Genomic DNA, 111,093 nt, shown 5'->3' with positions numbered 1-111,093 from the left:
TCGCCGACGCCCCCTCGCGCCATCTCCTGGAGGCCGGCGGCAAGCGGATGCGGCCCGCGCTCGCGCTCCTGACGGCGCAGCTGGGCACGGGGACGTCCGAGGAGGTGCTCGAGGCGGCGGTCGGCGTCGAGCTCACGCACCTCGCCTCGCTGTACCACGACGACGTGATGGACTCCGCGACCACGCGGCGCGGTGCCCCGAGCGCCCACCAGGTGTGGGGCAACTCGGTCGCGATCCTCGCGGGCGACCTGCTGTTCGCGCGCGCGTCGCAGACGGTCGCCGGCCTCGGGGCCGAGGCGGTCAAGATCCAGGCCGAGACGTTCGAGCGGCTGTGCGTCGGCCAGCTCCACGAGACCATCGGGCCGCCCGACGGCGAGGACCCGGTCGAGCACCACCTCGAGGTCCTGGCGGGCAAGACGGGATCGCTCATCGCCGCCGCGGCGCACTTCGGCGGCCTCTTCGCCGGGCTGGAGGGTGCGGCGCTCGAGTCCGTGGTGACCTACGGCGAGCGCGTGGGCGTGGCGTTCCAGCTCGCCGACGACGTGCTGGACCTGACCTCCTCGGCCGAGGTGCTGGGCAAGACACCCGGGACCGACCTGCGCGAGGGCGTGCCGACGATGCCGGTGCTGCTCCTGCGCCGCGCGGCGGCGGCCGGGTCGGTCGACGCCGAGGGGCGCCGCGTGCTCGACGCCCTCGAGGGCGACCTCTCCTCGGACGAGGCGCTGGGCGCCGTCGTGCAGGCCCTGGCCTCGCACCCCGTGATGGAGCAGGCGCGCGAGATGGCGCGGGGCTACGCGCGCGACGCCGTCGCCGCCCTGGACGTGCTGCCCGCCTCGCCCGCGAAGGACGCGCTGAGCGAGTTCGCCGACCTCGCGGTGGAGCGCCTCGCCTGAGGGGTTGAGCCTCTGCACCGGTTCGGGTGGCGGGGGCGATTCTCGCCCGCGACGCTCGTGTCGTGATGACGCGGAGCCGGCGGCGGGCCTCGATCGTGGTGCTGGTGCTCGGGGGCTCGCGCTCACCGCCTGCTCGCCGTCGAGCGGGGAGGTCACGTGTACGGCCGTCGGGTGGTCGGACTCCCTCAGCGTCCGGTTCGACGGCGCCGACGACGCCGTCGACGACGTGAAGCTGTGCCGGGGGAGGACTGCTATCCCGACGGCGACGATCCTGACGCCGTCGGGTTCGCCGCCACACAGCTCTCGCCGCGCACCGACGATGACGACGCGTGGATCTTCGCGATGTTCGACCGCCCGGCGGACCTGACCGTGCGGGCCTACGACGTCGCCGGGACCGTGATCGCCGAGGCGGCGGTGGAACCGCGGTGGAAGCGCATCGGTGGGAGCGAGGAGTGCGGCGGACCGCACCACGCCGACGTCGAGGTCACGCTGTGAGGGGCCGCACCGACTGCTGCACAGGACGCGGATAGGCGCGGCTATCCGCGTCCGGCGCAGCGGTCGATGCGCTGTCCGCGTCGAACGCAGCAGTCGACGACAGCGCAGGCGTGGACGCCCCCGGAGTCGCCGCTCCGGGCGGCGGCCGGATCGAGTGTTGCGGCGGGCACGGATAGGCGGGCCTATCCGTGCCCGGCGTCACGGTCGACGGGGAATCCGTGCTCAGCGCAACAGTCGATCCGGGTGGTCGGTCAGCGGGGGAGGGGGCGGAGGGGCAGCAGGGGCTTCCGCGTCGTCGGGGGCGATCAGGGGTGCTGCGGCGGCACCCACGCGAGCTGGGCCACCTGCGCCCCGGCCTCCCGCGTCACGATCGTCGCGCGGCCCGGGACCGTGACCCGCGCCTTGAGACGACCGATCAGCGCACCCTCGTCCGGGCTGCCCGAGAGCAGCACCACCGGCGCCGCGAGGTCGCGCATCGGCTGCAGCACCGGGTCGTACAGCGCCCGGCTCGCGCCACCCACGCGCCGCGTGACGATCACGTGCAGCCCGACGTCGGACGCCTGCGCGAACAGCGGTGCGAGCGCCTGCAGGGGGTTGCCGGCCGACGTCGCCACCAGGTCGTAGTCGTCCACCAGCACGAACACCTCGGCCCCGGTCCACCACGAGCGCGCCCGCAGCTCGGCCGGCGTGACGTCCGGACCGGGCATCCGGGTGCGCAGGTACTCGGCGAGCCCCTTGAGCTGCGCCACCGCGTCGTCGTGCGACGTCACGTAGGTGTTGAGGTACTCCTGCGGGATCTCGCCCAGGAGCGCGCGGCGGTAGTCGAGCGCCACGAACTGCGCCTGCTTCGGTGTGCGGGTGCGCATCACCTCGGACACGACGCCGCGCAGGAAGGAGGACTTCCCCGACCCGCTGTCACCGAGCAGCACGACGTGCGGGTTCGCGTCGACGTCGAGCGCCAGCGGGGCCAGCGCCGCCTCGTCGACGCCGAGCAGCACCCGCGTCTCCTCCGGCCCGGCCTGCGCGCGGACCTCGTCCAGCGTGACCAGCTCGGGCAGCAGGCGCAGCTTCGGTCCGGGCGGGCCGTCCCACGCGGAGGCGACCGTCTGCACCAGGTCGCTCACGCCGTCGCCCAGCGTGCGGGGGCTCGCGTCGCCGTCGACGCGGGGGAGGGCCGACAGGAAGTGGTGCTTGCCGGGGGTCAGGCCGCGGCCCGGCCGGTCGGTCGGCACCTGCTGCGCGACCTTGCGGTCCACCTCGGAGTCCAGCGCGTCGCCCAGCCGCAGCTCGAGCCGCGTGCCGATCGCGTCCTTCATCTGCGAGCGCACGTCCATCCAGCGGCCCGTCGCGAGCATCACGTGCAGACCGAAGGTCAGCCCGCGCCCGGCGAGCGCCTGGATCTGCGGCTCGACGTCGTCGAACTCGTTGCGCAGCGTCGTCCAGCCGTCCACCACGAGGAAGATGTCGCCGTAGCCGTCGTCGACGCCGGAGGGGTCGCCCGGCTTGCGCCGCGCGCGGTACGTCTCGACCGTGTCGATCCCCTTGTCGCGGAAGTACTGCTCCCGCGCGTTGACCAGGGCCGTCACCTCGGCCACCGTGCGCCGCACGACGTCGGGCTCGCTGCGGCCCGTCACGCTCGCCACGTGCGGCAGGTCGCGGAACGGGGTGAACGTCCCGCCGCCGAAGTCGAGCACGTAGAAGTGCGCCTCGAGCGGGGTGTGCGTCAGCGCGATGCCGGTGACGATCGAGCGCAGCATCGTGCTCTTGCCCGTGCGCGGGGCGCCGATGACGCCGACGTGGCCGGCGGCACCGCCGAGCGTGATCGTCAGCGTCTCGCGACGCTGCTCGAGCGGACGGTCCACGAGACCGAGCGGCACCACCATGTCGCCCGCCGCGCGCCACCCGGGGAGTGCAGGCCGCGGCCGGGCTCCACCACGAGGTCGGGCGCCAGCTCGTCGAACGTCAGCGGCACCTCGAGCGGGGGCAGCCAGACCTGGTGGGCCGGCGGACCGCCGTCCTTCATCCGCCGCACCGCGATGTCGAACGTCGCGCGGCCGTCGTCGGGATCGCCCTGCGGCTCCGGTTCGGCCTCGACGACCTGCGCGGGCGCCTGCACCGGGGCGGCCGTGAACGGCGTCAGCCGCACGTCGCCGGAGGAGCGTCGGCGGCGGCGCCGGCGGCGCGGCGGCGGACCCGAGACGTAGGCCGCCCGGAACTGGATGAGCGAGGTGGTGTCGGGCTTGAGGTAGCCGACGCCGGGGATCGACGGCAGCGTGTACGCGTCCGGCACACCCAGCACGGTGCGCGACTCGGCCGAGGAGAACGTGCGCAGACCGATCCGGTAGGACAGGTGCGACTCGAGCCCGCGCAGCCGGCCCTCCTCCAGTCGCTGGCTGGAGAGCAGGAGGTGCATCTGGAGCGAGCGCCCGAGGCGCCCGATCGCCACGAACAGGTCCGTGAACTCGGGCTTGGCGGAGAGGAGCTCGGAGAACTCGTCGCACACGATCAGCAGCGCCGGCAGCGGCGGCAGGTCCGTGCGACCGCCGAGGCGGGCCTTGGTGTACTCGCCGACGTTCGTGAAGTTCCCCGCCGAGCGCAGCAGCTCCTGCCGCCGCGTCATCTCGCCCTGCAGCGCGTCCTGCATGCGGTCGACCAGCGAGAGCTCCTCGCCGAGGTTCGTGATGATCGCCGAGACGTGCGGCATGTCCGCCATCCCCGCGAACGTCGCGCCACCCTTGAAGTCGACGAGCACGAAGTTCAGGTCCTCCGAGGAGTGCGTCATCGCGAGCGCCAGCACCAGCGTGCGCAGCACCTCCGACTTGCCCGACCCGGTGGCGCCGATGATCAGGCCGTGCGGACCCATGCCCTCCTCGGCCGACTCCTTGATGTCCAGGTGCAGCGGGGCGCCGTGGCTCGTCATCCCGATCGGCACGCGCAGCCGGTCGCGCCGCGAGCGCGGCCGCCACCCCTCGCGAGGCGTGAAGTCGCGCACGTCGCCCAGCCCGAGCAGGTCCACGAGCTCCGCCGACGTCACGGTGCGCGCCCCGCCGTCGTCCTCGGTCGGCAGCCCGCCGCGGATGAGACGCCGCGCGACGGCCTCGGCGCCCACGAGCGAGAGCGCGTCGGCCTCGCCCTCGCGCGCCTCGACGCCGTAGCGCACCACGCTCAGGTGCTGCGCGGCGTCCTGCTCGCGACCGGACCTCGGGCGCAGCAGCAGCCGGGTGTGGTGGACGTCGGCGATGTCGCCCCACTCCTGCGGCAGGTCGACCACCGTGACGCCCTGCAGCCCGTCCTCGCGGGCGAGGGCGTGCGTGCGCGGCAGGCGCGCGCCGTCGGTCACGACGATCACGTGCGGCAGCGCCTGCTCCGCCGCGATGGAGAACGGGCCGCGCTCGCCCAGCGGCAGCATGCGGAGCAGCTCCTCGGCGTCGCTCCCGATCACGCGCACGTGCCCGGCGCCGTCGGTCCGGCTCGGCGACCACGCGTGCGGCAGCCACTTCGCCCACTCCCAGTGCACCAGGTTCTCGGGCGAGGCCACGACGGCGATCCGCAGCTCCGCGGGGGAGGCGAACGTCGCGAGGTGGCACAGCATCGCGCGGGCGAGCGCGCGGGCCGCCTCGTCCTCACCCGCGACCTCGACGCGCGAGGTGGAGGTGAGGTCGATGCGCGAGGGCAGGTCGGTCTGCACCGAGTGGGTGGTGACGAAGCGGTGGGCGGCGCTCGCGGCGACGGGGTCGGGCTGGGCGTTCGGCTCCGGTTCGGCCTCCTCGATGCTCACCGACAGCGGGGCCTGGGCGGTGCCGACCCGCACGTGCAGCAGATCGGGATCGCCCGCCCGCCGCTCCCACACCCGGGTGCCCTCTTCGGCCAGCAGCGCCAGCGCCTCCGGCCGCGGCATGTGCCACTCGGAGCCCACGCGCTGCCGCCCGGCGGCCGCCCGGACGTCCTCCCGCAGCCCGGCGAGGTAGGACAGGTACTCCCGGCGCGCCCCCGTCACGGCCGCCTTGTGCATCGAGCGCTGACGGATCAGGTTGACCACGACGAAGCCGATCGAGGCCACGAGGATGGCGGCGCCCATCATGATGCGCGTGGTGGAGACACCCCCGCCACCGGTCGCGCCGAGCGTGATCACCGCGATGGAACCGACGCTGCCCATCACGGGCATGATCGTCATCGCGGCGTTGTTGCCGCCCTCCGGCTTGACCAGGTCCGGCGGCGCCTGGACCTCGATCGTCCCGGTCGGCACCGGCGGGGCCTCGACCCGGCCCGTCTCCACGCTCATCCTGGTCCTCCCGGCGCCGGTTCGATGGCCTCCCCAGCGTAGTTGCCGACCTAGACTTCACCGTGATCCTGCCCGTGCGGGCGACGTCCGGCGGAGGTGAGGGCATGGCGACCACGTCCACGAGCCCGTCCCCCGCCGACGCCGTCACCACCTACTCCGTGCTCACGCCCACGGGTCGGCGCGACGTGGTGCTCGCGGGCGCCGTCACGGTGGCCGATCTCCTGCGCGCCGTCGACCTCCCTCCGGGGGCCGCCCTGCTGACCTCCGGCGGTCTCGTGCTGCACGCCGACGACGACCTGGAGCGCCTCGCGGGCGGCGAGGTCCTCGTCGTCGGGACGAGCCCGGCGGGCGGGCGCTCGGACCGGCCGGGACGCGAGCGCCGCGAGGACCGTGACGACCCCGATCGCGACGACGACGAGCGCGACCGCGCGCAGGCGGGCGGCCGCGGCGGTGACGCCCCCGGGCGCGCGGCGGCGCTGTGGACCGTGGCCGGCGCGGCCGCCGGGCTCGCGCTCGTCCGCGCGGCCGACCTGGTCGGGCCCGGGAGCTCGCGAGCGGACGTCGCCTCGCCCTCGACCCTGACCCTGGTCTGCGCGCTCCTCGCCGGGGCGCTGGCGCTCGTGCTCGCGCTGGCCGGCCCGACCCGAGGGCGGTCGGCGACGGCGACGACGACGGCCGCGTGGGCCTGCGGGGCGGCGGCGGGCCTGATCGCCGTCCCCGCCGACCTCGTGGGTGACCCCGCGGTCTCTCCTCTGCTGGTCCCGCTCGTGGTGGCTCTCCTCGCGGCCGCGGCGGCCACCGCGGTGCGCTACGCGAGGCTGCGGGGCGGCCGCGCCGCCGTCGTCGCCGGCGTGCTGCTCGCCTTCACGACCGCGCTCGCGGTGAGCGGCGCCGTCGCCGTCGTGACCGAGAGCGGCCTCGTGGCGGCGTGCGCGGTGCTGCTCGGGCTCGCGCCGATCGTCGCGCGGGCCCTGCCCGCGCGCAGCCTCGACGTGCCCGACCACGTCGTGCTCGACCTGGCCCCCGCCCAGCGGACGGCGACGTCGGTGCGCGAGCGCGCCGTCGTCTCCCCACCGTTCGTGCGCGGCCGGACCGTCGAGCGGTCGGTCGCGACGGCGCAGGCGCGCCGGGGCGCCGCCGCCGTGCTGCTCGGGGTGGTCGTGACGCTGCTGGCCCCCGTGGTGCTGCTCGCGCCGCTCCCGACGGGGGAGGGCTGGCCGGCCGCGGTGCAGCTGTGGGCCACCGGCGCGCTCGGTGTGGCCGTCGCGGGTGCCCTCGTCGCCATCCCCCGCGGCGAGCGGCTCGCGGCAGCCCGGCTCGGGCCGCGGCTCGCCGCCGGTGTGACGGCGGTCCTCACGGTGGCCTGGTTCGCGCGCGTGCTCGACGCCGGGGCGCTCCCCGCGGCCCTCGTCCTGGTCGCGGCGGCGCTGACCGTGGCGACAGCGTTCGCCCTCGGGCGGGGCTGGCGGTCCGTCCGTGCCTCGCGCGTCACGGACGCCCTCGAGTCGCTGGCCGTGGCGTTCGCACCGTCGCTCGGGCTGCTGGCCGCCGGGGTGCTGGCCTGGCTGCGTCTGTTAGCGTCCGGGTGATGGCCGTCCCGCCCCGCCCCGGCACCACCGTGAGCCCCGCGCGCCCCGTGGGACCGGGGGCGCTCACCGCCGGGCCCGTGACGACGCTCTCTGCACCGGCGCTCAGCCGCGCCGGCGTCGGCCCACGGCTGGCCGCCTACGGCATCGACCTCGCGGTCGTCGCCGTGCTGGGCGTGGCCGGCTGGCTCCTGCACGGCGTCGTCCTCGGCGTCGTCCTGGCGCTCGAGGCCGCCCTGGTGATCGCCGTGGTCGAGGCCCGCACCGGCCTCACCCCGGGCAAGGCGGCGACGGCGACGCGCGCCACCACCGCCGGCGACGACCACGCCCCCGGTCTGCGCCGCGAGGCCGTGCGTGCGTCCCTGTTCGGCCTCGCCCACCTGGGCGCCGGCCTCGGTCAGATCGCGCTGCTGGCGGCCTCGGGTCGCACCCGCGCGTGGCACGACCGCGTCGCGGGGACCGACGTCGTCACGCTCCGCCCCGCGTCGTCGCGGTCCGGTCGGGGCGTGTCGTCGGCGCCCGCGACGTCGCCCGCCGTGCCGGCGGTCCCGCCGGTGCCGGCTCAGCCCGTCGCGGCGGCGGCCCCCGCCTGGCCCTCGGCCGCACCGGCGGCGCGCGCCCCGTGGCGCCCGCCGGAGCTGCTCGACGTCGCCGTCGGGTCCGACTCGATCTCGATGCGGGAGTTCCGGGCGATGCGCGACGCCGCCGCCGGGCGCCCGCGTCCCGCGGTGCCGCCGCGCCCCGACGCGGCGCCGCAGCCGGCGTCGACCGCTCAGGCGCCGGCGCCCGCCGCACCGGCACCGAGGCCCACGGCTCCCGCGGCGACACCGCCTCCGACGGCCCCCGCGGCGACACCGCGCACGACGGCGCCCGTGGTGCCGGCTCGGCCGACCGCGTCGACCGGTGCGTCGACGCCGAGCGCCCCGAAGCCGAGCGCCCCGTCGTCGGCCGCCCCGTCGTCGAGCGCCTCGGCGCCCATCTCCCGTGTGCCGGGGGCGGCGGCACCCGTCTCGCGCGTGGTCCTGACCACCGCCGACGGCGTGCGGCACACGGTGGCGGGCTCCGCCGTCGTCGGCCGACGCCCGCGGTCGGAGGACCCGGCTGTCCAGATCGTCGAGATCGCCGACGTCGCGCGCTCGCTCTCGCGCACGCACGTCCGCGTGCGCGTGGCCGACGGCGCCGCCTGGGTCGAGGACGCCGGGTCGGCGAACGGCACGCGTCTGGTCGCCCCGACCGGCGCGGTGACCCCGCTGGGCCAGGGCGCCCCGGTGCGGCTCGTCGACGGCGCGGTGCTGGAGCTGGGTCAGGTCCGGCTCAGGGTCTCGCTGTCCTGAACGACGAGCGGCGCACGGCTGCCGCCGCGCGGGTTCACCAGTCCTCGGACTCCGCGGGCGCCGCCTCGATGCGCCCGCGCCCGCCGGTCGTGGCGGTCGAGGAGGCGACGACGGCGGCCGCGGCCTCGTCGTCCTGCTGGGAGGTGCGGACGATCGCCGTCCCGGACTCCTCCTCCTGACCGCCCGAGCCCGTGGCGGGTGTCATCGGCGCCGCAGCCGCCCCTGCGGCCGCTGCACCTGTGGAACCGGCCGCAGCCGCGGGAGCCGCGGCTGTGCCGCTCGAACCGGTCGCGGCCGGGGCCATGGTCCCGTCGGGTCCGGTGTCGTGCTCGTGCCGCGTCGAGACCCAGCGCTCCTGCGGCGTCGCGGGTCCGCGCGCGGCTGCCGTGCGGGCGGCTCCGCCGCCGCTGAACCGACGGGCGACGGCGGCGCGGGCGGCCCCGGCACCACCGGCCAGCGCGGCGCCGCCGGCGGCGGCTCCACCCGTGGCCGGGGACGCGGGGACGGGTGCCTCCTGGGCGGGTGCGACGTCCGGGACGGGCTCGGTCGACGGCGTCGGCGCAGGTGTCTCGGGACCCGAGCGGATCTCGGGGATGTCGACGGGGCGCATGAGCGCGGCCGCGCGGGCCATCTCGGAGGAGAACCGTCGCATGGCCGCCTGCGCGGAGGACTGCTGGCGGTCCCCGATCTCCCCGAGCCAGTGCTTCTCGGCCGCGGCGGGCGCGAGGGTGCCGACGCCGGGGATCGCGATCGGGTCGCCCAGCGCGAGGAGCGAGCGGTGCCCCGGGGCCAGCTCGATGCCGTCGATGCGGCGGAACTCCTCGGAGGCCTCCTGCATCGCCTGCTCGGCGACCTCGAGCCCCTCCAGGGAGCTGCTGATCGCCTCCGACGTGTCGCGCAGGTGGAGCGCGAGGGTCAGGTAGGCGATCCGTGCCGGGTCGCCCTGGATGCCCTCGAGCATCGGCTCCTCCGACTGCCGGCGCAGGCGCTGCGCGACCTCGTGGACCGCGTCGGCGCTGCGCTGCAGCGACTGGCGCTGCTCCGCGCGCACCTCGGCACGGTCGACGTAGGCGTTCGCGACGAGCTCGAGGTCCATCAGTCCGCGCGGGGCGCGGCGGACCCGACGGCGGGGCCGCTTGCGGCCGCGCAGCTCGTGGACCTCGCCGAGGCGGTCGCGGACAGCGCCGACGACGAATGCGCGCCGGGGGCGGGAGTCCTCGTCGGTGCGTGGCTCGATCACGTCGCGGGTCGCACCACGGTCGGCGGCGCGGTCGATGCCGGCGCGGGCGCCGGTCACCTCACCCACGCGGAACCGGGCGGGCATGGCACTGATCTCGCCGATGCGGTCCGACGTGCTCATGCGCGCTGCTCCTGCTGAGGTGCGATCGGGGTGGGGCGGTCGACCACGGGCAGCGGCTCGACGGGCGCCGGAAGGGTGCGGATCGGGTGCCCGGGCCGGATCGGGAGCTCGCCGCCCGGCGGCAGGGGCCGGGGGAGCGGGGGGCCGGCGGCAGCGTGGCGGGGTCGGGCTCGCCGCCACCGGGGCTGACGCCCTCGGCGATGGCGCGCATCCGGTCGGCGATCTCGGTGTCGATCTCGCTCGCCTGCCCCGCGTGCTGCGTCAGCATGCGCGCCAGGACGAGCAGCTCGTCGCCGAGGACGGCGAGGGAGCCCTCGTAGCTCTCGAGGGCGTCGCTGAACGCCGTCTCGAGCCCCACGCCGGGGTCGGTGGTGGAGTACGGCTCGCGCTCGTTCAGGTCCGCCGCGAGGCCGAGGCTCTGCTCGTCGCGTCGCAGCTCGTCGGAGCAGCTCTCCATGACGGTCACGTGGTTGTCGACGATCGCGTCGTCGACGGTGAGGTCGCTCATGCCTGTCTCGTCTCTGCGGTGGGGGGTCGCGGCGCCGGTGGTCCCGGACGGTCCGGACGAGGCGGCACGCGCCGGACCACGGTGGGAGCCGTGGTCCGGCGCGACCGCCCCGCGAGGAGCGTCACTGCCAGGCGCGCCGTGCGGACTGGTTGGTGTCGTCGTAGCTGTCGCGGCTCGCGGCGACCGTGAGGCCGACCTGGTCGAGCAGCGTCTTCATCTCGTCGTAGGCCTTCGACCAGCCGGCCTTCGCCTCGGCGTAGGCGAGCTGCGCGTCGCCGTCCCAGTCGGACTGGAGGATCTGCAGCTGGGTGTCCAGGTCCGACAGCGCCGTGCTGATGTTGGTGGCGCCCGTGCGGAGGTCCGTCGAGGCGTTGTCGAGGGCGGCGAGCGAGATCTTGATGCGTCCGGTCATGGTGGCGTCCTTCCTCAGCCGAGGCTCTGGGTGTACTGGTTCAGCGCGGCACCGGCGTCGGTGTCGCTCTGGCCGTAGGCGGCGTCGGTCCCGGTGAGGTTCGACTTGAAGACGTCGAGCACGTTGGTGAGGCGGGTCGCCTTCTGCTCCCACGAGTCGATGAGGGTGCGGAACGCTCCGGCACCCTCACCGACCCAGGCGCCCTCGAGCTGCGTCAGGCGGCTGCGCAGCTGGCCGATCTCGGTGGTCAGGGTCTCGCGGGCGGTGTCGACGTGACCGGCTCCGGCGAGCAGCGCACCTTCTTCTGCGGAAAAGCCGTCGTTGGGCATCGCGTCACACTCCTTCTCTCGGGGGCTCGGGGGCCCGGCGGTGCAGGGGGCGCCACCGATCGGTGGCATGTCCAGGACACTACGGCGGCCCGGGTCGGAATGGCGATGGGGAGTTGTCCCCATGCTTCCCCCGGCGGTCGCCGCGAAGCGTCCGGCGAGCGTCGCGAAGGCCTCGCGCAGCTCGGGCGGGCCGATGACCTCCGTAGCCACCTCGAAACGGCCGATCGCGGCGGCGAGCGATACCCACGACCACGACCCGGACTCGAGGATCGTCCGATCCGGTCCGGCCTCGCGCGCGGTCCCGTCGCCGACGAAGGGCAGGACCGCGTCGATCGGCAGGTCGAGGATCACTGAACCCCGGCAGGCCCACGCGTTCACGTCGGAGCCCTTGAACCGTGCCTCGACGAACTCCTCGACGTCGCCGCCGGGCACCTCGCGCGGGGCGAACCGCGGACCCGTGGGGGTGCGCGGCGTGATCCGCTCGACGCTGAAGAGCCGCCAGTCCGCACGCTCGAGGTCCCAGGCCACGAGGTACCAGCGTCCCTGGGCGTTGGCGAGGTGGTGGGGCTCGACCCGGCGAGGCGGCGGGGGGTCGTCGTCGGGCACCGGCCGACGGGGCGCGTAGTCGAACCGCAGCACCGCGCGGTCGCGGATCGCCCCCGCGAGCTCGACCAGCAGCTCGACCGGCACCGTCGTCGGCGCGGCACCACCCGGCCGCCTGGCGACGGCGACGATCTCGAGCGCGTCGAGCCGGTGGCGCAGCCGCGACGGCATCACCTGCCGGATGGTGGCCAGCGCCCGGGCGGCCGGTTCGTCGAGGTCGGCCCCGACGACGGTCGCGGTCCGCAGGGCGATGGCGACGGCGACGACCTGGGCGTCGTCGAGGAGGAGCGGGGGCAGCTCGGTGCCCGACGCGAGCCGGTACCCGCCGTCGGGACCCAGGGTCGCGTCGATGCGGTAGCCCATCTCGCGCAGGCGCTCGACGTCCCGGCGGACCGTGCGGTCGGTGACCTCCAGCCGCGCGGCCAGGAGCGACCCCGGCCAGTCGCGACGGGTCTGCAGCAGTGACAGCAGGTTGAGGAGGCGGGCCGTCGTCGTCACGTCGTCGAACCTAGTCGGGATCTAGGACAGAAACAGACCTATTCGAGGTGGATCGTTGGCGTCACGGGCCGAGGGGCCCACCACTCACCTACAGGAGCAGCGATGACCATCCAGACGACCACCCACCTGAACTTCCGCGGCGACGCTCGGGAGGCGCTCGAGTTCTACCACTCGGTCTTCGGCGGCCACCTCGTGCTCACCACCTACGCGGAGGTCGGCATGCCCGCCGAGGTCCCGGGCTCGGACAAGATCGTGTTCGGTCTCGTGGCGGGCGCCGACGGGTTCCGCGTGATGGGTTACGACGTCCCCGGGGCCACCGACGGGGGTCTCGTCGGGGGAGGCGCCACGCGCCGCGAGAACCACACCACGGTCACGGAGCAGGCGCTGTTCGTCTCGATCGGGTCGGACAGCCTGGAGGAGCTGCAGGGGTACTGGGACGGGCTCGCCGTGGACGCGAACGTCGTCGAACCGCTCGCCGCGTCCAGCTGGAGCGCCGGCTTCGGGATGCTCACCGACCGCTTCGGCGTCACCTGGAGCGTCTCGGTCTCCTGAGCGCGACGGCCGTGGCGCGGCTCCCGCGCCACGGCCCCGCGTCGGACGGAACAGCCGCGTCCGACGGCGTCCGGGGCACCTATGCTGGGCGAAGCCTGACCCCGCCCCAGCAGAACCCGGTGCACCAGAAGGAGCACGCCGCCCCATGACGCTCCCCGCACCCGCGTCGCGACCCTCCGACGCGGCGGTCGCCCCCGCCCCCGGGGAGGTCGCGGCACCGACGCCGCCGACGGAGCGACCGTCGGGGCCGGCGGCCTCGTGCGCGTGACCGTCTGCGCCGGCCCCCGACGCACCGACCTGACGCTCCCGGCCGAGGTCGCGCTGGTCGAGGTGCTGCCCGGGCTCGCCCGCACCCTGGGTGCGCTGGAGGTCACCTCCGCGCACACCGGCCTGGAGCTGGTCACCGCCCAGGGGCGCCGCCTCGGCGGCGAGACCACCCTCGCCGGGGCCGGTGTGCTCGAGGGTGCCGTGCTCACCCTGGCGCCCGCGCAGGCGCGCGCCGGGGCCTCGCGCTACGACGACGTCGTGGAGGCCGTCGCCGACGTGATCGAGTCCGGCAGCGAGCCGTGGAGCCCGCAGGACGCCTCACGCGCCGCCGTCGGCGTCGCGTCCGTCTTCCTGCTGGCCGGCGGCGCCGTGCTGGCCACCAGCGGCCTCGGGCCCGCGCTCGCGGCGAGCCTCGGGGGAGCCGGTGCGCTGCTGGCGCTCGTGACCGCCGTCGTGCTCGACCGCACCGCGGCCCCGCGCACCGCGGGCATGACGATCGGCATCGTCGCCTCGATCCTCGCCGCGCTCGCGGCGTTCCTCGGACTGGACGGGCCGGCCGCTCTCGCGACGGGCGGTGCAGCGCTCGCGCTCGCCGCCGGCGGCGGCGCCACGGTCGTCGTCGCCGGCCTCCTCGCGGCCCTCGCGCCGGGGGTGCGGCGCGAGATGGTCGCCCCCGGGATCGCGGGGACGAGCGCACTCGCGGTCGGCGCCGTCACCGCCTGGCAGGGGGCCGGGCTCGCTCCGGTCGTGACCATCGTGACCTTCGCCGTGCTCGCGTGCGTGCTCGTCGGGGTCCCGTGGCTCGCGCTCGCGGCGACGCCGCTGCGCGTGGTCACCCCGCGCGACGACCGCGAGATCCTCGCCGACGTGCCCCCGGTCGACGTCGCCGCGGTCCGCGAGCAGGCGATCGACGGGCAGCGGCTCCAGATCGCGATGCGGGCCGGTGCCGGCGTCGCGCTCGTCGCCCTCACCCCCGGCGTGGCCGCGACCGGCGTCGCCGGGCTGCTGCTCGCCGTCGTCGCCTTCGGTGCCCTGCTCCTGACGGTGCGCGAGTCGCGCGCGCGGTGGGACGTCGCCGTCGTCACCGCGACCGGGGCGGCCGGCGTGCTGCTGGCCATCCTCACCGCGGCGCTCGCGCGGCCCGACTGGCGCCCCGCGCTCGTCGTGGTGCTGCTGGCGGTGGCCTTCGCCGTCGTGACCAGCGCCCTGCTCGTGACGGGGCGGCAGCTGCGCCTGGCGCGGCTGGGCGACGTCGCCCAGCTCGCGCTGCTGATCGCGCTGCCGCCGCTCGCGGTGGTGGCCGCCGGGGCCGTGCCGTGACCACCGTGGCCGCCGTGACGGCGGTGGTCTGAGTGGCCTCGAAGAAGGAGCTCGTCGAGGCCCAGTCGTTCAGCCGCCGACGCCTGCTGACCGCCTTCGTCTCGGGTGCCCCGGGCGGTCGCGAGCTGGAGCCCACCTCGCCGGTGCGCGGGGTGGTCGCGGGCGTCGTGATCGCGGTCCTGGTGGTCGTGGGCGGACTCGTCAGCGGGCTGCTCGGCCGCGGCCTCCCGGACGGCTGGGAGAACGGCAGCATCATGGTCGTGCGCGACAACGCGGCGCGCTACGTCACCGACGACGGCCGGCTCGTCCCCGTGATCAACATGGCCAGCGCGCGCCTGCTGGTCCCGGCGGACGCCCCCATCCACACGGTCGGCGCGAACCTCGTGGCCGACGTCGAGGTGCTGCCGCCCGCGGGGATCGTGGGGGCCCCCGACAACCTGCCCGAACCCGGCCGTCTCGTCGAGGACGGCTGGACCGCGTGCCTCGCGCAGGACGGCGGCACGCGCACGCGCATCGCCGCGCCGGTGGCTGCCGACGGCGCACCCGCCGCTACGCCCGACGCCGCCGTACCGGACGCCGCGCCGCCCGTCGCGGGACTCGTGATCGTCGGTGGCGAGCTGCACCTGGTGCAGGGGATGCGCTCCTACCTCGTCGCGGAGTCGCCCCAGAGCGCCGGCATCGTGCGCGAGCTGGGCTTCACCCCCGAGTCGCCGCGCCCCGCGCTGCAGGAGTGGCTGGCGCTCCTGACCCCCGGCACCGCCCTGCAGCCGTTCGTCCCCGAGGGTCTCGGGACGACGCCGGCGGGAGCCCTCGGCCAGGTGCCGGAGGTCTCCGTCGGCACGGTCGTGCAGCGTCAGGGCACGGGCCAGGAGTACGTCGCGCTCGCCGACGGGCGCCTCGCGCGCCTCGACCCCTTCACGGCGGCGATCTACCGCACGGGTGCGGGCGGCGGCGTCGAGGTGTCCGTCTCCGCGAACGACCTCGCGGGTGTCGAGGAGGTGCCCGCGGACCAGAGCCCGTTCCCGGCCGACTGGCCCACCCAGATCGCACCGGTGGTCGGGTCGGACGAGGCCACCTGCGCGCAGCTCGACGTCGCGGGCTTCGGTTCGCAGGTCGTCGCGGGTGACGTCGCCCCGACCGCGGGTGTCGACGTCGACGCGGGCGGCGGCGCGCTCGCGCTGTTCGCGGCCGAGGCGGACACGACGTCGGGCCCGGTGCGGTTCGTGGACGAGAACGGGTTCGCGTACGCGATCGAGTCGGCCGGCGCGAACACGCGCGAGGAGGCGGTCGCGCGGCTGTTCCCGGCCACCGGCGACGCCGCCGCGGCGCCCGTGACCGTGCCCTACGCCTGGGGCGACCTGTTCGTCTCCGGACCCACGCTGTCGATCGACGCCGCCGAGCGCTCGCGCACCGAGGTGCCGGCGCCGGCCGAGGCGGCGGCCGGCGAGGGCTCGTGAGGCGGGCGGCCGCCCGTGCGGCCGCCGGGGGCGCGACGGCGGCCCTGACGGCGGTGCTGGCGCTCGCGCCGGTGCTGCCCGCTCCCTCCGGCACCGGCACACCACTCGCCACGGCCGCCGCCGCGACGTCCGGCCAGTGCGAACCCGGTGCGCGCATCGACGACGCCGGCTGGGGCCCCGCCGCGATCGGGCGCGAGGCAGCGGGCCGCCTCGCGACCGGCGCCGGCGTGCGCGTCGCCGTCGTCGACTCCGGCGTGCAGGCGAGCTTCCCCACCTGGTGGGGGCTGTGGAGCCGGGGCGCGACGTGGTCGCGAAGGACCCCGAGGACGGCAGCGGGACGCGTGACATCTTCGGGCACGGCTCGGCGATCGCGACCATCATCGCGGGCCGACCGGTGGAGGGCTCGGCGCTGACCGGCATCGCACCCGCCGCGACGATCGTGCCGTTCCGGGTCTACTACGAGGACGACAGCGACCAGGCCGAGCGCGAGGACAAGCACCCGACGCCGGGGCGCATCGCGGCGGGCATCCGGGAGGCGTCGGCCGCCGGCATCCGGGTGATCGTGGTGGCGATGAGCACGGCGGTGGACGATCCGGAGCTCGCCGGCGCGGTCGCGGACGCGAACGCCGGTGGCGCGCTGATCATCGCCTCGATGGGCAACGTCGCGTCCGAGGACGTGGACCCCACCCGGCCGCGCTACCCGGCGGCCTACCCGGGCGTGCTCGCCGTCGGTGCCTACGCGGAGGACTACACACCGGTCACGGCGGCCTACCGCGGCGACCACGTCGACGTCGCCGGCCCCGGGGTCGGGATCCTGGCGACGGGCACCTCGGGCGACGACTGCCTGCTGGGCCAGGCGGACGCGGCCACCAGCTGGGCCACGGCCCACGTCGGCGGGGTGGCGGCGCTCGTGGCGCAGGCGCACCCGGGCGAGAGCGCCGAGCAGTGGAGCCACCGCATCACGGCGACGGCGGCGCGCAGCGTGCCCGAGCAGCGCTCCGACCTCGTCGGATGGGGCCTCGTGCAGGCCGCCGACGCGATCGCGTTCGTCGACGACGGGAGCGCGCGCGGTCCGGTCAGCGCGGACGTGCCCGCGCTCGAGCGCCCGACGGCGGAGGCGGAGCCCGTGCGGATCACCCCGACGCCGGACGCGTGGGAGCGCGCCCGCGGCACGCTCGGGTGGTGGGGGCTCGGGGCCGCCGTCGTCGTGGCCGGTGCGCTCGTGGTGACGCGGCTGCCGCGTGACACACGCAACTGAGGTCAGCCTCACCACGGCCGTAGACTGGCGGTGCCCGCGCCCGCGGCCCGGCGATGACCGGGGCCGCGGCGCCACACCCCCACGGATGAGGTTCTCGTGAGCTCGTTGCGCGTCGCCGTCGTCGGCGCCGGTCCCGCCGGCATCTACGCCTCCGACATCCTGTCCCGGACCCTGCCGGGCACGTCGATCGACCTGTTCGACCGCCTGCCAGCGCCGTACGGGCTGGTGCGCTACGGCGTCGCCCCCGACCACCCGCGGATCAAGGCGATCGTCAACGCGCTCGACAAGATCCTCGGCCGCGGGGACATCCGCCTGATCGGCAACGTCGAGCTCGGCACGGACATCGCGGTCGAGGAGCTGCGCGAGCACTACGACGCCGTCGTGCTGGCGACCGGGGCGATCCGGGACGCCGCGCTCGACGTCCCCGGCGTCGACCTGCCCGGCTCGTTCGGCGCCGCCGACTTCGTCTCGTGGTTCGACGGCCACCCCGACGTCCCGCGCACCTGGCCGCTCGAGGCGAGGGAGATCGCGGTGATCGGCGCGGGGAACGTGGCGCTCGACGTCGCGCGCATGCTCGCGAAGCACCCGAAGGACCTGGCGCCCACGGAGATCCCGGCGAACGTGGCCGACGGGCTCGCGGCCTCTCCGGTGACCGACGTGCACGTGTTCGCGCGCCGCGGCCCGGCGCAGGCGAAGTTCTCGCCGCTCGAGCTGCGCGAGCTCGGCCACGTGCCGGACGTCGACGTGATCGTCTACCCCGAGGACTTCGCATTCGACGCCGGGTCCGAGGCCGCGATGGCCGCCTCGAACCAGACGCGCCAGGTCGTGGCGACGCTGACGGACTGGGCCCTGAACGACCCCGCGGCGGCGACGGCGTCGCGCCGCATCCACCTGCACTTCCTGCACCAGCCGGTCGAGATCGTCGGTGAGCCCGGTGACGACGGCGTGGCGCGCGTGTCCGCGCTGCGCACCGAGCGCACGGAGCTGACCGGCGACGGGACCTCGCGCGGCACCGGCACCGTCGTGGACACGCCGGTGCAGGCGGTCTACCGCGCCGTCGGCTACTTCGGCTCGCCGATCCCGGGCGTGCCGTTCGACGACGTGCACGGCGTGATCCCCAACGACGGGGGACGGGTGCTGCTCGACGGCGAGCCGGTCCCCGGGCTCTACGCCACCGGCTGGATCAAGCGCGGCCCGGTCGGGCTCATCGGCCACACCAAGTCCGACGCGCAGGAGACGATCCGCAACCTCGCGGCCGACGTCGAGGCCGGCATCGGCCTGCGCGCGCGGGTGGCCGAGGGCGCCGAGCAGGTCGACGTGCTCGCCCTGCTCGAGGAGCGCGGCGTGCCGGTGACGACGTGGGAGGGCTGGGAGCTGCTCTCGGCCCACGAGCGGGCGCTCGGCGAGGTCGAGGGCCGGGCGCGCGTGAAGGTCGTGCCGCGCGAGGAGATGACGGCGCTCTCGCGGCCGTCGCTCGTGCGCTGAGCCGCACCCGTTTCCCCACGAGAATGCGCCAGGGGCCCTACCGGATCGGTAGGGCCCCTGGCGCATGCTGGGTGCGCCTCAGCTGGGGACGCGGCTGTTGTAGGTGGGGTCGAACGGACGACGCATCAGACCGTCGTGCCGGACCTCGTGGATGACGCCCGCGACGACGGCGACGACGAGGGCGGCGGTGGCGATCAGCATGGTGGTTCTCGACCTTCTCGGTGGTGGCGAGCGCGGGGTGCGCCTCGCGGTGCCTCCATCATCGAGCCGCATCACCACTCAGCACTAGTTACCGTTGCTGCACCTGACGCTTTAGTGTTGCTTCATGATCGACCCCGTCAGCCTCCGCGTCCTCATCGCGGTCTGCGACACCGGTTCGGTGACCCGCGCCGCCCGCCTCCTGGCGTACTCGGCGCCCAACGTGACGCAGCACCTGCGCAAGCTGGAGAAGGCGCTCGGCACCGCGATGGTGGCGCGTGCGGGGCGCGGGATCGTGATGACGCCGGCGGGTCTCGGCGTGGTCGAGCGGGCCCGCGAGATCGTCCGCGGCCTGGACGAGCTGGCCGCGGCAGCGGGGGCGGAGTCGGCCCCGCAGGGCACGTTCCGCATCGCGGCGTTCCCGACGGCGCTGCGTCAGATGGTCATCCCGGCCATCGCGCAGGCGCGCAGCGAGTACCCGATGCTCGACGTCGTGCCGACCGAGCTCGAGCCGGAACCGGCCCTCGACCTTCTGCGGATCGGCCGGATCGACGCACTGCTGGCCAAAGCGCTCGGCACCACGCAGGTCGCGGCACCGGCGCCCGACGGCCTGACCCGCATCCGGCTCGGGGTCGATCCGCTCGACGTCGTCGTCCCCGCGGGCCACCGATTGGCGACGCGTCGCGGTGTGCACCTGGTGGAGCTGGCGCGCGAGCGGCTGGCGCTCACCCCGGGGGAGGACCCGTACGGCGCCTGGATCGCGTCGCACTCGCCCGACCTCTTCGAGGCCGTGGGTCGCGCGTTCGGCGCCGTCGAGCTGCAGTCGCTGGTGCGCTACGTCGAGCTCGGCCTCGCCGTGACGGTGCTCCCGCGCATGGGCCGCCCGCACCTGCCGCCGTCGGTGGTCAGCGTCCCGCTGGACGACGACGACGCCTTCCGCACGATCGAGCTGCACGTGCGCTCGATCGCCGCCCGCTCGCGCACGGTGACCGCCGTCGTCGACATGCTGCGCCGGCACCTGCGCGAGGGCGGCGGCGAGGCCGGGCGGGGCTGAGGTACGCCGACTGTGACGTCCTGCACGGATACGACGTCGACTGTGACGTCCTGCACGGATACGGGTCCGTATCCGTGCAGGACGTCACAGTCGACGGGCGTGACCCGGGCAGGACGTCCGGGACGTCCCCGATATCGCGACGCGATTCCGCGTGGAAGAGTTCTCGGCGTGACCGCGACCGATCCGCCCCGGCCCCCTCGAACGACCGATCCGGGCGGGCGGCGGAGTCGTCCATCGCCTCGGCGCGCGGCCTGGTCAAGGTCTACGGCGGCGGTGACACCGCGGTCCGCGCCCTCGACGGCGTCGACGTCGACTTCGGGCGCGGGCGCATGACGGCGATCATGGGGCCCTCGGGGTCCGGCAAGTCCACCCTGATGCACTGCATGGCAGGACTGGACCGCCCGACCTCGGGCTCCGCCGTCGTGGACGGCCTCGAGATCGGTGCGATGAACGAGCGGCAGCTGACGAAGCTGCGGCGCACGCGGCTCGGCTTCATCTTCCAGGCGTTCAACCTCGTGCCGACCCTCACGGCGCTCGAGAACATCACGCTGCCGCTCGACATCGCGCGCACCCCGGTCGACCGCGCGCACCTGGAGGCGGTCGTCGACGCCGTCGGCCTGTCCGACCGCCTCGGTCACAAGCCGGGCGAGCTCTCGGGCGGCCAGCAGCAGCGCGTCGCGTGCGCCCGCGCGCTCGTCTCGCGGCCCGCCGTCGTGTTCGCCGACGAGCCCACGGGCAACCTCGACTCCACCTCCTCGGGGGAGGTGCTCGGCTTCCTGCGCCGCAGCGTGGACGACCTCGGGCAGTCGGTCGTGATGGTCACGCACGACGCCACCGCCGCCTCCTACGCCCACCGCGTCCTCTTCCTCGCCGACGGCGCGCTCGTGGCCGACATCGCCGACCCCACCCCCGAGACCGTGCTCGAGACGCTCGGGTCGCTGCGGCCCGGGGGCGCCGGGCGCGCCACGCCGCACCGGCCGGACCGACCACCGCCGCCGCCGACGACCCCGCTGAGAGCGGAGCCTGATGCTCCGGGTGGCGCTGCGCGGCATCCGCGCCCACCTCGTCCGCTTCGTCCTCTCGCTCCTCGCGGTCGCCCTCGGCGTCGCGTTCGTGGCGGGGACCTTCGCGCTGCGCTCGATGATGGCGAGCACGTTCGACGGCATCGTCGAGGCCAGCACACCGGCGGACGCGTACGTCCGCGGCGCGGGCGACGGCGCCGACGGAGGCGGCGCCGACGACTCCGACGGCGCTCCAGCCGCACCACCGGGCGCCGGCGGCCCGTTCGGCGCCACGCGCGCGAGCGTCCCGGTCGCCCTGACCGACACCATCGCCGCCGCCGACGGCGTCACGGCCGTGATCCCGCAGGTCCAGGGGTCCGTGGTCCTCGTGGGCGCGGACGGCACCGCCGTCGCCACCGGCCAGGCCCCGAGCATCGCGCTCGTCTACTCGCCCGACGACCCCTCCCTCACGCTCGTGGCGGGCGAGGCGCCCGTGGGCGAGAACCAGATCGCGCTGGAGGCCGGGGCGCTGGCCGCCTCGGGGCTCGCGATCGGGGAGCGCACCACCGTGGTCCTCGGCGGCGAGATCCGCGAGGTGACGGTGACCGGCGAGGTCGGCTACGACGCGACGTTCGCCGGGGGACGCTCGTGCTGCTGCCGCAGGACGTCGCGCTCGCCACGTTCGCGCCCGACGGGCTCGTGAGCCAGCTCGCCGTGTACGGCGACGGCGGCGACGGCGAGGATCAGGACGCGCTGGTCGCGAGCGTGGACGCCGCGCTCACCTCGGGCGGGACGGACGTGGCGACCGGCGCCGTCGAGGTCGTCACCGGCGCGCAGGTGATCGAGGAGAATACCGACGCGATCGGCACGGTGCTCGGTTTCATCACGGCGTTCCTGCTCGTGTTCGCCGCCATCGCGCTGTTCGTGGGCGCGTTCATCATCTCCAACACGTTCGCGATGTCGGTGCGGCAGCGGATGCGCGAGTTCGCGCTGCTGCGCGCCGTCGGCGCCTCGCCCGCGCAGGTCTTCACCTCGATCCTCGTGCAGGCCGCGGTGGTGGGCGTCGTGGGGTCGGCGCTCGGCGTCGCCGGCGGTCTCGGCCTGGTCGAGGTGCTGCGGGCCGCGCTCGCAGGAATGGGGATGGAGCTCGCGGGCGACCTGCCGCTGGACGCCGCGAGCGTCGGCGTCTCGATCGCCGTCGGCACCCTGGTGAGCGTCGTGGCCGCGGCCGTCCCCGCCCGGCGGGCCGCGCTCGTGCCGCCCGTCGAGGCGATGCGCGACGACGTCGCGAGCCCGGAAGGGTCCCTGCGCCGCCGCCTCGTGGTCGGCCTGGCGCTGACGGCCGTGGCGGGGGCGGCGCTCGCGCTCGCCCTCCTGCGCCCGGACGCGCCCCGCGCGGCGACCTTGCTCGGCGTCGGGGCCGGCGCCGCCGTGCTGGCGATGCTCGCGCTGGCGCCGGTGATCGGCAGCGCCGTCGTGCGCGCGCTCGCGTGGCCGTTCGTGCGCGCGCTGCCGCCGATGGGCCGTCTGGCGCGCGGGAACGTCGTGCGCAACCCGCGCCGCACCGCCAGCACCGCGGGCGCGCTGATGATCGGGATGGCGCTCGTGGGTGCCGCGACCGTCATCGCCGCGACGACGCAGGCCTCGGTCGCCGACGTCGTGGAGCAGGAGGTCGACGCCGACCTCGTGCTGCGCTCGGCCGCCGTCGGCATCCCCGCCGGCGCCGTGGCCGACGTCCAGGCGCTGGAGGACGTCGCGGCGGCTGACGCGTTCGCGTTCGCGCTCCTGCCGGTCGCCGGGCCGGCCGGCGACGGCGGCCCCGGCGCCACCGCCGTCGTCGTCGGCGCCACCCCGGGCACCTTCGGGCGCACGATGGACGTCGAGCTGGTCGACGGCGACCTCGGCCGCCTGGACGCGGGCCTCGCGGCTGTCAACGAGACGGTCGCCGGCGACGACTGGCAGGTCGGGGACACCCTGACGGTCACGTCCTCGACCGGGACGCACGAGCTGGAGGTCGGCGCCGTCGTGTCCTCGCAGGGGATCGGCGGCAGCGTGGTGGTGAACTCGGACGTGCTCGACACCTACGAGCCGCCCCAGGCGCAGATCATCGACACCGTCTTCGTGGACGGGAGCGGCGGCGACGTCGCGGCGCTGCGCGAGGAAGTCGCCTCCGCCGTCGCGCCCTACGTGGTGGTGTCGGTGATGACGAGCGAGGAGTACGTCTCCGACCTCGCCGACCAGATCGACCAGATCCTCGTCATCCTCTACGCGCTGCTCGGGCTGTCGATCGTCATCGCGGTGCTGGGGATCGTGAACACGCTCGCCCTGTCCGTCATCGAGCGCACGCGCGAGATCGGGCTGCTGCGCGCCGTCGGCCTCGGCCGGCTCCAGCTGGCCACGACCGTGACGATCGAGTCGGTCCTGACGGCGGTCTTCGGCACCGCGATCGGTCTCGCCGTGGGCGTCGGCCTCGCCTCGACGCTGCCGACGCTGTTCGCCGACCAGGGCCTGTCGCGGCTCGCTATCCCCTGGGGCTCGCTGCTCGCGATGCTGGCGCTCGCCGTCGTGGTCGGGGTGCTGGCCGCCCTGTGGCCGGGCGTGCGCGCTGCGAGGCTGAAGGTGCTGGACGCCGTCTCCTACGAATAGGGCCCGCGGGGGCCGGGCGTGACTAGCCTGGACGCATGACGCACACGCTCAGCGACGGCACCGTCCTGCCCGACGTCGGGTTCGGCACCTACCCCCTCAAGGGCGAGGACGGCGTGGCCGCCGTCGTCTCCGCCCTCGAGGTCGGCTACCGCTACCTCGACACGGCCGTGAACTACGAGAACGAGACCGAGGTCGGGCAGGCGCTGCAGCGCTCCGGCCTCCCGCGCGAGGACGTGCTCCTCGCGACCAAGATCCCCGGTCGCTTCCACGAGCAGGGCCTCGCGCTGCAGTCCCTGCGCGACTCCGCCGCCCGCCTGGGCGTGGAGCGGATCGACGTCGGCCTCATCCACTGGCCCAACCCGAGCCGCGAGAAGTACGTGCAGGCGTGGCGCGCGCTGGTGCAGGCGCAGGCCGAGGGGCTGGTGACGCACATCGGCGTCAGCAACTTCACCGCCGCCCACCTGGACCGCATCATCGACGAGACCGGCGTGACCCCGGCGCTGAACCAGATCGAGCTGCACCCGCGGTTCGCGCAGGCGGAGATGCGTGCGGCGAACGCCGAGCGCGGCATCCTCACGCAGGCGTGGAGCCCGCTCGGCAAGCGCGAGGCACCCTTCGACGAGAGCGCGGTGCGCGCCGCGGCCGAGCGGCTGGAGGTGACCCCGGCCCAGGTGCTGCTGCGCTGGCACCTGCAGGTCGGCAGCATGCCGCTGCCGAAGTCGGCGACGCCGGAGCGCCAGCTCAGCAACCTCGACGTCTCCACCTTCGAGCTGACGGCGGCGGAGGTCGAGGCGATCTCGGCGCTCTCGCGCCCCGACGGCCGGCTGTTCGACGGCGACCCGGACACGCACGAGGAGATGTAGCCGACGACGGGCGAGCCCGGCCGGTCCGCCCGTCGTCCGCGCCGCCGCCGTCGGACGCTGCTCAGCGACCGAGCGCGTCGGCCTCCGCGCCGATCGTGGTGGAGTCCCCGTGGCCCGTGTGGACGATCGTGTCGTCCGGCAGCCCGAAGAGCACGCGGCGGATGGAGGCGACGATGAGGTCGGCGTCGGAGAAGGACCTGCCCGTGGCCCCGGGCCCGCCCCGGAACAGCGTGTCACCCGTGAGGACGACGCCGAGGTCGGGCACGTGCAGCGACACGGCACCGGGTGCGTGGCCGGGCGTGTGCAGGACCCGCACGACCGATCCGCCCACGGTGAGCTCCTGACCGTCGGCGAGCTCACCGTCGGGCAGCCGGTCGGGGTGCGTGAGCTCCCAGACGGGGGCGTCGGCGGGGTGCAGCAGGATCGGGGCGCCGGTCGCCTCGGCGAGCGCCGGGGCCACGCGGACGTGGTCGTCGTGCGCGTGGGTGCAGACGATGGCGCGCACGCGCCGTCCGGCCACGACCTGCAGGATCGCCTCGACCGAGTGCGGGGCGTCGACGACGACGCACTCCGCGTCGTCCCCGACCACCCAGATGTTGTTCTCGACGTCGAACGTCTGACCGTCGAGCGAGAACGTTCCCGCGGCGGTGCCGTGGTCGATGCGGGCGGTCACAGCACGACCACGCTTCGCAGCACGTCGCCGTCGTGCATCTTCGCGAACGCCGCCTCGACGTCGCCGATCCCGATCTTCTCGGTGACGAACGCCTCCAGCGGCAGCCGGCCCTGGAGGAACAGGTCGATGAGCATCGGGAAGTCGCGCGAGGGCAGGCAGTCGCCGTACCACGAGGACTTCAGCGCGCCACCGCGGCCGAACACGTCCAGGAGCGGGATCTCCGGGACGGTCATCTCCGGCGTCGGGACGCCGACCAGCACGACCACGCCCGCGAGGTCGCGCGCGTAGAACGCCTGCTTCCACGTCTCGGGTCGCCCGACGGCGTCGATCACCACGTCCGCCCCGTCGCCCCCGGTGAGGGCGCGGATGGCCTCGACGACGTCGCCGTCCCCGCCGTTCACCGTGTGCGTGGCGCCGAGCCCGCGTGCCGTGGCGAGCTTCCGCTCGTCGAGGTCGACGGCGATGATCGTGGCCGCGCCCGCGAGGCGTGCCCCGGCGATCGCCGCCGCGCCGACGCCGCCGCAGCCGATGACGGCCACGGAGTCGCCGCGGCCGACCTCGCCGGTGTTGATGGCGGCGCCGATCCCGGCCATCACCCCGCAGCCCAGCAGCCCGGCCACCTCGGGGGCCGCTGCCGGGTCGACCTTCGTGCACTGACCGGCGGCGACGAGCGTGAACTCGGTGAACGCCCCGATGCCGAGGGCGGGGGAGAGGTCGGTGCCCGCGCCCTCGCCGTCGGCGATCGTCATCTTCTGCGTCGCGTTGTGCGTGTCGAAGCAGTACCAGGGGCGCCCGCGGCGGCACGCGCGGCAGTCGCCGCACACGGCCCGCCAGTTGAGGACCACGTAGTCGCCGGGGGCGACGTCGGTCACGCCCTCGCCGACCTCCTCCACGACGCCGGCGGCCTCGTGGCCGAGCAGGTAGGGGAACTCCTCGCCGATGCCGCCGAGCTTGTAGTGCAGGTCGGTGTGGCAGACGCCGGAGGCCTGGACCCGGACGACTGCCTCACCCGGTCCGGGGTCCGGGACGGTGATCGTGACGAGCTCGACGGGCGCGTCCTTCGCGCGGGCGATGACGGCCTGGGAGGTGCGGGGCACGGGAGGATCCCTTCGGGTCGGCGGTGACGCGGCGTCGCGCCCTCGGGCCCCTCCACCCTAGCGACGGGCGCGAGCGCGACCACTCCGTCACTCCTGCTCGTCGAACCCGCCGCCGTCCAGGAGCCAGTGGTACCGCAGGCGGAGCGCGCGCTCGGTGCTGGCCAGCGCGGCCGCCACGACGAGGCCGGTGTTGAACCACCCCGGGAGGTCGATCGGCGAGGTGAACTCGCCGACGCGCTCGGCGACCGGCGGGATCGACGTGATCGTCTCGGCGAGCTGGGGCAGGCCCAGCACGAGCGCGACCAGCAGGATCACGACCGAGCCGGCGCCGATCGCGGTGCTCAGCCCCGGGCTGCGCCGCTGCAGCCGCGCCCGGCGCCCCTCGGCCGAGGCGGCGTCCGGCGTGAGCTGGCGCGCGAGGCCGGTCGTCGCGTCGACGTAGTGGCAGCGGCGCAGGCCGAACGAGCTCAGCACGACCTCGATGTCCCCGCCGGGGACGGGGAAGCGCGCCGGGGTCCTCGAGGTCGCGTGGTGGCGGCCGTCGCGGAAGAGGTCGGCGCGCATCTCGCCGTTCCTGTCGCCCCACAGCCGCACGTCCACCGACCAGCGGTGCGTGCTCCCGTCGTCCTCGCGCAGGTCGAGGTGGAGGAGCGAGCGCGAGAACGGCTGCCACCAGCGGTAGCGCTGGAGCGCGTGCCCGTCCCCGGGCTTCACCCGGGCCCGCGTGCGACGGCGCTTCCAGTCGGAGAACATCGCTCCAACCTAGCGAGGTGGGTGCGTCGGGGCGGGGCGGCGGGATCCCGTCGCGCGGGACTGGGGAGGAGAGCGTCCGTCAGGCGAGGATCTGCGGGTCCCGGCCGTGCCTGGCCCGGTACGCCGTCACGAGCTCGCTCTCGGTCACGGTGCCGCCCGCCTGCAGACGCCGGAGGAACGGCACCAGCCAGGCGCCGTCGGCACGGGAGATGTGCGCGAGCCGGCGGACCTGGAGCGCCTCGTCGACGCTGAACTCACCACCGGCGGACCCGTGACCGACCCCCTCACCGAGGCCGACGGTCCATCGACCCGCAGCGTCGTGGACGAGGTCGACGTGGGCGGGCCAGGCCGGGCGGTCGGTGGATCCCGACGACGCGCCGGTGGAGGCGAGCCGCAGGACGCGGCGGCGCGAGCGGGTGCCGGTCATAACGTCATCCTCCCCCGTGGACGGGACCCGCCGTGCCCGGGGATGGTCGGGCCGTCGGGCGGTGCGGAGTGCGGGGTGCGGCGACGGCCGCACCCCGCACGCGTGGATCAGCTGCGGGCGGGGTCGAGCGTCGCCAGGAGGTCGTTCATCGTCGTGATCTCCTCCTCCTGCGCCGTGATGATCTCCTGCGCGAGGGCGATCGCGTCGGCGTCGCGTCCGCCGTCGACCTCGTCCTGGGCCATGGCGACGGCGCCCTCGTGGTGCGCGATCATCCCCTCGAGGAAGAGCCGGTCGGCGTCCGCGCCGGTGGCGTCCGCCAGCGCGCCCAGCTCCTCCTCGCTCAGCATGCCGCTGTCGGCGCCCATCCCGCCGTGATCCATGCCGCCGTGGTCCATCCCGCCGTCGGCGGGCTCGGCCCCCAGTCGGCGAGCCAGGCGGACATGGTCTCGATCTCGGGGGCCTGGGCGTCCTTGATCTGCTGCGCGAGGTCGGAGACCTCGGGCATCACGCTCGGGTCGGCCAGCACGATGTCGGACATCTCCACGGCCTGCTCGTGGTGCGGGATCATCATCTGCGCGAACATCACGTCGGCATCGTTGTGATCGCCGGCCCGGTCCTCGGTCGGGGTGGCCGTGGAGGACCGGTCGTCCCCGTGGTCCATCCCCTCCATCCCACCGGGGTCCCCGTCGCCGCTGCACGCGGTCAGGGTGAGGGATCCCAGGAGGGCGGCGGCCGCGATCCTACGGGTGGTGCGGGTCGTGCGGGTGGTGCTGGTCATGGGGTGCTGCCTCTCGTGTCACTGCTGTCGGACGAGAACGACGGGCGCGCGGGCGCCCGTGCCCCGGGCACGGCGCCGGCGTCGGCCGGCGGGCTCGGGACCGGGGGTCTCAGGTCCGACTGATCGAGAGTGCGTTGAGGCAGGGCGGTGGCAGGGCCGCGACCGGTGGCGCCGGGAGGAGGACCGTCCAGGTCGTGAGCTCGTGCGGTGCGGGTGTCAGATCGTCCGGCGCGAGCACCGGGGGTGCCCCGCCCGCCTTGACGGGGGTGAGGGTGCAGGTGCCCGCCGTGTCGTGGTCGCAGCCCGGGCACGTCGCGCAGGGCTGGCTGTGCGACCCGTGTCCCGTGCCGGGAGCGAGGTCGTCGAGCGGTCCGTTCCCGGGGTGGGGGTGCGCACCGTCCATGCCCGCGGGGTGGTCGTGCGCCTGGACGGCGAGGCTCCCGTGCCCGGTGTGGTCGGCCGCAGCAGCGGCGCGAGCACCGACCACCGCGTGCATGCCGAGCAGCCCCAGCACGGCGAGCAGCGCCGCGACCACCAGGAGGGGCGCGGCGCCGCCGGGAGGAGCCGGGCACGCACGTGCATCGGACCATCGTGCCCGGGAATCCTGGGAGCGGCGCCCCGGGCGCCCCGGGCCCGGCTCAGGACCGGGCGTCCCCGTTGCGCACGAGACCGGCGTCGCCACGCCGTCGGGCTATCCGGGCGAGGCGGGACAGGCGGCGCTCGAGCCCCCACCAGGTCAGCCGGACGAGCGACTCGCGCACGATGCCTCCGGTCATCTTGCTCACGCCGTTGACACGCTCGGTGAACGTGATCGGCACCTCGACCACCTCGAGGCCGGCCTCGAGCGCACGGTGGGCGAGCTCGATCTGGAATACATACCCCTGCGACGCGATGGTCGGCAGGTCGAGGCGCTCCATCGCGTGGCGGCGGTAGGCGCGGAACCCCCGGTCGCGTCGCGCAGCGGCATCTCGAGAGCGAGGCGCGCCACGAACGAGCCACCGCGCGAGAGGATCCGGCGGTGCAGCGGCCAGTTCTCGACCCCGCCGCCCGGCACCCACCGCGAGCCGAGCACGACGTCGGCGTCCGCGAGCGCCGCGAGGAGCCGCGGCACGTCCTCGGGGTGGTGGGACAGGTCGGCGTCCATCTCCATGACGGCGTCGTAGTCGCGCGCGAGCGCCCACGCGAACCCGGCGAGGTAGGCGGCGCCGAGTCCGGCCTTCTCGGTGCGGTGCAGCACGTGCACCCAGTCGGTGGCGTCGGCGCGCTCCTGCGCCAGCGTGCCGGTGCCGTCGGGCGAGCCGTCGTCGACCACGAGGACGTGGGCCTGCGGCGCCGCGGCGTGCAGCCGCTCGAGCATCACCGGCAGGTTCTCGATCTCGTCGTAGGTTGGCACGACCACGAGGGGGCGCTGGATCGGTGATCGGGGGTGGGCATCTCGGGCTCCGTCGGGGGTGTCTGGCAGTCGGTGGTCGGGTCGGGTGGTGCGGGGGCCGCCTCAGCAGCGTCTCAGGTCACGAGCGTCGCGAACACGACGAGGTTCTCCACGTAGCGTCGCTGGTCGCGGTCGAAGCCGTGGCAGGTGATGAGGCGCAGCTGCGCGTCGGGCACGGGGCCGTAGACGACGTCGGTCGGGAACTGCGCCTGCGGGACGACCTGGGTGTGGCTGACCCGGAAGGTCGCGGTGGTCCCGTCGGACAGGTCCACGAGCACCTCCGACCCCGGGGTCAGCTGGTCCAGGTCGCGGAAGATCGCGCCGGCCACGCCCGAGTCGACGTGACCGGCGATGATCGAGGGGCCGACCTGGCCGGGGACGGTCCCCTCGGAGTACCAGCCGGCCACCTCGGGCACGGCCGGGTCCTGCAGCACGCGCTCGGAGTTGCGCACCAGGTTCTCGAGGCCGGAGGTGACCCCGATCTCCGGGATGCGCACCTGGGTCGGGACCACCTCGGCGGCCGGGATCGGCTGGGGGCCGGTGGCCGCGCCGTCGACCCGGGGCTGCAGCGTGAGCGTGCCGGGGATGGACGACGCGCCGGGCACGGAGCCGTCGGCCGACGTCGACGCCGCCTCGCCCGCGTCGGCCGCGTCGTCGGTGACCAGCGGGCAGCCACCCAGCAGGTCCGTCTCGAGCGACAGCCGGCCCAGGGCCGCCCACGCCGAGCCGAAGTACGTCGGGCTCTCCTCGAGCACGGCGTCGGCCGCCCGCAGGTCGGCACGCGCGCCCGGCAGGTCGCCGTCGAGCGCCCGGACCGCGGCGCGCGAGACGTAGGTCAGCGGGTGGGAGTCCTCCGTGCGGGGCGCGCCGCCGAGGTCCAGCTCGGCGGCCAGGGTGTCGGACTGCTCGAGCAGGCCGATCGTCGGGGTGACGGCGTCGCGGTCCTCGACGTCGCACGACTCCGCGAAGCGCACCAGGGTGCGGGCGGCGTCGTAGCCGAAGACGACGTCGCGCCCGTCGGGGCCGGGCATCGGCTCGACCCGGCCGTCGCCCCCGTGGACCTGCGCCCAGTTCGGCGGGAGCGTGCCCCCTCCGTGAGTGCCCGGGTCACGGCGCGGTTGCCGGCGTCGAGCTCGGCCCAGCGCGGGTCGCCGTCCAGCTCGGCGAGCAGGCGCGTGGCCACCGGGGTGGGGTAGCTGGGGTTGATCTGGTACGGGTCCACATCCGCCCACGGTCCTGCGAGCAGGACGAGCCCGAGGGCGGTCGGCGCGGTCTCGAGGTCGAGGACGGCCGCTCCCAGGTCCTGGGCGTCGGTGGCGTAGCCGGGCTCGTCGAACCGCTCGGCCGCCAGGGCGAGGGCGCGGGCCGCGTCGAGGTCGGCGTCGGCGGCCGGCTGGTCGTCGGTCACCTCGCCGTCGTCCCACTGCCACGACAGCAGGCCGTCGGGGCGCTGGAGGTTCTCCTGCGTCCACTCCCAGATCGAGGCGAAGCGCTCGGCGTCGTCCACCCCGACCGCGACGAGCATCCCGTAGGCCTGCGCCTCGCTGACCGTGTCATCGCCCTGGTCGCGCCGCACGACCCGACCGTCGGGGTCGACGTAGTCGTCCAGGAAGGCCTCGCCGGCCTGCTGGGGCGTGCGCGCCTGGGTGTCGGGCGCAGAGGCGTCCTGCGTCCCGGTCTCGGGCGACGGCGTCGGGCCCTCCTGCGGGGAGCACGCCCCGAGCGTCAGGACGAGACCGGCCGTGGCGGCCGCGGCGACGAGGACGCGCCCCGAGCGGGCCGTCATGCGGCCTCCGCGCGGCGACGCACGGCGAGCCGGCCCAGCAGGGCCGCGCCGAGCGCGCCGGCGACGACGGCGAGCACGACGCCGGTGCGGCGGTCCGCCTCGAGCACGAGCCCGCCCTCGCCCGTCGCGACACCACCGACGGGCGCCTGGGCCGTCCCTGCGGCGTCCTGGAGGGCGGTGAGCGAGATCTGGTCGCCGTTGTCGAGCACGACGAGGGTGTTCACGCTGCCGCCCGGGAGGTCCACCTGGACGGTGCCGCTCTGGGTGCCGTCGACGTCCAGGGTCCAGCGACCCGCGTCGACCTGCGCGTAGTCGGTGGCGGTGCCGAACGCGGCGTCGCGCGCGATCGGCGCACCCGTGTCGGTGGTGACGTCGACCTCGGGCGAGGACACGGACGCCTGGATGAGCCGGACGCGCGCCTGCCCGTCCGGGGCCGGGGTGAGGTCGTCGGCGATGACGCGGCCGGAGAGGTCGGCGTTCAGGCCGACGGCCGCGACGGTGGCCGCGCCGCCGGGCACGACGTCGAAGCTCTGCGTGATCGCCGGGGCGGTGCCCTCGGGGGCGCCGGCGGGGATCATCGCGACCGTGTAGGTGCCCGCGGCGAGGCGGGTGTAGCCGGAGACCTCGCCGTACGTGACGTCCTCGAACGTCAGGTCGGTGGTTCCGGCCACGGAGGTGAGGCGGGCGTCGACGGCGGGGGTGTCGGGCGAGAAGTGCCCGAGGCGGACCCAGCCGTCGCTGTCGGAGGGTGCCGGCGCGGCCGGTGCGGCGGCGGCCGGGACGGCCGCCCCGATCATGACGAGGCCGGCGGCGGCGGCCGTCGCGGCGAGGGTGCGGGTGCGGCGGGCGGTGGTGGTCGTGGTCATCGGAGCTCCGTCTGTCGTCTCGGGCACGTGGCTGGTGGTGTCGGGGGAGTGGTCGGGCGGGTGGTGGGGTCGAGGGTCGCGGACGCGCCCGGTCACGGCGCGGCCAGCGGGTAGGTGACGAGCACGCCGTCGGGGGTGACCTCCGCGCTCAGCGGCTGGAACGAGGGGTTCTGCTGCTCGAAGAACGTCACGACGTCCGCGGCGTCGGCCTCGCTCAGCGGCTCGCCGTCGCGCTCGGTCACCAGGGCCGAGCGCAGCACGAGGTCCTCCTCGCCGTCGATCGTGGGCAGCTCCACGGTCACGGGGGCGGTCGACCCCAGCTGGGCCAGCACGAGCGCGAGCCGGTCGTCCAGCCGACCCTCGGTCACGGCCGTCACGGCCCCGGGGGCGAGTCGGCCGACGTCGGTGCCACGCCGTCGAACGTGACGTTCGGGTTGACGGCGAGCTGCGCGCCGAGGTTGGCACGCTGGCTGGCAGCGGCGCCGTCGGAAGCGTCGGCCGCCGCGATCCCGCCGGAGCGGACACGGCGGATCTCGACGGCGCGGTCGCCCTCGCCGAACGTGGCCACGACGGTCGAGTTGTCGATCGCCTCCCGCACCCGCGGGAAGCTCGAGGGGAACGTGCGCATCGAGTCGGTCGTGACGACGTAGTCGTGGTCCAGCCACCCGTTCGGCGACTGGGCGATGACCTCCATGTCGGTATCGGCCTTGTAGTACCAGACGACGTTCTCGCGCGGGAACCCCGCCTCGACGAGGTCGACCCACATGACGTCGTCCACGAGGAGGCGGTAGTCGGTCGGGACGTTCGTCTCGATCCAGTCCTGCGCCTGGGTGAACGGTGCGTTGAAGTCGGGGATCAGCTGGCCGCGCAGCTGACTGGTCCACTGCGGGACCGCCAGGACGACACCGGTCAGGGCCAGCGCCGCCGTCGGCAGCAGGATCGCGCCGCGGCGCACCGCCTCGCTGCGCGAGCGGCGCACCGTGCGCACGCCCGCCCACACCACGACCGGCACGAGCAGCGCCATCAGCGGGAGCATCCCGATCATGTGCGGCACGGGCACGTAGCCGCCGGGGCGCACGATCATCACGACCAGGAGCAGCAGGGCCGCGGCGTACGGGCGGGTGCGGCGCAGGAACAGCCCCACGAGCATCGCGACGGCGCTGGCGACCAGCAGCACCGGGTCGAGGTCGACCCACACGTCGGTCGTCGCGCGCACCAGGCTGTCGGGGTCGGTGAGCGATCCGCTGGCGTCGCGGTCCAGGAGCTGGAAGGCGATGCCGTCCCAGAGGCTCACGCGGTCGGCGCCGGGCGTCAGTTCACCCTTGAGCAGGGCGAACAGGATGTAGCCGATGCCGATGAGGCTGAGGACGGCGCCCGCGGCGGTCAGCGTGTACCGGCGGGTCGAGGGTGCCGCACCCCGGATCATCACCCAGGCGACGAACGGCACCATGAGGAGGAACGTCTCCTTGGTCAGCACCGCGACGCCGGCGGCCGCCGCGGCTCCCAGGAAGGCGGCGAGCTGGCGGTGCTTCACCGTGGCCAGCACGAACGCCAGCAGGATCCACGGCACCGCGATGTTGTCCAGGTAGACCGTGCGGTGGAACTGCACCGCGAGCGGGCTGACCGTGAACAGCAGGACGGCCGCGGCGGCGACGACGCGGGGGCGCCGATCCGCCGCACGAGCACCCACAGCAGCAGGGTCGAGGCGGCGAGGGCGACCATCATCGTCTCGCGGCCGGCCATCACAGCGGAGGGGTAGCGGTCGAACGCGTTCGTCAGGCTCGTCCACCCCGCCATCTGCAGCCAGCCGAGCGGCGGGTGGTCGTACCAGTAGGTGTAGTGGGTCAGCTCACCGAGGCGCTCGACGGCGTAGGCCTGGGCGCTGTAGGTGCCCTCGTCGTCGATGAACTGCGGCACGCGGAAGAGCCCGATGCCGTTGACGAGGCCCGCGACCGTGAGCAGCGGGCCGAGCCAGAGGGCGTCGAGCAGCCGGCTGCGCCAGCGGCCGCCGCCCCGCGGGGTCTCGTCGGTGTGCGCACCCTCGGGGGTGAGCCGAGGTCGAGCTCGGTGGTGGTGGGCTCGTCGGTGGGGTGCTCGCGCTCGATCACGAGGGCCATGTCAGGTCCTGTCCGCAGCGGTGGAGGTGGTCTGGTCGGCGGGCTCGCCCGGCCCGGCGGTGGCGCCGGCGCCCGCGAGCGACAGCGCGGGGGCGGGGCGGGAGGTCTCGACCTCGATGCCCGTGACGGTGGTCTCGGGCTCGACGCGGTCGATGTGGGCGCCCGAGTGCTCGGTCTTCTCCCAGCCCCGCTCGCCGCGGACCTCGCGGGCGACGGCGCGCACCGCGGCCATGGCGAGGAAGACCTGGTACGGGAAGGTGCCCAGCACGAGGCGCAGGTAGTCGCGCACGCGGATCTTCTTGTCGTACACGCGCCCGAACTCGCCGAGTCCGGCCACCTCGATGCAGACGATCACGATGGTCGGCACGATCGGGAGGAACGAGATGAGCGCGACGGGTGTGGGCACCTTGGCGAACAGGATGAGCGCGATCGAGATCGGGATCAGCAGACCCGTGCCGGCCTGGAGGAACGGCATCGAGAGCATGTAACGGGCCATGAGGCGCTGGCCGCGCCCGGGCAGCTTGCGCCACTCGCCCTTCTTCAGCACCTGGAGGAATCCCTGGCTCCAACGGGTGCGCTGCTTGTAGAGGACTTCAGCGTGCCCGGCGTCTCCTCGCGGGTGACGACGTCGGGGTCGTAGGCGACGACGACGCGGGCCCCCTGGCTGGACAGGCGCACCCCGATCTCGCAGTCCTCGGCGAGGCACTCGGCGTCCCAGCCGCCGGCGTCGCGCACCTGCTGCGTGCGCAGGAAGACCGTGTTGCCGCCGAGCGGGATGAAGCGCTGCTCGGCGTGGAAGTGCAGCCGCGACCGGAACCAGAAGTAGTACTCGAGCACGTTGCGCAGCGACCACCACGAGGTCTCGATATTCATCAGCTGCACGCCGCCCTGGACGACGTCGGCGCCGGTGGTGGCGAACCGCTCGTCCACGAGGCGCAGGAGGTCGGGGTGGACCTCGTCCTCGGCGTCGAAGACGCCCACGATCTCCCCGCGCGCCGTCTGCAGCGCCAGGTTCAAGGCCTTCGGCTTGTTCTTCGGGACCGAGTCGTCCACGAGGACGCGCACGCGCTCGGGGAAGCGCTCCTCGACCGAGCGGGCCACGGCCTCCGTGCCCGGGTCGTCGTGACCGACGATCGCGATGATCTCGACGTCGGGGTGGCTCTGCTCCACGAGCCGTTCGAGCGTGTGGGCGAGCACCTCCTCCTCGTGCCGGGCGGGGACCATCAGCGTGAAGGAGTGGGTCGTGGTCCGCTGCCGCGCGGTGGCGGTGCGGAAGCCCGTGGCCGTGAGAGCCGCGCTGCTGCGCCAGGCGTGCAGCATCCACCACAGGGTGGTGAGGGCGATCGCCGTGAGGGCGAGCGCGACGAGGATCAGGACTCCGTAGCCCACCAGGGCGAGGGGCGACGTGCGGTCCCAGAACCCGGCGAGATCGGTGGCGACCCCGACGTCGGCGGGCCCGCGGTTGGGGCCGACGGGGACGGGCGTGGGGATCGGAGCGGGGTCGATCGGTGTGAGGACGGGCGCATCGCCCTGGGCGAGGATCGCGAACACCTGGGTTCCTTCCGGGCCGCGGACGGCGGCGGGGCCGGGGTGGGTCGAGGGAAAGGGCGAGGATCAGCGGGTCGACAGCGTCAACCGCGGCCGGGGTGCGGCGGCCGCGCCGGCCCCGCCTCCCGCGGCTCGGAGTTGAACACGAACCGCCGGTAGACGACGTAGCGGAAGAGCGTGCCGAGCACGAGGCCGACCCCGTTGCCCGCGATGTTGTCCGCGAGCTGCGAGGTGAAGCCGAGGACGTAGTGCGACACGACGAGGCACGCGGCGGCGATCAGGAGACCGAGGAGGTTGGCGACGACGAACGCGATCAGCTCGCCCGGCGCAGAGGCGCGGCGGCGGCCGGCGAAGGTCCAGTAGCGGTTGCCCAGCCAGGCGACGACCATGGCGACGGCGACCGAGATGACCTTGGCGCCGATCGGCTTGTCCTCGAGCACCGTCACGCGCAGGAGGTTGTACGTGCCGACGTCGACGACGAAGGCGAGGCCGCCGACCCCCGCGAACCGGACGATCTCGAGCAGGCGCGGCGGCAGCGTGAGGCGGCGTGGGTGGCGCGGCTCAGGTGTAGTCACGACGGGGGTTCGGGTGCCCTCGCGGGGCCGGATGGGTCATTTTCTCGATCTGACCCAAACCTCACCGAACCATGAGCGATCCGCAGTATTGCTGGCATGCGCGTGACACTGCGGTCACATTCCGATCACGAGGGCGTCATCTTCGCGCTCGCGTCACCTTGTGGCCTGCGCCACACGCCGACGGGATGCGGGGCTAGCGGTTGCTTCCCAGCGGCGGGCAGCCGCCCAGCAGGTCCGTCTGCAGCGAGAGACGTCCGAGCGCCGCCCAGGCCGAGCCGTAGTAGGTGGGGTAGCGGGCCAGCAGAGCATCGGCGCTGCGGAGGTCGGCGAGCGCGCCCTGCTCGTCCCCGCGAGCGCCCGGACGGCCGCCCGGGAGACGTGGGTGACGGGGTGCTGGTCGGTGGTGACGGCGTCGCCGTCGAGGTCGAGCTCGGCGTGCAGCACGGTGCCGGTCGGGAGCGTGATCAGGGCGGGGGCGACGACGTCGCGATCGCTCGCCGCGCACGACTCGGCGTGGCGCGTGAGCGTCCGGGCGGCGTCGTACCCGAAGCTGATCGGCCTCCCGTCGGGTCCGGGCGACGGGCTCGGGGTGCCGGCGACGTCGACCAGCGCCCAGTTGGGCGGGAGCGCGCCACCGCCGGTGAGCGCGGCGACCACCCCGCGCGACCCGGCGTCGAGCTCTGCCCAGCGCGGGTCGCCGTCGAGCTCCGCCAGCAGCTGCGTCGCGACCGGCGTCGAGTAGCTGGGGTTCACCTGGTACGGGGCGCTGGCCGCCCACGGCCCGGCGAGCAGGATGCGCCCGGCGTCGGTGACCACGGTCTGGCGGTCGAGCACGGCGCGACCCAGCGCGGTCGCCGACTCGGTCAGGGTGGGGTCGCCGAACGCCTCTCCTGCAAGGACCAGCGCGCGGGCGGCGTCGAGGTCGGCGTCGGAGGCCGGTTGCGGATCGGCGACGGCGCCGTCGGCCCAGCGCCAGGACAGGAGTCCGTCCGGCCGCTGCAGGTTCGCCCGCGCCCACCCCCACACGAGGTCGAAGGTCGCCCGGTCCTCGAGTGCGACGGCGACGAGCATGGCGTACGCCTGGCCCTCGCTGACCGTGTCGCCACCCTGGTCGCGCCGCACGACGCGGCCGTCGGGGTCGACGTAGTCGGCGAGGAAGGCGCGGCCCGCCCGCTGTGCCGCGTCGACGGCGCCACCGTCACCGCCAGACGACGCCGTGGAGGGGGACGAGGTCGAGGGACCGGAGTGGCCGGAGTCGTCGGTGGGGGAGTCGGTCGTCATCGTGGGCGCGCTCGTGCTCGTCGGCGGGGCGGCGGGATCCGGGGTCGGCGACCCGCTCGGACCGGGTGGGGTGCACGCCGTGGCGAGCAGGAGGAGCAGCGCCCCGGCCGGGAGCAGCGCGCGGCGGGCGTGGGCGATCACGAGGGGAGTGTCCCCCGATTCGCGGGTGCCACCAACTCGGCCGCGCCGCATCGCCCCCGTGGCTAGCGGAACGGCAGGTCGACGGCGCTGGTGAACCGCCGCGGAGCGGCCGGGTGTCCGACGAGCCGGGGTGCCAGGAGGGCCAGCAGGAGCGCCGCACCGTGGGTCGCCAGCAGCTCGGTCACCGGGTCGGTCATGCCGAGGACGCGCCCCTGGAGGAGGAGTCCGGCGGCCGCCGCCACGAGGCTCAGTCCCGCGAGCGCCAGCAGCGCCGGGGCGCGACCGACCGCGTCGGCGGGTCCGGCCGGGCCGCTCGTCGGTCCCTTACCCCCGGACCGCGCCCGGCGGGCGCGGACGACCGCGGTGAGCACCGTCGCCGACAGGGCGAGGGCCACGGCCAGCGCCAGGGTGCGGGCGACGAGCGCAGGGGCCGCCGGGGCCGCCCCGCGGACCACGGCGAAGAGGGCGAGATCGGTCGCGAGGACGGCGAGCGTGAGTGTGAGGAGGGCGGGAGCAGGTTCCCGCCTCGGGCGTACGACGGCGTCGGCGGCGACGCCGACGAGGGAGGCCGGGGCGCCGACCCGCGGCGTGATCGTGCTCACAAGCACGGTTCGGCGCCGCCCGCGATCCGGATGGGTGGGGAGGACCGCGGGTGCCGGGAACCCGGCCCACCGCCGTCGTGCGCCCTGTGCGACGATCCGTTCGGCCGCGGCGCACGACCTCAGCCGTGGGAGGCGGCATGTCGGGACACGGCGGCGGGTCGGACCCGTACGGCGGGTGGCGGGACGCGCCCGGGGGAGACATGTCCAGCATCCCCGCCGGGCACCAGCAGCAGGTTCCGGGCGTCCCGCCCCCGCCGGCCGTGCCGCCCGGTCGGGCCCCGCTGCCCGGCGGGCGGCGGGCGTGGTGGATCGGGGGCGTGGTCGCGGCCGTCGTCGCGATCGGCGCCGGCGGTGTGACGGCGGCGCTGCTGAACGGAGGCGACGCGCGTGAGCCGGGTGGCCCCGGCCCGTCCGGCCCACCGCCGGTGGCGAGCCCCAGCCCGAGCCCGACGTCGGACGACCCTCGGCCCGGTATCACCGTGCCCGTCCCGACACGGTCGGCGAACCCGAGTCCCACGCCGTCACCGAGCCCGACGTCGGACCCCGAGGAGCCGACGTCGGATCCGGCCGCTCCGCCGGTCGTCGACGGTCGGATCGCCGGGGACGGCTACAGCGTGGCAGTGTCCGACGGGTGGCTGCCGAGCGCCTGGGGCGAGAACAACGACGGCGAGCTGGTCAACGGCGACGCCCGGCTGTCGATCTACCGGTTCGTCCCGAACGACCCGGCCGCGACGTGCGACTCGCAGCTGCGCCAGCTCCTCATCTGGAGACCGGGCACGATCGGCGAGCTGCCGGACCGGCAGGTGGGTGGCCTCGACGCTCCCGGCGGGAGCCTGACCGTCGACGAGGGCGGGCTGGTTGAGATGCGGTGCATCTCCCACGCGGACTCCGTCTACAACGTCGCGATGGAGATGACGTCCGGCGACGGCCAGGAGCGCGCCGACATCGACGCGATGCTCGACTCCTGGCAGTGGACCTGACGGGCCGGGCGGTCTACCGGTAGTTGACGAACTGCACCGCGAAGTCGAGGTCGGCCCCCTTGAGCAGCTGCTGCACGCCCTGGAGGTCGTCGCGGCTCTTGCTCGAGACGCGCACCTCGTCGCCCGTGATCTGCGTCTTGACGCCCTTTGCGCCCTCGTCGCGGATCAGCTTGGTGATCTTCTTCGCGTTCTCCGAGCTCAGGCCCTCGCGCAGCGTGCCCGCCAGGCGGTACTCCTTGCCGGAAGGCTTGGCCTCCTTGTCCTCCCCGAAGTCGATCGACTTCAGGGAGACGCCGCGCTTGACCAGCTTGGTCTCGAAGACGTCGAGCACCGCGGTCACGCGCTCGGGGGAGTTAGCCACGATGACGATGCTCTCGCCGCTCCACTCGATCGAGGCGCCCACGCCCTTGAAGTCGTAGCGCTGCGCGATCTCCTTCGACGCCTGGTTCAGCGCGTTGTCGACCTCCTGGCGGTCAACCTTGCTCACGACGTCGAACGACGAGTCGGCCATCGGGTCCTCCTGGGGGTCGGGTCAGGCCCGGCGGGGTGCGGGCGCGGCAGCCACCCACGGTAGCGCGGCAGGAGGGGCCGGGTCGCTGCGGGTCGACCCGGCTCGAGCCCCCGCAGGCGGCGAACTTCGCTAGCGTGAAGTGATGGGGGCAGAACTGAACGCTTTCGCGCAGCGCTGGGAACGAGCGGGACGACCGTGGTGCTCGCACCCGTGGGCCAGCCGCAGCCGTGTCGACGACGTCGGGGCCCACGTCCTCACCTGCCAGATCTGCGGCATCGACTGGGGCCTCGGCGAGCCGGCGCCGCCACCCCGCGGGACGAGCGGCGGCCCCGCGTCCGAGCTCGGCGGCGAGCTGCCCGGCTGAGTCGCCAGCCCGACCGCCGACGAGCGGCCGAGCACGACGAAGGCCCGGAACCTCATCGGTTCCGGGCCTTCGCCATCGCGTGGCAGGTGAGGGATTCGAACCCCCGAAGCATGACGCGGCTGATTTACAGTCAGCTCCCTTTGGCCGCTCGGGCAACCTGCCGTGCTGTGCCCCGCAGGGCCGGACGAGCATAGCGTCCCGCCGCCCCGCCCGCGAAATCGAAGGACCTCACGCCCCGGTGGCGCCCACGACGGCGGGTGTGCGGCGCAGTCGACGCACGCCGTCGAGCGTCAGGAGCACGAGCGCGACCCACACCAGGCCGAAACCGATCCACCGCGCCGCGGGCATGGGCTCGCGCATGATGACGACCGCGACCGTGAGCTGCATGATCGGCGCGATGTACTGCAGCGAGGCCATGGTCGCCAGGGGAGCTGCCGCGCCGCCGTCGCGAACAGGAGCAGCGGGACGGCCGTGATCGGGCCGGACAGGGCCAGCAGCACCCCGAACCCGACGGGTCCGGCGCTCTCGCCCGGTCCGCCGAAGGCGCCGACCCCGGTGACGGTGAGCAGGACCACGTACCCCAGCGCGAGCGGTGCGAGCACCATCGTCTCCACCGTGAGCCCCGGCAGGGCCCCGACGTGCGGGCCGACGCGGTTCTTGATCAACCCGTAGAAGCCGAAGGACAGCGCGAGCGCGAGCGCCAACCAGGGCGCCGCGCCGTAGCCGACGGCGATCACCAGGACGGCGGCACCCGTCAGCGCGAGCGCGGCCACCTGCGAGGGGCGCAGCCGCTCGCGCAGGACCACGACGGCGAGCAGCGCCGTCACGATCGGGTTGATGAAGTAACCCAGCGCGGCGTCGGCCGTGCGCCCGGTCGAGACGGCGATCACGTAGGTGATCCAGTTGACCGCGATGAGGGCCGCCGCCGCGGCCAGGAGCCCCAGGGTGCGCCGGTCGCGCAGGATCGCACCGAGCGCCGGGAAGCCCCGGACCGCCGCCAGGATCGCCAGGCACAGGGCGAGGCTCCACAGCACGCGGTGCGCGACGACCTCGACGGCACCGGCCGGGGCCAGTGCGGAGATGTACAGGGGCATCAGCCCCCACAGCAGGTAGGCGGACGCGCCGGTGGCGGTGCCCCGGCGGGAGGGGGCGAGGGCGGGCACGGGCCGAGCGTACGCCCGCCTCCGACGGCGACGCGCGACGGCCGGCCGCTCTTTCGGCCGCCGCGCGCACCCGACCGCTCAGCCGCACCAGTCCGCCGATTTCGCACCCGGGCCCGGATGCGTGTACGCTCCAACGGCCGCCCCGATAGCTCAGTCGGCAGAGCGTCTCCATGGTAAGGAGAAGGTCAAGGGTTCGATTCCCTTTCGGGGCTCTGATGTCCGGCCCGCGCCCCGTGCGCGGGCTCCGGGCGTCGCGGCGGGATAGCTCAGACGGTTAGAGCGCACGACTCATAATCGTGAGGTCGCGGGTTCGATCCCCGCTCCCGCTACCGCAGCTCATCGCGCCGCTCCCTGACGTAGGATGGGCGATCGGCCCGTCAGCAGCTGCACTGACGCGCCCGCAGTGCGTTCCCAGCAGCAGCTCAGCAGCACAGCGACGAAAAGGACACGGCCGTGGCCAGCAAGACCTCTGACATCCGCCCGAAGATCACTCTCGCCTGCTCGGAGTGCAAGGAGCGGAACTACATCACCAAGAAGAACCGTCGGAACACCCCCGACCGTCTCGAGCTGAAGAAGTACTGCTCGCGCTGCAACTCCTCCACCTCGCACCGCGAGACCCGCTGACGCATGTCGGCAGGTGTTGACCTCTCCCGCGTGGGGAGCGTGTACACCGGAACTCCCGCCTTCGAGGTGACGCGTCGAGACGTGATCGCCTTCGCCGACGCCGTCGGCGCCACCAGCCCGGTCCACCGCGACATCGCGGAGGCCCGGGCTGCAGGCTTTCCGGACCTCCTCGCACCCGTGACGTTCCCGGTCGTGATAGCGCAGGAGGCCGAGGCCGAGTACGTCGCCGACCCGGCCTCCGGCGTCGAATTCTCGCGCGTCGTCCACGCCGACGAGTCCTTCTCCTACCGCCGCGCGGTCGTCGCGGGGGAGTCGCTGACCACCGCGGTCCACGTCGACGCGATCACCGCCCGCGGGGGCCTCACCCTCGTGACCACCCGCACCGAGATCATGTCGGAGGCGGGCGACGGCGTCGCGACCGTCGTCTCGACCCTCGCCGTGCGGGGGCCGAGCAGTGAGCGCACCGGGCGCGCTGACGGCGGCCGCCGTCGGGGACGTGCTGTTCACGCGCGAGGTCGAGGTGACCCGCGACCGCCTCGTGCGCTACGCCGGTGCGAGCCGCGACTTCAACCCGATCCACTACAACGACGCAGTCGCGGAGCAGGTCGGCCTGCCCGGCGTCATCGCCCACGGCATGCTCACCATGGGCCTGGCGGGGTCGGCGCTGACGGACTGGCTCGCCGAGAACGACGGCGCGGCCGCTGCCGGTCGCGTGGCCCGGTACGGCACCCGCTTCTCCCGGCCGATCCCGGTACCGGCGACCGGGGGTGTCACCCTGACGGTCACCGGCACGCTGGGCGCGGTGGACCAGACGGCCGACGACGGCGCCCCGTGCGTCCGCGTCGACCTGCGGGCCGAGGCCGGCGGCGTCACCGTCCTGGCCAAGGCGCAGGTGCTCGTCCGGCTCTGAACCACTGACCGGATGGACCCGGCCGCTCCGAGCGCGCCTAGCTCGTCGGAGCCGGTCCGAGCGTCGTGCCGGGCCGCGGCCAGACCTCGAGCTCGGCCGACGTCGGTTCGCCCCCGCCAGCAGCGCGACGGCGGCCTCACCGGCGAGCTGGCCCTTGCGCCGCGCCGGCTGCTCCACGGACTCCACGACGTCGGGTGCGAGCCACGGCAGGTCCACGCCGTCGAACCCCGTGACGGACAGGTCGCCGGGGACGGACAGCCCCAGCTCCCGCGCCGCGAGCAGCACCCCCGCGGCCAGCAGGTCCGAGCACGCCATGATCGCCGTCGGCCGGTCCTCGCGCGCCAGCACCGCCTTCGCCGCCGCGAACCCCTCCTCCACGAGCGAACCCGCCGTCACCCAGATCGCGACCGGGTCGATCCCGGCGTCCTGGATTCCGCTGATGCGCTGCAGGGAGAAGGGGTAGGCGTCGGCCGGGACGGCGCCGTCGCGCCACCCGGCCTCCTCGCCCGGGCCCCACGGGAGCGAGACGACGGCGACGCGCTCGTGCCCGAGGTCGCGCACCCGCCCGGCCAGCTCGGCCATGCCGGTGCGGTCGGCGATGCGCACGGAGGCGGCGCCGGACGCCACGGACTCCAGCAGCACGACGCCGATCCCGCGCTCGCTCATGACGTCCACGACGCTGCCGGCGCCGCCGTCGCGGCCGACCGGGTGCAGGACGACGGCGGCGTCCATCGCGCCCCGGCGCACGAGGTCCGCGCTCCCGCCCGTCTCACCGGCCCGGATGAGCAGCATGCCGAGGTCGTGCGCGTCGAGCGCGTCGGCCAGGCCGTCGAGCGTGCGGACGTTGACCGGGTCGCGGAAGCTCGAGGCGAGCTCGGAGGTGACGACGCCGACGACGCCGCTCGCCCCCGGCGCAGCGACCGCGCGAGCGGGTCGGGGCCGGAGAAGCCGAGCTCGCGGGCGGCGGCCAGCACGCGCTCGCGCGTGGCGGGGGAGACGGGACCCGATCCCGAGAACGTGAGGGACGCCGTCGAGGCGGAGACCCCGGCGAGGCGTGCGACGTCGGCCAGCGTGGCGCGGCGGGGACGACTCACGCGACCTCCTGGGGCGGGACTGTGGCACGCCGCGGCCGCGGGGCCGGCGGCGGTCCGGCCACCCTAGCCGCCGCGGGGCGCGTGGTGCCCGCGGAGTGGTGCCCGAGGAGTAGCCATCGACGCGTGGTGCGGCCGGGCGCAGGTCGTAGGCTCGTCCGGGTGAGCGAGTGCGAGAGTCTCCCCCTGCCCGCGCCGTCGGACCGCGTGGCACCGCCGTCGTCCGCGACGAGCCTCGCCGACCTGACGACGATGCGGGTCGGCGGCCCGTTCGCCGACCTGGTGGAGGCGAGGACCGACGTCGAGGTGATCGCCGCCGTCCGCGAGGCCGACGAGGCAGGGCGCCCCGTCCTCGTGCTCGGCGGCGGGTCCAACCTGCTGGCGTCCGACGACCCGTTCGACGGGGTGGTCGTGCGCGACGCCCGCCGCGGCACCACCGTGCGCGAGTCCTCGGCGTGCGGCGGCGCCGACGTCGTGGTCCCGGCCGGCGAGGTGTGGGACGACGTCGTCGTCCGCGCGGTGGCGGAGGGGTGGTCCGGGATCGAGGCGCTGTCCGGCATCCCCGGCAGCGTGGGCGCGACACCCGTGCAGAACGTCGGTGCGTACGGGCAGGAGGTCGGCGACGTGCTGGCGTTCGTGCGGACCTGGGACCGGGCGCGCGCCCGCGTGCGGACGTTCGCCCGCTCCGAGCTCGGTCTGGGCTACCGCACGTCGCTGCTGAAGCGCTCCTTCACCGCGGACGAGGACGGCAGGGCCTGGTCGCCCACCCCCGCTACGTGGTGCTGGAGGTGGGCCTGCAGCTCCCGCACGCGACCCTCTCGGCGCCGCTGCGCTACGCCGAGCTCGCGCGCACGCTCGGCGTCGAGGTCGGTGCGCGCGTGCCGGCGGTCGAGGTGCGGGAGGCGGTGCTGGGTCTGCGGCGCGGCAAGGGCATGGTGCTGGACGCCGCCGACCCCGACACCTGGAGCGCCGGCTCGTTCTTCACCAACCCGCTCCTGCCGGTCGCGCAGGCGGACGCGCTCCCGCCCGAGGCGCCGCGCTTCCCCGTGGGGGACACCGGGACGGTCAAGACCTCAGCGGCCTGGCTCATCTCCCACGCGGGCTTCGAGCGCGGGCACGGGCTGCCCGGCCCCGCGGCTCTGTCGACCAAGCACTCGCTCGCGCTGACGAACCGCGGCGGTGCGCGCGCGGCCGACGTCGTGACGCTCGCTCGCGAGGTGCGCGACGGCGTCGCGGCCGCCTTCGGCGTGACGCTCGAGCCGGAGCCGGTGCTGCTCGGGCTCACCCTCTGAGTCCCGCGTCGGCCGGCTCGCGGCGCGCCGCGAGCTCGCGTCATCGTCTCGGGGTGGTTTCCGCGTAACCTCGTGGCATGGAGCGACGAGGCCCGCGATGACGGTGCGACACGGACTGGTGGCCCTGCTGGCCGAGCGGCCGATGGGCGTCTACGAGCTGCGCAAGGAGTTCGACGCGCGCACGGGCGGCACGTGGCCGCTCAACATCGGCCAGGTCTACACGACGCTGCAGCGGCTGGTGCGCGACGGCGTCGTGGAGCACGTGCCGGAGGGATACGGCGAGCGCGACGTCGACCCCTACCGGCTCACCGAGGCCGGGTACGACGAGGCGGAGGCCTGGTGGCTCGAGCCGGTCGCCCGCTCCAGCCCGGGCCGGGACGAGCTCGTCATCAAGCTGGCGCTCGCCGCCGCTGCTCCGGACGTGGCGGTGGCGGACGTCGTCCAGAGCCAGCGCGTGGAGTCAATGCGCGCGCTGCGCGACTACACCCGCCTCAAGGCGCGGGAGCCCGAGCGCGTGGCCACGCGCGACGAGCTGGCCTGGAGCCTCGTGCTGGACCACCTGATCTTCACGGCCGAGGCCGAGGTGCGCTGGCTCGACCACGTGGAGACCACGGTGGTGCGGGCCGGCGAGCTCCCGGTGACGGCTGGCGCGGGGCGCGGTGCGGCGCAGGGGGCCGCACCGGGGTCCGCGGTCCGGTCCGCGCTCGAGGCGGAGGACGCCACCCGGACCGGGGGCCCGCGGTGATCGGTCGCCGCGCCGCGGGCCGGCACTCGGGTCCGGAACCCGACGGCTCGGACGAGACCTCCCCGGTCATCCTCGAGCTGACAGGCGTCACGCGGGTGCACGGCGAGGGCGAGCGCCGCGTCGTCGCGCTGCGCGAGGCCGACCTGGCGGTGCGCCTGGGCGAGCTCGTGGCCGTCATGGGGCCCTCGGGGTCGGGGAAGTCGACGCTCCTGAACCTCGCGGGCGGGCTGGACACCCCGTCGTCGGGGGAGGTCAGGCTCGGGCGCGACGTCCTGTCCGCCCTCGACGCGACCGGCCGCGCCGCGCTCCGCCGCCGCCGCGTGGGCTACGTCTTCCAGGACCTCAACCTGATCCCGGCACTGACGGCCGTCGAGAACGTCGCCCTGCCGCGCGAGCTCGACGGCGTGGCGGTGCGGGAGGCGCGGCGCGAGGCGCGATCGGCGCTGGCGGAGGTCGGCGTCGTCGAGCTCGCGGAACGCTTTCCCGAGGAGATGTCGGGCGGACAGCAGCAGCGCGTGGCGATCGCGCGCGCCCTGGTGGGTCCGCGCCGCCTGGTGCTGGCGGACGAGCCCACCGGCGCCCTGGACAGCCACACCGGCGAGACGATCATGCGGGTGCTGCGTCAGCGCGTCGACGCCGGCGCCGCCGGTCTCCTCGTGACGCACGACCCCCGGTTCGCGGCCTGGGCGGACCGGACCGTCTACCTGCGGGACGGTGTCGTCGTCGACGCGGACCGCGACGACCGCGCGAGCGACCTCCTCGTGGGCGCGCGGTCCGGGCGCTCCGGCTCCTCGACCGACGACCTCGGCGACTGAGCCGAGATGGTGGTGAGGGGAGACGGTCACGCACACCCACCGCGGGCGGAGACGCAGCGGACTCACCGCGTGGGTCGTGCGCTGGCGCGTGGCGCTGCGGATGGCGCGGCGCGACGCCTGGCGCCACCGGAGGCGGACCTGGATCGCGACGGCGATGGTCGCCCTGCCCGTCGTGGCGGGCGTCTTCCTCGCGACGTTCCTGCTCTCCACCCTCGGCACGCCGCTGACGCGCTTCGTCGCGCAGGCGGGCCCGACGGCGCAGGCCGTGGTCCGGGACGTGGGGTGCGGCGGGTGCACCTACCACCAGACGCCCGACCTGCGCTCGGGAGGGACGGTGGGGGCCGACGACGGCGGTCGCGACCCCTCGACACGGGCCGTCGCCGAGACGCTGGGGATCCCGGAGCAGGACGTGGCTCCCGTCCGCGTCGAGTCGCTGGCTGTCGGCGCGGGGGAGCGGGACATCGGCCTGACGTCGGTCACGTTCCTCGAGGCGGACGCCGTCGCCCAGGTCTACACGGTGCGTGAGGGCCGGCTGCCGACGACCGCGCGCGAGGCCGCGCTCTCCCCCGACGTCGCGCAACGGCTGCGGGTCGACGTCGGGGACGTGGTGGACCTGGACGGCGCGCAGGTCACCGTCGTGGGGCTGCTCGACGTCCGCAACCTGCCGGACGCCGCCGTCGTGGTGCCGACCGCCGCGGACGCCGCGAGCGCCGCGAGCCCCGCGAACCCCGCGAGCGGACGGGGACCGTCGCGCTGGTTCGTCCTCGGCGACCGCCCCGTCAGGTGGGAGGACGTCGTGGCGCTGAACGCCATCGGCACCGAGGTCGACAGCCGGTCCGTGGCGCTGCACCCGCCGAACCGCGCGGAGGTGCCCTTCCACACCGCGTTCCCCGGGGGCGGTGCGGGGTACGTCGACCGGACGACGCTCGGCGCCGGCGCGGCGGTCGCGGCCATCGCCGTGGTCGAGGTGGTGCTGCTGATCGGTCCCGCGTTCGCCGTCGGTGCGCGGCGTCAGGTCCGCCAGCTCGCGCTCGTCGGTGCCGCGGGCGGTGACCGTCGCGACCTGCGGCGGATCGTGCTGGCGTCGGGCGTCGTGATCGGGGCGACGGCGGGGGTCCTGGGGGCAGCGGCGGGACTCGGGGTGGCCGCACTCGTCGGGCTCGTCCTGCGGGTGGCGGGCCACCCGATGCCGGCGTTCCTCGTCCCGTGGTGGGTGGTGCCGGCCGCCGTCGCTCTCGCGACGGTCCTGGCGGCGCTGGCCTCGTGGTTCCCCTCGCGCACGACGGCGCGCATCGACGTGGCGGCGGCGCTGGCCGGACGGCGCTCGGAGGCCGCGCCGCGGCGACGGACCCCCTGGATCGGGGTGGCGCTCGCGGCGGGCGGCACGCTCGTCGCCCTGGTGGGTGGTCTCCGCGACCACGCGGTCACCCTGGCCGGGGGAGTGCTGGTGCTGGAGCTCGGCGTCGTCCTCGCGGCGGGCGGCCTGCTCACGCTGGTGGCCCGCCTCGCGCCGCGGCTCGGCCCGGCGGGACGGTTCGCGCTGCGCGACGCCGTCCGCCAGCGCAGCCGCACCGTGCCGGCCGTCGCCGCGGTGCTGGCGGCGGTCGCCGCGGCCACGGCGGCCTCCGTCTACTTCGTCTCCGACGCGAGGGTGCAGGCCGCGTCGTGGTCCTCCGACGTCGGGGTCGGGACGGTGCTGCTGCGCGCCCCCGACGTCTGGGTCGACGGCCGGCCGACGCAGCTGGCCGACGACGCCGTCGCGCTGGCGGTCGAGAGCGGGCTCGCCCGGACCGCGGACGTGCTCGACGTCGCGGGCAGCGCCACGGTCCACCTCCTGACGGTGCCCGACCTGCCCGCCGAGGGGTGGGTCGGCGCGCGGTCCCAGGCCCGGCCGGAGCGCGCCTGCCCGACCGAGGGCTACGACGGTTCGGAGGCGGACTTCGCCGAGCTGGTCGAGGCCGCCGCCGGCGACCCACGCTGCGCCGGGGTCTCCTACGGCATGTCGTGGTACCGCCCGGGCGCGGGGGACTCGGTCGTCGACGACGGGACCTCGACGGCGCTGCTCGGCTTCGGCGAGGAGGGCGCCGCCGCCGCGGCCGCCCTGGCGCAGGGGTCGATCGTCGTGAGCCGCGAGGACGACGTGTGGGACGACGGGACGGCGCACGTCGAGATCAGCGTGGCCGGACCCGGCCTGCCCGACGACACGGCGCCGATCGTGCTCGTGGCGCCCGCCCACGTGCAGACGTGGCAGCCGGGCGCGCCGCCGATCCTGCCGGCGACGCTGGTCGAGGAGACCCCCGGCCTGATCTCGGTCCCGGTGGGGGCCGTGGCCCAGGTCGACGCCGACTACGACCCCGCGTGGGCCGACCTGGTGCGCGGCGAGACGTCGCAGGCGTCCGTCTCGGTCCAGCCGCCGCCCCGGCAGCCCAGCGACGTCGTCGTGCTCGTGCTGCTCGGCATCGCCTCGGTCGTGGCGCTGGGGGCGACCTGGGTCAGCATCGGTCTCGCGGCCGCCGAGACGCGGCCCGATCTCGCCACGCTGGCCGCGGTCGGTGCCACCCGGCGGGTCGGGCGCGCCGTGAGCGGTGCGCAGGCCGCCGTCGTCGCCGTCCTGGGGGTCGGCGTCGGCGTCGTGCTGGGACTGGTCCTCGGAGTCGTGCTGAGCATCTCGCTGCTCCAGCAGGGATGGGCGGCGCAGCAGCTCCGCGCGGCCGGCCTCCCGGTGCCCGGGGTGGAGGTGCCGTGGCTGTGGCTCGCGCTCGTCACCCTCGCCCTGCCGCTGCTGGCCGTGGCCGGCGCCTGGCTCACCGCGCCGCGGCGGCTGCCGCTGGTGCGCCGCCTGGCACAGTAGCGCCGCCCACCCACGCGTCGATCTCCCCGAGCCAGCGGCGGCGGTCCGCCTCGGGTGCGAGGCTCGCCGAGACCGAGTCGCGCGCGAGTCCGGCGAGCGCGGTGTCGTCGAGGCCGTGGACGGCGCGGGCGGCGTCGTACTGGGCCACGAGCCGCGTGCCGAACAGCAGCGGGTCGTCCGCCCCGAGCGCCACCGGCACCCCGGCCGCCAGCAGCGTCGCGAGCGGGACCTGGCGGCTCTCGCGGTACACGCCCAGCGAGACGTTCGACGCCGGGCAGACCTCGCACGCCACCCCGGCCGCCGCGAGCTCCGCCAGGAGCGCGGGGTCCTCGCTCGCCCGCACGCCGTGACCGAGGCGGCGCGGGTGCAGGTGCGTCACGACGTCGCGCACGTGTCCGGGCCCGAGGAGCTCACCGCCGTGCGGGACGCCGGGCAGCCCGGCACGTGCCGCGATCGCGAACGCCGGGGCGAACTGCTCCGTGTCACCGCGCCGCTCGTCGTTGGACAGCCCGAAGCCGACCACCCGCCCCGGTCCGTCCCCCGCGTACCGGGCGGCCAGCCGCGCGAGCGTGCGGGCCTCCATCGGGTGGCGCATGCGCGAGGCGGCGACGACGACGCCCACCGACACGCCCGTCGCATCCTGGGCGGCGCGCGCCTCGTCGAGCACGATCTCCAGCGCCGGGACGAGCCCGCCCACGTGCGGGGCGTAGGACGTCGGGTCGACCTGGATCTCCAGGCGCCGGGACCCCTCCGCGGCGTCGTCCTCGACCGCCTCGCGCAGCACCCGCCGCATCGCGCCCTCGGTGCGCACGACGGCGCGGGCCGCCTCGTACAGGCGCTGGAACCGGAACCAGCCGCGCACGTCCGCCGGGACGTCGGGGACGCCGTCGAGCAGGGCCGCAGGCACCCGGACGCCCTGCGCCTCGGCGAGCTCGGCGAGCGTGGCCGGGCGCATCGAGCCCGTGAAGTGCAGGTGCAGGTGCGCCTTGGGGAGCGCCGCGAGGTCACGCATCCGCTCGAGTCTAGGCAGCCCGCCCGACCCGACCCGCCCCGGAGCGACCCGGACCGCTCAACCGAAGCGGTACCCCATGCCGCGCACGGTCGTGACGGTCTCGGTGCCCAGCTTGCGCCGCAGGTAGCGCACGTAGACGTCGACCACGTTCGACCCGGGGTCGAAGTCGTAGCCCCACACCCGCGAGAGCAGCTGCTCGCGGCTGAGGACCTGCCCCGGGTGGCGCAGGAACGTCTCGGCGAGCGCGAACTCGCGCGCGGACAGCTCGACCTCGACCTCGCGCACGCGGGCCCGTCGGGAGCGCAGGTCGAGGCTGACGTCCCCGTGCCGCAGGACGGTGGAGGAGGCGCCGTCGTCGGCCTCGCCGGCGTCGCGCAGCCGCAGGCGCACGCGCGCCAGCAGCTCCTCGAACCGGAACGGTTTCGCCATGTAGTCGTCGGCGCCGCCCTCGAGGCCGGCGACCGTGTCGGTGACGGAGTCGCGCGCCGTCAGGATGATGATCGCCATGCCCGAGCCCTGGGCGCGGACGGCGGCCGCGACGTCCATGCCGTCGCCGTCGGGCAGCCCGAGGTCGAGCACCATGAGGTCGTAGGCACCGGTGAGCGCGGCGTCGAGCGCGGCGCGCGCCGTGCCCACGATGGTCGGGGTGTGCCCCGCGGCCCGCAGGCCCTTGGCGACGAACGACGCGATGCGCTCGGAGTCCTCCACGACGAGAATCTGGCTCATGCGGTGCCCTCCCGTCCGACGACGGGGATCTCGGTCGTCCCGCCGCGCACGTCGGGGAGCACGATCGTCACGGTCGTCCCGCGGCCGGGGGCGCTGGCCATCCGGGCCTCCCCGCCGTGCGCGCGGGCGATCGAGGCGACGATCGAGAGCCCGAGGCCCGTGGAGTCGGCGGTCGCGGTGCTGCCGCGCTCGAACCGCCGGAAGACGAGCTCCTGCTCCTCGTCCGGGATGCCGGTCCCCTCGTCGCGCACCCAGAGCTCGAGGTCGTCGCCGGTCCACGCCGAACCGATGCCGATGGTCGTGTGGGCCGCCGAGTAGCGCACGGCGTTCGACGCGAGCTGCAGCAGGGCCTGCGTGACGCGCTGCGGGTCGATCGACGCCTCGCCCTCCGCGAGCGCGTCGAGCCGCCACCGCCGCTCCCCGAGGCTGCGTGCCTTCGACAGGACGTCGTCGGTCAGCCCGGCGACGTCGCACGGCCGCGGCGCGACGAAGTCCGGGCGCTCGGACCGGGCGATCGTCATGAGGTCGTCCACGAGCCGGTACATCCGGTCGAGCTCGTCCAGCGCGAGGTCGCGCGTCGCGCCCGCGTCCTCGACGTCGGCGGGGTCCATCAGCTCGAGGTGACCCCGCACGACGGTCAGCGGGGTGCGCAGCTCGTGCCCGACGTCGTCCAGGAGCTGCTGCTGGGCCGTGAACGCGCCCTCGAGCCGCGCCAGCATGGCGTTCATCGTGCCGGTGAGGTCGGCGAGGTCGTCGTGGCCGACGACGGGGATGCGCCGCCCCAGGTCGCTCGAGCCGATCTCCTGGGCGGTGCGGCGCAGGACGCGCACCGGCTGCAGGATCCGCTCGGCCACGAGCCACCCCGCTCCCGCGATCCCCACCAGGGCCACGACGGCGATGAGCGCGTAGAGCCGGAAGGTCGGCACGAGGTCGGCGATCTCCGCCCCGCGGTCGAACACGACGACGAGCGCGGCCGGCGGCGCGTCGCCGACCTGGATGGGCAGCGCGACGTAGCGGTAGTCGGCGGTGGCGGTGCGTTCGCGCGCGATCGTCGCCGCGGTGCGGTCGGGGGCGTCGGCGAGGGAGGCCACCAGCTCGTCGTCGAGATCGGGTCGGAGCTGGTTCAGCTCGGAGTACTGCAGCACGCCCTCGGCCCCGAGCGAGAAGGCCGCCTCGTTCTCGCTCGGCACGTAGCGCTGCAGCGCGAACAGCAGGAGGTCCTCGGCGCTCGCGAACGGCTGGCCCGTGGCGGGGTCGACGTCGTTCTCCGCGATGGTGCGGACCTCGGCGACGGTTCGTGCCAGGGAGGCGTCCATGCGCTGCTCGACGCGGTCCCGCTCGATGCCGTAGAGCGTGGTCCCGGCGGCCGCGAGCGTGACCGCGGTCAGGCCCACGAGCGCGGCGAGGATCCGGGTGCGCAGCGACACGCGCCACCGGCGCCGGGGGCGACCGGGCCCGACGGGGCGCCGCCGAGCGAGCCGGACGAGCCGCGACGGCGGGGCGGGCCGTGGCGGTGACGACGGCGCGTCGACGGCGGGGAGCTCAGTCGTCATCGTCGTCGTCGTCATCGTCATCCCCGTCGTTGTCGTCGTCATCGGGGTCGCCGTCGTCGTCATCGTCGTCGTCGGGATCCCCCACCACCGGGGCGGGCGCGACGGGGACGGGTGCCGGGGCGGGTGCAGGTGCCGGGGGAGCCGGCGCCGGCGGAGCGGGCGCGGGGGAGCCTCGGTGGGCGCAGGGGGTTCGGGTGCCGGTGCGGGCTCGGGCTCGGGTGTCGTCCCCGGCTCGCCCGGCTGGTCGTCCGAGGGCGGGTCCGCCGTCGGACCCGCCGGCACCGTCAGCCGCTCGCCCGCCGGCACCTCACGACTGCCGGTGGCCCCCACGAGCGCGTTGCCGACGCCGAAGGTGAGCAGGGCGAGCAGCACACCCGTCGCGACGACGGCCACGACGGTGCGCAGCCTGCTCGCACGCTGTCCGTCCGGGGTCATGCGCGCCAGTGTGTCCCACCAGGATGAGACGGGGATGAGAGGTCAGCGGGCCTCGGACAGCAGGGCCGCGAGACGGCCGACGCCCTCGGCGAGGTCGGCGTCGCCCAGGGCGTAGGACAGCCGCAGGTACCCGCTCGGGCCGAAGGCCTCCCCGGGCACCACGGCGACCTCGGCCTCGGTGAGGACGATCTCGGCGAGCTCGGCCGACGTCGTCGGGACACGACCGCGGATCTCGCGACCCAGGACCCCCTCGACGCTCGGGTAGGCGTAGAACGCGCCGGTCGGCGTCGGGCAGTCGACGCCGTCGATCGCGCTCAGGGCGGCGACCATGGCGCGACGACGCCGGTCGAACGCCTCGCGCATCTGCGCGACCGCCCCCAGGTCGCCCGTCAGGGCGGCGACGGCGGCGCGCTGCGACACGTTGCTCACGTTGGACGTGAGGTGGGACTGGAAGTTCGTGGCTGCCTTCACGACGTCGGCGGGGCCCTGGAGCCACCCGACGCGCCACCCCGTCATGGCGTAGGTCTTCGCGACGCCGTTGACGACGATCGTGGTGTCGGCGAGCTCGGGCACCGCGCGCAGGACCGGGGTGAAGACCGCGTCGTCGTAGACCAGGTGCTGGTAGATCTCGTCCGTGATCACCCAGATGCCGTGCTCCAGCGCCCACCGGCCGATGGCCTCGATCGCCTCGGGCGGGTAGACGGCACCCGTGGGGTTGGACGGCGAGCACAGCAGCAGCGCCTTCGTGGCCGGGGTGCGGGCCGCCTCGAGCTGCTCCACCGTGACGAGGTACCCCGCGTCCGCCCCGGCGAAGACCTCCACCGGCACACCGCCCGCGAGCCGGATGGCCTCGGGGTAGGTGGTCCAGTACGGCGCGGGCAGGAGCACCTCGTCGCCCGGGTCGACGACGGCGCCGAACGCCTGGAAGACGGCCTGCTTGCCGCCGTTGGTCACGAGCACGCTGGCGGGGGAGATCTCGTACCCGCTGTCGCGCAGCGTCGCCGCGGCGATCGCCTCGCGCAGGACCGGCAGGCCGCCGGCCGGGCTGTAGCGGTGGTTCGCGGGGTCCTGCGCCGCGGCGACGGCGGCGGCGACGATCGCCGGCGGTGTCGGGAAGTCCGGCTCACCCGCGCCGAACCCGATGACCGGCCGCCCCTGGGCCTTGAGTGCCTTCGCCTTCGCGTCGACGGCGAGCGTCGCGGACTCCGCGATGCCGGCGAATCGCTGCGAGACGCGCGTGGGCGCGCCGGCGGCGGGGGAGGAGGTGGCGGGTGCGACGGCGTCGGAGGGGCTCACCCGCCTATCGTGGCACGCACCGGTGCCGCCCGTCGGGGCGGTCCACCGCCCGGTGCGCACCCGCCGTCGCGGCGCCCGGGGTCACCCCGGCCCCGGGTGCGTTCGACCAGTCCCGCATCCTCGCGTACAGTGGTCCCCCGGTGGTCAAGGACCGCCCTGCTCGGTTGTGCCCCTCGAGGCGATCGCGAGTCCCTCGGGACCCCGCCGTCGTGCTCCGGTGCCGGAGCGGGGAGGCGGACCGCCGAGCGAAGGGCAGTGGCGCAATTGGTAGCGCACCGGTCTCCAAAACCGGCGGTTGTGGGTTCGAGTCCCGCCTGCCCTGCACACGCGGCGCCGTCGGCGTCGCTGGTCCACCAGCGCGACGCCCGGCGGGCGTCCGCACGAGCAGGGAGACGGAGGGGTCATGAGCGAGTCGAGCACGACCGCTGCCGGCAAGCCGGACAAGGGCTCGAAGGAGCTCGGACTCTTCGGTCGGATCATCCTCTTCGTCCGCCAGGTCGTGGCCGAGCTGCGCAAGGTCGTCACCCCGACCCGGCCCGAGCTCGTCAACTACACGCTCGTGGTGCTGGTCTTCATCCTGGTCTGCATGGCCTTCGTGTTCGTGCTCGACTTCGGGATCGGTCGCGCGGTCCTGTGGCTGCTGGGTTCCCCCAGCTCCTGACCGCCGTCGCACGCCCCGGTCCGCGCGGCCGGGTGCGGTGCGCACCAGCACCCCAGACAGAAAGCAGGAGCACGTGTCCGAGCCCACCTCGACCGACGCCGAGACCCCCGCACTGACGGACGAGACGAAGCCCGAGACCGTCGAGACGATCGACGCCGAGGCGCTGGACGCCCTGGACACGCCCGACGCGCAGGACGAGGCGCCCACCGAGGAGGTCGACCCCCTCGAGGCGTTCCGCCGCGAGCTGATCGTGCTCCCCGGTGACTGGTACGTCATCCACTCCTACGCGGGCTACGAGAACCGCGTGAAGTCCAACCTCGAGACCCGCATCAGCAGCCTCAACATGGAGGAGCACATCTTCCAGATCGAGGTGCCGATGGAGGAGGTCGTCGAGGTCAAGGCGAACGCGCAGAAGAAGGTCGTCAAGCGCGTCCGGATCCCCGGCTACGTGCTGGTGCGCATGGACCTGACCGACGAGTCGTGGGGCGCGGTGCGTCACACCCCGGGCGTCACCGGGTTCGTCGGTCACACCCACTCCCCGGTGCCGCTGACGACCTCCGAGGTCATCTCGATGCTCGCGCCGACGTTCGAGCCCGCGCCCGGCGCCCCGGCGTCTCCGGGCTCTGGCTCCGGTGCCACCGCCGCCCGCCCCGTCGAGGTCGACTTCACCGTGGGCGAGTCCATCACCGTCATCGACGGCCCGTTCGAGGGCATGCCCGCCTCGATCTCCGAGATCCAGCCGGAGTCCGGCAAGCTCAAGGTCCTCGTCTCCATCTTCGGTCGGGACACCCCGGTCGAGCTCGCCTTCGGCCAGGTCGCCAAGATCTGACCGTCCCGCGGCCGCCGATCGGCGGTCGCTCTGCAACCGGGTCATCGCCCACGGCGTCGGCCCACGCACCAGTGAGGAACTGCTATGCCCCCCAAGAAGAAGGTCACCGGCCTCATCAAGCTCCAGATCAATGCCGGTGCGGCCAACCCCGCCCCGCCGATCGGCCCCGCGCTCGGTCAGCACGGCGTGAACATCATGGAGTTCTGCAAGGCGTACAACGCGGCGACCGAGGCCCAGCGCGGCAATGTCATCCCGGTCGAGATCACGGTCTACGAGGACCGCTCCTTCACGTTCGTCCTGAAGACTCCGCCGGCCGCGGAGCTCATCAAGAAGGCCGCCGGTGTGGCCAAGGGGTCCGCGACCCCGCACACCGTCAAGGTCGCCTCGATCTCGCGCGACCAGGTCCGCGAGATCGCGAGCACCAAGCTCGAGGACCTCAACGCGAACGACCTCGACGCCGCCGAGAAGATCATCGCGGGCACCGCCCGCTCGATGGGCATCACCGTCTCCGAGTGAGACCGACCCGGGCCGCCTCGTGCGGCCCGGGTCCGCACACCTCCCGCCCCCGACCGGGGTGCGGGCAGTGGCAGGGTCCGCGTGGACCCGTCGACCACGACTGCACGAACCGACACAGGAGCAGAAGCATGGCCACGCACGGCAAGACCTACAGCAAGGCGGCGAGCCGCATCGACCGCACCCAGACCTACGCGCCCCTCGCGGCCCTGCGTCTGGCCAAGGAGACGGCGTCGACCAAGTTCGACTCGACCGTCGAGGTCGCGTTCCGCCTCGGCGTCGACCCCCGCAAGGCCGACCAGATGGTGCGCGGCACCGTGAACCTGCCGCACGGCACGGGCAAGACGGCCCGCGTCCTCGTGTTCGCCGTCGGCGACCGCGCCCAGCAGGCGATCGACGCCGGCGCCGACGAGGTCGGTGGCGACGAGCTCATCGAGAAGGTCGCCGCCGGGTACACCGACTTCGACGCCGCGATCGCGACGCCGGACCTCATGGGCAAGGTCGGCCGCCTCGGCCGCGTGCTCGGCCCGCGCGGGCTCATGCCGAACCCGCGCACGGGCACCGTCACGATGGACGTCACCAAGGCCGTGACCGAGATCAAGGGCGGCCGCATCGAGTTCCGCGTGGACAAGCACTCCAACCTCCACGTCATCGTGGGCAAGGTGTCCTTCTCCGACACCCAGCTCGCCGAGAACTACGCCGCCGTGCTCGAGGAGGTGCTGCGCCTCAAGCCGTCCTCCTCCAAGGGCCGCTACATCATCAAGGGCGTCACCTCCACCACGATGGGCCCGGGTGTGCCCCTGGACGTCACCAAGACGCGCAACGTCGCGTCGGAGGACGCCAGCTGAGCACCGGCACCTGACGCACGAACGGCGCGAGCCCCGTCCCCTCGAGGGGACGGGGCTCGCGCCGTTCGTCGTGCAGTGCTGTGCCGAGCCCAGGAACGGGACCGGGTCAGTGCCCGGTGTGCGGCGACGGGACGGGACGTCCCGACCGTGCGGGGTCCAGGTACTCCGCCGGCGCGGGCGCAGCGTCGACCTCGGGGACGGCCGCCGCGGTGGAGCCGTGCTCGCCGTGCGGGACGGCGTAGTCCCCGGCTGCGGAGGCCGCGAGGCCGGGCGTCACGAGCGCTCCGACGACGGCGGCACCCGCGGCCAGCGCGAGCAGCCGACGTCCGGCCCCGGCGGCCGGAGCGTACTCCGGCACGGCGCGAGCTCGCGTCACGACGACGACGCCGAACGCCGTCAGCACGAGCAGCGCGGCGGTCGTGTAGTCGTCCGCGCCGGGGATGCGGACGCCGGGCAGTGCGGCGAGCAGCAGCGGCTGCAGCGCCGTGTAGCCGAGAGCCCCGACCGCCGTCGTGCCGAAGGCGGCCGCGACGGTCGTGCGGGGCAGGACGAGGCGCCCGACCCGCAGGGACGCGAGCGACCAGGCGGTCGCCGCCAAGCCCGCCAGGAGCACGGCGACGAGGAGGACGCGGGAGGCTGCCGTGCCCTCGCCGTCCCGGGCGACGCCCGGGACGGCGGCGAGCAGCAGCATGGCGGCCCCGAGCCCCAGCAGCGCCGTCACGACGACGCCGCTGGGGGTGCCGGACCGGGGTGCGCCGGTGCGGTCGGACGGGGCCGTGGGGGTCATCGTGAGCTCACGCGGCCCGCGTGGAGGTGGCGGCGGCGCGGTCCTGCGTCAGGCCGACACCGAGCAGCAGCACGGCGCTGGCGAGGTGCAGGACGTTGTCCGCACCGTTCAGCGCGAGGATGTTGGCCGAGGACTCCAGCAGGAAGAGGCCGACCACACCGACCAGCAGGTACACCGCGCCGATGGTGGTGTTGACACCCTTGGCGGACGGGACTGTGCGCGAGCCGACGAGCAGCGCGATGCCGATGAGGAGGTGCACGATGTTGTGCAGCGGGTTGACCTCGAAGATGATCAGGGTTCCGCCCTCGGTGCCCGCGAACTGCGCGCCGGAGGTCACGGCGAAGCCCGCGAGGCCGACGAGCAGGTAGACGGCGCCGAAGATGGCGGCGATGAGACGGTTCGGGCTGGAAGTCATGGTCTGCTCCTTGTTCGTGCCGGACTGTTCCGGCGTGACGTACTGCACCGTGGCACCCAGGGTTCGGTGCGCACAAGGTTCAGGATGGGTGGCCGAATCGTGAACGCACCGGTGGGCGCGCCGATCGGCCGGCGTGTTTCTGGTCGAGGCGTTCCTCGGCGTCGCCCCGTCGCGCGTCGGGGAGGGGGCACCCGTCCGCATCGTGTACAGTCGTCCCGTACCCCAGACCGCCGGTCCTCGGTCGTGCGCGCGAGCGCTCGTCCGGAGCGAAGTTCCTCAGGGAAGCCTGCGCAGGTTCGAGCAACGAGAGGGCGCCCCGGCGCCGATCCGAGCCCCGTGCCTGTGCACGGGGCTCTTCTTCGTTCTCGAGGCCGGTGGTCACCATCGGAAAGGAATGCCATGGCGAGGCCGGACAAGGCGGCAGCGGTCGCCGAGCTGACTCAGCTCTTCCGCGACTCGGGCGCGGCGGTGCTCACCGAGTACCGCGGCCTCACGGTCGCCCAGCTCAAGGCGCTGCGCAAGGCCCTCGGGTCGGAGGCGCACTACGCCGTGGCGAAGAACACGCTGACCGCGATCGCGGCGCGCGAGGTCGGGCTGGAGAGCTTCGCACAGCAGCTCTCCGGGCCCTCGGCCATCGCGTTCATCACCGGTGACCCGGTGACCGCGGCCAAGGGTCTGCGCGACTTCGCCAAGGCGAACCCCGCACTGGTCGTCAAGACCGGTGTGCTCGACGGCAAGGAGATCACTCCTGCCGAGATCACCGCCCTCGCGGACCTCGAGTCCCGCGAGGTGCTGCTGGCCAAGGCGGCCGGTGCGATGAAGGCGAAGCTCTACCAGGCTGCGTACCTCTTCACCGCTCCCGCGTCGCAGGCGGTCCGCACCATCGACGCCCTGCGCGAGAAGCAGGCGGACGCCGCCTGACCCTCGGGTCCTGCGACGTCACCCACCCCACACCAGGTCTCGCGCAGCACGCGCTGGGAACACAGACAGGAAGGAACGCCGATCATGGCGAAGCTCACCACCGACGAGCTCATTGACGCTTTCAAGGAGCTCACGCTCATCGAGCTCAACGAGTTCGTGAAGCAGTTCGAAGAGGTCTTCGAGGTCACGGCCGCCGCTCCGGCCGCCGTCGCCGTCGCCGCCCCCGCCGGTGGCGCCGCCGCCGAGGAGGTCGAGGAGAAGACGGAGTTCGACGTCGTCCTCGAGTCCGTCGGTTCGCAGAAGATCGCGGTCATCAAGGAGGTGCGCGCCATCACGGGTCTCGGTCTGAAGGAGGCCAAGGACCTGGTGGACGGCGCTCCCAAGCCCGTCCTCGAGGGCGCGAACAAGGAGGCCGCGGACAAGGCCAAGGAGCAGCTCGAGGGCGCCGGCGCCACGGTCACCGTCAAGTGATCTGATCGCCCCTCGCGATCTCTCCGCGGCCACGGCCGCGACGCACCACCTGCAGGGCCCGTACCGCACGCGGTACGGGCCCTGCGGCGTCCCCGGCCCGTGCCGGGCGAGGCGATGGACGACGAGCGTCGTGCGCCACGCCGGGCGCACGACTCGACGGATCCCACCCGGGTGGGGCAGACTGCCTGTCGCACGACGACGTGCGGCGGACGCCAGACCGGTCTCGACGGGGAGGCCGATCACGGGTCCCGAGGGGTGGGGTTGACCGCGCCCGGATCCGTGGGTATGCTCGCGCTTTGCGCTGTCCTGTGCCCCCAACCCTCGCTGCGTGCTCGGTGATGCCCTCGGACGCGAGCCCACATGGCTCACGAACCGGTCCTCGCCTGGCGAACCTGGGGTAAGCAGAACGACGTCTGAGAACACCCTTTTCGTAGGGAAGGATCCCTCTTGGCTGCCTCGAGCAACCCTTCGATCGCTGACGCCATCGCCAACCGCACCGCCTCGCGAAGGGTTTCCTTCGCCAAGATCTCCGAGCCCATGCAGGCACCCGACCTGCTCGGTCTCCAGACCAACAGCTTCGACTGGCTCCTGGGCAACGAGCGCTGGCGCGCCCGTGTGCAGGAGGCCGCCGAGCGGAACCAGTCGGTTCCCGCCTCCTCGGGTCTCGAGGAGATCTTCGCCGAGATCTCCCCGATCGAGGACCTCGGCAACACCATGTCGCTGTCCTTCCGCGACCACCGCTTCGAGCCGGCCAAGTACTCGGTCGAGGAGTGCAAGGAGAAGGACTTCACCTTCTCCGCGCCGCTGTTCGTCACGGCGGAGTTCGTCAACTACACGACCGGTGAGATCAAGTCGCAGACGGTCTTCATGGGCGACTTCCCGCTCATGACCGAGCGCGGCACGTTCGTCATCAACGGCACGGAGCGCGTCGTCGTCTCCCAGCTCGTGCGCTCCCCGGGCGTCTACTTCGAGCGGATCGCCGACAAGACGTCGGACAAGGACGTCTTCACCGCCAAGATGATCCCGAGCCGCGGTGCGTGGCTCGAGTTCGAGATCGACAAGCGCGACGCCGTCGGTGTCCGCATCGACCGCAAGCGCAAGCAGTCGGTCACGGTCTTCCTCAAGGCCCTCGGCATGACCGAGACGGAGATCCGCGAGGAGTTCGCCGAGTTCCCCGTCGTGCTCGAGCTCCTCGAGAAGGACGCCGTCACCACGCAGGACGAGGCGCTCGTCGACATCTACCGCAAGACGCGTCCGGGCGAGCCCCCGACGGTCGAGGCGGGTCAGGCGCTGCTCGACAACTTCTACTTCAACTCCAAGCGCTACGACCTCGCGAAGGTCGGCCGCTACAAGCTGAACAAGAAGCTGGGGCGCGATGCCGAGCTGACCGAGTCGGTCCTCCAGGTCGCCGACATCGTGGCGACGGTGAAGTACCTCGCCGCCCTGCACCGCGGCGTCGACGAGGTCGAGATCGGCCCGGCCGACGCGCGCGCGACCGTGCACGTCGAGACCGACGACATCGACCACTTCGGCAACCGTCGCATCCGCGCCGTCGGCGAGCTCATCCAGAACCAGGTCCGCACGGGCCTGTCGCGGATGGAGCGCGTCGTGCGCGAGCGCATGACGACGCAGGACGTCGAGGCCATCACGCCCCAGACGTTGATCAACATCCGGCCCGTCGTCGCCTCCATCAAGGAGTTCTTCGGCACGAGCCAGCTGTCGCAGTTCATGGACCAGAACAACCCGCTCGCGGGCCTGACGCACAAGCGGCGTCTGTCGGCCCTCGGCCCGGGTGGTCTCTCCCGCGACCGCGCCTCGATGGAGGTCCGTGACGTCCACCCGTCGCACTACGGCCGCATGTGCCCGATCGAGACCCCCGAGGGTCCGAACATCGGCCTCATCGGTTCGCTCGCGACGTACGCGCGGATCAACCCGTTCGGCTTCATCGAGACGCCCTACCGCAAGGTGGGGGAGGACGGCGTGGTCTCCGACGACGTCACCTACCTCACGGCCGACGACGAGGACCGCTACGTCATCGCGCAGGCGAACGCCACGCTGACCGAGACGAGCACGTTCGCCGACGAGCGCGTGCTGGTGCGCACGCGCGGCGGTGAGACCGAGCTCGTCCCCGCCGGCGAGGTCGACTACATGGACGTCTCGCCGCGGCAGATGGTGTCCGTCGCGACCGCGATGATCCCGTTCCTCGAGCACGACGACGCCAACCGCGCCCTCATGGGCGCGAACATGCAGCGCCAGGCGGTCCCGCTGGTGCGCTCGGAGGCCCCGCTCGTGGGCACCGGCATGGAGCGTCGCGCCGCCGTCGACGCCGGTGACGTCATCGTGGCGACCAAGCCCGGTGTCGTCAGCGAGGTCTCGGCCGACGCGATCACCGTGGCGCAGGACGACGCGACGTCGTTCACCTACCGCGTCGCGAAGTTCCAGCGCTCCAACCAGGGCACGTCCTACAACCAGCGCGTGCTGGTCGACGAGGGCGCCCGCGTCGAGGTCGGCTCGGTGCTGGCCGACGGTCCCGCCACCGACGAGGGCGAGCTCGCGCTCGGCCGCAACCTGCTGGTCGGGTTCATGTCGTGGGAGGGCCACAACTACGAGGACGCGATCATCCTCAGCCAGCGTCTCGTGGCCGACGACGTGCTCTCCTCGATCCACATCGAGGAGCACGAGGTCGACGCGCGCGACACCAAGCTCGGCCCGGAGGAGATCACGCGGGACATCCCGAACGTCTCCGAGGAGGTCCTCGCGGACCTCGACGAGCGCGGTATCGTGCGGATTGGTGCCGAGGTCGGTGCCGGTGACGTGCTGGTCGGCAAGGTCACGCCCAAGGGCGAGACCGAGCTGACCCCGGAGGAGCGCCTCCTGCGCGCCATCTTCGGCGAGAAGGCCCGTGAGGTGCGCGACACCTCGCTCAAGGTGCCCCACGGCGAGTCCGGCACGGTCATCGGCGTACGCGAGTTCGACCGCGAGGACGGCGACGAGCTGCCCCCGGCGTGAACAAGATGGTGCGCGTCTACATCGCGCAGCGCCGCAAGATCACCGACGGCGACAAGCTCGCCGGCCGTCACGGCAACAAGGGCGTCATCTCCAAGATCCTCCCGGTCGAGGACATGCCGTTCCTGGAGGACGGCACGCCGCTCGACGTCGTGCTGAACCCGCTGGGCGTGCCCGGCCGCATGAACGTGGGTCAGGTCCTGGAGACGCACCTCGGGTGGGTCGCCAAGACGGGCTGGGACGCCGGCATCGCCGACGCCAAGGCCGGCAAGGTGCCCTCGTGGGCGAAGAACCTGCCGCCCGAGGCGCTTAAGGCGGAGCCCGGCACCCCCGTGGCCACGCCGGTGTTCGACGGCGTCCGTGAGGACGAGCTGGCGGGTCTCCTGGACTCCACGCTCCTCACGCGCGACGGCGACCGCCTGATCAACTCCACGGGCAAGGCGCGGCTGTTCGACGGTCGCTCCGGTGAGCCGTTCCCCGAGCCCGTCTCGGTCGGCTACATGTACATCCTCAAGCTGCACCACCTGGTCGACGACAAGATCCACGCGCGTTCGACCGGTCCGTACTCGATGATCACGCAGCAGCCGCTGGGTGGTAAGGCGCAGTTCGGTGGTCAGCGGTTCGGCGAGATGGAGGTGTGGGCGCTCGAGGCGTACGGCGCCGCCTACGCGCTCCAGGAGCTCCTGACGATCAAGTCCGACGACGTCCCCGGCCGCGTGAAGGTGTACGAGGCGATCGTCAAGGGCGAGAACATCCCGGAGCCCGGCATCCCCGAGTCCTTCAAGGTGCTCATCAAGGAGATGCAGTCGCTCTGCCTGAACGTCGAGGTCCTCTCCGCCGACGGCACGCTCATCGAGATGCGTGACACCGACGAGGAGGTCTACCGCGCTGCTGAGGAGCTCGGTATCGACCTCTCCCGTCGCCCCGACGCCAGCAGCGTCGAAGAGATCTGATCCGCCGGCCCGGCGGGGTGCGCGAGAGCGCGCACCCCGCCGGGCGCGGGCGGCGAGATCCACAGATATCGACTTACCGGTGACACACCGAAGGAAGTAGGACACCTTGCTCGACGTCAATGTCTTCGACGAGCTGCGCATCGGCCTCGCTTCGGCCGAGGACGTGCGGACCTGGTCCCACGGCGAGGTCAAGAAGCCCGAGACGATCAACTACCGCACCCTCAAGCCCGAGAAGGACGGACTCTTCTGCGAGAAGATCTTCGGCCCGACCCGGGACTGGGAGTGCAACTGCGGCAAGTACAAGCGCGTGCGCTTTAAGGGCATCGTCTGCGAGCGCTGCGGCGTGGAGGTCACGCGCTCGAAGGTCCGCCGCGAGCGCATGGGCCACATCGAGCTCGCCGCGCCCGTCACGCACATCTGGTACTTCAAGGGCGTCCCCTCGCGCCTGGGCTACCTGCTCGACCTCGCCCCGAAGGACCTCGAGAAGGTCATCTACTTCGCGGCCTACATGATCACGGACGTCGACGACGAGAAGCGTCACGCCGACCTGCCGAGCCTCCAGAACGAGATCGACATCGAGCGCGACGCGATCACGAAGCGCCGCGACCTCGACGTCGACGCCCGCGCCAAGAAGCTCGAGGCCGACGTCGCGACGCTCGAGGCGGAGGGTGCCAAGGCCGACGCGCGCCGTCGCGTCCGTGACTCCGCCGAGCGCGAGATGGCCCAGATCCGCAAGCGCAGCGACGCCGAGCTCGACCGCCTGGCGCGCGTGTGGGACCGCTTCAAGAACCTCAAGGTCGCCGACCTCGAGGGTGACGAGCTGCTCTACCGCGAGCTCGAGGTCCGCTACGGCCAGTACTTCTCGGGCTCGATGGGCGCCCAGGCGATCAAGCGTCGCCTGGAGACCTTCGACCTCGAGGCCGAGTCCGAGAACCTGCGCGAGATCATCCGCAGCGGCAAGGGTCAGCGCAAGACGCGTGCCCTCAAGCGGCTCAAGGTCGTCAACGCGTTCATGACGACGACGAACTCGCCGCTCGGGATGGTGCTGGACTGCATCCCGGTGATCCCGCCGGACATCCGTCCGATGGTGCAGCTGGACGGTGGCCGCTTCGCGACCTCCGACCTCAACGACCTGTACCGCCGCGTGATCAACCGCAACAACCGCCTCAAGCGTCTCCTCGACCTCGGCGCGCCCGAGATCATCGTGAACAACGAGAAGCGGATGCTCCAGGAGGCCGTCGACGCGCTGTTCGACAACGGCCGCCGCGGTCGTCCGGTCACCGGTCCGGGCAACCGTCCGCTCAAGTCGATCTCCGACATGCTCAAGGGCAAGCAGGGGCGCTTCCGTCAGAACCTCCTCGGCAAGCGCGTCGACTACTCGGGCCGCTCGGTCATCGTCGTCGGCCCGCAGCTCAAGCTGCACCAGTGCGGTCTGCCCAAGCAGATGGCGCTGGAGCTGTTCAAGCCGTTCGTGATGAAGCGTCTCGTGGACCTCAACCACGCGCAGAACATCAAGAGCGCCAAGCGCATGGTCGAGCGCGCGCGCTCGGTCGTGTGGGACGTGCTCGAGGAGGTCATCACCGAGCACCCCGTGCTGCTGAACCGCGCACCCACGCTGCACCGCCTGGGTATCCAGGCCTTCGAGCCGCAGCTGGTCGAGGGCAAGGCGATCCACCTGCACCCGCTCGTCTGCGGCGCGTTCAACGCCGACTTCGACGGTGACCAGATGGCCGTCCACCTGCCGCTGTCCGCCGAGGCCCAGGCCGAGGCGCGCATCCTGATGCTCTCGAGCAACAACATCCTCAAGCCGTCCGACGGTCGCCCGGTCACCATGCCCTCGCAGGACATGATCATCGGTCTGTACCACCTGACGAGCGACAAGGACGACGCCGACGGCGCCGGCCGCTCGTTCTCCTCGATCGCCGAGGCGATCATGGCGTTCGACCGCGGTGAGCTCGACCTGAACGCCGAGGTCACGATCCGCACGACCGACCTCGTGCCGCCGATCGGCTGGGAGGCGCCCGAGGGCTGGAGCGAGGGCGAGCCCGTCCTGTTCCGCACGACGCTCGGCCGCGCCCTGTTCAACGAGACGCTCCCCGTCGACTACCCGTTCGTCAACGGCGTGGTCGGCAAGAAGGAGCTCTCGGTCATCGTCAACGACCTGGCCGAGCGCTACCCGAAGGTCGCCGTCGCGGCGAGCCTGGACGCCCTCAAGGCCGCCGGGTTCACGTGGGCCACGCGCTCCGGCGTCACGATCGCCATCAGCGACGTCGTGGCTCCGGAGAGCAAGAAGCAGATCCTCGAGTCCTACGAGGGTCAGGCCGTCAAGGTGCAGGGCCAGTACGAGCGTGGTCTGATCACGGACGAGGAGCGCCGCTCCGAGCTCATCGACATCTGGACCAAGGCCACCGACGAGGTCGCCGCGGCGATGCGCGAGAGCTTCCCCGCGCGCAACACCATCCAGCGGATGGTCGGTTCGGGCGCTCGTGGTAACTGGATGCAGGTGCGCCAGATCGCCGGTATGCGCGGCCTCGTGGCGAACCCGAAGGGCGAGATCATCCCGCGTCCGATCACCTCGAACTACCGCGAGGGTCTGTCGGTCCTGGAGTACTTCATCGCCACGCACGGAGCCCGCAAGGGACTGGCGGACACCGCGCTGCGGACGGCCGACTCGGGCTACCTCACGCGTCGTCTCGTCGACGTCTCGCAGGACGTCATCATCCGCGAGGACGACTGCGGCACGGAGCGCGGTCTCGTGACGGTCATCGCCGAGGTCGGCAGCGACGGCACCGCCGTCCGCTCCGAGTCGGTCGAGACCAGCGCGTTCACCCGCACGCTGGCCACGCAGGTCGCGGACCCGGACGGCACCGTCCTGGCCGAGGCCGGCGAGGACGTCGGTGACGTGCTGATCGAGAAGCTCGTGGCCGCCGGTGTCGAGACGATCAAGATCCGCTCGGTCCTGACCTGCACCTCGCGTGTCGGCACCTGCGCCAAGTGCTACGGCCGCTCGCTCGCGACCGGCAAGCTCGTGGACGTCGGCGAGGCCGTCGGCATCATCGCGGCGCAGTCGATCGGTGAGCCGGGCACGCAGCTGACCATGCGTACCTTCCACACCGGTGGTATCGCCGCCGCGGAGGACATCACGCAGGGTCTGCCGCGCGTCCAGGAGCTGTTCGAGGCCCGCACCCCCAAGGGTGAGGCCCCGATCAGCGAGGCCGCGGGCCGCCTGGCCGTGGACGACTCCGAGCGCATCCGTCGTCTCGTCATCACGCCGGACGACGGCAGCGAGGAGATCGCCTACCCGATCACCAAGCGTGCGCGTCTGCTGGTGCAGGACGGCGACCACGTCGTCGTCGGGCAGCAGCTCGTGGCCGGTGCCGTCGACCCGAAGAAGGTGCTCCGCATCCTCGGTCCGCAGGCGGTCCAGAAGCACCTGGTCAACCAGGTGCAGGAGACCTACCGCAGCCAGGGCGTGGACATCCACGACAAGCACATCGAGGTCATCGTGCGCCAGATGCTGCGCCGCGTGACCGTGCTCGACTCGGGTGACGCGAACCTCCTGCCCGGCGAGATCGCCGAGCGCGGCCGGTTCGAGGACGAGAACCGTCGCGTCGTGTCCGAGGGTGGGACCCCCGCCTCCGGCCGCCCGGAGCTGATGGGTATCACGAAGGCGTCGCTCGCGACGGACTCGTGGCTCTCGGCGGCGTCCTTCCAGGAGACGACGAAGGTGCTCACGGAGGCCGCGATGAGCGGTCGCCGCGACTCCCTCCTCGGGCTCAAGGAGAACGTCATCCTCGGAAAGCTCATCCCGGCCGGCACGGGCCTGTCCCGCTACCGCAACGTCGCCGTCGAGCCCACCGAGGAGGCGAAGGCCGAGCTGTACCCGGCCTTCGGCTACGACGAGATCGACTACCTGCCCGTGGGCTCCGGCTCCGGCGAGGCGATCGCGCTGGAGGAGCTCGACCTCGGTCGCGGGTACGACGACTACCGCTGAGTCCGGCTGCACCGGACCGGCACCACGACGGCGGCCCGTCACCTCTGCGGAGGTGACGGGCCGCCGTCGTTCTCGCTGCGTTGACGTGTCGGGTCCGCTCCGGTACCGTCTCCTGCGGTGCCCGCACGCGCGGGCTCCTACGTGCGCGTGTCACCGACCCACCACGGATCTCGCCGGGCCAACCCCGTCGAGCCGGAGTCCGGTGCCACTGAGTGGCTGCGAGCCACCGGCGTCCCGCCCGGCCAGGTGCCAGGGTGCTGCCGGTGGCCGTCTCCAGCGTAGGGGCACGGTGTCGGGGCAGGAAGTGACGCCGTACCACACCACTCATCTCGAGACGGAGAAGCAGTGCCAACGATTCAGCAGCTGGTCCGCAAGGGCCGCTCGCCCAAGACGAGCAAGTCCAAGACCCCCGCGCTCAAGGGTTCGCCCCAGCGCCGCGGCGTCTGCACCCGCGTCTACACGACCACCCCGAAGAAGCCGAACTCGGCTCTCCGCAAGGTCGCGCGCGTGAAGCTGTCCAGCCAGATGGAGGTCACGGCCTACATCCCCGGCGTCGGTCACAACCTGCAGGAGCACTCGATCGTGCTCGTGCGCGGTGGCCGTGTGAAGGACCTTCCCGGTGTCCGCTACAAGATCGTGCGCGGCGCGCTCGACACCCAGGGTGTCCGCGGCCGTCAGCAGGCCCGCAGCCGCTACGGCGCCAAGAAGGAGAAGAAGTAATGCCTCGTAAGGGCCCCGCACCCAAGCGCCCGATCGTCGTCGACCCGGTCTACGGCTCGCCCACGGTCACCCAGCTCGTCAACCGCGTGCTGCTGGACGGCAAGAAGTCCGTCGCCGAGCGGATCGTCTACGAGGCGCTCGAGGGCGTCCGCGAGAAGACCCAGGGCGACCCCGCCGCCGTGCTCAAGCGCGCGCTCGACAACGTGCGCCCCGCGCTCGAGGTCAAGTCCCGCCGCGTCGGTGGTACCACCTACCAGGTCCCGATCGAGGTCCGCCCGGCCCGCGCCACGGCGCTGGCGATGCGGTGGCTCGTGGACTACTCGCGCCAGCGTCGCGAGAAGACCATGACCGAGCGCCTCATGAACGAGATCCTCGACGCCTCCAACGGCCTCGGTGCCGCGGTGAAGCGTCGCGAGGACGTCCACAAGATGGCCGAGTCCAACCGGGCGTTCGCGCACTACCGCTGGTGATCACGGGGCCGGCCGGTCCGCCCCGGCGGACCGGCCCCCGCACCCCCTCGGTCGCGCGCACGCGTGACCCTCTCCCTGCTCAACCCGAGAAGAAATGAGCACCTGTGGCACAGGACGTGCTGACTGACCTCAATAAGGTCCGCAACATCGGCATCATGGCGCACATCGACGCCGGCAAGACCACGACGACCGAGCGGATCCTGTTCTACACCGGCGTCAACTACAAGATCGGCGAGACGCACGACGGCGCCTCGACGACCGACTGGATGGAACAGGAGAAGGAGCGCGGCATCACGATCACGTCGGCCGCCGTGACCTGCTTCTGGAACAAGAACCAGATCAACATCATCGACACCCCCGGTCACGTGGACTTCACGGTCGAGGTCGAGCGTTCGCTGCGCGTGCTCGACGGCGCCGTCGCGGTCTTCGACGGCAAGGAGGGTGTGGAGCCGCAGTCCGAGACGGTGTGGCGCCAGGCCGACAAGTACGACGTGCCGCGCATCTGCTTCGTCAACAAGATGGACAAGCTCGGCGCCGACTTCTACTTCACGGTCGACACCATCGTCTCCCGCCTCGGTGCCAAGCCGCTGGTCATCCAGCTGCCGATCGGCGCCGAGAACGAGTTCGAGGGCGTCGTCGACCTGGTCGAGATGCGTGCGCTGCTCTGGCGCGGTGAGACCGCCATGGGTGCGAACTACACGGTCGAGGAGATCCCGGCCGACCTGGCGGACGCCGCCGAGAAGTACCGCGGCGAGCTCCTCGAGGCCGTCGCCGAGACCTCCGACGAGCTGCTCGAGAAGTTCCTCGGCGGCGAGGAGCTCACCACGGCGGAGATCAAGGCCGGCATCCGCCAGCTGACGATCAGCTCGCAGGCCTACCCGGTCCTGTGCGGTTCGGCGTTCAAGAACAAGGGCGTCCAGCCCATGCTCGACGCCGTGATCGACTACCTCCCCTCGCCGCTCGACGTGCCCGACGTCACGGGTCACGACGTGCGCGACGAGGAGAAGGCGCTGTCGCGTCCGGCCGACCTCGAGGCGCCGTTCTCCGCGCTCGCGTTCAAGGTCGCCTCGCACCCCTTCTTCGGCAAGCTCACCTTCGTGCGCATCTACTCGGGCCGCATCACGCCCGGTGCCCAGGTGCTCAACGCCACGAAGGGTAAGAAGGAGCGCATCGGGAAGCTCTTCCAGATGCACGCCAACAAGGAGATGCCGGTCGAGGAGGCCACCGCCGGGCACATCTACGCCTTCATCGGGCTCAAGGAGGTGACCACGGGGGAGACCCTGTGCGACCTCCAGAACCCGATCGTGCTCGAGTCCATGACGTTCCCGGACCCGGTCATCGAGGTCGCGATCGAGCCGAAGACGAAGGGCGACCAGGAGAAGCTCGGCGTCGCCATCCAGAAGCTCGCCGAGGAGGACCCCACCTTCCAGGTCATGCTCGACCAGGAGACCGGTCAGACGGTCATCAAGGGCATGGGCGAGCTGCACCTCGACATCCTCGTGGACCGCATGCGTCGCGAGTTCAACGTCGAGGCCAACGTCGGCAAGCCGCAGGTCGCCTACCGCGAGACCATCCGCCGCAAGGTGGAGAAGGTCGACTACACCCACAAGAAGCAGACGGGTGGGTCCGGCCAGTTCGCGAAGGTGCAGGTCACGTTCGAGCCGCTGGAGTCGGAGGAGGGCGAGCTGTACGAGTTCGTCAACGCCGTCACCGGTGGTCGCGTGCCGCGCGAGTACATCCCGAGCGTCGACGCCGGCATCCAGGACGCCCTGAGCTCCGGCGTGCTGGCGGGCTTCCCGATGGTCGGGGTCAAGGCCTCGCTCATCGACGGCGCGGCCCACGACGTCGACTCCTCGGAGATGGCGTTCAAGATCGCCGGCTCCATGGTGGCGAAGGAGGGCTTCCGCAAGGCGGACCCCGTCATCCTCGAGCCGGTCATGGACGTCGAGGTGCGCACGCCCGAGGAGTACATGGGCGACGTGATCGGCGACCTCAACTCCCGCCGTGGCATGATCCAGTCGATGGAGGACGCCAGCGGGGTTAAGGTTGTCCGCGCACTGGTTCCGTTGTCGGAGCTGTTCGGCTACATCGGTGACCTGCGGTCCAAGACCCAGGGTCGTGCCGTGTACTCGATGCAGTTCAGCAACTACGCCGAGGTTCCTCGGAACGTCGCCGAGGAGATCATCAAGAAGACCCGGGGCGAGTAGTCCCACTGGTCGACCCCAGCAGTACAAGACCCATCAGACCGTAGGACACCGCCCCAGGGAACGCCCTGACCGGCGAACGACTACCGAGTTCCAGGAGGAACCACAGTGGCTAAGGCCAAGTTCGAGCGGACCAAGCCCCACGTCAACATCGGCACGATCGGCCACGTTGACCACGGCAAGACGACGCTCACCGCTGCCATCTCGAAGGTGCTGCACGACAAGCACCCCGACCTGAACCCCTTCACGCCGTTCGACGAGATCGACAAGGCGCCGGAGGAGAAGCAGCGCGGTATCACGATCAACATCGCGCACGTCGAGTACCAGACCGAGAAGCGTCACTACGCGCACGTCGACGCCCCCGGTCACGCCGACTACATCAAGAACATGATCACGGGTGCGGCGCAGATGGACGGCGCCATCCTGGTCGTGGCCGCGACCGACGGCCCGATGGCCCAGACGCGTGAGCACGTCCTGCTCGCCCGTCAGGTCGGCGTGCCGTACCTGCTCGTCGCGCTCAACAAGTCCGACATGGTCGACGACGAGGAGATCCTCGAGCTCGTCGAGATGGAGGTCCGCGAGCTGCTGTCCTCGCAGGGCTTCGACGGCGACGACGCCCCGGTCATCCGCGTCTCGGGCCTCAAGGCCCTCGAGGGCGACCCGGAGTGGGTCGCCACGGTCGAGGCGCTCATGGACGCCGTCGACGAGTCGGTCCCGGAGCCGCAGCGCGACATGGACAAGCCGTTCCTCATGCCGATCGAGGACGTCTTCACGATCACCGGTCGTGGCACCGTCGTCACCGGCAAGGTCGAGCGCGGCAAGCTGCCGATCAACTCCGAGGTCGAGATCGTCGGCATCCGCGACGCCCAGAAGACCACGGTCACGGGCATCGAGATGTTCCACAAGCAGATGGACGAGGCGTGGGCCGGCGAGAACTGCGGCCTCCTGCTCCGCGGCATCAAGCGCGAGGACGTCGAGCGCGGCCAGGTCGTCGTGAAGCCGGGCACCAACACGCCGCACACCAACTTCGAGGGCCAGGTCTACATCCTGTCCAAGTCGGAGGGTGGGCGTGACAACCCGTTCTACTCGAACTACCGCCCGCAGTTCTACTTCCGCACCACGGACGTCACCGGCGTCATCACGCTGCCCGAGGGCACCGAGATGGTTCTCCCCGGCGACAACACCGAGATGTCGGTGGAGCTCATCCAGCCCATCGCCATGGAGGAGGGCCTCGGCTTCGCGATCCGCGAGGGCGGCCGGACCATCGGTTCGGGCAAGGTCACCAAGATCATCAAGTGATCCCTGCCCGCGCGAGCGGGTGACGGAGAGCTGATCCACGAGAGCCCGGGAGCTGCTGCTCCCGGGCTCTCGTGCGTCCGGCGGCTGTGTGCGGACCGCGCGCCGGCGACGGGTAGCGGCGACGCGGAGACGTGAGCGGATGCACATCCGCCGCGGATTGGCCAGGGCGCAGCTCCTGTGGCAGACTGTCACGGTTGCCTCGTGGGAACGAGACTCGTGCGTGCGCGCAGGGCGTGCAGACGGCGAGCGGACCGGACCAGATCCGGGCGCTGCTTTCTGCCCTCTGCGGGTCGCGCTCGGGTCTCGATCCCGGCAGCCATCGCCGCCCAGCCGTCACCGGCCGGGCGCACAGACCCCGACTCGAGTACCGGCTCGCAGCACGCGAGTGCGCCGCCCGGGTAGGTCGCATGCGCGACACGCCCGAGCGCGGGGGTCGGTCAGCAGTTCACGAGCGGTAACGACGAGAGAGAGTCAGACAGCTATGGCGGGACAGAAGATCCGCATCCGGCTGAAGTCCTACGACCACGAGGTCATCGACAGCTCGGCGCGCAAGATCGTCGACACGGTGACCCGTGCCGGTGCAACGGTGGTCGGCCCCGTGCCGCTGCCGACGGAGAAGAACGTGTACTGCGTCATCCGTTCTCCGCACAAGTACAAGGACAGCCGCGACCACTTCGAGATGCGCACCCACAAGCGCCTCATCGACATCATCGACCCGACGCCGAAGGCCGTCGACTCGCTCATGCGTCTCGACCTCCCGGCGGACGTCAACATCGAGATCAAGCTCTGAGGATCCGACCATGACTTCCACAACCACCAGCCCCGCCGTGACGGCGCTGCTCGGGACGAAGCTCGGCATGACCCAGGTCTGGGACGACGCCGGCAAGCTCGTCCCGGTGACGGTCGTCCGCGTCGGTACCAACGTGGTCTCGGCCGTCCGCACGCAGGAGACGGACGGCTACGAGGCCGTGCAGCTCGCGTTCGGTCAGATCGACCCGCGCAAGGTGAGCCAGCCCCTCAAGGGCCACTTCGCCGCGGCCGGCGTCACGCCGCGCCGCCACGTCGTCGAGATCCGCACCGCGTCCGCGGGTGTGACCCCCGGGACCGAGATCACCGCCGAGGCCTTCGAGGCCGGCGCGAAGGTCGACGTCATCGGCACCACCAAGGGCAAGGGCACCGCCGGTGTCATGAAGCGTCACGGCTTCTCCGGCGTCGGCGCCTCCCACGGTGCGCACCGCAACCACCGCAAGCCCGGCTCGATCGGTGGCGCCTCGACGCCGTCGCGCGTCTTCAAGGGCATGCGCATGGCCGGTCGCATGGGTAACGCCCGCAAGACGATCCAGAACCTGACGATCCACTCGGTCGACGTCGCCGCCGGGCTCCTCCTGGTCGCGGGCCCCGTGCCCGGCGCCAAGGGCTCGCTCGTCGTCGTCCGCACCGCCGTGAAGGGGGCGTGACCATGACCTCCATCGACGTCATCGACGCCACGGGCGCGAAGGCCGGCCAGGCCGACCTCCCCGCCGAGGTCTTCGACGTGACCACCAACGTGCCGCTGATCCACCAGGTCGTGGTGGCGCAGCTCGCCGCGGCCCGCCAGGGCACGCACAAGACCAAGACGCGGGCCGAGGTCCGTGGTGGCGGCAAGAAGCCGTACAAGCAGAAGGGCACCGGTCGTGCCCGTCAGGGTTCGACCCGCGCGCCGCAGTTCGCCGGCGGTGGTGTGGTCCACGGCCCGACGCCGCGCGACTACAGCCAGCGCACGCCCAAGAAGATGAAGGCCGCCGCCCTCCGCGGCGCCCTGTCCGACCGGGCGCGCGCCGGCCGCGTGCACGTCGTCTCCGACCTCGCGGTCGAGACGCCGTCGACGAAGGCCGCCCTCACGGCGCTGCGCGCCGCCACCTCGGCGAACCGCGTGCTCGCCGTCGTCGGACGCGACGAGGACGTGGCGTGGCTCAGCCTGCGCAACGTCGTCGAGGTCCACCTCGTGAGCCCCGACCAGCTGAACACCTACGACGTCCTCGTCAACGACGACGTCGTGTTCACCTCGGCCGCGCTCGAGGCCTTCCTGGCCGGCGCCGTCGTGGTGCCCGTGCCGACCACCGAGGAGGACGCCAAGTGAGCGCCATCGGCAAGGACCCGCGCGACATCCTGATCGCGCCGGTCGTCTCCGAGAAGAGCTACAGCCTGCTCGACGCGGGCAAGTACACCTTCCTCGTCGACCCCCGCGCCAACAAGACCGAGATCAAGATCGCGGTCGAGCAGGTGTTCGGGGTCAAGGTTGCCGACGTCAACACGCTCAACCGGCCGGGCAAGTCCCGCCGCACGCGCGTCGGCATCGGCAAGCGCAAGGACACCAAGCGCGCGATCGTCACGCTGCGCGAGGGCTCGATCGACATCTTCGGCGGTCCGGTCTCCTGACCGGCGTCGATGGGATGAGGACCTAGATCATGGGAATCCGTAAGTACAAGCCGACGACGCCGGGCCGGCGCGGTTCGTCCGTCGCCGACTTCGTCGAGATCACCCGGTCGACGCCTGAGAAGTCGCTCGTGCGTCCGCTCAGCAAGACCGGTGGCCGCAACTCGACCGGCCGCATCACCACCCGCCACAAGGGTGGTGGCCACAAGCGCGCCTACCGCGTGATCGACTTCCGTCGTCACGACAAGGACGGCGTGCCCGCCAAGGTCGCGCACATCGAGTACGACCCCAACCGCACGGCGCGCATCGCGCTGCTGCACTACGCGGACGGCGAGAAGCGCTACATCATCGCGCCGAACAAGCTCCGTCAGGGCGACCCGATCGAGCAGGGGCCGAACGCCGACATCAAGCCCGGCAACAACCTGCCGATGCGCAACATCCCCACGGGTACGGTCATCCACGCCGTGGAGCTGCGCCCCGGTGGCGGCGCGAAGATCGCCCGCTCGGCGGGGGCCTCCGTGCAGCTCGTCGCGAAGGACGGCCCCTACGCCCAGCTGCGCATGCCGTCCGGCGAGATCCGCAACGTCGACGTCCGCTGCCGCGCGACGGTCGGCGAGGTCGGCAACGCCGAGCAGTCGAACATCAACTGGGGCAAGGCCGGCCGCATGCGCTGGAAGGGCAAGCGCCCGACCGTCCGCGGTGTCGCCATGAACCCGGTCGACCACCCGCACGGTGGTGGTGAGGGCAAGACCTCCGGTGGACGCCACCCGGTCAGCCCGTGGGGCAAGCCCGAGGGCCGCACCCGTCGTCCTGGCAAGCCGAGCGACAAGCTCATCGTGCGCCGTCGGCGTACCGGCAAGAAGCGCTGATAGGGAGTACGAAGCATGCCTCGCAGCCTGAAGAAGGGCCCCTTCGTCGACGGCCACCTCCAGAAGAAGGTGGACGTGCAGAACGAGAAGGGCACGAAGAACGTCATCAAGACGTGGTCGCGCCGGTCGATGATCACGCCTGATTTCCTCGGTCACACGTTCGCGGTGCACGACGGCCGCAAGCACGTCCCGGTGTTCGTCACCGAGTCGATGGTCGGGCACAAGCTCGGAGAGTTCGCCCCGACCCGCACCTACCGTGGCCACGACAAGGACGACCGCAAGGCCCGTCGCCGCTGACGCGGGGACGGAACCTGACGGTCGTAGAAAAGGACAGACACATGGAAGCCAAGGCGCAGGTGCGGTACCTCCGCGTCACGCCCCAGAAGGCTCGCCGCGTCGTGGACACCATCCGTGGCAAGCGGGCCGAGGAGGCGGTGGCACTGCTGGGGTTCGCCCCCAGGCCGCCGCCGTCGACGTGCGCAAGCTCGTCAGCAGCGCGATCGCCAACGCCCGGGTGAAGGCCGACGCCGCGAGCGTCCGGTTCGACCCGAGCGAGCTCGTCATCGCGGAGGCGTTCGTGGACGAGGGCCCGACGCTCAAGCGGATCCGTCCGCGTGCCCAGGGCGCGCCGCGCGCGTCCTCAAGCGCACCAGCCACATCACGGTGATCGTGGCGCCGAAGGAAGGGGCTCGCTGATGGGCCAGAAGGTCAACCCGCTCGGGTTCCGGCTCGGCATCACGACCGAGCACCGTTCGAAGTGGTTCGCCGACTCGACCAAGCCGGGTCAGCGCTACCGCGACTACGTCCGCGAGGACGTGCAGATCCGCCGTCTGATGTCGGCGGGCCTCGAGCGCGCCGGCGTGTCGAAGGTGCAGATCGAGCGCACCCGTGACCGCGTGCACGTCACGCTGCACACCGCGCGTCCGGGCATCGTCATCGGTCGCCGCGGCGCCGAGGCCGACCGCCTGCGCGGCGAGCTCGAGAAGCTCACGGGCAAGCAGGTCACCCTGAACATCCACGAGGTCAAGAACCCCGAGCTGGACGCCCAGCTCGTGGCGCAGGGCATCGCGGAGCAGCTCGCCAGCCGCGTCGCTTTCCGTCGCGCCATGCGCAAGGGCATGCAGTCCGCGCAGCGCGCGGGGGCCAAGGGCATCCGGGTGCAGTGCTCGGGCCGCCTGGGCGGCGCCGAGATGAGCCGCAAGGAGTTCTACCGCGAGGGCCGCGTGCCCCTGCACACGCTCCGCGCGAACATCGACTACGGCTTCTTCGAGGCGCGCACCACCTTCGGTCGCATCGGCGTGAAGGTCTGGATCTACAAGGGCGACATGACCGAGCGCGAGTACGCGGCCGAGCAGGCCGGCGCGCCGGCCCGCGGCCGTGGCCCGCGTCCCGACCGTGGCGACCGCCCCCGCGGCCGTCGCGACGAGGGCACCGCCCCCGCCGCTGCGCCCACCGAGGCGGCTCCGGCCGCCACCGGAACGGAGGCCTGACACCGATGCTTATCCCCAGGCGGACCAAGCACCGCAAGCAGCACCACCCGAAGCGTCGCGGCGCCGCCACCGGCGGTACCGCGATCTCGTTCGGCGAGTTCGGCATCCAGGCGGTCGAGGGTGGTTACCTCACCAACCGTCAGATCGAGTCGGCACGTATCGCCATGACCCGTCACATCAAGCGTGGTGGAAAGGTGTGGATCAACATCTACCCCGACCGTCCGCTGACCAAGAAGCCGGCCGAGACCCGCATGGGTTCCGGTAAGGGTTCGGTCGAGTGGTGGATCGCCAACATCAAGCCCGGTCGCGTGCTCTTCGAGCTGGCCGGCGTCCCCGAGCCCCTGGCGCGCGAGGCCATGCGCCGCGCGCAGCACAAGCTCCCGATGAAGACCCGCTTCTTGCGGCGCGAGGGTGGTGACCTCTGATGGCAGTGGGTTCGAAGGACCTGCAGACGTCCGAGCTGGACGGCATGGACGACGAGCGTCTCGTCGCCGAGCTGCGCAAGGCCAAGGACGAGCTGTTCCACCTCCGGTTCGCCTCGGCGACCGGCCAGCTGGAGAGCCACGGGCGCCTCAAGGAGGTCAAGCGCGACATCGCGCGGATCTACACGGTCCTGCGTGAGCGCGAGCTCGGGATCCGTACCGCCCCGACGAGCGTGAAGTGAGCGAAGCAATGACGAACGACGCTGTGACGCAGGACGTCACCGACGAGACGCGGCCCTACCGCAAGACGCGCCAGGGCTACGTGGTCAGCGACAAGATGGACAAGACCGTCGTGGTCGAGCTCGAGGACCGGGTCAAGCACCCGCTCTACGGCAAGGTCATCCGTCGCACGACCAAGGTCAAGGCGCACGACGAGGTCGAGACCGCCGGCATCGGCGACCTCGTCCTCATCATGGAGACGCGGCCGCTCTCCGCCACCAAGCGGTGGCGCGTGGTCGAGGTCATCGAGAAGGCTCGCTGACCACCAGTAATTATCCGTTCGGCCAGGCCCGGCACATGCCGAGAACCGGCACGACGACAGGAGCAGGTTCATGATCCAGCAGGAGTCGCGACTGAAGGTCGCCGACAACACGGGTGCCAAGGAGATCCTCTGCATCCGCGTTCTCGGTGGCTCAGGCCGTCGCTACGCCGGCATCGGCGACACCATCGTCGCCACCGTCAAGGACGCCATCCCCGGTGGCAACGTCAAGAAGGGCGACGTCGTCAAGGCGGTCGTGGTGCGCACCCGCAAGGAGCGCCGCCGTCCCGACGGTTCCTACATCCGTTTCGACGAGAACGCGGCCGTCATCCTCAAGCAGGACGGCGAGCCCCGTGGCACGCGCATCTTCGGCCCGGTCGGGCGCGAGCTGCGTGACAAGAAGTTCATGCGCATCGTCTCGCTCGCCCCGGAGGTGATCTGAGTTATGGCGAAGATCAAGAAGGGCGACCTCGTCGTCGTGATCTCCGGCAGCCGCGCCGACCGCGGCAAGCAGGGCCGTGTCCTCGAGGTGTTCACCGAGACCAACCGCGTGGTGGTCGAGGGCATCAAGCGCGTCACGAAGCACACCAAGGTGTCGCAGTCGCAGCGCGGCAGCCGCACGGGTGGCATCGAGACCGTCGAGGCCCCGATCCACATCAGCAACGTGATGCTCGTCGACCCGGAGTCCAAGAAGGGCACCCGGATCGGCTACCGCACCGAGGAAGTCGAGCGCGACGGCCGCAAGCGCACCGTCAGGGTCCGCATCGCCAAGCGCTCCGGTAAGGACGTGTGATGACCGAGACCATCGACACCACCGAGCAGGTCGAGGGCGCCACCAAGGTGGCTCCCCGCCTCAAGACCCGCTACCGCGCGGAGATCGTCCCAGCGCTGCGCGAGGAGTTCGCCTTCCCGAACGTCAACCAGGTTCCCGGCCTCGCGAAGGTCGTCGTGAACATGGGTGTGGGCGACGCGGCGCGCGACTCCAAGCTCATCGAGGGCGCGATCCGCGACCTCTCGCTGATCACGGGTCAGAAGCCGCAGGTCACCAAGGCCCGCAAGTCCATCGCGCAGTTCAAGCTCCGCGAGGGCCAGCCGATCGGTGCGCACACCACGCTGCGCGGCGACCGCATGTGGGAGTTCGTCGACCGTCTGGTTTCGATCGCCCTCCCGCGCATCCGCGACTTCCGTGGTCTCTCGCCGAAGCAGTTCGACGGTCGGGGCAACTACACGTTCGGTCTGACCGAGCAGTCGATGTTCCACGAGATCGACCAGGACTCCATCGACCGCGTGCGCGGCATGGACATCACGGTCGTGACCACCGCAACGTCCGACGACGAGGGCCGGTCGCTCCTGCGCCACCTCGGCTTCCCGTTCAAGGAGAACTGACATGGCGAAGACCGCCCTGGTGCGCAAGGCCGCCGGCAAGCAGAAGTTCGCCGTGCGGGGCTACACGCGCTGCAACCGCTGCGGGCGTCCCCGCTCGGTGTACCGCAAGTTCGGCCTGTGCCGCATCTGCCTGCGGGAGATGGCCCTCGCGGGTCAGCTCCCCGGCATCACCAAGAGCAGCTGGTAACAACTACGCCGCAGGTCCCCACCTGTTTCAGGTGGGGGAAACCACGGCGAGGAAGGGCACGAGCCCGATGACGATGACAGACCCCATCGCAGACATGCTCACGCGTCTGCGCAACGCGAACTCCGCGTACCACGAGACGGTCAAGATGCCGTACTCGAAGCTCAAGTCGCACATCGCCGAGATCCTCCAGGCGGAGGGTTACATCGCGGGATGGAGCGAGGAGGAGGCCGAGGTCGGCAAGACCCTCGTGCTGAACCTCAAGTTCGGCCCCCAGCGCGAGCGCTCGCTCGCCGGTGTGCGCCGCGTGTCGAAGCCCGGCCTGCGCGTGTACGCCAAGTCCACCAACCTGCCCCAGGTGCTCGGCGGCCTGGGCGTGGCGATCCTGTCCACGTCCTCCGGTCTGCTCACCGACCGTCAGGCTGCGAAGAAGGGCGTGGGTGGGGAAGTCCTCGCCTACGTCTGGTAAGGGAGGAACGACAATGTCCCGCATTGGGAAGATCCCGGTCGTGGTCCCCGCAGCCGTCGACGTCTCGCTCGCCGAGCGCGTCGTGACGGTCAAGGGCCCGAAGGGCACGCTGACGCACACGGTCCCGAACCCGATCGAGGTGTCGCACACCGACGGCACGCTCGTGGTGACGCGTCCGAACGACGAGCGCCTCTCGCGCTCGCTGCACGGCCTCACGCGCACGCTGCTGGCGAACCTCATCACCGGCGTGACCGACGGCTACGAGAAGAAGCTCGAGATCGTCGGCACCGGTTACCGCGTGGTGGCCAAGGGCAGCGACCTCGAGTTCGCGCTCGGTTTCAGCCACCCCGTCACGGTGAAGGCGCCCGCGGGCATCACCTTCGCCGTCGAGTCGCCCACGAAGTTCTCGGTGGCCGGCATCGACAAGCAGCAGGTCGGCGAGGTCGCCGCCAACATCAGGAAGATCCGCAAGCCGGAGCCCTACAAGGGCAAGGGCGTGCGGTACGCGGGCGAGCAGGTCCGCCGCAAGGTCGGAAAGGCTGGTAAGTAGCCATGGCGATCTCCATCAAGTCGGCTGGCAAGTCGACGGTGAAGGCCCGCAAGCGCCGCCACCTCCGCATCCGCAAGCGCCTCGTCGGCACCGCCGAGCGTCCGCGCCTCGTGGTCACCCGGTCCGCGCGCCACATCGTGGCGCAGATCGTGGACGACGCCACGGGCACGACGCTCGCCTCGGCCAGCACGCTCGAGGCCGACCTCCGCGCGAGCTCCGACGTCAAGGTCGACAAGGCCAAGACGGTCGGCGGCCTCGTCGCCAAGCGCGCCGTCGCCGCCGGGGTGACCACCGTGGTCTTCGACCGCGGCGGGAACGCGTACCACGGCCGTGTCGCCGCCGTCGCCGACGGCGCCCGCGAGGAGGCCTGTCCCTGTGATGACCTTCCGCAAGCACGAGAGGAACATCTGATGGCTGCACCGCAGCGCACCAGGACCGCCGGGGCACCGACCACCGGGACCGGCGGCAACGAGAACGACCGCGCCGGCGGCCGCGGCGAGCGTCGCGGTGGCGGCGACCGTCGTGGTGACCGCGGCGGTCGCGACGCCGAGCGCAGCCAGTTCGTCGAGCGCGTCGTCACGATCAACCGCGTCGCCAAGGTCGTCAAGGGCGGTCGTCGCTTCAGCTTCACGGCCCTCGTGGTCGTGGGCGACGGCGACGGAACGGTCGGCGTCGGCTACGGCAAGGCCAAGGAGGTCCCCTCCGCGATCGCCAAGGGTGTCGAGGAGGCGAAGAAGAACTTCTTCCGCGTCCCGCGCATCGGCAGCACCATCCCGCACGTCGTGCAGGGTGAGGCCGCCGCGGGCGTCGTCTTCCTCCGTCCCGCCTCGCCGGGTACCGGGGTCATCGCGGGCGGTCCCGTCCGCGCGGTCCTCGACTGCGCCGGCATCCACGACGTGCTGAGCAAGTCGCTCGGTTCGTCGAACGCGATCAACATCGTCCACGCGACGGTGGAGGCCCTGCGCTCGCTCGAGCAGCCCGAGGCCGTGGCGGCTCGCCGCGGTCTCCCGCTCGAGCACGTCGTGCCCGCCCCGCTCCTGCGCGCCCAGGCCGCCGGTCGGGCCGAGGCCGCCGCGAAGATCTCGGCGGGGGTGTCCTGATGGCACAGCTCCAGGTCACGCAGACCAAGTCCGCCATCGGCGGGAAGCAGAACCAGCGCAACACGCTGCGCACGCTCGGCCTCGGCAAGATCGGCCGCGTGACGGTCCGTGAGGACAACGCCCAGGTGCGCGGCATGATCCAGGTGGTCAACCACCTGGTGAAGGTCGAGGAGGTCGACTGATGGCAGAGTCGAAGAAGAGCGCGGCCGCGAAGGCCGACGAGAAGGAGGTGACTCCGGCGTCGCGGACGCTGCGGGTCCACCACCTGCGTCCCGCCCCCGGTGCCCACACCCCGAAGACCCGCGTGGGTCGCGGTGAGGGCTCGAAGGGTAAGACGGCCGGCCGCGGTACCAAGGGTACGAAGGCTCGCTACCAGGTGCCTGCCGGCTTCGAGGGTGGGCAGATGCCGATGCACATGCGCCTCCCGAAGCTGCGCGGGTTCACCAACCCGTTCCGCACCGAGTACCAGGTCGTGAACCTGGACCGGCTCGCGGAGCTGTTCCCCCAGGGCGGCACGATCACGGTCGACGACCTGGCCGCGGCCGGGGCGGTCCGCCCCAACCGTCCGGTCAAGGTGCTCGGCACCGGCGACCTCGGCGGTGTGAAGCTCGACATCACGGCACAGCGGTTCTCCGCCAGCGCGAGGGACAAGATCCTCGCCGCCGGCGGCAGCGCCACTCAGGCCTGAGCACGACGGGTGGCGACGTAGGGTTCTCTACGTCGCCACCCGTCGTCGTCTCTCGTCCCTCCGCGCCCCCGCGCGGGGGACCACCCCCACCTGACCTGGAGGAAGCGTGCTAGGCGCATTCGCTCAAGCGTTTCGGACCCCCGACCTGAGGCGCAAGCTGCTGTTCACGATGGGGATCATCGCGATCTTCCGCCTGGGGTCGTTCATCCCCAGCCCCGGGGTGAACTACGCCAACGTCCAGATCTGCGTCGGCCAGTCCGGCGACAACGACATCCTGGGCCTGATCAACCTGTTCTCCGGCGGTGCACTGCTGCAGCTGTCGGTGTTCGCGCTCGGGATCATGCCGTACATCACGGCCAGCATCATCGTGCAGCTGCTCCGTGTGGTCATCCCGCGGTTCGAGGCGCTGCACAAGGAGGGCCAGTCGGGTACCGCGAAGCTCACGCAGTACACCCGCTACCTCACGATCTTCCTGGCGATCCTCCAGGCCACCACCATCGTCACCACCGCGCGCACCGGTGTGCTGTTCCAGGGCTGTGGTGCCTCGGGCGACGCCACACCCGTCATCGCCGACGACAGCATCATCACCATCCTGCTGGTCATCCTGACGATGACCGCCGGCACCGGCCTCGTCATGTGGCTCGCCGAGCTGGTGACCGAGCGCGGCGTCGGCAACGGCATGTCGCTGCTGATCTTCATCTCGATCGCCGCCAGCTTCCCGACCGCGCTCTGGTCCGTGACGCAGACGCCCGGTGGCGCGACGACGTTCGCGATCGTGATGGCGATGGCGCTGGTGCTCATCGTCGCCGTCGTCTTCGTCGAGCAGTCGCAGCGCCGCATCCCGGTGCAGTACGCCAAGCGCATGGTCGGTCGCCGCACCTACGGCGGGACCAGCACCTACATCCCGATCAAGATCAACATGTCCGGCGTCATCCCGGTGATCTTCGCGTCCTCGATCCTGGCGCTGCCGACGCTCGCGGCCCAGTTCGGGGACCAGAGCGAGGGCTGGGTCCAGTGGATCCTCGTCAACGTCGCCGACCCGGGTGCGCCGCTGCACCTGGCGATCTTCGCCGTGATGATCCTGTTCTTCGCCTTCTTCTACACCTCGATCACGTTCAACCCGGACGAGACCGCGGACAACATGAAGCGCTACGGCGGGTTCGTGCCGGGCTACCGTGCCGGCCGCCCGACGGCGGAGTACCTGCGCTACGTGGTCACCCGCATCACGTCGGCCGGGTCGATCTACCTGCTGATCGTGGCGCTGATCCCGACGATCGCGTTCGTGGCCCTCGGCATCAGTGCGAGCGTGCCGTTCGGTGGCACGTCGCTGCTGATCATCGTGGGCGTCGGCCTCGAGACGGTGAAGCAGATCGACAGCCAGCTGCAGCAGCGGCACTACGAGGGGATCCTGAAGTGACGCGTCTGGTGATCATGGGCCCGCAGGGCTCGGGCAAGGGCACCCAGGCGGTCCGCGTCGCCGAGGCGCTGGGGATCCCGGCGATCTCGACCGGGGACATCTTCCGGGCGAACATCAAGGGTGACACCGAGCTGGGGCGTCTCGCGCGGTCCTACACGGACCGGGGCGAGCTCGTCCCGGACGAGGTGACCAACAGCATGGTGCGCGACCGCCTCGCGCAGGAGGACGCCACGGGCGGGTTCCTGCTCGACGGCTACCCCCGCAACGCCGCCCAGGTGGCCGAGCTCGACGCGATCCTCGAGGGCAGCGGCACCGCGCTCGACGGCGTCGTCGAGCTCGACGTCGCCGAGGACGAGCTGCTCGAGCGGCTCTCCCGGCGCGCCGAGCTCGAGGGTCGGGCCGACGACACCCCTGACGCCATCCGCCGCAGGCTCGCGGTCTACCACGAGCAGACGGCGCCGCTGGCGGACGCGTACGCCGCGCGCGGGATCCACGCCCGTGTGGCCGGTGCCGGTGAGGTCGAGGCGATCACCGCCGCCGTCCTCCACGCGGTCCGGCAGCTGACCGACTGACGCCCGCCCCGGGTGGCGGCGATCCGTCGGCGCCCGGGGACGGGGGAGCGGTGGACGTCGCACGACCGCGTTCGCCGGGCCGCGCGCGATCGCGTATGCTTGCCCGTTGGGTCTGCGCTCAGGCGCAGCGCCCGCCGGCGGATCCCTGACGGGAGACCCGCCACCACCCGCGGACCCCTCACCGGGAGCCGCACCGTGCCACGACCGCGTGGCGCCCCGAGGAGTTAGTGGAGGACATGGGGAAGAAGGACAACGTCATCGAGATCGAGGGTGTCGTGGTCGAGGCGCTGCCGAACGCGATGTTCCGCGTGGAGCTGAGCAACGGTCACAAGGTGCTCGCCATGATCTCCGGGAAGATGCGGCAGAACTACATCCGGATCCTCCCCGAGGACCGGGTCGTCGTCGAGCTCACGCCCTACGACCTGTCCCGCGGCCGCATCGTCTACCGCTACAAGTAACACCCGCCACTCACGCAAGCCGCTGCCCGCAGGGCGTGCGGCGGCAAGGAACGATCATGAAGGTCAAGCCCAGCGTCAAGCCGATCTGCGACAAGTGCAAGGTGATCCGCCGGCACGGTCGCGTCATGGTGATCTGCGAGAACCTGCGCCACAAGCAGCGCCAGGGCTGAACACCCTGGCAGGTGGCACCACCGCCACCAGCGCGTCGTCACCGCCGCGCGAGTGCCCTGAGCACCCGCGCGGCGACCCCCGGTCCGGAGGCCGGGGCCCTCGATCCGAGGGATGACGAGGCGACCGACCTCCGGTTGCACGACGGAGACACCGCATGGCACGTCTTGTCGGCGTCGACCTCCCCCGCGACAAGCGGCTCGAGGTGGCGCTCACCTACATCTTCGGAATCGGCCGCACCCGTGCGGACGAGACCCTCGCCGCGACGGGCATCAGCCCCGACCTGCGGGTGCGCGAGCTCGGCGACGCCGAGCTCGTCGCGCTGCGCGACCACATCGAGGCGAACTACAAGACCGAGGGCGACCTTCGCCGCGAGGTCGCAGCCGACATCCGCCGCAAGGTCGAGATCGGTTCGTACGAGGGCCTCCGGCACCGCCGCGGCCTTCCGGTGCGCGGTCAGCGCACGAAGACCAACGCGCGTACCCGCAAGGGTCCGAAGCGGACCGTGGCCGGCAAGAAGAAGGCCGGTCGCAAGTAGCCGCTCTGGCCGTCGCCCCGCGACGGCCGGCGGTCCGACGACCTCGACGAAGGACGAGTAGATGCCTCCCAAGACCCGCGCCGCCTCCGGCGCCCGCAAGACGCGCCGCAAGGAGAAGAAGAATGTCTCCCACGGTCACGCGTACATCAAGTCGACGTTCAACAACACGATCGTCTCCATCACGGACCCCTCGGGTGCCGTGATCGCCTGGGCCTCCTCCGGCCAGGTCGGCTTCAAGGGTTCGCGCAAGTCGACCCCGTTCGCGGCGCAGCTCGCCGCCGAGGCCGCCGCCCGCCGCGCCCAGGAGCACGGCATGAAGAAGGTCGACGTCTTCGTGAAGGGCCCGGGTTCGGGCCGCGAGACCGCGATCCGCTCGCTCCAGGCCACCGGCCTGGAGGTCGGCTCGATCTCCGACGTGACGCCCCAGGCGCACAACGGCGTTCGTCCGCCCAAGCGCCGTCGCGTCTGATCGCGTCCCACCGCTGATCCACCGCTCGCCGGTGGGTGCCACGCGCACCCACCGGCGCAGCCGCGCCGGTGGCACCCCGCCACCGGCTCCTCGCACGGACGTCAAATAGCGGACGTCCCAAGGAAGGAACCACCGTGCTCATCGCACAGCGCCCCACCCTGACCGAAGAGGTCGTCGCCGACAACCGTTCGCGGTTCGTCATCGAGCCCCTCGAGCCCGGCTTCGGCTACACGCTCGGCAACTCGATGCGTCGCACCCTCCTGTCCTCCATCCCCGGTGCCGCCGTCACCAGCATCCGCATCGACGGCGTGCTGCACGAGTTCACCACCGTGGACGGGGTGAAGGAGGACGTCACCGAGATCATCCTCAACATCAAGAACGTCGTCGTCTCCTCGGAGAACGACGAGCCGGTCGTGATGTACCTGCGCAAGCAGGGTCCCGGTGTCGTGACCGCCGCCGACATCACCCCGCCGGCCGGCGTGGAGATCCACAACCCGGACCTCCACATCGCCACGGTCAACGGCAAGGGCAAGCTCGAGGTCGAGCTGACGGTGGAGCGCGGCCGCGGCTACGTCTCGGCCCAGCAGAACAAGGCCTACGACAGCGAGATCGGCCGCATCCCGGTCGACTCGATCTACTCCCCGGTCCTGAAGGTCACGTACAAGGTCGAGGCCACGCGTGTCGAGCAGCGCACCGACTTCGACCGTCTCGTGGTCGACGTCGAGACGAAGCGTGCGATCTCGCCGCGCGACGCCGTCGCGTCCGCCGGCAAGACGCTCGTGGAGCTGTTCGGTCTCGCCCGCGAGCTGAACACCGCGGCCGAGGGCATCGAGATCGGCCCCTCGCCGACCGACGTCGAGCTCGCGCAGGACCTGGCCCTCCCGATCGAGGACCTGGACCTGACGATCCGCTCGTACAACTGCCTCAAGCGCGAGGGCATCCACTCCGTGGGTGAGCTCGTGGCCCGCAGCGAGGCCGACCTCCTGGACATCCGCAACTTCGGCGCCAAGTCGATCGTGGAGGTCAAGGAGAAGCTGGCCGGCCTGGGGCTCTCGCTCAAGGACAGCCCGGCCGACTTCGACCCGTCGCTCGTGGCCGACGCCTACGACGGCGACGACGCGGACTTCGACCAGAACTTCAGCTGACCACCACCATTTCGAGGTCGCCTGAGGTGACCTGACCCGAGGAGACACCATGCCCACGCCCACCAAGGGCCCCCGCCTCGGAGGCGGACCGGCACACGAGCGACTCATGCTGGGGAACCTGGCCACGTCGCTGTTCGAGCACCGTCGCATCACGACGACGGAGGCGAAGGCCAAGCGCCTGCGCCCGCTCGCCGAGCGGATGGTCACGTTCGCGAAGCGCGGCGACCTCGCCGCGCGCCGTCGCGTCATGACGGTCGTCAAGGACAAGGGCGTCGTGCACGCCCTGTTCACGGAGATCGCCCCGCTCGTCGCGGATCGTCCCGGCGGCTACACCCGCATCACCAAGGTCGGCCCGCGCAAGGGCGACAACGCCCCCATGGCGGTCATCGAGCTGGTGCTCGAGCCGCTCAGCGCCAAGCAGGCCACGGTCGCCGAGGCGACGGCCGCGACGCGCCGAGCCTCGAAGAAGGGCGACGCCCCGGTGCAGGACGCGCCGGTCGAGGACGCGCCCGTCGACGAGACGGCCGAAGCTCCCGCGGAGAAGGCCGACGAGGCCGACGCCAAGTGAGTCGTGGCGAGGCCCGGACCGCAGCTGCGGTCCGGGCCTCGTCGCACCCCGGGCGAGGATGGTGCGCATGACCGGTGCCGCAGCCCCCACCCGCGTCGTGCTCGTGCACGGCGTGCGCACCTCGGCGACGATGTGGCGCGCGCAGGTCGCGACGCTGGCCACGCACGGGTACGAGGCTGTCGCCGTCGACCTGCCGGGGCACGGGACACGGCGCGACGAACCGTTCACCCTGGCCCGTGCGTGCGCGGTCCTGGACGAGGCGGTGGCGGGAGCGGCGGGGCGCGTGGTCGTCGTCGGGCTCTCGCTCGGTGGCTACGTGACGCTGCACTGGGCGGCGCGCGGCGGTCGCTGCGACGGCGTCGTCGTCTCCTCGTGCACGGCGCTGCCCGGCACCCCGGTGCACCGGGCCTTCATCGCGATCTCACGGGTGATCGGCGCGAGCGGTGGCGGCGCGGACCGCCTGAGCGGGATCGCCGCCCGGCTGGCCGTCGGGGCGAGCGGCGCGGTCGACGTCGGGGCGGGCGGTCTCGCGAGCGCGGGCCAGGCGGCGACGCTGACCGCGGTGCTCGCCGCGAACCCGCTCGCGGATCTCGCCGCGCTCGAGGACCGGGGCCTCCCGCTGCGCTTCGTCATCGGGGAGTGGGACCACTTCCGCCTCGACGAGCGAGCGTTCCGCGCGGCCGCGCCGTCGGCGTCCTGGGTCCTCGTGCGCCGGGCGAACCACCTCGTGAGCCTCCACCGGCCGCGCGCCTACGGCCGGGCCCTGCTGGACGCGCTCGAGGCCGTCAGCGGCTGATCGACCAGGCGCGCACGCCGCCGACGATCCCGGCGGAGTTCGGGACCACGACGACGTCGTCACCCAGCCGTTCCACGGTGGCCGCGCTCACCCGTCGCGCGTTGCCGCCGCCCAGGTACAGGCGGTCCCAGACGAGCACGGGGGCCAGGGCCTCGACCACGCGCCGCACGCGCCGCGACCAGTGGGCGTCCCCGAGCCGGAGCCGCTCGTGCTCGCCGATGTACTCGTCGTAGGTCAGGCCCCACCGGACGGGCGCCTGGCTCAGCTCGAGGTGCGGGGCCAGGCGGCCGCCGTCGAACACGGCGTTGCCCAGCCCGGTCCCGAGGGTGAGGACGACCTCGAGCCCCGTCCCGGCCACCACGCCGCACCCGTGGACCTCGGCGTCGTTCAGCACGAGCGCCGGGACCCCGAGCAGGGCGGCGACCTCTCGCTCGACGTCGAACCCCGACCACGCCGCCACGAGCTCCGGCAGCACGCGAGTGCGCGGGCCGCCGCGCGTGATGTAGTGCGGCGTCGTGACCACGACGCCGTGGCGCACCATCCCCGGCATCCCGATCGTCACGCGGTCGGCCGGGGGAGCTGCGCCGCGAGCGCGGCGACCTCGGCCAGCAGACGGTCCGGGGGAGGGGATAAGGGGTCGGCCGCCGGACGGCGGGGGCACGGAGCGTCCCCGCCGCATCGAGCACCGAGGCCTTGATGCCGCCGCCCCCGCAGTCCACCGCCAGCGTCGCCTCCACGGGGTCCGAACCTAGGCGATAACCTCGCGGGATGCCCACCTCCACCCCCGACGTGGTCCGACTGCGTCTCGACGTGGCCTACGACGGCACCGACTTCTCCGGCTGGGCCGTCCAGCCGGGCCGCCGCACGGTGCAGGGTGAGCTGACCCGGGCGCTGGACACCGTGCTGCGCACACCCGTCACGCTCACCGTCGCCGGACGCACCGACGCCGGGGTGCACGCGCGCGGTCAGGTCGTCCACCTCGACGTCCCCCGGGCGGCGTGGGAGGCGGTCCCCGGGCGCAGCGACCGCGCTCCCGGCGACGTGCTCGTGACCCGCGTCGCGGGCGTGGCGCCGGCCGACGTCGTGCTCCGGCGCGCCGCCGTCGTCCCCGACGCGTTCGACGCGCGGTTCTCGGCCCTGTGGCGCCGCTACACCTACCGGATCGACGACGGCGCCGCCGCCGACCCGCTGACCCGGGCCTGGGTGCTGCGCCACCGCCGCGCGCTCGACGCTCCGGCGATGCACGACGCCGTCCGTCGACTGCTCGGCGAGCACGACTTCCTGGCCTACTGCCGACCGCGCGAGGGTGCCACGACCATCCGGACGCTGCAGGAGGCCGCGGTGGGGCGCGAGGCGGGGGTCGTGGCGATCACGGTGCGCGCCGACGCGTTCTGCCACTCGATGGTGCGCTCGCTCGTGGGGGCGCTGCTCGCCGTCGGCGAGGGCCGGCGGGAGGTGGCGTGGCCGCGGGAGGTGCTGGACGCGGTGCGACGCGACGGCGCCGTCGCCGTCGCACCGCCGACCGGTCTGGTGCTCGAGGAGGTCGGGTACCCGCCCGACGCGGAGCTCGCCGAGCGTGCGCGCACCGCGCGGGCGGTGCGCACGCTGGGCGGCTGAGCCTCAGTCGTACTCGGGCTCGAGGCCTCGGGACTCACGGTCCTCGACGGCCTGCAGCTCCTCGAGCGACGTGGTGTGCACCGCTGCCTCCTCGGCCCCGGCCGCCCCACCGGCGACACCCGCGTCGCGCGCCCAGGCGTCCTGCGCGCGGCCCGCGTCCCCGGACTCCTCCAGGCGACCGGCACGGTCGGACTCGCGACCGGCCTCCGGGGCGTCCCACAGGTCGGGCTCCTCCTGGGCGAGGCGGTCCGCGAGCGGCTGGGCGGTCTGCTCCTCGAGGGCGGTCTCGCCCCAGTGGCTGCGGCTGTCGCGGTCCGGCGGCGAGTAGCTCTCGTCGAGCGGGTCCGCGACCGGGGCGTCGTCGAGCGTGTCGCCGGCGGACAGCTGGTCGCCGTCGGGCTCGGCGACCTGTTCGGGGTCGAGGTGTTCCGTCATCGCTCCACTGTGGCACCGCCGCGCGCCGGAGACCAGGGAGGTGCTCGACGCGACGCGGATCACGCCCCTGTCCCGGCTGCCAGTTTTGACGGGCGGGTCCGCCCGCAGTACGCTTGATCGTCGTTGTGCGTTCGCGCGCCAACGCTCCAGGACATCGTCACCGCCGAGCGCGGTCGGTCCGGACGGGGCGTCAGCAGCGGGGCAGGTCGCCGGAGCAGGCTCCGCGGTCGTCCAGCACACACCGCAACCATCAGGTTCCACCGGTGGTCAGGGCCAGACAGGCCGAGACCGCTGCGGAGCCCCTCGCAAGCGAAACGAAGGCTACGACTGTGCGCACGTTCACCCCGAAGCCGTCCGACGTCGACCGCACCTGGTACGTCGTGGACGCGACCGATGTCGTTCTCGGCCGCCTGGCGAGCCACGTGGCGAACCTGCTGCGCGGCAAGCACAAGGCGACGTACGCGGCCCACGTCGACACCGGTGACTTCGTCATCGTCGTGAACGCCGACAAGGTCGCCCTCACCGGCAGCAAGGCGGAGCAGAAGAAGGCCTACCACCACTCGGGCTACCCGGGTGGGCTCAAGGCCACCTCCTACACCGAGCTGCTCGCCACCAAGCCCGAGCGCGCCGTCGAGAAGGCCATCGCCGGCATGATCCCCAAGACCAGCCTCGGGCGTGCGCAGATGCGCAAGCTCAAGGTGTACCGCGGCGCCGAGCACCCGCACGCCGCCCAGCAGCCCCAGGCCTTCGAGCTGACGCAGGTCGCGCAGTAACACGCGCACCGTGGCCCTCACGGGCCGTGTCACACCACACCACCCAAGGAGAACCGTGGCTCAGCCGCTGACCGACGAGCTGGACGAGAACGCGCCCAGCAGCTACACCACCGAGACCGCCGCGACCGTGGCCGACCGTGGGCAGAGCATCACCGCCCCCGGCGCCGCCGTGGGTCGCCGCAAGGAGGCGGTCGCCCGCGTGCGCCTCGTCCCCGGCACCGGTGAGTGGACCATCAACGGCCGCACGCTCGAGGACTACTTCCCGAACAAGCTGCACCAGCAGCTCGTGAGCTCGCCGTTCACGCTGCTCGAGCTCGAGGGGCGTTTCGACGTCATCGCGCGCATCGACGGCGGCGGCATCTCGGGCCAGGCCGGCGCGCTGCGTCTCGGCATCTCCCGGGCGCTCAACGGCATCGACGTCGAGGCCAACCGCGCCACGCTCAAGAAGGCCGGCTTCCTCACGCGCGACGCCCGCGTCACCGAGCGCAAGAAGGCGGGTCTCAAGAAGGCCCGCAAGGCGCCTCAGTACTCCAAGCGCTGATCGATCCCGCACCCGTGTCGAGAATCTTCGGCACCGACGGGGTCCGTGGCCGCGCCAACCGCGACGTCACGCCCGAGCTCTCGCTCGGGCTGGGCGTCGCGGCTGCGCGTGTGCTCGCGGCGCACGCCGGCGACCACCACCGTCCCGCACCGGCGCGGCACGGCGGTCGTCCGCGTGCGGTCGTCGGACGCGACCCCCGCGCGTCGGGGAGTTCCTCTCGGCCGCGCTGGCGGCGGGCCTCGCCTCGGCGGGGGTCGACGTCGTCGACCTCGGGGTCCTGCCGACCCCGGCCATCGCGCACCTGACGGCCGCCACGGAGGCGGACATCGGCGTCGTCGTCTCCGCCTCGCACAACCCGATGGCGGACAACGGCATCAAGTTCCTCTCGCGCGGCGGCCACAAGCTGCCCGACGACCTCGAGGACGAGATCGCCGCCCTCCTGGGCCAGGAGTGGGACCGACCCACGGGGCCCGACGTCGGTCGGCTGAGCCGCGACACGGGCCACGCCGGCGAGCAGTACGTCGAGCACCTCCTCACCACGGTCACGACCGACCTGCGCGGACTGCGGATCGCCGTCGACTGCGCCAACGGCGCGGCCAGCGAGGTCGGCCCGCAGGCGCTGCGCGAGGCCGGCGCGGACGTCGTCGTCATCAACGCCTCGCCCGACGGCCGCAACATCAACGAGAAGTGCGGGTCGACGCACCCCGAGCAGCTCCAGGCCACCGTGGTGGCCTCGGGGGCGGCGATGGGCGTCGCGTTCGACGGCGACGCGGACCGCTGCCTGGCGGTGGACGCCACCGGGACGCTCGTGGACGGCGACCAGATCATGGGCCTCGTCGCCCGCTCGATGCAGCGTGCCGGCACGCTCGCCCACGACACGCTCGTCGTCACGGTCATGAGCAACCTCGGACTGCTGCACGCGATGCGCGACGCCGGGATCACCGTCGAGCAGACCGCCGTCGGCGACCGCTACGTGCTCGAGCGCATGCGCTCGGGCGGGTTCAACCTCGGTGGCGAGCAGTCCGGCCACATCATCATGTCCGACCACGCCACCACCGGCGACGGCGTGCTGTCCGCACTGCAGCTCGCGGCGCTGGTCGCCACGGACGGTCCGCTCGACCGGCAGGCGGCCACGATCCGTCGGCTGCCGCAGATCCTCGTGAACGTCGGGGGCGTGGACCGGGCGGGCGCCTCGCGCGACACCGTGGTCCTCGAGGCGGTGGCGGCCGCCGAGGCCGCGCTCGGCGAGGACGGCCGCGTGCTGCTGCGCCCTCCGGGACCGAACCGCTGGTGCGCGTCATGGTCGAGGCCGACACGCAGGAGCGCGCCGCCCTCGTGGCCGGTGAGCTCGCCGCCGTCGTCGAGGAGCGACTCAGTCTCTGACCGCCGGATCCCCCTGCGGGTGGAGGTCCGGGACACGCTCGCCGTGACAGGGTGGAGCCTCACGCACGGCGCACGCAGAGGACGACATGGCCGAGTTCTTCCAGACGATGCAGGACCTCGTCCTGCAGGCGGCCGAGCAACCCTGGATGCTGCTCGTCCTGTACGTGTTCTGCACGATCGACGGGTTCTTCCCGCCGGTGCCGAGCGAGTCGATCGTGATCGCGCTCGCCACGCTGTCGATCCACGGTGACGCGCTGCCCCTGTGGGCGGTGATCCCCGTGGCGGCCGCCGGCGCGATGACGGGCGACCTGATCGCGTTCGCGATCGGTCGCCGCATCCCGATCCACCGCCTGCGGATCTTCCGCACCCGACGCGGTCGCGCACTCCTGGCGTGGGCGGAGAAGCAGCTGCGCGTGCGGGGCGGCGTCTTCATCCTCGCGGCCCGGTACGTACCCGTCGGGCGGGTGGCGGTGAACATCACGGCCGGCGCCGTCGGCTTCCCGCTGCGGCGGTTCCTGGCGTTCGACGCCGTGGCCGCGATCCTGTGGGCGTGCTTCGGCTCGGCGATCGGGATCGTGGCGGGTGCGCTCTTCCACGGCAACCCGCTGCTGTCGATCGCGGTCGGCGTGGCCGGGGGTGTGCTCATCGGCCTGCTGATGGACAAGCTCCTGGCGCGGCTCGGCTTCGGGCCCGCGGAGCTGAGCCCGCGCGACCGCGCGGCGCTGGCGAGGGACGGTGCGCTCCCGGCGGGGGCCGAGGCTACGGGCGGCGAGGCGCAGACGGGGGCCTCAGAGAGCGTGGAGGGCGCTGTGGACGCCGAGGACCGCCCCCGCGGCTAGAGCTTGCGCAGCAGCACCCGCTGGATCCGGTGGTCGGCGTCCTTCGTCATCACGAGGTGCGCGCGCGAGCGCGTCGGGACGATGTTGGCCCGCAGGTTCGGCTCGTTGATGCGTCGCCAGATGTCGGCGGCGGTGGCGCGGGCCTGCGCGTCGTCCAGGTCGGCGTAGCGCCGGAAGTAGGAGCCGGGCTGCGCGAACGCCGTGCGGCGCAGGCGCAGGAACCGCTCGACGTACCAGCGCTCGATGTCGCGCGTACGGGCGTCGACGTAGATGGAGAAGTCGAAGAAGTCCGAGACCGCCAGGCCCGAGGTGCCTTCGCGGTTCGGGCGTGCCGGCTGCAGCACGTTCAGCCCCTCGACCACCAGCACGTCCGGCCGCGAGACGGTGACCGTGCGGTCCGGCACGACGTCGTAGGTCAGGTGGTCGTACACGGGCGCGGTCACGTGGCTCGCCCCCGACTTCACCCGAGCGAGGAACCGCAGGAGCGCGCGGCGGTCGTAGGACTCGGGAAACCCCTTGCGGGTCATCAGGCCGCGGCGCTCCAGCTCGGCGTTCGGGAGCAGGAAGCCGTCCGTGGTCACGAGCTCGACGCGCGGGGTCTCCGGCCACCGGCGCAGCATCTCCACGAGCACGCGCGCGGTCGTCGACTTCCCGACGGCGACGCTGCCGGCCACGCCGATGACGAACGGGGTCCGCGTCGCGCGCTCGCCGAGGAACGTCGAGGTCGCGGCGTGCACGTGCTCGACGCCCTCGACGTAGAGACCGAGGAGGCGCGAGAGCGGGCGGTAGACGGTGTCCACCTCGGCGAGGTCGATCGGGTCGCTCATGCCGCGCAGCCGCACGACGTCGTCCGCGGTCAGCGGGAGCGGGGTCGAGGCCGACAGCCGGCTCCAGTCCCGCCGGTCCAGCTCGACGAACGGTGTGGTGTTGCTCTCCTCGGCGGCCGTCGCGGGGGCGGTGGAGGTGCCGGCGGCTGCGGGATCGGGCCACCCGAGGTCAGGCGGGGAGGTGGCGGTGGTCGGCCCCGGCGTCGCGTCGTCCACGTGCTCCAGTCTGACGCACGAGCGGGGGTTATCGTGGCCGCATGTGTGGAATCGTCGGCTACGTCGGCCCCCAGGTCCCCTCCGCCCGCCCGCTCGAGGTGGTGCTCGCCGGTCTCGGTCGGCTCGAGTACCGCGGGTACGACTCCGCCGGTGTCGCGCTCGTCAGCCCGTCGGGGCTGGCCACCGCCAAGCGCGCCGGCAAGCTGACCAATCTGCTCGGTGAGCTCGAGGCCTCGCCGGTGCCGGACGCCACCGCGGCCATCGGGCACACGCGCTGGGCCACGCACGGCGGCCCCACCGACGCCAACGCCCACCCGCACCGGGCGGGGAAGATCGCCGTCATCCACAACGGCATCATCGAGAACTTCGCCGAGCTGCGGGCGCAGGCCGCCGCCGACGGCGCGACCTTCGCCTCCGAGACCGACACCGAGGTCGTCGCCCACCTGCTCGCCGCCGCGTGGGACGGCGACCTCACGCGGGCGATGCTCGCCGTCGTGAACCGCCTGGAGGGCGCCTTCACGCTGCTCGCCGTGCACGAGGACGTCCCCGACACGGTGGTGGGCGCGCGCCGCAACTCCCCGCTGGTCGTCGGGCTCGGCGACGGCGAGAACTTCATGGGCAGCGACGTGGCCGCCTTCATCTCCTCGACCTCGCGCGCGCTCGAGCTCGGCCAGGATCAGGTCGTGACGATCACGCCCACGAGCGTGGACGTCGTGACGTTCGCGGGCGAGGGCGTGACGCCGCGCGAGTTCACCGTGGACTGGGACGCGAGCGCGGCGGTCAAGGACGGGTTCGACTCGTTCATGGACAAGGAGATCCACGACCAGCCCAAGGCCGTCGCGGACACGCTGCTCGGCCGCACCGACGCCACCGGCGCCCTCGTGCTGGACGAGCTGCGCATCCCCGAGTCGACGCTGCGCAGCATCGACAAGATCATCGTCATCGCGTGCGGCACCGCCGCCTACTCCGGGCACGTCGCCAAGTACGCGATCGAGCACTGGTGCCGCATCCCGGTCGAGGTCGAGCTGGCGCACGAGTTCCGCTACCGCGACCCGATCCTCACCGCCCGGACGCTGGTCGTGGCGATCTCGCAGTCCGGCGAGACGATGGACACGCTCATGGCGGTCCGGCACGCGCGCGAGCAGGGCGCCTCGGTGCTCGCGATCGTCAACACCAACGGGTCGACCATCCCGCGCGAGTCCGACGCCGTGCTGTACACGCACGCGGGCCCCGAGGTCGCCGTCGCCTCCACCAAGGCCTTCCTCGCGCAGATCACCGCGTGCTACCTGCTCGGCCTCTACCTCGCGCAGCTGCGCGGCACGAAGTTCGCCGACGAGCTGCGCGAGATCCTGCACGAGCTGCAGGCGCTGCCGGACAAGATCCAGCACGTGCTCGACGGCGAGGCCGCCGTCCGCGAGGTCGCGCAGGCGATGAAGGACGAGCCGTCCTTCCTGTTCCTCGGTCGGCACGTGGGCTACCCGGTCGCGCTGGAGGGAGCGCTCAAGCTCAAGGAGATCGCCTACATCCACGCCGAGGGCTTCGCGGCGGGCGAGCTCAAGCACGGCCCGATCGCACTGGTCGACGAGGGCCAGCCCGTGTTCGTCATCGCGCCCTCGCCGCGCGGGCGCGACCAGCTGCACCACAAGGTCGTCTCCAACATCCAGGAGGTCCGGGCGCGCGGAGCGCGCACGCTCGTGATCGCGGAGGAGGGAGACGAGGCGGTCGCGCCGTACGCCGACATCGTCTTCCGCGTGCCGCAGACGCCCACGCTGCTGTCCCCGCTCGTGGCCGTGGTGCCGCTGCAGATCTTCGCGAGCGAGCTCGCCAAGGCCAAGGGTCTCGACGTCGACCAGCCGCGCAACCTCGCCAAGTCCGTCACGGTCGAGTAGGCGCGACGTGATCGTCGGGGTGGGGATCGACGTCGTCGACGTCGCCCGGTTCCTCGCGACGCTCGAGCGCACGCCGCGGCTGGCGGAGCGCCTGTTCACGCCGGTCGAGCGCGACCTGGCGCCCGCCTCGCTCGCGGCGCGGTTCGCCGCGAAGGAGGCCATCGCCAAGGCGCTCGGCGCGCCCGCGGGGATGCGGTGGCACGACGCGAGCGTGGCCCGGGTGCCGGGGGCGGCACCCGTCGTGCAGATCACGGGGACGGTGCTGGCACGCGCGCAGGAGCTCGGCGTCGACCGCTGGCACCTCTCGCTGTCGCACGACGCCGGGATCGCCTCCGCCTTCGCGATCGCCGAGCGGACGGGCGGCGATCGCTGACGGTCGGTGCGTGGGACCGTCGGGCGGTCTGGCGAGCCCTTCGGGCGGTCTGGCGGGCCCTTCGGGCGGTCCGACCGACCCGTCGGGTGGTCTCACCGACGGCCGCCCCAGGGTGGCACCGCTGTGACCTGCGGTGATGCGTGGAGGCGTGGTCGGGGCTCGCGTTCAGACCGCCCGACGGCGACGTCGGACCGCCCGACGGGTAGGCCGGACCGCCCGAGGACGCGGCCCGACCGCCCGACCGGCGTCGTCCTCGGCGAGGATGGACGGGTGCTGACCGCTCACCGCTCCACCGACGTCACCGCCGCCGAGGCGCCCCTGCTCGCCGCCGGGCGTCCGCTCATGGCCACGGCCGTACGAGCGCTGAGCACCGCCGTCGCCCGGCACCTGCGGCAGGAGCGGGGGAGGGTCGCCGGGGCCCGGGTGGTGGCGCTGGTCGGGAGCGGGGACAACGGCGCGGACGCGCTGCTGTCCGCCGCCGAGCTCGCCGGGCGGGGTGTCGAGGTCACGGCGTTGCTGGTCGGATCCCGGGTGCACGAGGGCGCAGCGGTCGCGGCGCGGCGTGCCGGCATCACCCCTCTCACCCTGCCGCCCGAAGCCGACGCCGACGCCGACCCCGGGTCGGATTGGGCCGCGCGAGCCGCCGCGGCCGACGTCGTGCTCGACGGCGTGACCGGCATCGGCGCCCACGGTCCGCTGCGGGGCGGGGCGCGCACCGCCGTCGTCGCCCTGATCGAGGCGATCGAGGTGCGCACCGCGGCGGGCGGGACGCGTCCCCACGTCGTCGCCGTCGACGTGCCCAGCGGCGCCGGTGTCGACGACGGCGAGGTCCACGGCCCCGTCCTGGCCGCCGACGCCACCCTCACCACGGGCACCGCGAAGCCGGGCCTGCTGCTCCCCCGGCCGCGCTGCTGGCTGGACGGGTCGAGGTCGTCGACCTGGGCCTGGACCTCGCGGCAGTCGCCCCTACCGTCGTCCGACTCGCGCCCCGCGACGCCGCCGCGCTCTGGCGCGTCCCCGGCCCGCACGACCACAAGTACTCGCGCGGCGTGCTCGGCGTGCTGGCGGGATCGGTCCGCTACCCCGGGGCGGCTGTGCTCGCGACGTCGGCGGCGGCGCCGCTGGTCGGGATGGTGCGCTACCCGGGGCCGGACCCGGTGGCGCACGCCGTGCTCGCGCGGCACCCCGAGGTGGTCGCCGGGTCCGGTCGCGTGCAGGCGTGGGTGATCGGACCCGGAGTCGGGGTCGACGACGAGGAGCGGCTGGCCGAGGCGCGCGAGACCCTGGCGCGCGCGATCGCGGACGGGCTGCCCGCCGTCGTCGACGCCGGGGCGCTCGACGTGCTGCCCGAGCGCGTGGGGGCGCAGATCGTGCTGACGCCCCACGCGGGTGAGCTGGCCCGTCTCCTGTCCGCGCGCGGCGACCAGGTCGAGCGCGGCGAGGTCGAGGCGCGCCCGGCGCACCACCTGCGCCGCGCCGTCGACCTCACGGGGGCGACCGTGCTGCTCAAGGGATCGGTGACGCTCGTGGCGGGACCCGGGACGCCCGTGCACTCGCAGGACGGGAGCACGGACTGGCTCGCGACGGCGGGTGCGGGCGACGTGCTCGCCGGGGTCCTGGGCGCCGCCCTCGCGGGCCGGTCCGACGACGTCGTCGCGCAGCCGGCGCTCGCGACCCCCCTGGCCGCGGCCGCCGCGCTCCTGCACGGGTGGGCCGCGCGGCGGGCGGGGAGGGGCGGCAGGGGCGGCCCCGTCGTCGCGGGCGACGTCGCCGGTGCGGTGGGCGGGAGTCTGGGCGCGCTCCTCGCGACTCTGCGAGACTGACGTCGTGAGCACCTTCCCCGCCCGCGCCGTCGTCGATCTCGACGCGATCGCCGGGAACGTCGCCCACCTGGCCACCCTCGCCCCGCGCAGCGAGGTGATGGCCGTGGTCAAGGCCGACGCGTACGGCCACGGGCTGGTGCCCTCCGCGCTCGCGGCGCAGGCCGGCGGCGCCACCTGGCTCGGCGTCGCGCAGCTCGCGGAGGCGCTGACGCTGCGCGCGCAGGGCGTCACCGGCCGCATCCTCACGTGGATCTACGCGCCCGGCGCGCCGCTCGAGGGCGCGCTGGCCGCGGGCCTGGACCTGTCGGTCGGTGCGCGCTGGGCGCTGGAGGAGGTCGTCGCGGCGGCGCGGGCGAGCGACCGCACGGCGCGCGTGCACCTCAAGGTCGACACCGGGCTGGCGCGCGGCGGGATGTTCCTGACCGAGTGGACGCAGGTGCTCGCCGAGGCGATGGTCGCGCAGGCCGAGGGGCTGATCGAGGTCGTGGGCGTCTGGTCGCACCTCGCCTCCGCCGAGGACGTCACCTCGCCCGTCACGCAGGCGCAGCTCGAGGTGTTCACGGAGGCCGTGGCGCGCGCGGAGGCGGCGGGTGCGCGGCTCGAGGTCCGCCACCTCGCGAACTCGGCCGCGACCCTCGTCAACCCGGCGATGCACTTCGACCTCGTCCGCCCGGGCCTGGCCGTCTTCGGGCTGAGCCCGGTCCCCGGCCGCACGCCGACCGACCTCGGGCTCACGCCCGCCATGCGCCTGGAGGCGGAGATCATGCTGGTCAAGGACGCGCCGGCCGGCCAGGGCGTCAGCTACGGGCACACCTACACCACCACGCGGGACACGGTGCTGGCGGACATCCCCCTGGGCTATGCCGACGGGATCCCGCGGCACGCGAGCGGCGTCGGGCCCTTCCAGGTCGGTGGCCGCCGCCTGACCATCGCGGGCCGGGTCTGCATGGACCAGGTCGTGCTCGACCTGGGGCGGGGCGCCCGCGAGCGGGCGGGCGACGTCGCCGTCCTGTTCGGTCCCGGGGGCGACGGCGAGCCGACGGCGCAGGACTGGGCCGACGCCGTCGGCACCATCTCCTACGAGATCGTCACGCGGCTCGGCTCCCGCGTGCCGCGCGTGTACGTCGGCACGGCCGGCCGCGCCGCGCAGGAGCTGGCGGAGCAGGAGCGGGCGTGGTGAGCGGCGCGACCGTCCCCGAGGGTCCCGAGGCGCCGCAGGCGCGGATCCACCTCGCGGACGCGGAGGCGACGGCGGCGCTGGGCGCGGCCCTCGCCGCACTCGTGCGCGCCGGCGACCTCCTGATCCTCTCCGGCGACCTGGGTGCCGGGAAGACGACGCTGACGCAGGGGCTCGGCCGAGCCATGGGCGTGCGGGGCACCATCGCCTCGCCCACGTTCGTGATCGCGCGCGAGCACCGCTCGACGACGGACGGCCCCGACCTCGTGCACGTCGACGCCTACCGCCTCGGCGGTCTGACGGAGCTGGACGCCCTCGATCTCGACGCGACCCTCGAGGAGTCGGTCACGGTCGTGGAGTGGGGCGCCGGCCTGACCGAGGCGCTCGCCGAGGACCGCCTCGAGCTCACGATCGACCGGGCGCGCGGCGACGCCGTCGACACCGGCCGCGACGTGACCGTGCGCGGTGTCGGGGCGCGCTGGGCGGATCTCGACGGCGCGGCGCTCGCCGCCGCCGTCGCTCGCCCCTGACGGCCGCCCCGCCGGGCGCTGTCGGACGCAGCGCCTACGCTGGAGCGGTGAGTGAGGTCATCCTGGCGCTCGACACCTCGAGCGGAACCCGCGTCGCCCTGGTGCGCGACGGCGTCGTACGTTCGGCGCGCGTGCACGCCGACGCGCGGGCGCACGCCGAGCACGCGACCACCCTCGTGCAGGAGGTGCTGGAGGAGGCGGGCCTGCGGCCCGCGGACGTGACGGCGGTCGCCGTCGGCACCGGACCCGCCCCCTTCACGGGGCTCCGCGTCGGGCTCGTGACGGCGGAGATGCTGTCGCTGAGCCTCGGTGTTCCCGCGTGGGGCGTGCCGAGCCTCGACGCGTGGGCGGCCGGCGCCCTCGCGGCCGACCCCGCGCTCGAGGAGGTCGTGGTCGCGACCGACGCGCGCCGTCGGGAGGTCTACACGGCCACCTACGTGCGTGATGCCGGAGCAGCCGGCGGGCTGCGGCGCGACGGCGACTTCGCGGTGCACCGCCCGAGTGCGGAGCCGACCGCCGCCGTCGGGAGCGGGACCGTGCTCTACCCCGAGGCCTACCCGGCGCTGCAGCCCGGCGCCGATCTCGAGGTGCACCACCTCGCGACGCTCGGTTCCGCGCGGGTCGCGGCGGGCCTGTCGGTCCCGCTGACGCCGCTCTACCTGCGCCGGCCGGACGTCCACGGCGCCCCCGGCGGGCTCGAACCCGCCGTTGCCGCCACCGCAGCCACCGCACCGGAGCCCCGATGACCGCCACCCGGATCCGCCCGCTGACACCCGGTGACCTCGACCGCGTCGAGCAGCTCGAACCCGAGCTGTTCGGCGTCGGCGCGTGGTCGCGGCGCACCTACGTCGACGAGCTCGACCGCGAGGACCGCGTCTACCTCGCCGCGGTCGACGACTCCGGCGACCTGATGGGCTACGCGGGTGTGGCGCTCGAACCGGAGTGGACCGTCATGACCGTCGGGGTCGCCCCGCAGGCGCGCCGACGCGGCGTCGCCACCCTCCTGGTGGACGCGCTTGTCGAGACGGCGCGGGACGCGGGCGGCACCGAGCTCTTCCTCGAGGTGCGGGCGCACGACGGCGGGGCGCAGCAGCTCTACCGCAACGCCGGCTTCGTGCGCATCGGCCTGCGCAAGCGGTACTACCAGCCCGAGGGGGCCGACGCCGTCGTGATGCGCCTGGGGCTGCGGCGGCGCGTCGGCGCGGTCGGGGCCGAGGCGACGGGCGCGGCGTTCGGCCGCGTCGACCCGATCGGGGTGCACGCCGGGACGCCGCAGGAGTCCGGACCGGCGGCGCCGCCGTCGCGCGACCCGCTGCGGGACGCGGTCTTCGCCGACGTCGACGTCGTGCACGACCTCGTGTGGAGCGCTCAGGCGCCCGTGCTCCTCGACGTGCGCTGGGCGCTCGGCGCCGGGGACGGCCGTGCGCAGTACACGCGCGGCCACCTGCCCGGTGCGGTGTTCGTCGACCTCGAGACGGAGCTGGCAGGGCCGCCCTCGACCGGCGCCGGCCGCCACCCGCTGCCCGACCTCGCCGACCTCCAGGCGGCCGCGCGCCGGTGGGGCGTCGGCGGGGACTCGACGGTCCTGGTGTACGACGACGCCGGCGGCACCTCGGCCGCACGCGCCTGGTGGCTGCTGCGCTGGGCCGGGGTGGCGGACGTCCGGATCGTCGACGGCGGGCTGCGCGCCTGGGTCGCGGCGGGCCACCACCTCGAGGACGGGGACGTGCGGCCCCGGCCGGGCGACGTCGTGCTTGCGCCCGGGAGGCTGCCCACCGTGACGGCGGACGAGGTGGCCGACCACCCCGGCGTCGTGCTCGACGCCCGCGACCACGCCCGGTTCACGGGCGAGGTCGAGCCGGTCGACCCGCGTGCGGGGCACGTGCCGGGCGAGGTCAGCGCGCCGACGCGCGAGAACCTCACCCCTGACGGCTGGCTGCTCGAGGCGGAGGAGCTGCGGGCGCGGTTCGCCGGGCTGGGCGTCCCGACCGCGGGCGGTGACCGGGGTGACGCCGACGGCGCCGCCCCGGACGTTGCCGTCTACTGCGGCTCGGGCGTCACCGCGGCGCACCAGATCGCCGTCCTGGCCTCGATCGGTGTCCCGGCGGCCCTGTACCCGGGCTCGTTCTCGCAGTGGAGCAGCGACCCGGACCGCGAGGTCGCGACGGGGGAGTAGCGCTCAGCCGAGCGTGACGACGACGTCGTCCGCGCTCAGACGGCCCGCGCGCGGGTGCGTCCCGTCCGGAGCGGCGGCGCGGCCGACGTTGACGACCAGGAGCGAGCGCCAGCCGGACGCGGCGTGCAGGTCGGCGTCGAGCGCGTCGGCGTCGAACCCGCCCATCGGCCCGACGGCGAGACCGCGGGCACGCAGCGCGAGCAGCAGGTACCCGACCTGCAGGAGCCCGTTGGTGCGGGCCATCTCCGCGCGCTGCTCGGGCTGCGTCTCGAGCCGCTCGGCGAGCCCGGTGCGCGTGGGGGCGAGCGTGTCGAGCCGGGTGTGGAAGCCGGGGTCGGTCGCGGCCACGACCGTCAGGGGAGCCGCGAGGGTCTTGGCCCGGTTGCCCTCGGCCATGTGACGGGCGAGGCGCTCGCGCGGCGCGCCAACCGGGACCACGGTGAGGCGCAGCGGGGAGATGTTCATCGCCGTCGGCGCCCAGCGCAGCGTCTCGTAGGCGGCGGTGATCTCCGCGGGGTCGACCGCGCCCTCGGCGAACGTGTGGACCGAGCGTGCCTCGTGGAAGAGGAGGTCGAGCGCGGCGTCGTCCAGGGCGGGTGCGAGCGTGGTGGTGGTCATGGTTGTCGCAACAACCCGCGAGGGGTGGGCGTTCCCCGGCGTGACCGTGATCACGCACCCGGGGTGCGGGAGCGCGGCGAGTAGGCTGACTCGCCGTGAGCGAACCCCTGGTGCTGGGCATCGAGTCCACCTGCGACGAGACCGGTGTCGCCCTCGTGCGCGGCCGCGAGCTGCTGGCCGACGTGACCGCGTCCTCGATGGACGAGCACGCGCGCTACGGCGGCATCGTGCCGGAGGTCGCCTCGCGCGCGCACCTGGAGGCGCTGCGTCCCACGATCGGTGCGGCGCTGGATGCGGCCGGGGTGACGCTGGCGGACGTCGACGCCGTCGCCGTCGCCTCGGGGCCCGGGCTGGTGGGGTCGCTGACCGTGGGGACCGCCGGCGCCAAGGCGCTCGCGCTCGGGCTGGGCGTGCCGCTGTACGGCGTCAACCACGTGGTCGGGCACGCTGCCGTCGACGAGCTGGTGCACGGCGCGTTCCCGGAGCGGTTCCTCGCGCTGGTGGTCTCGGGCGGGCACTCCTCGCTCCTGCTGGTGGGCGACATCGCGACCGACGTCACCGAGCTCGGCCAGACGCTCGACGACGCCGCGGGCGAGGCGTTCGACAAGGTGGGGCGCCTGCTTGGGCTGCCCTACCCGGGCGGGCCGCACGTCGACTGGCTCGCGAAGCAGGGCGACCCGACGGCGATCCCGTTCCCGCGGGGGCTGTCCAAGGGGCGCGAGCTCGCGCGGCACCCGTACGACTTCTCGTTCTCCGGCCTCAAGACGGCGGTGGCCCGCTATCTCGAGGGCCGCGCCGACGCGGGGGAGGAGTACTCGCCCGCCGACGTCGCGGCGTCGTTCTCCGAGGCCGTCGCCGACGTGCTGGTCACCAAGACGCTGCGCGCGTGCGCCGAGCACGACGTGTCGACGCTCGTGATCGGCGGGGGCTTCTCGGCCAACTCGCGGCTGCGCGAGCTCGCGGCCGAGCGCTGCGCGGCGGCGGGGGTGCAGGTGCGCATCCCGCCGATCCGGTACTGCACCGACAACGGCGCGATGATCGCCGCGCTCGGCTCGGCCGTGGTGCGGGCGGGGGTCGCGCCGTCGCCGCTCGACCTGGCGGTCGACTCCTCGATGCCGCTCTCCCTCGTCTCCGTCTGACCCGCGAGGGCTAGAGGGGGTGCCGGCGCGCATCTCCCGCACGAGCGAGCTCACGACGGCGTCCAGCGCCCCGCCCGAGCGCCGCGCCACCGCGCGCTGACGCTGGTAGGAGGCACCCCGGCGCGCGATGACCCGCAGGTTCTCCAGGTCGGCCCGGCACCCGATCCGGTCGGCGACGGGGGCGAGGTCGTCGATCCACCGCGAGACCGCGTCGGTCACCAGCTCCTCGTCGCCCTCGGCGTTCAGGATGATGATCGCGTCCATGCCGTAGCGCGCCGAGCGCCACTTGTTCTCCTGGTGGAACCACGGCGGCATCACCGGCAGCTCGCGCCCGTCGTCGAGCATCGTGGAGAAGTGCTCGATCGCGCAGTGCACGAACGCGGCCAGCGCGCGCAGCTCGAGGATCGACGGCGTCCCGTCGCTCACCCGGACCTCGATCGTCCCGAGGTGGGGAGCGGGCCGGATGTCCCAGCGCACCTCGTCGAAGGCGTCGATGACGCCGGTGTGGAGCATGTCGCCCGCGTACTGCTCGAGCTGCGGCCAGGTCGCGAGGTCGAACGGCAGCCCCGCCGTCGGAAGCTGCTGGAACATCAGCGCCCGGTTCGAGGCGTAGCCGGTGTCCTCCCCGCCCCAGAACGGCGACGACGCCGAGAACGACTGCAGGTGCGGCAGCAGCGTCGTCATCGCGCGGACGATCGGCATGACCTTCTCGCGGTCCTCGACGCCCACGTGCACGTGCACGCCGTAGATGAGCATCTGCCGGCCCCACCACTGCGTGCGGTCGATGAGGGTGGCGTAGCGCTGCTTGTTGGTGACCTTCTGCTGGTTCCACCGGGCGAACGGGTGCGTGCCCGCGCACATGAGCTCCACGCGCAGCGGATCCGTCACGGTGCGGACCTGGGCGATGGCGTGCTCGAGGTCGGCGGCCGCGTCGCCCACGCTCTCGCCCACGCCGGAGATGATCTCGATGGTGTTGAGCAGGAGCTCCTGCTTGATGTGCGGGTGCTCCCCGCCGTCGGCCGGGCGCACGGCGTCGAGCACCACCTCGGCGACCTGGCGCAGGTCGCCGGAGTCGACGTCGACCAGCGCGAGCTCCCACTCCAGCCCGATCGTGCCGCGACGCGACGTCGCGAACGGGATCTCGCGGGGTGCCGCCATCAGGACTCCTTCGGTGGTGCGGTCGGGGACGGCCGTTCGACGACGAGCACGCGCGGCGCCCCGGCGATGCGCGTCAGCACGATCGTGGCAGACGCGCGGCCGCGCGGCGCGAGCTGGGTGCGGAGCCGCGCCGGGTCGAGCGCGGACCCCCGCTTCTTGATCTCGAGCGTGCCGACGTCGCGCTCCCGCAGGTAGGTGCGCAGGCGCTTGAGCGAGAACGGCATGTCGTCGAGCACGCGGAACGGCGTCGCGAACGGGGTCGCGGTCAGCGTCGGCGCGGTCACGTACGCGATGCTCGGGTCGAGCAGGTGGCCGCCGAGGTCGCGCGCGAGCCGCGCCACGAGGCCGGCGCGGATGACGGCGCCGTCCGGCTCGTAGAGGTGCGCGCCGAGCGCCCCGCCTCGGCCTGCTCGACCGGCGCGGACGGGTCGCCGGCCTCGCCGAGGACGTGGCCGGTCCCGGCCGCGTCCAGCACGAGCGCCGAGCGGCCGGGCCCCTCGGGCGCGAGCGGTCCGAACCACAGGTCGGCCTCGAGCACGTCGCCGGCGACGCTCAGCCACTGCGCGTGCGCGTCACCCGGGATGTCGGCGTGCGCGAGTCCGGGACCGAGCTTGAGGCCGAGGCTCGGGATCCGCTCGCGCAGGGCGAGCAGGCGGTCGACGGCGGGGGAGTAGTCCGCGAGCGCGTGCAGCCGGCGCCCGGCACCGGTCCGGCGGGCGGGGTCGGCCCACACGCCGTCGACCCCGGTCAGGTCGACGGCGAGCGCGTCCCCCGTCACGACCCTCGCCTCGGGCAGCTGACGCAGGTTCACCGCGGCGACCATCGCCGTCGCCTCGTCCCGCTCGACGGCGAGCACCTGCATCCCCATGCCCGCCAGCGCCATGGCGTCCGACCCGATGCCGCACCCGAGGTCGGCGACGTGGGTCGCGCCGGCGGTGCGGAAGCGGTGCGCGTGCCGCGCGGCGACGCTCAGCCGCGTCGCCTGCTCCAGCCCGTCGGGGGTGAAGAGCATGTCCGCGGCCAGGTCGCCGAACTTGCCGACGGCGCGGGCCCGCAGCCGGGACTGCGTCAGGGCTGCGGCGACGAGGTCGGCGTCGAGCCCGGTACCGCGCAGGGCGCTGCCCAGGGCGAGCGCCTGCTCGGGGTCGTAGGGCGGGAGCTGGGTCAGGAGCGCCCACCCCGCCGGGTCGACGAGCGGTCTGATGCTGGCGGGATCCACGCGCCGATCCTCGCAGACGAGGGCCCCGCGGCCGCCACCCCTGGTGGCTCGCGCCGCCGGGCGGCGCTCACCCGCTGGCACTCGCCTTGACCGAGTGCTAATCGCCTTCCTACAGTGGTCGCAGCACCGGGCACGCCCCGGAGCCGGTCACGACGGACACACCGCTCGACCCCCGCGACGGCGGGCGGAGACGTCCGGAGGGGCCGTCCACCGCATCGTTCACCCACGGAAGGGGAGGTCCGACGTGTCGGTCTCCATCAAGCCGCTCGAGGACCGGATCGTCATCCAGACGCTCGAGGCCGAGCAGACCACGTCCTTCGGCCTCGTGCTGCCGGACAGCGCCAAGGAGAAGCCCCAGGAGGGCAAGGTCGTCTCCGTCGGCCCCGGTCGCGTCGACGACTCGGGCAACCGGATCCCGGTCGACGTCGCCGTCGGCGACGTCGTCATCTACAGCAAGTACGGCGGTACCGAGGTCAAGTACGCGGGCGAGGACTACCTGATCCTCTCCGCGCGCGACGTCCTCGCGGTCGTCACGAAGTAGCTGCCCGCCGGCACGAGCCGGCCGGTCGCAGGAGCCCCGGAGCGCACGTCGCACCGGGGCTCCTGCGCGTCCGGGGAGGTGGGGCCGCCGTCCGGGCGGCAGCCGTGCCCGAGCGCTCAGACCGCGCGGTTGTAGACGCGGCCGAGGAGGGCGGTGCGCTCCTCCTCCGACAGGCCGCCCCAGACGCCGTACGGCTCCTTGACGGCCAGGGCGTGGGCGCGGCACTGCGCGAGCACGGGGCAGGCGGCGCAGACGGCCTTGGCGGTCTCGCTGCGACGGCGCCGCGCAGAACCGCGTTCGCCCTCGGGGTGGAAGAACGTGGACGGCTCGACCTCGCGACAGGCTCCCTCGTACTGCCACTCCCAGTGGTCCATGACCGGGCCGGGCAAACGGGAGATCTCAGCCATCGCGGCCCCTTCGAGATGCAGTGCACTTCCGTGATCGTGTTGCGGATCACACTACAAGTGAGTCACAAGCGGTTCAAGAACAGTTCACAAGGTGGGCGAACGTGAATCAGGCACTCGTGCTCGCGCGAGGCGAGGGCGACGCCGCGCTGGAGGGCGGCCGAGCTGGCGGCTCGCTAGCGCTTCAGGTCCACTTCGTGAACGGTCTTGTACTGTGATCGATCACATCTTTTCTCAGGAGATCGATCGGTGTCAGACTGCGCGAGCACTGATCCGACGTGACCGGGGGCCACCTTGATCGAGCGTCACGAGAACGAGTCCGTCGTCCAGCCCGGGGTTCCCGGTGTCGGTGGCGAGGCGCCGCTCACGGTGGCAGCCGTGGCCGCGCGGCTGGGGGTGGCGGCGTCGACGTTGCGCACCTGGGACCGCCGCTACGGGCTCGGACCGTCGCAGCGCCAGGCCGGCAGCCACCGCCGCTACGCACCGGCCGACCTCCAGCGCCTCGAGGCGATGCGGGTCCTCACCCGCAAGGGCGTCGCGCTCGCGGACGCCGCGCGGGTCGCGTTGCGGGCGGCGCCGCTCCCGGCAGCGGGGGACGGTGTCGTCACGGAGGACCTCGATCCGGTCGCGCTCGTCGCCGCGACCGTCGATCCGGTCAGGCTGACCGCCGCGCTGCGGTGCGCGGTCGAGGACGTCGGGACGCTGCGGACCTACGACGAGCGGGTCCGCCCGGCGATGGAGCTGCTGGCGGCGGCCGGGCGCTCCGACGCTCCCGGCCACGACCCCGAGGCGGTGCTGGAGGCCGCGTTCCTCGAGGTCGTCCGGGAACGGGCGCAGGCGCTGCCGCAGCCAGGGGCGGCTGCCGCCGTCGTCCTCGTGGTCGCGCCTCGTCGGCACGTGGTCGCGGCGCACGCCCTGGCGGGCGCGCTGCACGAGGTCGGACTGCGCACCCGCGTCGTGGACCACGCGGTGTGGTCGGCCGGACGCGAGGTGCCGGGGGTGGGCCGGTCGACCTGGTGGTCGAGATGCACCTCGCGGTGCCCCCGGCCGAGGGGGCCGTGCGCCGCGGCACGTACGCCCTCCTCCTGGTGGGTCCGGGGCTCGGTGACGTCGCGTCGTCGGCGGGCGCCTGCGCCGTCCGCACCCTGGCCGCCGCGCTCCCGGAGGCCGTCGACGTGGTCGCGGAGCGCACCGGCGGCCCGCCTGCGGGGGTGTGAGGGCTCGGACGGCGCCGGCGGGCGCGCGTACGATGGCATCCGTGGTTCATCCCGACTCGGTCCCCGCAGCAGACAGCGCGCCGCTCGGCGCCCCCAGACGCTCGACGAGAAGTTCGGTTTCGTCGGCCTGACCTACGACGACGTGCTCCTCCTCCCCGGTGAGACGGACGTCATCCCCAGCGACGCGGACACGACGTCGCGCCTCACCCGTGAGATCTCCGTGAAGATCCCGCTGCTCTCGGCGGCGATGGACACCGTGACGGAGGGCCGGATGGCGATCGCCATGGCTCGCCAGGGCGGCGTCGGCATCCTGCACCGCAACCTCCCGATCGCCGACCAGGCGGGTCAGATCGACCTGGTCAAGCGTTCGGAGTCCGGCATGATCACCGACCCGGTCACGATCGGCCCGGACGCGACGCTCGCCGAGCTCGACGCCCTGTGCGGCCAGTACCGCGTCTCCGGCCTGCCGGTGGTGGAGACGGACGGTGCGCTCGTCGGCATCATCACCAACCGCGACCTGCGCTTCGTGCCGCGGGAGCGGTTCGCGACGGCGCGCGTGCGCGAGGTCATGACGGCCTCGCCCCTGATCACGGCCCCGGTGGGCATCGCCCGCGACGACGCCGCGGCGCTGCTCGCGAAGCACCGGATCGAGAAGCTCCCGCTCGTTGACGGCGACGGGCACCTGCGCGGGCTCATCACCGTGAAGGACTTCGTCAAGTCGGAGCAGTACCCGGACGCGACCAAGGACGCCGAGGGCCGCCTGGTCGTGGGTGCCGCCGTCGGGTTCTTCGGCGACGCGTGGGAGCGGGCGACCGCGCTGGTGGAGGCGGGGGCCGACGTGCTCGTCGTCGACACCGCGAACGGCCACGCGCGGCTCATGCTCGACATGGTGCGCCGCCTCAAGTCCGACCCGGCCACCCGCGGGGTCCAGGTCATCGGCGGCAACGTCGCCACGTTCGACGGCGCGCGCGCCCTCGTCGAGGCGGGCGTCGACGCGGTCAAGGTCGGGGTCGGACCCGG

The 111,093-nt window shown here is 73.3% G+C and carries 111 protein-coding genes, 4 tRNA genes and 15 pseudogenes (2 of these 130 cut by a window edge); 86 read left to right on the top strand and 44 right to left on the bottom strand.

Translation table 11 applies throughout. The annotated features are described in order from the left end of the window. Both QQK22_RS11475 and QQK22_RS11470 read left to right on the top strand, forming a co-directional pair. On the top strand, window positions 1-893 hold the 3' portion of the coding sequence (locus QQK22_RS11475) for a polyprenyl synthetase family protein (RefSeq protein ID WP_284251070.1). 124 nt of this gene lie to the left of the window's left edge; only the last 893 of its 1,017 coding nucleotides appear in the window; the start codon falls outside the window, past its left edge; it ends in the stop codon at window positions 891-893. 234 nt (window positions 894-1,127) lie between these two features. Continuing rightward, window positions 1,128-1,388, top strand: a complete 261-nt coding sequence (locus QQK22_RS11470) for a hypothetical protein (protein ID WP_284251069.1) — start codon at window positions 1,128-1,130, stop codon at window positions 1,386-1,388. Window positions 1,389-1,693: 305 nt separating this feature from the next. Here QQK22_RS11470 and eccCb read toward each other — a convergent pair whose 3' ends face one another. Beyond that, the gene (eccCb, locus tag QQK22_RS11465) at window positions 1,694-3,271 is read right to left on the bottom strand and encodes a type VII secretion protein EccCb (protein ID WP_284251068.1); all 1,578 of its coding nucleotides are present in this window, start codon (window positions 3,269-3,271) and stop codon (window positions 1,694-1,696) included. Next, the gene (eccCa, locus tag QQK22_RS11460) at window positions 3,214-5,670 is read right to left on the bottom strand and encodes a type VII secretion protein EccCa (RefSeq protein ID WP_284251067.1); all 2,457 of its coding nucleotides are present in this window, start codon (window positions 5,668-5,670) and stop codon (window positions 3,214-3,216) included. The genes eccCb and eccCa overlap by 58 nt, the downstream gene beginning before the upstream one ends. A 104-nt stretch (window positions 5,671-5,774) precedes the next feature. Between eccCa and QQK22_RS11455 the strand changes: the two genes are divergently transcribed. Then, a complete protein-coding gene (locus tag QQK22_RS11455) occupies window positions 5,775-7,259 on the top strand; it encodes a hypothetical protein (RefSeq protein ID WP_284251066.1) in 1,485 nt (494 codons plus the stop codon). Continuing rightward, window positions 7,259-8,590: an RDD family protein gene (locus QQK22_RS11450; RefSeq protein ID WP_284251065.1), complete on the top strand. Its 1,332-nt coding sequence runs from the start codon at window positions 7,259-7,261 to the stop codon at window positions 8,588-8,590. The genes QQK22_RS11455 and QQK22_RS11450 overlap by 1 nt, the downstream gene beginning before the upstream one ends. 34 nt (window positions 8,591-8,624) lie before the next feature. Here the strand turns inward: QQK22_RS11450 and QQK22_RS11445 are convergent, their stop codons facing one another. From QQK22_RS11445 to QQK22_RS11425, 4 genes are all read right to left on the bottom strand, one after another. Then, entirely contained in the window at window positions 8,625-9,950 is a 1,326-nt protein-coding gene (locus QQK22_RS11445) for a hypothetical protein (RefSeq protein ID WP_284251064.1), read from the bottom strand. Further along, a complete protein-coding gene (locus QQK22_RS11440) occupies window positions 9,889-10,458 on the bottom strand; it encodes a hypothetical protein (protein ID WP_284251063.1) in 570 nt (189 codons plus the stop codon). Before QQK22_RS11440 ends, QQK22_RS11445 begins: the two co-directional genes overlap by 62 nt. Window positions 10,459-10,579: 121 nt before the next feature. Continuing rightward, window positions 10,580-10,870 (bottom strand): WXG100 family type VII secretion target, encoded by a 291-nt coding sequence (locus QQK22_RS11435; RefSeq protein ID WP_284251062.1) that lies wholly within the window; start codon window positions 10,868-10,870, stop codon window positions 10,580-10,582. A 14-nt stretch (window positions 10,871-10,884) separates the two neighbouring features. Then, a complete protein-coding gene (locus QQK22_RS11425) occupies window positions 10,885-12,300 on the bottom strand; it encodes a WYL domain-containing protein (RefSeq protein ID WP_348525572.1) in 1,416 nt (471 codons plus the stop codon). 102 nt (window positions 12,301-12,402) lie between these two features. Here QQK22_RS11425 and QQK22_RS11420 point away from each other — a divergent pair, with 102 nt between their 5' ends. The 5 genes from QQK22_RS11420 to QQK22_RS11400 all read left to right on the top strand — a co-directional run bounded on the left by QQK22_RS11420 (window position 12,403) and on the right by QQK22_RS11400 (window position 18,639). After that, window positions 12,403-12,852 (top strand): VOC family protein, encoded by a 450-nt coding sequence (locus QQK22_RS11420; RefSeq protein ID WP_284251061.1) that lies wholly within the window; start codon window positions 12,403-12,405, stop codon window positions 12,850-12,852. Between the two features lie 264 nt (window positions 12,853-13,116). Next, window positions 13,117-14,439, top strand: coding sequence for an EsaB/YukD family protein (locus tag QQK22_RS11415; protein ID WP_284251060.1), 1,323 nt, complete (start codon window positions 13,117-13,119; stop codon window positions 14,437-14,439). Between the two features lie 32 nt (window positions 14,440-14,471). Then, window positions 14,472-15,896, top strand: coding sequence for a type VII secretion protein EccB (locus tag QQK22_RS11410; RefSeq protein ID WP_284251059.1), 1,425 nt, complete (start codon window positions 14,472-14,474; stop codon window positions 15,894-15,896). A gap of 304 nt (window positions 15,897-16,200) precedes the next feature. Continuing rightward, complete coding sequence (locus tag QQK22_RS11405; RefSeq protein ID WP_284251058.1) at window positions 16,201-17,154, top strand: S8 family serine peptidase; 954 nt, start codon at window positions 16,201-16,203, stop codon at window positions 17,152-17,154. A gap of 105 nt (window positions 17,155-17,259) precedes the next feature. After that, window positions 17,260-18,639: an FAD-dependent oxidoreductase gene (locus tag QQK22_RS11400; protein WP_284252704.1), complete on the top strand. Its 1,380-nt coding sequence runs from the start codon at window positions 17,260-17,262 to the stop codon at window positions 18,637-18,639. 78 nt (window positions 18,640-18,717) lie between these two features. On the opposite strand, the gene QQK22_RS11395 is transcribed toward QQK22_RS11400, so the two are convergent. Further along, a complete protein-coding gene (locus QQK22_RS11395; RefSeq protein ID WP_284251057.1) occupies window positions 18,718-18,840 on the bottom strand; it encodes a hypothetical protein in 123 nt (40 codons plus the stop codon). A gap of 124 nt (window positions 18,841-18,964) precedes the next feature. On the opposite strand from QQK22_RS11395, the gene QQK22_RS11390 reads away from it, so the two are divergent. The 5 genes and pseudogenes from QQK22_RS11390 (at window position 18,965) to QQK22_RS11375 (ending at window position 24,401) form a co-directional block, all read left to right on the top strand. Continuing rightward, on the top strand, window positions 18,965-19,891 hold the full coding sequence (locus QQK22_RS11390; protein WP_284251056.1) for a LysR family transcriptional regulator: 927 nt from the start codon (window positions 18,965-18,967) through the stop codon (window positions 19,889-19,891). 233 nt (window positions 19,892-20,124) lie between these two features. Then, a pseudogene (locus QQK22_RS11385) lies at window positions 20,125-20,835 on the top strand (ABC transporter ATP-binding protein); the annotation flags it as partial. Window positions 20,836-20,917: 82 nt separating this feature from the next. After that, entirely contained in the window at window positions 20,918-21,595 is a 678-nt protein-coding gene (locus tag QQK22_RS18830) for an ABC transporter permease (RefSeq protein ID WP_348525644.1), read from the top strand. Continuing rightward, window positions 21,541-23,538 carry an ABC transporter permease gene (locus QQK22_RS11380; RefSeq protein WP_348525643.1) on the top strand — a complete coding sequence of 666 codons (1,998 nt, stop codon included), beginning with the start codon at window positions 21,541-21,543 and terminating at the stop codon, window positions 23,536-23,538. Before QQK22_RS18830 ends, QQK22_RS11380 begins: the two co-directional genes overlap by 55 nt. A gap of 35 nt (window positions 23,539-23,573) precedes the next feature. Further along, complete coding sequence (locus tag QQK22_RS11375) at window positions 23,574-24,401, top strand: aldo/keto reductase (protein ID WP_284251055.1); 828 nt, start codon at window positions 23,574-23,576, stop codon at window positions 24,399-24,401. 61 nt (window positions 24,402-24,462) lie between these two features. On the opposite strand, the gene QQK22_RS11370 is transcribed toward QQK22_RS11375, so the two are convergent. The 18 genes and pseudogenes from QQK22_RS11370 to QQK22_RS11285 all read right to left on the bottom strand — a co-directional run bounded on the left by QQK22_RS11370 (window position 24,463) and on the right by QQK22_RS11285 (window position 38,477). Beyond that, window positions 24,463-25,074 (bottom strand): MBL fold metallo-hydrolase, encoded by a 612-nt coding sequence (locus QQK22_RS11370; protein ID WP_284251054.1) that lies wholly within the window; start codon window positions 25,072-25,074, stop codon window positions 24,463-24,465. Beyond that, complete coding sequence (locus QQK22_RS11365; protein ID WP_284251053.1) at window positions 25,071-26,171, bottom strand: S-(hydroxymethyl)mycothiol dehydrogenase; 1,101 nt, start codon at window positions 26,169-26,171, stop codon at window positions 25,071-25,073. The genes QQK22_RS11370 and QQK22_RS11365 overlap by 4 nt, the downstream gene beginning before the upstream one ends. Before the next feature lie 87 nt (window positions 26,172-26,258). After that, complete coding sequence (locus QQK22_RS11360; protein ID WP_284251052.1) at window positions 26,259-26,924, bottom strand: hypothetical protein; 666 nt, start codon at window positions 26,922-26,924, stop codon at window positions 26,259-26,261. A gap of 79 nt (window positions 26,925-27,003) precedes the next feature. Beyond that, a complete protein-coding gene (locus QQK22_RS11355; protein WP_284251051.1) occupies window positions 27,004-27,351 on the bottom strand; it encodes a hypothetical protein in 348 nt (115 codons plus the stop codon). 107 nt (window positions 27,352-27,458) lie between these two features. Next, a pseudogene (locus QQK22_RS11350) lies at window positions 27,459-27,889 on the bottom strand (DUF305 domain-containing protein). 349 nt (window positions 27,890-28,238) lie between these two features. Continuing rightward, window positions 28,239-28,664 (bottom strand): DUF6153 family protein, encoded by a 426-nt coding sequence (locus QQK22_RS11345; protein ID WP_284251050.1) that lies wholly within the window; start codon window positions 28,662-28,664, stop codon window positions 28,239-28,241. Window positions 28,665-28,767: 103 nt separating this feature from the next. Continuing rightward, window positions 28,768-29,486, bottom strand: a pseudogene (locus QQK22_RS11340) (polyprenol monophosphomannose synthase). A gap of 149 nt (window positions 29,487-29,635) precedes the next feature. Continuing rightward, window positions 29,636-30,058 (bottom strand): sortase domain-containing protein, encoded by a 423-nt coding sequence (locus QQK22_RS11335; RefSeq protein WP_284252701.1) that lies wholly within the window; start codon window positions 30,056-30,058, stop codon window positions 29,636-29,638. 338 nt (window positions 30,059-30,396) lie between these two features. Next, on the bottom strand, window positions 30,397-31,347 hold the full coding sequence (locus tag QQK22_RS11330) for a glycosyl hydrolase family 8 (protein ID WP_284251049.1): 951 nt from the start codon (window positions 31,345-31,347) through the stop codon (window positions 30,397-30,399). Beyond that, entirely contained in the window at window positions 31,344-32,213 is an 870-nt protein-coding gene (locus QQK22_RS11325) for a DUF4397 domain-containing protein (RefSeq protein ID WP_284251048.1), read from the bottom strand. Before QQK22_RS11325 ends, QQK22_RS11330 begins: the two co-directional genes overlap by 4 nt. Before the next feature lie 92 nt (window positions 32,214-32,305). Continuing rightward, a complete protein-coding gene (locus QQK22_RS11320; RefSeq protein ID WP_284251046.1) occupies window positions 32,306-32,590 on the bottom strand; it encodes a hypothetical protein in 285 nt (94 codons plus the stop codon). Continuing rightward, entirely contained in the window at window positions 32,587-33,822 is a 1,236-nt protein-coding gene (locus QQK22_RS11315) for a hypothetical protein (protein WP_284251044.1), read from the bottom strand. The genes QQK22_RS11320 and QQK22_RS11315 overlap by 4 nt, the downstream gene beginning before the upstream one ends. Next, complete coding sequence (locus tag QQK22_RS11310; RefSeq protein WP_284251043.1) at window positions 33,744-34,130, bottom strand: hypothetical protein; 387 nt, start codon at window positions 34,128-34,130, stop codon at window positions 33,744-33,746. Before QQK22_RS11310 ends, QQK22_RS11315 begins: the two co-directional genes overlap by 79 nt. 201 nt (window positions 34,131-34,331) lie before the next feature. After that, window positions 34,332-34,877 (bottom strand): hypothetical protein, encoded by a 546-nt coding sequence (locus tag QQK22_RS11305; RefSeq protein WP_284251041.1) that lies wholly within the window; start codon window positions 34,875-34,877, stop codon window positions 34,332-34,334. Then, a complete protein-coding gene (locus QQK22_RS11300) occupies window positions 34,871-35,881 on the bottom strand; it encodes a glycosyltransferase family 2 protein (protein ID WP_284251040.1) in 1,011 nt (336 codons plus the stop codon). Before QQK22_RS11300 ends, QQK22_RS11305 begins: the two co-directional genes overlap by 7 nt. An 80-nt stretch (window positions 35,882-35,961) precedes the next feature. Continuing rightward, window positions 35,962-36,453, bottom strand: coding sequence for a GtrA family protein (locus tag QQK22_RS11295; RefSeq protein WP_284251039.1), 492 nt, complete (start codon window positions 36,451-36,453; stop codon window positions 35,962-35,964). 153 nt (window positions 36,454-36,606) lie between these two features. Continuing rightward, complete coding sequence (locus tag QQK22_RS11290) at window positions 36,607-37,875, bottom strand: family 8 glycosyl hydrolase (RefSeq protein ID WP_284251036.1); 1,269 nt, start codon at window positions 37,873-37,875, stop codon at window positions 36,607-36,609. A 62-nt stretch (window positions 37,876-37,937) separates the two neighbouring features. Then, entirely contained in the window at window positions 37,938-38,477 is a 540-nt protein-coding gene (locus QQK22_RS11285; RefSeq protein WP_284251035.1) for a hypothetical protein, read from the bottom strand. A gap of 137 nt (window positions 38,478-38,614) precedes the next feature. On the opposite strand from QQK22_RS11285, the gene QQK22_RS11280 reads away from it, so the two are divergent. Beyond that, window positions 38,615-39,457: a hypothetical protein gene (locus QQK22_RS11280; RefSeq protein WP_284251034.1), complete on the top strand. Its 843-nt coding sequence runs from the start codon at window positions 38,615-38,617 to the stop codon at window positions 39,455-39,457. Window positions 39,458-39,470: 13 nt separating this feature from the next. On the opposite strand, the gene QQK22_RS11275 is transcribed toward QQK22_RS11280, so the two are convergent. Next, window positions 39,471-39,968: a YajQ family cyclic di-GMP-binding protein gene (locus tag QQK22_RS11275; protein ID WP_284251033.1), complete on the bottom strand. Its 498-nt coding sequence runs from the start codon at window positions 39,966-39,968 to the stop codon at window positions 39,471-39,473. A gap of 142 nt (window positions 39,969-40,110) precedes the next feature. Here QQK22_RS11275 and QQK22_RS11270 point away from each other — a divergent pair, with 142 nt between their 5' ends. After that, on the top strand, window positions 40,111-40,332 hold the full coding sequence (locus QQK22_RS11270; RefSeq protein ID WP_284251032.1) for a hypothetical protein: 222 nt from the start codon (window positions 40,111-40,113) through the stop codon (window positions 40,330-40,332). A gap of 80 nt (window positions 40,333-40,412) precedes the next feature. Here QQK22_RS11270 and QQK22_RS11265 read toward each other — a convergent pair. Beyond that, window positions 40,413-40,494, bottom strand: a tRNA-Tyr gene (locus QQK22_RS11265). Between the two features lie 128 nt (window positions 40,495-40,622). Next, window positions 40,623-41,495: an EamA family transporter RarD gene (gene rarD / locus QQK22_RS11260; RefSeq protein ID WP_284251031.1), complete on the bottom strand. Its 873-nt coding sequence runs from the start codon at window positions 41,493-41,495 to the stop codon at window positions 40,623-40,625. Between the two features lie 139 nt (window positions 41,496-41,634). Here rarD and QQK22_RS11255 point away from each other — a divergent pair. From QQK22_RS11255 to QQK22_RS11235, 5 genes and pseudogenes are all read left to right on the top strand, one after another. Next, window positions 41,635-41,707 (top strand) — tRNA-Thr (locus QQK22_RS11255). A 43-nt stretch (window positions 41,708-41,750) separates the two neighbouring features. Then, window positions 41,751-41,824, top strand: a tRNA-Met gene (locus tag QQK22_RS11250). 124 nt (window positions 41,825-41,948) lie between these two features. Continuing rightward, entirely contained in the window at window positions 41,949-42,119 is a 171-nt protein-coding gene (gene rpmG / locus QQK22_RS11245; protein ID WP_284251029.1) for a 50S ribosomal protein L33, read from the top strand. A 3-nt stretch (window positions 42,120-42,122) separates the two neighbouring features. Then, window positions 42,123-42,506, top strand: a pseudogene (locus tag QQK22_RS11240) (FAS1-like dehydratase domain-containing protein); the annotation flags it as partial. Window positions 42,507-42,573: 67 nt separating this feature from the next. Further along, the gene (locus QQK22_RS11235) at window positions 42,574-43,029 is read left to right on the top strand and encodes a MaoC/PaaZ C-terminal domain-containing protein (protein ID WP_284251028.1); all 456 of its coding nucleotides are present in this window, start codon (window positions 42,574-42,576) and stop codon (window positions 43,027-43,029) included. 150 nt (window positions 43,030-43,179) lie between these two features. Here QQK22_RS11235 and QQK22_RS18825 read toward each other — a convergent pair. Both QQK22_RS18825 and QQK22_RS18820 read right to left on the bottom strand, forming a co-directional pair. Further along, window positions 43,180-44,037, bottom strand: a pseudogene (locus QQK22_RS18825) (substrate-binding domain-containing protein); the annotation flags it as partial. Continuing rightward, window positions 44,034-44,123: pseudogene (locus QQK22_RS18820) on the bottom strand (hypothetical protein); the annotation flags it as partial. The pseudogenes QQK22_RS18820 and QQK22_RS18825, both read right to left, overlap by 4 nt. Window positions 44,124-44,372: 249 nt before the next feature. Between QQK22_RS18820 and QQK22_RS18815 the strand changes: the two are divergent. The 5 genes and pseudogenes from QQK22_RS18815 to QQK22_RS11205 form a co-directional block, all read left to right on the top strand. After that, window positions 44,373-44,720: pseudogene (locus QQK22_RS18815) on the top strand (FAD-binding protein); the annotation flags it as partial. A gap of 176 nt (window positions 44,721-44,896) precedes the next feature. After that, window positions 44,897-45,412 (top strand): UDP-N-acetylmuramate dehydrogenase, encoded by a 516-nt coding sequence (locus QQK22_RS18810; RefSeq protein WP_348525571.1) that lies wholly within the window; start codon window positions 44,897-44,899, stop codon window positions 45,410-45,412. A gap of 97 nt (window positions 45,413-45,509) precedes the next feature. Beyond that, the gene (locus tag QQK22_RS11215; RefSeq protein WP_284251026.1) at window positions 45,510-46,157 is read left to right on the top strand and encodes a PadR family transcriptional regulator; all 648 of its coding nucleotides are present in this window, start codon (window positions 45,510-45,512) and stop codon (window positions 46,155-46,157) included. 68 nt (window positions 46,158-46,225) lie between these two features. Then, entirely contained in the window at window positions 46,226-46,972 is a 747-nt protein-coding gene (locus tag QQK22_RS11210) for an ABC transporter ATP-binding protein (protein ID WP_284252699.1), read from the top strand. Window positions 46,973-47,048: 76 nt separating this feature from the next. Then, a complete protein-coding gene (locus QQK22_RS11205; protein ID WP_284251024.1) occupies window positions 47,049-49,823 on the top strand; it encodes an FtsX-like permease family protein in 2,775 nt (924 codons plus the stop codon). Here the strand turns inward: QQK22_RS11205 and QQK22_RS11200 are convergent. Genes QQK22_RS11200 through QQK22_RS11185 form a run of 4 tightly spaced genes read right to left on the bottom strand, consistent with a single transcriptional unit; the run spans window position 49,777 to window position 54,845 of the window. Beyond that, window positions 49,777-50,835, bottom strand: coding sequence for an adenosine deaminase (locus QQK22_RS11200; RefSeq protein ID WP_284251023.1), 1,059 nt, complete (start codon window positions 50,833-50,835; stop codon window positions 49,777-49,779). The genes QQK22_RS11205 and QQK22_RS11200 overlap by 47 nt on opposite strands. 57 nt (window positions 50,836-50,892) lie before the next feature. Further along, on the bottom strand, window positions 50,893-51,561 hold the full coding sequence (locus tag QQK22_RS11195; RefSeq protein ID WP_284251022.1) for a response regulator transcription factor: 669 nt from the start codon (window positions 51,559-51,561) through the stop codon (window positions 50,893-50,895). Continuing rightward, window positions 51,558-53,549 carry a sensor histidine kinase gene (locus tag QQK22_RS11190; protein WP_284251021.1) on the bottom strand — a complete coding sequence of 664 codons (1,992 nt, stop codon included), beginning with the start codon at window positions 53,547-53,549 and terminating at the stop codon, window positions 51,558-51,560. Before QQK22_RS11190 ends, QQK22_RS11195 begins: the two co-directional genes overlap by 4 nt. 42 nt (window positions 53,550-53,591) lie before the next feature. Continuing rightward, window positions 53,592-54,845, bottom strand: a complete 1,254-nt coding sequence (locus QQK22_RS11185) for a pyridoxal phosphate-dependent aminotransferase (protein ID WP_284251020.1) — start codon at window positions 54,843-54,845, stop codon at window positions 53,592-53,594. Between the two features lie 249 nt (window positions 54,846-55,094). Between QQK22_RS11185 and QQK22_RS11180 the strand changes: the two genes are divergently transcribed. The 5 genes from QQK22_RS11180 to rplA all read left to right on the top strand — a co-directional run bounded on the left by QQK22_RS11180 (window position 55,095) and on the right by rplA (window position 57,696). After that, window positions 55,095-55,167, top strand: a tRNA-Trp gene (locus QQK22_RS11180). Between the two features lie 81 nt (window positions 55,168-55,248). Next, a complete protein-coding gene (gene secE / locus QQK22_RS11175; protein ID WP_284251019.1) occupies window positions 55,249-55,506 on the top strand; it encodes a preprotein translocase subunit SecE in 258 nt (85 codons plus the stop codon). Between the two features lie 73 nt (window positions 55,507-55,579). After that, window positions 55,580-56,335: a transcription termination/antitermination protein NusG gene (nusG, locus tag QQK22_RS11170; RefSeq protein ID WP_348525570.1), complete on the top strand. Its 756-nt coding sequence runs from the start codon at window positions 55,580-55,582 to the stop codon at window positions 56,333-56,335. A gap of 84 nt (window positions 56,336-56,419) precedes the next feature. Continuing rightward, complete coding sequence (gene rplK, locus QQK22_RS11165; protein ID WP_284251018.1) at window positions 56,420-56,851, top strand: 50S ribosomal protein L11; 432 nt, start codon at window positions 56,420-56,422, stop codon at window positions 56,849-56,851. Window positions 56,852-56,979: 128 nt separating this feature from the next. Next, window positions 56,980-57,696, top strand: coding sequence for a 50S ribosomal protein L1 (rplA, locus tag QQK22_RS11160; RefSeq protein WP_284251017.1), 717 nt, complete (start codon window positions 56,980-56,982; stop codon window positions 57,694-57,696). A 106-nt stretch (window positions 57,697-57,802) separates the two neighbouring features. On the opposite strand, the gene QQK22_RS11155 is transcribed toward rplA, so the two are convergent. Next, complete coding sequence (locus QQK22_RS11155; protein WP_284251016.1) at window positions 57,803-58,483, bottom strand: hypothetical protein; 681 nt, start codon at window positions 58,481-58,483, stop codon at window positions 57,803-57,805. 7 nt (window positions 58,484-58,490) lie between these two features. Further along, window positions 58,491-58,898, bottom strand: coding sequence for a DUF4383 domain-containing protein (locus tag QQK22_RS11150; RefSeq protein ID WP_284251015.1), 408 nt, complete (start codon window positions 58,896-58,898; stop codon window positions 58,491-58,493). Between the two features lie 399 nt (window positions 58,899-59,297). Between QQK22_RS11150 and rplJ the strand changes: the two genes are divergently transcribed. From rplJ to QQK22_RS10960, 38 genes and pseudogenes are all read left to right on the top strand, one after another. Further along, a complete protein-coding gene (gene rplJ / locus QQK22_RS11145; protein ID WP_284251014.1) occupies window positions 59,298-59,819 on the top strand; it encodes a 50S ribosomal protein L10 in 522 nt (173 codons plus the stop codon). An 84-nt stretch (window positions 59,820-59,903) separates the two neighbouring features. Beyond that, window positions 59,904-60,290, top strand: coding sequence for a 50S ribosomal protein L7/L12 (rplL, locus tag QQK22_RS11140; RefSeq protein WP_284251013.1), 387 nt, complete (start codon window positions 59,904-59,906; stop codon window positions 60,288-60,290). 447 nt (window positions 60,291-60,737) lie between these two features. Next, a pseudogene (rpoB, locus tag QQK22_RS11135) lies at window positions 60,738-64,249 on the top strand (DNA-directed RNA polymerase subunit beta). Between the two features lie 106 nt (window positions 64,250-64,355). Beyond that, window positions 64,356-68,243: a DNA-directed RNA polymerase subunit beta' gene (locus QQK22_RS11130; protein WP_284251012.1), complete on the top strand. Its 3,888-nt coding sequence runs from the start codon at window positions 64,356-64,358 to the stop codon at window positions 68,241-68,243. A 345-nt stretch (window positions 68,244-68,588) separates the two neighbouring features. Then, window positions 68,589-68,963 (top strand): 30S ribosomal protein S12, encoded by a 375-nt coding sequence (rpsL, locus tag QQK22_RS11125; protein WP_284251011.1) that lies wholly within the window; start codon window positions 68,589-68,591, stop codon window positions 68,961-68,963. Then, window positions 68,963-69,433 (top strand): 30S ribosomal protein S7, encoded by a 471-nt coding sequence (rpsG, locus tag QQK22_RS11120; protein WP_284251010.1) that lies wholly within the window; start codon window positions 68,963-68,965, stop codon window positions 69,431-69,433. The genes rpsL and rpsG overlap by 1 nt, the downstream gene beginning before the upstream one ends. 104 nt (window positions 69,434-69,537) lie before the next feature. Then, window positions 69,538-71,640, top strand: coding sequence for an elongation factor G (gene fusA, locus QQK22_RS11115; RefSeq protein ID WP_284251009.1), 2,103 nt, complete (start codon window positions 69,538-69,540; stop codon window positions 71,638-71,640). 105 nt (window positions 71,641-71,745) lie between these two features. Next, the gene (tuf, locus tag QQK22_RS11110; RefSeq protein WP_284251008.1) at window positions 71,746-72,936 is read left to right on the top strand and encodes an elongation factor Tu; all 1,191 of its coding nucleotides are present in this window, start codon (window positions 71,746-71,748) and stop codon (window positions 72,934-72,936) included. Between the two features lie 481 nt (window positions 72,937-73,417). Then, on the top strand, window positions 73,418-73,726 hold the full coding sequence (gene rpsJ / locus QQK22_RS11105) for a 30S ribosomal protein S10 (protein WP_109228855.1): 309 nt from the start codon (window positions 73,418-73,420) through the stop codon (window positions 73,724-73,726). Between the two features lie 10 nt (window positions 73,727-73,736). Beyond that, a complete protein-coding gene (rplC, locus tag QQK22_RS11100; RefSeq protein ID WP_284251007.1) occupies window positions 73,737-74,393 on the top strand; it encodes a 50S ribosomal protein L3 in 657 nt (218 codons plus the stop codon). A 2-nt stretch (window positions 74,394-74,395) separates the two neighbouring features. Continuing rightward, complete coding sequence (rplD, locus tag QQK22_RS11095) at window positions 74,396-75,055, top strand: 50S ribosomal protein L4 (RefSeq protein ID WP_284251006.1); 660 nt, start codon at window positions 74,396-74,398, stop codon at window positions 75,053-75,055. Next, window positions 75,052-75,354 carry a 50S ribosomal protein L23 gene (gene rplW / locus QQK22_RS11090; protein ID WP_284251005.1) on the top strand — a complete coding sequence of 101 codons (303 nt, stop codon included), beginning with the start codon at window positions 75,052-75,054 and terminating at the stop codon, window positions 75,352-75,354. The genes rplD and rplW overlap by 4 nt, the downstream gene beginning before the upstream one ends. A 29-nt stretch (window positions 75,355-75,383) precedes the next feature. After that, complete coding sequence (gene rplB / locus QQK22_RS11085; RefSeq protein ID WP_284251004.1) at window positions 75,384-76,220, top strand: 50S ribosomal protein L2; 837 nt, start codon at window positions 75,384-75,386, stop codon at window positions 76,218-76,220. A gap of 15 nt (window positions 76,221-76,235) precedes the next feature. Continuing rightward, complete coding sequence (rpsS, locus tag QQK22_RS11080) at window positions 76,236-76,517, top strand: 30S ribosomal protein S19 (protein WP_108719197.1); 282 nt, start codon at window positions 76,236-76,238, stop codon at window positions 76,515-76,517. A gap of 41 nt (window positions 76,518-76,558) precedes the next feature. Further along, window positions 76,559-76,916: pseudogene (gene rplV / locus QQK22_RS11075) on the top strand (50S ribosomal protein L22). Further along, window positions 76,916-77,710 (top strand): 30S ribosomal protein S3, encoded by a 795-nt coding sequence (gene rpsC, locus QQK22_RS11070; RefSeq protein ID WP_284251003.1) that lies wholly within the window; start codon window positions 76,916-76,918, stop codon window positions 77,708-77,710. The pseudogene rplV and the gene rpsC overlap by 1 nt, the downstream one beginning before the upstream one ends. Before the next feature lie 5 nt (window positions 77,711-77,715). Continuing rightward, the gene (rplP, locus tag QQK22_RS11065; protein ID WP_284251002.1) at window positions 77,716-78,135 is read left to right on the top strand and encodes a 50S ribosomal protein L16; all 420 of its coding nucleotides are present in this window, start codon (window positions 77,716-77,718) and stop codon (window positions 78,133-78,135) included. Then, window positions 78,135-78,374, top strand: coding sequence for a 50S ribosomal protein L29 (gene rpmC / locus QQK22_RS11060; RefSeq protein ID WP_284251001.1), 240 nt, complete (start codon window positions 78,135-78,137; stop codon window positions 78,372-78,374). The genes rplP and rpmC overlap by 1 nt, the downstream gene beginning before the upstream one ends. Window positions 78,375-78,382: 8 nt before the next feature. Continuing rightward, a complete protein-coding gene (gene rpsQ / locus QQK22_RS11055) occupies window positions 78,383-78,673 on the top strand; it encodes a 30S ribosomal protein S17 (protein ID WP_284252696.1) in 291 nt (96 codons plus the stop codon). A gap of 70 nt (window positions 78,674-78,743) precedes the next feature. Continuing rightward, complete coding sequence (gene rplN / locus QQK22_RS11050) at window positions 78,744-79,112, top strand: 50S ribosomal protein L14 (protein WP_284250999.1); 369 nt, start codon at window positions 78,744-78,746, stop codon at window positions 79,110-79,112. Window positions 79,113-79,115: 3 nt separating this feature from the next. Next, window positions 79,116-79,463, top strand: coding sequence for a 50S ribosomal protein L24 (gene rplX / locus QQK22_RS11045; RefSeq protein WP_284250997.1), 348 nt, complete (start codon window positions 79,116-79,118; stop codon window positions 79,461-79,463). Then, the gene (rplE, locus tag QQK22_RS11040; protein WP_284250996.1) at window positions 79,463-80,056 is read left to right on the top strand and encodes a 50S ribosomal protein L5; all 594 of its coding nucleotides are present in this window, start codon (window positions 79,463-79,465) and stop codon (window positions 80,054-80,056) included. Before rplX ends, rplE begins: the two co-directional genes overlap by 1 nt. A gap of 1 nt (window position 80,057) precedes the next feature. After that, the gene (locus QQK22_RS11035) at window positions 80,058-80,243 is read left to right on the top strand and encodes a type Z 30S ribosomal protein S14 (protein ID WP_284250995.1); all 186 of its coding nucleotides are present in this window, start codon (window positions 80,058-80,060) and stop codon (window positions 80,241-80,243) included. Between the two features lie 67 nt (window positions 80,244-80,310). Next, window positions 80,311-80,709 carry a 30S ribosomal protein S8 gene (gene rpsH / locus QQK22_RS11030; protein WP_284250993.1) on the top strand — a complete coding sequence of 133 codons (399 nt, stop codon included), beginning with the start codon at window positions 80,311-80,313 and terminating at the stop codon, window positions 80,707-80,709. Between the two features lie 13 nt (window positions 80,710-80,722). After that, window positions 80,723-81,259: a 50S ribosomal protein L6 gene (gene rplF, locus QQK22_RS11025; RefSeq protein ID WP_284250991.1), complete on the top strand. Its 537-nt coding sequence runs from the start codon at window positions 80,723-80,725 to the stop codon at window positions 81,257-81,259. 2 nt (window positions 81,260-81,261) lie between these two features. After that, window positions 81,262-81,612: pseudogene (gene rplR / locus QQK22_RS11020) on the top strand (50S ribosomal protein L18); the annotation flags it as partial. Between the two features lie 57 nt (window positions 81,613-81,669). Further along, complete coding sequence (rpsE, locus tag QQK22_RS11015; RefSeq protein ID WP_284252693.1) at window positions 81,670-82,359, top strand: 30S ribosomal protein S5; 690 nt, start codon at window positions 81,670-81,672, stop codon at window positions 82,357-82,359. After that, complete coding sequence (gene rpmD / locus QQK22_RS11010) at window positions 82,359-82,541, top strand: 50S ribosomal protein L30 (protein ID WP_284250989.1); 183 nt, start codon at window positions 82,359-82,361, stop codon at window positions 82,539-82,541. The genes rpsE and rpmD overlap by 1 nt, the downstream gene beginning before the upstream one ends. Continuing rightward, window positions 82,541-83,047, top strand: coding sequence for a 50S ribosomal protein L15 (gene rplO, locus QQK22_RS11005; protein ID WP_284250988.1), 507 nt, complete (start codon window positions 82,541-82,543; stop codon window positions 83,045-83,047). The genes rpmD and rplO overlap by 1 nt, the downstream gene beginning before the upstream one ends. Before the next feature lie 106 nt (window positions 83,048-83,153). Then, a complete protein-coding gene (secY, locus tag QQK22_RS11000; protein WP_284250987.1) occupies window positions 83,154-84,464 on the top strand; it encodes a preprotein translocase subunit SecY in 1,311 nt (436 codons plus the stop codon). Between the two features lie 14 nt (window positions 84,465-84,478). Continuing rightward, window positions 84,479-85,036, top strand: a complete 558-nt coding sequence (locus QQK22_RS10995; RefSeq protein ID WP_284252691.1) for an adenylate kinase — start codon at window positions 84,479-84,481, stop codon at window positions 85,034-85,036. 236 nt (window positions 85,037-85,272) lie between these two features. Continuing rightward, on the top strand, window positions 85,273-85,494 hold the full coding sequence (infA, locus tag QQK22_RS10990; protein WP_135848539.1) for a translation initiation factor IF-1: 222 nt from the start codon (window positions 85,273-85,275) through the stop codon (window positions 85,492-85,494). A gap of 56 nt (window positions 85,495-85,550) precedes the next feature. Beyond that, a complete protein-coding gene (rpmJ, locus tag QQK22_RS10985; protein WP_015883600.1) occupies window positions 85,551-85,664 on the top strand; it encodes a 50S ribosomal protein L36 in 114 nt (37 codons plus the stop codon). Between the two features lie 155 nt (window positions 85,665-85,819). Further along, a complete protein-coding gene (rpsM, locus tag QQK22_RS10980) occupies window positions 85,820-86,200 on the top strand; it encodes a 30S ribosomal protein S13 (RefSeq protein WP_284250977.1) in 381 nt (126 codons plus the stop codon). A 61-nt stretch (window positions 86,201-86,261) separates the two neighbouring features. Further along, the gene (rpsK, locus tag QQK22_RS10975; RefSeq protein WP_109228831.1) at window positions 86,262-86,669 is read left to right on the top strand and encodes a 30S ribosomal protein S11; all 408 of its coding nucleotides are present in this window, start codon (window positions 86,262-86,264) and stop codon (window positions 86,667-86,669) included. A gap of 134 nt (window positions 86,670-86,803) precedes the next feature. Further along, window positions 86,804-87,814: a DNA-directed RNA polymerase subunit alpha gene (locus QQK22_RS10970; protein ID WP_284250974.1), complete on the top strand. Its 1,011-nt coding sequence runs from the start codon at window positions 86,804-86,806 to the stop codon at window positions 87,812-87,814. A 49-nt stretch (window positions 87,815-87,863) separates the two neighbouring features. Beyond that, a complete protein-coding gene (rplQ, locus tag QQK22_RS10965) occupies window positions 87,864-88,382 on the top strand; it encodes a 50S ribosomal protein L17 (protein WP_284250972.1) in 519 nt (172 codons plus the stop codon). Between the two features lie 67 nt (window positions 88,383-88,449). Beyond that, on the top strand, window positions 88,450-89,178 hold the full coding sequence (locus QQK22_RS10960) for an alpha/beta fold hydrolase (protein WP_284250971.1): 729 nt from the start codon (window positions 88,450-88,452) through the stop codon (window positions 89,176-89,178). On the opposite strand, the pseudogene QQK22_RS10955 reads toward QQK22_RS10960, so the two are convergent. After that, window positions 89,168-89,915 (bottom strand): annotated as a pseudogene (locus tag QQK22_RS10955) (ROK family protein). The gene QQK22_RS10960 and the pseudogene QQK22_RS10955 overlap by 11 nt on opposite strands. 31 nt (window positions 89,916-89,946) lie before the next feature. Here QQK22_RS10955 and truA point away from each other — a divergent pair. Next, window positions 89,947-90,795, top strand: coding sequence for a tRNA pseudouridine(38-40) synthase TruA (gene truA, locus QQK22_RS10950; protein ID WP_284250970.1), 849 nt, complete (start codon window positions 89,947-89,949; stop codon window positions 90,793-90,795). A 3-nt stretch (window positions 90,796-90,798) separates the two neighbouring features. On the opposite strand, the gene QQK22_RS10945 is transcribed toward truA, so the two are convergent. Next, complete coding sequence (locus QQK22_RS10945) at window positions 90,799-91,230, bottom strand: DUF5709 domain-containing protein (RefSeq protein WP_284250968.1); 432 nt, start codon at window positions 91,228-91,230, stop codon at window positions 90,799-90,801. A 329-nt stretch (window positions 91,231-91,559) separates the two neighbouring features. Here QQK22_RS10945 and rplM point away from each other — a divergent pair, with 329 nt between their 5' ends. The 4 genes and pseudogenes from rplM to QQK22_RS10925 all read left to right on the top strand — a co-directional run bounded on the left by rplM (window position 91,560) and on the right by QQK22_RS10925 (window position 94,766). Beyond that, window positions 91,560-92,003 (top strand): 50S ribosomal protein L13, encoded by a 444-nt coding sequence (gene rplM, locus QQK22_RS10940; RefSeq protein WP_284250967.1) that lies wholly within the window; start codon window positions 91,560-91,562, stop codon window positions 92,001-92,003. A 55-nt stretch (window positions 92,004-92,058) separates the two neighbouring features. Continuing rightward, window positions 92,059-92,544: a 30S ribosomal protein S9 gene (gene rpsI / locus QQK22_RS10935; protein WP_284250966.1), complete on the top strand. Its 486-nt coding sequence runs from the start codon at window positions 92,059-92,061 to the stop codon at window positions 92,542-92,544. Window positions 92,545-92,558: 14 nt separating this feature from the next. Beyond that, window positions 92,559-93,927: pseudogene (glmM, locus tag QQK22_RS10930) on the top strand (phosphoglucosamine mutase). A gap of 146 nt (window positions 93,928-94,073) precedes the next feature. Next, window positions 94,074-94,766: a DedA family protein gene (locus tag QQK22_RS10925; RefSeq protein ID WP_284252689.1), complete on the top strand. Its 693-nt coding sequence runs from the start codon at window positions 94,074-94,076 to the stop codon at window positions 94,764-94,766. Here QQK22_RS10925 and coaA read toward each other — a convergent pair. Beyond that, the gene (coaA, locus tag QQK22_RS10920) at window positions 94,763-95,674 is read right to left on the bottom strand and encodes a type I pantothenate kinase (protein WP_431310193.1); all 912 of its coding nucleotides are present in this window, start codon (window positions 95,672-95,674) and stop codon (window positions 94,763-94,765) included. The two genes, QQK22_RS10925 and coaA, sit on opposite strands and share 4 nt — an antisense overlap. 176 nt (window positions 95,675-95,850) lie before the next feature. Between coaA and glmS the strand changes: the two genes are divergently transcribed. The 9 genes and pseudogenes from glmS to QQK22_RS10880 all read left to right on the top strand — a co-directional run bounded on the left by glmS (window position 95,851) and on the right by QQK22_RS10880 (window position 103,777). Continuing rightward, complete coding sequence (gene glmS / locus QQK22_RS10915) at window positions 95,851-97,698, top strand: glutamine--fructose-6-phosphate transaminase (isomerizing) (protein WP_284250964.1); 1,848 nt, start codon at window positions 95,851-95,853, stop codon at window positions 97,696-97,698. Between the two features lie 7 nt (window positions 97,699-97,705). Next, the gene (locus QQK22_RS10910) at window positions 97,706-98,071 is read left to right on the top strand and encodes a holo-ACP synthase (RefSeq protein ID WP_284250963.1); all 366 of its coding nucleotides are present in this window, start codon (window positions 97,706-97,708) and stop codon (window positions 98,069-98,071) included. 342 nt (window positions 98,072-98,413) lie between these two features. Beyond that, window positions 98,414-98,899, top strand: a pseudogene (locus QQK22_RS18805) (NAD(P)H-hydrate epimerase); the annotation flags it as partial. Between the two features lie 221 nt (window positions 98,900-99,120). Next, window positions 99,121-99,894, top strand: a complete 774-nt coding sequence (locus tag QQK22_RS18800; RefSeq protein WP_348525569.1) for an ADP-dependent NAD(P)H-hydrate dehydratase — start codon at window positions 99,121-99,123, stop codon at window positions 99,892-99,894. Between the two features lie 4 nt (window positions 99,895-99,898). Continuing rightward, window positions 99,899-101,074, top strand: coding sequence for an alanine racemase (gene alr, locus QQK22_RS10900; RefSeq protein ID WP_284250961.1), 1,176 nt, complete (start codon window positions 99,899-99,901; stop codon window positions 101,072-101,074). Continuing rightward, window positions 101,071-101,601 carry a tRNA (adenosine(37)-N6)-threonylcarbamoyltransferase complex ATPase subunit type 1 TsaE gene (gene tsaE, locus QQK22_RS10895; protein WP_284250960.1) on the top strand — a complete coding sequence of 177 codons (531 nt, stop codon included), beginning with the start codon at window positions 101,071-101,073 and terminating at the stop codon, window positions 101,599-101,601. The genes alr and tsaE overlap by 4 nt, the downstream gene beginning before the upstream one ends. Window positions 101,602-101,648: 47 nt before the next feature. Then, window positions 101,649-102,347 (top strand): tRNA (adenosine(37)-N6)-threonylcarbamoyltransferase complex dimerization subunit type 1 TsaB, encoded by a 699-nt coding sequence (gene tsaB / locus QQK22_RS10890; protein ID WP_284250958.1) that lies wholly within the window; start codon window positions 101,649-101,651, stop codon window positions 102,345-102,347. Further along, a pseudogene (locus QQK22_RS10885) lies at window positions 102,344-102,766 on the top strand (GNAT family N-acetyltransferase); the annotation flags it as partial. The gene tsaB and the pseudogene QQK22_RS10885, both read left to right, overlap by 4 nt. A 6-nt stretch (window positions 102,767-102,772) precedes the next feature. Next, a complete protein-coding gene (locus QQK22_RS10880) occupies window positions 102,773-103,777 on the top strand; it encodes a sulfurtransferase (RefSeq protein ID WP_431310192.1) in 1,005 nt (334 codons plus the stop codon). Between the two features lie 3 nt (window positions 103,778-103,780). Here the strand turns inward: QQK22_RS10880 and QQK22_RS10875 are convergent, their stop codons facing one another. Then, window positions 103,781-104,395: a malonic semialdehyde reductase gene (locus QQK22_RS10875; RefSeq protein WP_284250956.1), complete on the bottom strand. Its 615-nt coding sequence runs from the start codon at window positions 104,393-104,395 to the stop codon at window positions 103,781-103,783. 95 nt (window positions 104,396-104,490) lie between these two features. Between QQK22_RS10875 and tsaD the strand changes: the two genes are divergently transcribed. Then, window positions 104,491-105,534 carry a tRNA (adenosine(37)-N6)-threonylcarbamoyltransferase complex transferase subunit TsaD gene (tsaD, locus tag QQK22_RS10870; RefSeq protein ID WP_284250955.1) on the top strand — a complete coding sequence of 348 codons (1,044 nt, stop codon included), beginning with the start codon at window positions 104,491-104,493 and terminating at the stop codon, window positions 105,532-105,534. Window positions 105,535-105,549: 15 nt separating this feature from the next. Here the strand turns inward: tsaD and QQK22_RS10865 are convergent. From QQK22_RS10865 to QQK22_RS10860, 3 genes and pseudogenes are all read right to left on the bottom strand, one after another. Continuing rightward, window positions 105,550-106,692, bottom strand: a pseudogene (locus tag QQK22_RS10865) (glutamate--cysteine ligase); the annotation flags it as partial. Beyond that, a complete protein-coding gene (locus QQK22_RS18795) occupies window positions 106,692-106,976 on the bottom strand; it encodes a THUMP-like domain-containing protein (protein WP_348525568.1) in 285 nt (94 codons plus the stop codon). The pseudogene QQK22_RS10865 and the gene QQK22_RS18795, both read right to left, overlap by 1 nt. Then, window positions 106,973-107,911, bottom strand: coding sequence for a DUF8688 domain-containing protein (locus QQK22_RS10860; RefSeq protein ID WP_348525567.1), 939 nt, complete (start codon window positions 107,909-107,911; stop codon window positions 106,973-106,975). The genes QQK22_RS18795 and QQK22_RS10860 overlap by 4 nt, the downstream gene beginning before the upstream one ends. A gap of 244 nt (window positions 107,912-108,155) precedes the next feature. On the opposite strand from QQK22_RS10860, the gene groES reads away from it, so the two are divergent. Further along, the gene (gene groES / locus QQK22_RS10855; RefSeq protein ID WP_135848518.1) at window positions 108,156-108,452 is read left to right on the top strand and encodes a co-chaperone GroES; all 297 of its coding nucleotides are present in this window, start codon (window positions 108,156-108,158) and stop codon (window positions 108,450-108,452) included. A 116-nt stretch (window positions 108,453-108,568) separates the two neighbouring features. Here the strand turns inward: groES and QQK22_RS10850 are convergent, their stop codons facing one another. Further along, complete coding sequence (locus QQK22_RS10850; protein WP_284250953.1) at window positions 108,569-108,859, bottom strand: WhiB family transcriptional regulator; 291 nt, start codon at window positions 108,857-108,859, stop codon at window positions 108,569-108,571. Between the two features lie 291 nt (window positions 108,860-109,150). Between QQK22_RS10850 and guaB the strand changes: the two genes are divergently transcribed. After that, window positions 109,151-111,093 carry the 5' portion of an IMP dehydrogenase gene (gene guaB / locus QQK22_RS10845; RefSeq protein ID WP_284250952.1) on the top strand. It continues 577 nt past the right edge of the window, so the window shows 1,943 of its 2,520 coding nt (coding positions 1-1,943); its start codon is at window positions 109,151-109,153; its stop codon lies off the right edge, out of view.

The sequence above is a fragment of the Litorihabitans aurantiacus genome (assembly GCF_030161595.1).
Taxonomy (GTDB): Bacteria; Actinomycetota; Actinomycetes; order Actinomycetales; family Beutenbergiaceae; genus Litorihabitans; species Litorihabitans aurantiacus.
The sequence above is the reverse complement of the archived record's forward strand: the minus strand, read 5'-3'. Positions and strand labels throughout refer to the sequence as shown.

Excerpts from the sequence above, each read along its gene's own strand:
- QQK22_RS11035 (WP_284250995.1), top strand. The coding sequence starts at position 80,058 with ATGGCGAAGACCGCCCTGGTGCGCAAGGCCGCCGGCAAGCAGAAGTTC.
- rplN (WP_284250999.1), top strand. The coding sequence starts at position 78,744 with ATGATCCAGCAGGAGTCGCGACTGAAGGTCGCCGACAACACGGGTGCC.
- rpsE (WP_284252693.1), top strand. The coding sequence starts at position 81,670 with ATGGCTGCACCGCAGCGCACCAGGACCGCCGGGGCACCGACCACCGGG.
- rpmJ (WP_015883600.1), top strand. The coding sequence starts at position 85,551 with ATGAAGGTCAAGCCCAGCGTCAAGCCGATCTGCGACAAGTGCAAGGTG.
- QQK22_RS11280 (WP_284251034.1), top strand. The coding sequence starts at position 38,615 with ATGTCGGGACACGGCGGCGGGTCGGACCCGTACGGCGGGTGGCGGGAC.
- QQK22_RS11155 (WP_284251016.1), bottom strand. The coding sequence starts at position 58,483 with ATGACCCCCACGGCCCCGTCCGACCGCACCGGCGCACCCCGGTCCGGC.
- QQK22_RS11330 (WP_284251049.1), bottom strand. The coding sequence starts at position 31,347 with ATGACGGCCCGCTCGGGGCGCGTCCTCGTCGCCGCGGCCGCCACGGCC.
- QQK22_RS11275 (WP_284251033.1), bottom strand. The coding sequence starts at position 39,968 with ATGGCCGACTCGTCGTTCGACGTCGTGAGCAAGGTTGACCGCCAGGAG.
- QQK22_RS11215 (WP_284251026.1), top strand. The coding sequence starts at position 45,510 with ATGACGGTGCGACACGGACTGGTGGCCCTGCTGGCCGAGCGGCCGATG.
- rpmD (WP_284250989.1), top strand. The coding sequence starts at position 82,359 with ATGGCACAGCTCCAGGTCACGCAGACCAAGTCCGCCATCGGCGGGAAG.
- QQK22_RS11360 (WP_284251052.1), bottom strand. The coding sequence starts at position 26,924 with ATGTTCTCCGACTGGAAGCGCCGTCGCACGCGGGCCCGGGTGAAGCCC.
- QQK22_RS10875 (WP_284250956.1), bottom strand. The coding sequence starts at position 104,395 with ATGACCACCACCACGCTCGCACCCGCCCTGGACGACGCCGCGCTCGAC.
- QQK22_RS11455 (WP_284251066.1), top strand. The coding sequence starts at position 5,775 with ATGGCGACCACGTCCACGAGCCCGTCCCCCGCCGACGCCGTCACCACC.
- QQK22_RS18830 (WP_348525644.1), top strand. The coding sequence starts at position 20,918 with ATGCTCCGGGTGGCGCTGCGCGGCATCCGCGCCCACCTCGTCCGCTTC.
- rplA (WP_284251017.1), top strand. The coding sequence starts at position 56,980 with ATGGCCACGCACGGCAAGACCTACAGCAAGGCGGCGAGCCGCATCGAC.
- QQK22_RS10850 (WP_284250953.1), bottom strand. The coding sequence starts at position 108,859 with ATGGCTGAGATCTCCCGTTTGCCCGGCCCGGTCATGGACCACTGGGAG.
- QQK22_RS11200 (WP_284251023.1), bottom strand. The coding sequence starts at position 50,835 with ATGCGTGACCTCGCGGCGCTCCCCAAGGCGCACCTGCACCTGCACTTC.
- rpsH (WP_284250993.1), top strand. The coding sequence starts at position 80,311 with ATGACGATGACAGACCCCATCGCAGACATGCTCACGCGTCTGCGCAAC.
- eccCb (WP_284251068.1), bottom strand. The coding sequence starts at position 3,271 with ATGGTGGTGCCGCTCGGTCTCGTGGACCGTCCGCTCGAGCAGCGTCGC.
- rplB (WP_284251004.1), top strand. The coding sequence starts at position 75,384 with ATGGGAATCCGTAAGTACAAGCCGACGACGCCGGGCCGGCGCGGTTCG.
- rplC (WP_284251007.1), top strand. The coding sequence starts at position 73,737 with ATGACTTCCACAACCACCAGCCCCGCCGTGACGGCGCTGCTCGGGACG.
- rplD (WP_284251006.1), top strand. The coding sequence starts at position 74,396 with ATGACCTCCATCGACGTCATCGACGCCACGGGCGCGAAGGCCGGCCAG.
- QQK22_RS10880 (WP_431310192.1), top strand. The coding sequence starts at position 102,773 with ATGCGCCTGGGGCTGCGGCGGCGCGTCGGCGCGGTCGGGGCCGAGGCG.
- QQK22_RS10995 (WP_284252691.1), top strand. The coding sequence starts at position 84,479 with ATGGGCCCGCAGGGCTCGGGCAAGGGCACCCAGGCGGTCCGCGTCGCC.
- QQK22_RS11440 (WP_284251063.1), bottom strand. The coding sequence starts at position 10,458 with ATGAGCGACCTCACCGTCGACGACGCGATCGTCGACAACCACGTGACC.
- QQK22_RS11390 (WP_284251056.1), top strand. The coding sequence starts at position 18,965 with ATGATCGACCCCGTCAGCCTCCGCGTCCTCATCGCGGTCTGCGACACC.
- QQK22_RS11445 (WP_284251064.1), bottom strand. The coding sequence starts at position 9,950 with ATGAGCACGTCGGACCGCATCGGCGAGATCAGTGCCATGCCCGCCCGG.
- infA (WP_135848539.1), top strand. The coding sequence starts at position 85,273 with ATGGGGAAGAAGGACAACGTCATCGAGATCGAGGGTGTCGTGGTCGAG.
- rplF (WP_284250991.1), top strand. The coding sequence starts at position 80,723 with ATGTCCCGCATTGGGAAGATCCCGGTCGTGGTCCCCGCAGCCGTCGAC.
- QQK22_RS11270 (WP_284251032.1), top strand. The coding sequence starts at position 40,111 with ATGGGGGCAGAACTGAACGCTTTCGCGCAGCGCTGGGAACGAGCGGGA.
- rplJ (WP_284251014.1), top strand. The coding sequence starts at position 59,298 with ATGGCGAGGCCGGACAAGGCGGCAGCGGTCGCCGAGCTGACTCAGCTC.
- rplL (WP_284251013.1), top strand. The coding sequence starts at position 59,904 with ATGGCGAAGCTCACCACCGACGAGCTCATTGACGCTTTCAAGGAGCTC.
- QQK22_RS10925 (WP_284252689.1), top strand. The coding sequence starts at position 94,074 with ATGCTGCTCGTCCTGTACGTGTTCTGCACGATCGACGGGTTCTTCCCG.
- rpsC (WP_284251003.1), top strand. The coding sequence starts at position 76,916 with ATGGGCCAGAAGGTCAACCCGCTCGGGTTCCGGCTCGGCATCACGACC.
- rpsM (WP_284250977.1), top strand. The coding sequence starts at position 85,820 with ATGGCACGTCTTGTCGGCGTCGACCTCCCCCGCGACAAGCGGCTCGAG.
- rplK (WP_284251018.1), top strand. The coding sequence starts at position 56,420 with ATGCCCCCCAAGAAGAAGGTCACCGGCCTCATCAAGCTCCAGATCAAT.
- QQK22_RS11325 (WP_284251048.1), bottom strand. The coding sequence starts at position 32,213 with ATGACCACGACCACCACCGCCCGCCGCACCCGCACCCTCGCCGCGACG.
- QQK22_RS11395 (WP_284251057.1), bottom strand. The coding sequence starts at position 18,840 with ATGCTGATCGCCACCGCCGCCCTCGTCGTCGCCGTCGTCGCGGGCGTC.
- rpsG (WP_284251010.1), top strand. The coding sequence starts at position 68,963 with ATGCCTCGTAAGGGCCCCGCACCCAAGCGCCCGATCGTCGTCGACCCG.
- QQK22_RS11435 (WP_284251062.1), bottom strand. The coding sequence starts at position 10,870 with ATGACCGGACGCATCAAGATCTCGCTCGCCGCCCTCGACAACGCCTCG.
- eccCa (WP_284251067.1), bottom strand. The coding sequence starts at position 5,670 with ATGAGCGTGGAGACGGGCCGGGTCGAGGCCCCGCCGGTGCCGACCGGG.
- rplP (WP_284251002.1), top strand. The coding sequence starts at position 77,716 with ATGCTTATCCCCAGGCGGACCAAGCACCGCAAGCAGCACCACCCGAAG.
- QQK22_RS11150 (WP_284251015.1), bottom strand. The coding sequence starts at position 58,898 with ATGACTTCCAGCCCGAACCGTCTCATCGCCGCCATCTTCGGCGCCGTC.
- rpmC (WP_284251001.1), top strand. The coding sequence starts at position 78,135 with ATGGCAGTGGGTTCGAAGGACCTGCAGACGTCCGAGCTGGACGGCATG.
- QQK22_RS11420 (WP_284251061.1), top strand. The coding sequence starts at position 12,403 with ATGACCATCCAGACGACCACCCACCTGAACTTCCGCGGCGACGCTCGG.
- truA (WP_284250970.1), top strand. The coding sequence starts at position 89,947 with ATGCCCACCTCCACCCCCGACGTGGTCCGACTGCGTCTCGACGTGGCC.
- QQK22_RS11450 (WP_284251065.1), top strand. The coding sequence starts at position 7,259 with ATGGCCGTCCCGCCCCGCCCCGGCACCACCGTGAGCCCCGCGCGCCCC.
- secE (WP_284251019.1), top strand. The coding sequence starts at position 55,249 with ATGAGCGAGTCGAGCACGACCGCTGCCGGCAAGCCGGACAAGGGCTCG.
- QQK22_RS11190 (WP_284251021.1), bottom strand. The coding sequence starts at position 53,549 with ATGACCCCGGACGGACAGCGTGCGAGCAGGCTGCGCACCGTCGTGGCC.
- rpsS (WP_108719197.1), top strand. The coding sequence starts at position 76,236 with ATGCCTCGCAGCCTGAAGAAGGGCCCCTTCGTCGACGGCCACCTCCAG.
- QQK22_RS11195 (WP_284251022.1), bottom strand. The coding sequence starts at position 51,561 with ATGAGCCAGATTCTCGTCGTGGAGGACTCCGAGCGCATCGCGTCGTTC.
- glmS (WP_284250964.1), top strand. The coding sequence starts at position 95,851 with ATGTGTGGAATCGTCGGCTACGTCGGCCCCCAGGTCCCCTCCGCCCGC.
- QQK22_RS11355 (WP_284251051.1), bottom strand. The coding sequence starts at position 27,351 with ATGACCGGCACCCGCTCGCGCCGCCGCGTCCTGCGGCTCGCCTCCACC.
- QQK22_RS11375 (WP_284251055.1), top strand. The coding sequence starts at position 23,574 with ATGACGCACACGCTCAGCGACGGCACCGTCCTGCCCGACGTCGGGTTC.
- QQK22_RS10945 (WP_284250968.1), bottom strand. The coding sequence starts at position 91,230 with ATGACGGAACACCTCGACCCCGAACAGGTCGCCGAGCCCGACGGCGAC.
- rplQ (WP_284250972.1), top strand. The coding sequence starts at position 87,864 with ATGCCCACGCCCACCAAGGGCCCCCGCCTCGGAGGCGGACCGGCACAC.
- rpsK (WP_109228831.1), top strand. The coding sequence starts at position 86,262 with ATGCCTCCCAAGACCCGCGCCGCCTCCGGCGCCCGCAAGACGCGCCGC.
- rpsJ (WP_109228855.1), top strand. The coding sequence starts at position 73,418 with ATGGCGGGACAGAAGATCCGCATCCGGCTGAAGTCCTACGACCACGAG.
- rplO (WP_284250988.1), top strand. The coding sequence starts at position 82,541 with ATGGCAGAGTCGAAGAAGAGCGCGGCCGCGAAGGCCGACGAGAAGGAG.
- QQK22_RS10960 (WP_284250971.1), top strand. The coding sequence starts at position 88,450 with ATGACCGGTGCCGCAGCCCCCACCCGCGTCGTGCTCGTGCACGGCGTG.
- rplX (WP_284250997.1), top strand. The coding sequence starts at position 79,116 with ATGGCGAAGATCAAGAAGGGCGACCTCGTCGTCGTGATCTCCGGCAGC.
- rplE (WP_284250996.1), top strand. The coding sequence starts at position 79,463 with ATGACCGAGACCATCGACACCACCGAGCAGGTCGAGGGCGCCACCAAG.
- rpsQ (WP_284252696.1), top strand. The coding sequence starts at position 78,383 with ATGACGAACGACGCTGTGACGCAGGACGTCACCGACGAGACGCGGCCC.